This window comes from Sphaerotilus hippei, from assembly GCF_003201595.1.
Classification (GTDB): domain Bacteria; phylum Pseudomonadota; class Gammaproteobacteria; order Burkholderiales; family Burkholderiaceae_C; genus Sphaerotilus; species Sphaerotilus hippei.
This window is the reverse complement of sequence record NZ_QJJS01000002.1, coordinates 113262-212316: the sequence shown is the minus strand read 5'-3', so window position 1 is coordinate 212316 and position 99055 is coordinate 113262. Positions and strand designations below refer to the sequence as shown.

At 68.1% G+C, this 99055-nt stretch carries 93 protein-coding genes, 1 tRNA gene and 1 other RNA gene (1 of these 95 running past the window's edge); 29 read left to right on the top strand and 66 right to left on the bottom strand.

All coding sequences use genetic code 11. From position 1 onward, the window contains the following. Positions 1 to 162: 162 nt before the first annotated feature. From C7444_RS19955 to C7444_RS02950, 9 genes are all read left to right on the top strand, one after another. Positions 163 to 402 carry a hypothetical protein gene (locus tag C7444_RS19955; RefSeq protein WP_146219336.1) on the top strand — a complete coding sequence of 80 codons (240 nt, stop codon included), beginning with the start codon at positions 163 to 165 and terminating at the stop codon, positions 400 to 402. 137 nt (positions 403 to 539) lie between these two features. Next, complete coding sequence (locus C7444_RS19950; protein ID WP_170130608.1) at positions 540 to 1367, top strand: PDDEXK family nuclease; 828 nt, start codon at positions 540 to 542, stop codon at positions 1365 to 1367. A gap of 82 nt (positions 1368 to 1449) precedes the next feature. After that, positions 1450 to 1623, top strand: coding sequence for a hypothetical protein (locus C7444_RS20165; RefSeq protein ID WP_170130607.1), 174 nt, complete (start codon positions 1450 to 1452; stop codon positions 1621 to 1623). A 31-nt stretch (positions 1624 to 1654) separates the two neighbouring features. Further along, positions 1655 to 2383: a YpsA SLOG family protein gene (locus C7444_RS02970; RefSeq protein WP_170130606.1), complete on the top strand. Its 729-nt coding sequence runs from the start codon at positions 1655 to 1657 to the stop codon at positions 2381 to 2383. A 2-nt stretch (positions 2384 to 2385) separates the two neighbouring features. Continuing rightward, positions 2386 to 2973 (top strand): hypothetical protein, encoded by a 588-nt coding sequence (locus C7444_RS19945; protein WP_146219334.1) that lies wholly within the window; start codon positions 2386 to 2388, stop codon positions 2971 to 2973. A gap of 145 nt (positions 2974 to 3118) precedes the next feature. After that, positions 3119 to 3910 (top strand): hypothetical protein, encoded by a 792-nt coding sequence (locus C7444_RS02965; protein ID WP_110399343.1) that lies wholly within the window; start codon positions 3119 to 3121, stop codon positions 3908 to 3910. A gap of 14 nt (positions 3911 to 3924) precedes the next feature. After that, a complete protein-coding gene (locus C7444_RS02960; protein WP_110399342.1) occupies positions 3925 to 4614 on the top strand; it encodes a hypothetical protein in 690 nt (229 codons plus the stop codon). Positions 4615 to 4640: 26 nt separating this feature from the next. Further along, positions 4641 to 6740: an ATP-binding protein gene (locus C7444_RS02955; RefSeq protein ID WP_245909382.1), complete on the top strand. Its 2100-nt coding sequence runs from the start codon at positions 4641 to 4643 to the stop codon at positions 6738 to 6740. 31 nt (positions 6741 to 6771) lie between these two features. Continuing rightward, entirely contained in the window at positions 6772 to 7182 is a 411-nt protein-coding gene (locus tag C7444_RS02950; RefSeq protein ID WP_110399341.1) for a hypothetical protein, read from the top strand. Between the two features lie 12 nt (positions 7183 to 7194). Here the strand turns inward: C7444_RS02950 and C7444_RS02945 are convergent, their stop codons facing one another. The 3 genes from C7444_RS02945 to C7444_RS20160 all read right to left on the bottom strand — a co-directional run bounded on the left by C7444_RS02945 (position 7195) and on the right by C7444_RS20160 (position 8858). Next, positions 7195 to 8169, bottom strand: coding sequence for a helix-turn-helix transcriptional regulator (locus C7444_RS02945; RefSeq protein WP_110399340.1), 975 nt, complete (start codon positions 8167 to 8169; stop codon positions 7195 to 7197). A 109-nt stretch (positions 8170 to 8278) separates the two neighbouring features. After that, positions 8279 to 8536 carry a hypothetical protein gene (locus C7444_RS02940; protein WP_146219333.1) on the bottom strand — a complete coding sequence of 86 codons (258 nt, stop codon included), beginning with the start codon at positions 8534 to 8536 and terminating at the stop codon, positions 8279 to 8281. Continuing rightward, on the bottom strand, positions 8520 to 8858 hold the full coding sequence (locus C7444_RS20160; RefSeq protein ID WP_170130605.1) for an NERD domain-containing protein: 339 nt from the start codon (positions 8856 to 8858) through the stop codon (positions 8520 to 8522). The genes C7444_RS02940 and C7444_RS20160 overlap by 17 nt, the downstream gene beginning before the upstream one ends. Positions 8859 to 9078: 220 nt before the next feature. Here C7444_RS20160 and C7444_RS02930 point away from each other — a divergent pair, with 220 nt between their 5' ends. Continuing rightward, on the top strand, positions 9079 to 10179 hold the full coding sequence (locus C7444_RS02930; RefSeq protein WP_110399337.1) for an ornithine cyclodeaminase: 1101 nt from the start codon (positions 9079 to 9081) through the stop codon (positions 10177 to 10179). Positions 10180 to 10206: 27 nt separating this feature from the next. On the opposite strand, the gene C7444_RS02925 is transcribed toward C7444_RS02930, so the two are convergent. Both C7444_RS02925 and C7444_RS02920 read right to left on the bottom strand, forming a co-directional pair. Then, positions 10207 to 10626: an Lrp/AsnC family transcriptional regulator gene (locus C7444_RS02925; protein ID WP_110399474.1), complete on the bottom strand. Its 420-nt coding sequence runs from the start codon at positions 10624 to 10626 to the stop codon at positions 10207 to 10209. Positions 10627 to 10714: 88 nt separating this feature from the next. Continuing rightward, positions 10715 to 11524 carry an IclR family transcriptional regulator domain-containing protein gene (locus C7444_RS02920; protein WP_110399336.1) on the bottom strand — a complete coding sequence of 270 codons (810 nt, stop codon included), beginning with the start codon at positions 11522 to 11524 and terminating at the stop codon, positions 10715 to 10717. Between the two features lie 113 nt (positions 11525 to 11637). On the opposite strand from C7444_RS02920, the gene C7444_RS02915 reads away from it, so the two are divergent. The 6 genes from C7444_RS02915 (at position 11638) to C7444_RS02890 (ending at position 20300) form a co-directional block, all read left to right on the top strand. Further along, positions 11638 to 12489, top strand: a complete 852-nt coding sequence (locus C7444_RS02915; protein ID WP_245909381.1) for a shikimate dehydrogenase family protein — start codon at positions 11638 to 11640, stop codon at positions 12487 to 12489. Positions 12490 to 12583: 94 nt separating this feature from the next. After that, the gene (locus C7444_RS02910; protein ID WP_110399335.1) at positions 12584 to 13600 is read left to right on the top strand and encodes a TRAP transporter substrate-binding protein; all 1017 of its coding nucleotides are present in this window, start codon (positions 12584 to 12586) and stop codon (positions 13598 to 13600) included. A 236-nt stretch (positions 13601 to 13836) separates the two neighbouring features. Next, positions 13837 to 14085 (top strand): DUF3297 family protein, encoded by a 249-nt coding sequence (locus C7444_RS02905; RefSeq protein WP_110399334.1) that lies wholly within the window; start codon positions 13837 to 13839, stop codon positions 14083 to 14085. Positions 14086 to 14237: 152 nt separating this feature from the next. Beyond that, positions 14238 to 16472 carry an NADP-dependent isocitrate dehydrogenase gene (locus C7444_RS02900; protein WP_110399333.1) on the top strand — a complete coding sequence of 745 codons (2235 nt, stop codon included), beginning with the start codon at positions 14238 to 14240 and terminating at the stop codon, positions 16470 to 16472. A 235-nt stretch (positions 16473 to 16707) separates the two neighbouring features. Further along, on the top strand, positions 16708 to 18651 hold the full coding sequence (locus tag C7444_RS02895) for a DUF47 domain-containing protein (protein ID WP_110399332.1): 1944 nt from the start codon (positions 16708 to 16710) through the stop codon (positions 18649 to 18651). Further along, on the top strand, positions 18648 to 20300 hold the full coding sequence (locus C7444_RS02890; RefSeq protein ID WP_211317469.1) for a PEP/pyruvate-binding domain-containing protein: 1653 nt from the start codon (positions 18648 to 18650) through the stop codon (positions 20298 to 20300). Before C7444_RS02895 ends, C7444_RS02890 begins: the two co-directional genes overlap by 4 nt. 86 nt (positions 20301 to 20386) lie before the next feature. Here the strand turns inward: C7444_RS02890 and C7444_RS02885 are convergent, their stop codons facing one another. Further along, positions 20387 to 22075, bottom strand: coding sequence for a cation:proton antiporter domain-containing protein (locus tag C7444_RS02885; RefSeq protein WP_110399331.1), 1689 nt, complete (start codon positions 22073 to 22075; stop codon positions 20387 to 20389). A 127-nt stretch (positions 22076 to 22202) separates the two neighbouring features. On the opposite strand from C7444_RS02885, the gene C7444_RS02880 reads away from it, so the two are divergent. Continuing rightward, a complete protein-coding gene (locus C7444_RS02880; protein WP_110399330.1) occupies positions 22203 to 23024 on the top strand; it encodes a plasmid replication/partition related protein in 822 nt (273 codons plus the stop codon). A gap of 16 nt (positions 23025 to 23040) precedes the next feature. Here C7444_RS02880 and C7444_RS02875 read toward each other — a convergent pair whose 3' ends face one another. Beyond that, on the bottom strand, positions 23041 to 23382 hold the full coding sequence (locus C7444_RS02875) for an H-NS family nucleoid-associated regulatory protein (RefSeq protein WP_110399329.1): 342 nt from the start codon (positions 23380 to 23382) through the stop codon (positions 23041 to 23043). Between the two features lie 90 nt (positions 23383 to 23472). Between C7444_RS02875 and ffs the strand changes: the two genes are divergently transcribed. After that, positions 23473 to 23571, top strand: an RNA gene (ffs, locus tag C7444_RS02870) — signal recognition particle sRNA small type. Between the two features lie 152 nt (positions 23572 to 23723). On the opposite strand, the gene C7444_RS02865 is transcribed toward ffs, so the two are convergent. Further along, on the bottom strand, positions 23724 to 25517 hold the full coding sequence (locus tag C7444_RS02865; protein WP_146219331.1) for an HDOD domain-containing protein: 1794 nt from the start codon (positions 25515 to 25517) through the stop codon (positions 23724 to 23726). Positions 25518 to 25773: 256 nt separating this feature from the next. On the opposite strand from C7444_RS02865, the gene trxA reads away from it, so the two are divergent. The 4 genes from trxA (at position 25774) to C7444_RS02845 (ending at position 29783) form a co-directional block, all read left to right on the top strand. After that, the gene (gene trxA, locus C7444_RS02860; RefSeq protein WP_110399327.1) at positions 25774 to 26103 is read left to right on the top strand and encodes a thioredoxin TrxA; all 330 of its coding nucleotides are present in this window, start codon (positions 25774 to 25776) and stop codon (positions 26101 to 26103) included. 302 nt (positions 26104 to 26405) lie between these two features. Continuing rightward, a complete protein-coding gene (gene rho, locus C7444_RS02855; RefSeq protein WP_110399326.1) occupies positions 26406 to 27668 on the top strand; it encodes a transcription termination factor Rho in 1263 nt (420 codons plus the stop codon). Positions 27669 to 27752: 84 nt separating this feature from the next. Then, a complete protein-coding gene (locus C7444_RS02850) occupies positions 27753 to 28010 on the top strand; it encodes a type B 50S ribosomal protein L31 (RefSeq protein ID WP_110399325.1) in 258 nt (85 codons plus the stop codon). A gap of 135 nt (positions 28011 to 28145) precedes the next feature. After that, a complete protein-coding gene (locus C7444_RS02845) occupies positions 28146 to 29783 on the top strand; it encodes a hypothetical protein (RefSeq protein WP_245909380.1) in 1638 nt (545 codons plus the stop codon). A 45-nt stretch (positions 29784 to 29828) separates the two neighbouring features. Here the strand turns inward: C7444_RS02845 and phoR are convergent, their stop codons facing one another. The 11 genes from phoR to C7444_RS02790 form a co-directional block, all read right to left on the bottom strand. Then, complete coding sequence (gene phoR / locus C7444_RS02840) at positions 29829 to 31187, bottom strand: phosphate regulon sensor histidine kinase PhoR (RefSeq protein WP_245909379.1); 1359 nt, start codon at positions 31185 to 31187, stop codon at positions 29829 to 29831. A 55-nt stretch (positions 31188 to 31242) separates the two neighbouring features. Then, positions 31243 to 31941, bottom strand: a complete 699-nt coding sequence (gene phoB, locus C7444_RS02835; RefSeq protein WP_110399322.1) for a phosphate regulon transcriptional regulator PhoB — start codon at positions 31939 to 31941, stop codon at positions 31243 to 31245. A 32-nt stretch (positions 31942 to 31973) separates the two neighbouring features. After that, positions 31974 to 32678: a phosphate signaling complex protein PhoU gene (gene phoU / locus C7444_RS02830; RefSeq protein WP_110399321.1), complete on the bottom strand. Its 705-nt coding sequence runs from the start codon at positions 32676 to 32678 to the stop codon at positions 31974 to 31976. A 61-nt stretch (positions 32679 to 32739) separates the two neighbouring features. Continuing rightward, positions 32740 to 33525, bottom strand: a complete 786-nt coding sequence (gene pstB / locus C7444_RS02825; protein ID WP_110399320.1) for a phosphate ABC transporter ATP-binding protein PstB — start codon at positions 33523 to 33525, stop codon at positions 32740 to 32742. Between the two features lie 19 nt (positions 33526 to 33544). Beyond that, positions 33545 to 34408: a phosphate ABC transporter permease PstA gene (gene pstA, locus C7444_RS02820; protein ID WP_110399319.1), complete on the bottom strand. Its 864-nt coding sequence runs from the start codon at positions 34406 to 34408 to the stop codon at positions 33545 to 33547. After that, positions 34408 to 35385 (bottom strand): phosphate ABC transporter permease PstC, encoded by a 978-nt coding sequence (gene pstC / locus C7444_RS02815; protein WP_110399318.1) that lies wholly within the window; start codon positions 35383 to 35385, stop codon positions 34408 to 34410. Before pstC ends, pstA begins: the two co-directional genes overlap by 1 nt. Positions 35386 to 35495: 110 nt before the next feature. Then, the gene (gene pstS, locus C7444_RS02810; RefSeq protein WP_110399317.1) at positions 35496 to 36536 is read right to left on the bottom strand and encodes a phosphate ABC transporter substrate-binding protein PstS; all 1041 of its coding nucleotides are present in this window, start codon (positions 36534 to 36536) and stop codon (positions 35496 to 35498) included. A 236-nt stretch (positions 36537 to 36772) separates the two neighbouring features. After that, positions 36773 to 38107 carry a phosphoglucosamine mutase gene (gene glmM / locus C7444_RS02805; RefSeq protein WP_110399316.1) on the bottom strand — a complete coding sequence of 445 codons (1335 nt, stop codon included), beginning with the start codon at positions 38105 to 38107 and terminating at the stop codon, positions 36773 to 36775. 90 nt (positions 38108 to 38197) lie between these two features. Next, positions 38198 to 39028, bottom strand: coding sequence for a dihydropteroate synthase (gene folP, locus C7444_RS02800; RefSeq protein ID WP_110399315.1), 831 nt, complete (start codon positions 39026 to 39028; stop codon positions 38198 to 38200). Positions 39029 to 39107: 79 nt separating this feature from the next. After that, positions 39108 to 41015: an ATP-dependent zinc metalloprotease FtsH gene (ftsH, locus tag C7444_RS02795; protein ID WP_110399314.1), complete on the bottom strand. Its 1908-nt coding sequence runs from the start codon at positions 41013 to 41015 to the stop codon at positions 39108 to 39110. A 177-nt stretch (positions 41016 to 41192) separates the two neighbouring features. Then, the gene (locus C7444_RS02790; protein ID WP_110399313.1) at positions 41193 to 41873 is read right to left on the bottom strand and encodes an RlmE family RNA methyltransferase; all 681 of its coding nucleotides are present in this window, start codon (positions 41871 to 41873) and stop codon (positions 41193 to 41195) included. A 20-nt stretch (positions 41874 to 41893) separates the two neighbouring features. On the opposite strand from C7444_RS02790, the gene C7444_RS02785 reads away from it, so the two are divergent. Continuing rightward, positions 41894 to 42373: a YhbY family RNA-binding protein gene (locus C7444_RS02785; RefSeq protein WP_110399312.1), complete on the top strand. Its 480-nt coding sequence runs from the start codon at positions 41894 to 41896 to the stop codon at positions 42371 to 42373. Positions 42374 to 42432: 59 nt separating this feature from the next. Here the strand turns inward: C7444_RS02785 and C7444_RS02780 are convergent, their stop codons facing one another. The 4 genes from C7444_RS02780 to carA all read right to left on the bottom strand — a co-directional run bounded on the left by C7444_RS02780 (position 42433) and on the right by carA (position 47968). Then, positions 42433 to 42918: a DUF4149 domain-containing protein gene (locus C7444_RS02780; protein WP_110399311.1), complete on the bottom strand. Its 486-nt coding sequence runs from the start codon at positions 42916 to 42918 to the stop codon at positions 42433 to 42435. 14 nt (positions 42919 to 42932) lie between these two features. Continuing rightward, complete coding sequence (gene greA / locus C7444_RS02775; RefSeq protein ID WP_110399310.1) at positions 42933 to 43409, bottom strand: transcription elongation factor GreA; 477 nt, start codon at positions 43407 to 43409, stop codon at positions 42933 to 42935. A gap of 106 nt (positions 43410 to 43515) precedes the next feature. Continuing rightward, a complete protein-coding gene (gene carB, locus C7444_RS02770) occupies positions 43516 to 46791 on the bottom strand; it encodes a carbamoyl-phosphate synthase large subunit (RefSeq protein WP_110399309.1) in 3276 nt (1091 codons plus the stop codon). Then, positions 46784 to 47968: a glutamine-hydrolyzing carbamoyl-phosphate synthase small subunit gene (carA, locus tag C7444_RS02765; protein WP_110399308.1), complete on the bottom strand. Its 1185-nt coding sequence runs from the start codon at positions 47966 to 47968 to the stop codon at positions 46784 to 46786. The genes carB and carA overlap by 8 nt, the downstream gene beginning before the upstream one ends. A 351-nt stretch (positions 47969 to 48319) precedes the next feature. On the opposite strand from carA, the gene C7444_RS02760 reads away from it, so the two are divergent. Then, positions 48320 to 49015, top strand: a complete 696-nt coding sequence (locus C7444_RS02760; RefSeq protein WP_110399307.1) for a Bax inhibitor-1/YccA family protein — start codon at positions 48320 to 48322, stop codon at positions 49013 to 49015. A gap of 110 nt (positions 49016 to 49125) precedes the next feature. Here C7444_RS02760 and dnaB read toward each other — a convergent pair whose 3' ends face one another. The 7 genes from dnaB to ppsA all read right to left on the bottom strand — a co-directional run bounded on the left by dnaB (position 49126) and on the right by ppsA (position 56934). Further along, positions 49126 to 50544, bottom strand: coding sequence for a replicative DNA helicase (gene dnaB, locus C7444_RS02755; RefSeq protein ID WP_110399306.1), 1419 nt, complete (start codon positions 50542 to 50544; stop codon positions 49126 to 49128). Positions 50545 to 50642: 98 nt separating this feature from the next. Continuing rightward, positions 50643 to 51095: a 50S ribosomal protein L9 gene (gene rplI, locus C7444_RS02750; protein ID WP_110399305.1), complete on the bottom strand. Its 453-nt coding sequence runs from the start codon at positions 51093 to 51095 to the stop codon at positions 50643 to 50645. Between the two features lie 10 nt (positions 51096 to 51105). Then, a complete protein-coding gene (gene rpsR, locus C7444_RS02745; RefSeq protein ID WP_110399304.1) occupies positions 51106 to 51390 on the bottom strand; it encodes a 30S ribosomal protein S18 in 285 nt (94 codons plus the stop codon). Positions 51391 to 51399: 9 nt separating this feature from the next. Then, positions 51400 to 51708 (bottom strand): primosomal replication protein N, encoded by a 309-nt coding sequence (gene priB / locus C7444_RS02740; RefSeq protein ID WP_110399303.1) that lies wholly within the window; start codon positions 51706 to 51708, stop codon positions 51400 to 51402. A gap of 47 nt (positions 51709 to 51755) precedes the next feature. Next, entirely contained in the window at positions 51756 to 52118 is a 363-nt protein-coding gene (gene rpsF, locus C7444_RS02735) for a 30S ribosomal protein S6 (RefSeq protein ID WP_110399302.1), read from the bottom strand. Positions 52119 to 52230: 112 nt separating this feature from the next. Continuing rightward, entirely contained in the window at positions 52231 to 54345 is a 2115-nt protein-coding gene (locus C7444_RS02730; protein WP_110399301.1) for a VC_2705 family sodium/solute symporter, read from the bottom strand. A 192-nt stretch (positions 54346 to 54537) separates the two neighbouring features. Next, positions 54538 to 56934, bottom strand: a complete 2397-nt coding sequence (gene ppsA, locus C7444_RS02725) for a phosphoenolpyruvate synthase (protein ID WP_110399300.1) — start codon at positions 56932 to 56934, stop codon at positions 54538 to 54540. 224 nt (positions 56935 to 57158) lie between these two features. On the opposite strand from ppsA, the gene ppsR reads away from it, so the two are divergent. Next, on the top strand, positions 57159 to 57980 hold the full coding sequence (gene ppsR / locus C7444_RS02720) for a posphoenolpyruvate synthetase regulatory kinase/phosphorylase PpsR (protein WP_110399299.1): 822 nt from the start codon (positions 57159 to 57161) through the stop codon (positions 57978 to 57980). Positions 57981 to 58034: 54 nt separating this feature from the next. On the opposite strand, the gene C7444_RS02715 is transcribed toward ppsR, so the two are convergent. From C7444_RS02715 to rpsB, 16 genes are all read right to left on the bottom strand, one after another. After that, positions 58035 to 58814 carry a TrmH family RNA methyltransferase gene (locus C7444_RS02715; protein WP_110399298.1) on the bottom strand — a complete coding sequence of 260 codons (780 nt, stop codon included), beginning with the start codon at positions 58812 to 58814 and terminating at the stop codon, positions 58035 to 58037. Between the two features lie 17 nt (positions 58815 to 58831). After that, entirely contained in the window at positions 58832 to 59410 is a 579-nt protein-coding gene (gene rnhB, locus C7444_RS02710; RefSeq protein ID WP_245909399.1) for a ribonuclease HII, read from the bottom strand. Positions 59411 to 59471: 61 nt separating this feature from the next. Next, entirely contained in the window at positions 59472 to 60620 is a 1149-nt protein-coding gene (gene lpxB / locus C7444_RS02705; protein ID WP_110399296.1) for a lipid-A-disaccharide synthase, read from the bottom strand. An 8-nt stretch (positions 60621 to 60628) separates the two neighbouring features. Continuing rightward, the gene (gene lpxA / locus C7444_RS02700; RefSeq protein ID WP_110399470.1) at positions 60629 to 61417 is read right to left on the bottom strand and encodes an acyl-ACP--UDP-N-acetylglucosamine O-acyltransferase; all 789 of its coding nucleotides are present in this window, start codon (positions 61415 to 61417) and stop codon (positions 60629 to 60631) included. An 8-nt stretch (positions 61418 to 61425) separates the two neighbouring features. Next, positions 61426 to 61866: a 3-hydroxyacyl-ACP dehydratase FabZ gene (gene fabZ / locus C7444_RS02695; protein ID WP_110399471.1), complete on the bottom strand. Its 441-nt coding sequence runs from the start codon at positions 61864 to 61866 to the stop codon at positions 61426 to 61428. Between the two features lie 2 nt (positions 61867 to 61868). Then, complete coding sequence (lpxD, locus tag C7444_RS02690) at positions 61869 to 62900, bottom strand: UDP-3-O-(3-hydroxymyristoyl)glucosamine N-acyltransferase (protein ID WP_110399295.1); 1032 nt, start codon at positions 62898 to 62900, stop codon at positions 61869 to 61871. A 49-nt stretch (positions 62901 to 62949) separates the two neighbouring features. Continuing rightward, the gene (locus C7444_RS02685) at positions 62950 to 63474 is read right to left on the bottom strand and encodes an OmpH/Skp family outer membrane protein (RefSeq protein WP_110399294.1); all 525 of its coding nucleotides are present in this window, start codon (positions 63472 to 63474) and stop codon (positions 62950 to 62952) included. 2 nt (positions 63475 to 63476) lie between these two features. After that, complete coding sequence (bamA, locus tag C7444_RS02680; RefSeq protein ID WP_110399293.1) at positions 63477 to 65792, bottom strand: outer membrane protein assembly factor BamA; 2316 nt, start codon at positions 65790 to 65792, stop codon at positions 63477 to 63479. 7 nt (positions 65793 to 65799) lie between these two features. Next, positions 65800 to 67179 (bottom strand): RIP metalloprotease RseP, encoded by a 1380-nt coding sequence (gene rseP / locus C7444_RS02675; RefSeq protein WP_110399292.1) that lies wholly within the window; start codon positions 67177 to 67179, stop codon positions 65800 to 65802. A gap of 37 nt (positions 67180 to 67216) precedes the next feature. Then, complete coding sequence (gene ispC, locus C7444_RS02670; RefSeq protein WP_110399291.1) at positions 67217 to 68449, bottom strand: 1-deoxy-D-xylulose-5-phosphate reductoisomerase; 1233 nt, start codon at positions 68447 to 68449, stop codon at positions 67217 to 67219. Between the two features lie 7 nt (positions 68450 to 68456). Beyond that, positions 68457 to 69284, bottom strand: a complete 828-nt coding sequence (locus tag C7444_RS02665; protein WP_110399290.1) for a phosphatidate cytidylyltransferase — start codon at positions 69282 to 69284, stop codon at positions 68457 to 68459. A gap of 18 nt (positions 69285 to 69302) precedes the next feature. Continuing rightward, on the bottom strand, positions 69303 to 70055 hold the full coding sequence (gene uppS / locus C7444_RS02660) for a polyprenyl diphosphate synthase (RefSeq protein ID WP_259372550.1): 753 nt from the start codon (positions 70053 to 70055) through the stop codon (positions 69303 to 69305). Between the two features lie 15 nt (positions 70056 to 70070). Next, positions 70071 to 70631, bottom strand: coding sequence for a ribosome recycling factor (frr, locus tag C7444_RS02655; RefSeq protein WP_110399289.1), 561 nt, complete (start codon positions 70629 to 70631; stop codon positions 70071 to 70073). A 71-nt stretch (positions 70632 to 70702) separates the two neighbouring features. Continuing rightward, positions 70703 to 71413, bottom strand: a complete 711-nt coding sequence (gene pyrH, locus C7444_RS02650; protein WP_110399288.1) for a UMP kinase — start codon at positions 71411 to 71413, stop codon at positions 70703 to 70705. Between the two features lie 48 nt (positions 71414 to 71461). Further along, positions 71462 to 72382: a translation elongation factor Ts gene (gene tsf / locus C7444_RS02645; RefSeq protein ID WP_110399287.1), complete on the bottom strand. Its 921-nt coding sequence runs from the start codon at positions 72380 to 72382 to the stop codon at positions 71462 to 71464. Positions 72383 to 72453: 71 nt separating this feature from the next. Further along, positions 72454 to 73200 carry a 30S ribosomal protein S2 gene (rpsB, locus tag C7444_RS02640; RefSeq protein ID WP_110399286.1) on the bottom strand — a complete coding sequence of 249 codons (747 nt, stop codon included), beginning with the start codon at positions 73198 to 73200 and terminating at the stop codon, positions 72454 to 72456. A gap of 315 nt (positions 73201 to 73515) precedes the next feature. On the opposite strand from rpsB, the gene C7444_RS02635 reads away from it, so the two are divergent. From C7444_RS02635 to C7444_RS02625, 3 genes are read left to right on the top strand one after another with little or no spacing between them, the layout of a single operon-like run. Then, positions 73516 to 74856 carry an FAD-dependent oxidoreductase gene (locus tag C7444_RS02635; RefSeq protein ID WP_170130604.1) on the top strand — a complete coding sequence of 447 codons (1341 nt, stop codon included), beginning with the start codon at positions 73516 to 73518 and terminating at the stop codon, positions 74854 to 74856. Next, positions 74853 to 75353 (top strand): PIN domain-containing protein, encoded by a 501-nt coding sequence (locus tag C7444_RS02630; protein ID WP_110399284.1) that lies wholly within the window; start codon positions 74853 to 74855, stop codon positions 75351 to 75353. Before C7444_RS02635 ends, C7444_RS02630 begins: the two co-directional genes overlap by 4 nt. Then, complete coding sequence (locus C7444_RS02625) at positions 75350 to 76960, top strand: NAD(P)H-hydrate dehydratase (RefSeq protein ID WP_110399283.1); 1611 nt, start codon at positions 75350 to 75352, stop codon at positions 76958 to 76960. Before C7444_RS02630 ends, C7444_RS02625 begins: the two co-directional genes overlap by 4 nt. Before the next feature lie 55 nt (positions 76961 to 77015). Here the strand turns inward: C7444_RS02625 and rnr are convergent, their stop codons facing one another. Then, complete coding sequence (gene rnr, locus C7444_RS02620; protein ID WP_245909377.1) at positions 77016 to 79235, bottom strand: ribonuclease R; 2220 nt, start codon at positions 79233 to 79235, stop codon at positions 77016 to 77018. A gap of 245 nt (positions 79236 to 79480) precedes the next feature. Between rnr and C7444_RS02615 the strand changes: the two genes are divergently transcribed. After that, positions 79481 to 79565 (top strand) — tRNA-Leu (locus C7444_RS02615). A 132-nt stretch (positions 79566 to 79697) separates the two neighbouring features. Here the strand turns inward: C7444_RS02615 and C7444_RS02610 are convergent. The 19 genes from C7444_RS02610 to scpB all read right to left on the bottom strand — a co-directional run. Continuing rightward, complete coding sequence (locus C7444_RS02610; protein ID WP_110399468.1) at positions 79698 to 80222, bottom strand: phosphoribosyltransferase; 525 nt, start codon at positions 80220 to 80222, stop codon at positions 79698 to 79700. Between the two features lie 55 nt (positions 80223 to 80277). Beyond that, a complete protein-coding gene (locus tag C7444_RS02605; protein ID WP_110399281.1) occupies positions 80278 to 81603 on the bottom strand; it encodes an adenylosuccinate synthase in 1326 nt (441 codons plus the stop codon). 58 nt (positions 81604 to 81661) lie between these two features. Further along, complete coding sequence (locus tag C7444_RS02600; protein WP_110399280.1) at positions 81662 to 82825, bottom strand: ATP phosphoribosyltransferase regulatory subunit; 1164 nt, start codon at positions 82823 to 82825, stop codon at positions 81662 to 81664. Positions 82826 to 82926: 101 nt separating this feature from the next. Beyond that, positions 82927 to 83115, bottom strand: a complete 189-nt coding sequence (locus C7444_RS02595; protein WP_110399279.1) for a DUF2065 domain-containing protein — start codon at positions 83113 to 83115, stop codon at positions 82927 to 82929. Between the two features lie 14 nt (positions 83116 to 83129). After that, positions 83130 to 84026, bottom strand: coding sequence for a protease modulator HflC (hflC, locus tag C7444_RS02590; RefSeq protein WP_110399278.1), 897 nt, complete (start codon positions 84024 to 84026; stop codon positions 83130 to 83132). Between the two features lie 15 nt (positions 84027 to 84041). Then, complete coding sequence (hflK, locus tag C7444_RS02585) at positions 84042 to 85295, bottom strand: FtsH protease activity modulator HflK (RefSeq protein ID WP_245909398.1); 1254 nt, start codon at positions 85293 to 85295, stop codon at positions 84042 to 84044. 123 nt (positions 85296 to 85418) lie between these two features. Next, positions 85419 to 86726, bottom strand: a complete 1308-nt coding sequence (gene hflX, locus C7444_RS02580; protein ID WP_110399276.1) for a GTPase HflX — start codon at positions 86724 to 86726, stop codon at positions 85419 to 85421. A 37-nt stretch (positions 86727 to 86763) separates the two neighbouring features. After that, on the bottom strand, positions 86764 to 87006 hold the full coding sequence (gene hfq, locus C7444_RS02575; RefSeq protein WP_110399275.1) for an RNA chaperone Hfq: 243 nt from the start codon (positions 87004 to 87006) through the stop codon (positions 86764 to 86766). Positions 87007 to 87086: 80 nt separating this feature from the next. Continuing rightward, positions 87087 to 88436: a ribosome biogenesis GTPase Der gene (gene der / locus C7444_RS02570; RefSeq protein WP_110399274.1), complete on the bottom strand. Its 1350-nt coding sequence runs from the start codon at positions 88434 to 88436 to the stop codon at positions 87087 to 87089. 20 nt (positions 88437 to 88456) lie between these two features. After that, complete coding sequence (bamB, locus tag C7444_RS02565) at positions 88457 to 89605, bottom strand: outer membrane protein assembly factor BamB (protein WP_245909375.1); 1149 nt, start codon at positions 89603 to 89605, stop codon at positions 88457 to 88459. Then, positions 89602 to 90276, bottom strand: a complete 675-nt coding sequence (locus C7444_RS02560) for a YfgM family protein (protein WP_110399273.1) — start codon at positions 90274 to 90276, stop codon at positions 89602 to 89604. The genes bamB and C7444_RS02560 overlap by 4 nt, the downstream gene beginning before the upstream one ends. An 89-nt stretch (positions 90277 to 90365) precedes the next feature. Further along, positions 90366 to 91676 (bottom strand): histidine--tRNA ligase, encoded by a 1311-nt coding sequence (hisS, locus tag C7444_RS02555; RefSeq protein WP_110399272.1) that lies wholly within the window; start codon positions 91674 to 91676, stop codon positions 90366 to 90368. Between the two features lie 23 nt (positions 91677 to 91699). Next, positions 91700 to 92986, bottom strand: a complete 1287-nt coding sequence (gene ispG, locus C7444_RS02550; RefSeq protein ID WP_110399271.1) for a flavodoxin-dependent (E)-4-hydroxy-3-methylbut-2-enyl-diphosphate synthase — start codon at positions 92984 to 92986, stop codon at positions 91700 to 91702. Next, positions 92983 to 93927 carry a helix-turn-helix domain-containing protein gene (locus tag C7444_RS02545; RefSeq protein ID WP_110399270.1) on the bottom strand — a complete coding sequence of 315 codons (945 nt, stop codon included), beginning with the start codon at positions 93925 to 93927 and terminating at the stop codon, positions 92983 to 92985. Before C7444_RS02545 ends, ispG begins: the two co-directional genes overlap by 4 nt. After that, a complete protein-coding gene (gene pilW / locus C7444_RS02540) occupies positions 93920 to 94810 on the bottom strand; it encodes a type IV pilus biogenesis/stability protein PilW (protein ID WP_375136901.1) in 891 nt (296 codons plus the stop codon). Before pilW ends, C7444_RS02545 begins: the two co-directional genes overlap by 8 nt. A 38-nt stretch (positions 94811 to 94848) precedes the next feature. Beyond that, complete coding sequence (gene rlmN, locus C7444_RS02535) at positions 94849 to 96009, bottom strand: dual-specificity RNA methyltransferase RlmN (protein WP_110399268.1); 1161 nt, start codon at positions 96007 to 96009, stop codon at positions 94849 to 94851. Between the two features lie 24 nt (positions 96010 to 96033). Beyond that, on the bottom strand, positions 96034 to 96459 hold the full coding sequence (gene ndk, locus C7444_RS02530; RefSeq protein WP_110399267.1) for a nucleoside-diphosphate kinase: 426 nt from the start codon (positions 96457 to 96459) through the stop codon (positions 96034 to 96036). Between the two features lie 110 nt (positions 96460 to 96569). After that, positions 96570 to 98657: a 23S rRNA pseudouridine(2605) synthase RluB gene (gene rluB, locus C7444_RS02525; protein ID WP_245909373.1), complete on the bottom strand. Its 2088-nt coding sequence runs from the start codon at positions 98655 to 98657 to the stop codon at positions 96570 to 96572. Between the two features lie 18 nt (positions 98658 to 98675). Then, positions 98676 to 99055: the 3' portion of an SMC-Scp complex subunit ScpB gene (scpB, locus tag C7444_RS02520; protein WP_110399266.1), read on the bottom strand. The gene runs 316 nt beyond the window's last position; 380 of the gene's 696 nt are visible here — the last part of the coding sequence; its start codon lies off the right edge, out of view — the gene reads right to left on this strand; the stop codon is at positions 98676 to 98678.

Here is a 99055-nt window from a genome sequence, read left to right as displayed (position 1 = left end):
AACTCAGGAATGCCGTCCGTTTCTGGCAGGACGCCACCCTCGTCAAGAAACGGACGGTCTGGCCGCATGCCGAGGGCGAGATCTTCTTCACGGCCCCGCGGTGGGAACTGCATCCCCTGCCGCTCGCCTGAACCACCGAATCACCCCGGATCGACCCGCGCCATGCCCACCGATGAAGAACCCTGCCGCTCGATGACGCCGCGCGGCACATCCAGTGGAATGTGCGACCGAGGCCTTCACGCCTGGCGACAGACCAAGGAACTCCAGCACCCCTTCCCGCACGCTCAACCAGGCCGTCGTACCGGCGATATTTTCCGTCTCCTTGCCCAGCACCTGACCCTGCCACGAAAAACCACCGTGGAAACATTCAACCCAAGCGCCAAAAATCCATTATTTGACTAAAAATGCTGAACAGACCACGCGTCACCACACGCCCCAACTGATCACCCACACCACGCGACAAGACCATGCAAATCCATACCCACTTCACCGCAAACGGCATTCAACTCAAGCCCTTCCCGTTCCAATCAGAACGATTCATGCAAGCCTACCTCATAGAAAACGAAGGGATACTCAACCTCGACCATGAAATTTTCTGTGATGCAGAAATAATAGAAATAGAGTCACACATAGATGGCGGCGGAGCAAATGACAACAACGGCCGAATTGATATTGTTGCAATATACTCGCAAGAGTATATTGCAGTAATTGAACTAAAAAACTCCGAACTCAATAATGAACACCTGAAGCAACTCGAAGGATATCTCGCCAGGGGCACTGATATTTTAAACCGATACCCAACGGTCAACAGCAACGAAGGAACAGCCAATAAAAAACTCATCGGAGTCCTCGTTGGAACATCCATAACAGAAGATCTCAGATCAAAACTTCAAAAAGGCTACACCTACCAAAAAAACAATTCAACAATCCCTGTAGCCGCCCTCACCATACAAAGATTCAGAAGCGAAAACGGAAATGTTTACGCAACGACAAACACTCACTTCAAAAATCAACAAGCCAACGCCAACGACACAACGCAATACAGTCTCGATGGGACCCGATACGGCAAAGGAAAACTAGCACTAGCCATCATAAAGAAATATGTCGAGAACAATTCACCCATGACTTTAGAAGGCCTGCGGCAACAATTCCCGCGCACAACAGTTGGAAGCTACGACATAGCCGCACCTACTGCAGAAGCCACAGAAATATACAACAACACAAGAAGAAAAAAGCACTTTCTCAACCAAGATCAAATAATACAACTACAGGGCGGCCCAGTCGCCGTATGCAATCAATGGGGAATTGGGAACATCGGCAGAATAATAGAAATAGCAAGAAAACTGGGTTATGTAATCAACCCATAAAACCAAGCGGTCAAAAAATTCCAGAAACCAACTCACGCATCCGCAATCCAACTCTAGATTCTGCGCAGCCTAGAGTTGCGGCATGAACTTCGGCCTGCCCAGAGAATTCAGACCCTGGCGGGAAGCACTCAGGAATGCCGTCCGTTTCTGGCAGGACGCCACCCTCGTCAAGAAACGGACGGTCTGGCCGCATGCCGAGGGCGAGATCTTCTTCACGGCCCCGCGGTGGGAACTGCATCCCCTGCCGCTCGCCTGAACCACCCAATCACCCCGGATCGACCCGCACCATGCCCACGGATGAAGAACCTTGCCGTCCGCCCGACGATCTGCTCGCTCAGGCGATTGAACTGGTGTTGCGCCATGACACCGTCACGATCTCGCTGCTGCAGCGCCACCTGCGCCTGAGTTATTCCAGTTCGAGCCACCTGATGGCGTGGATGGAGGGGCGTTTTGTGCAGCCCCTCGATGAAAAAGGTCTGCGCCATGTCATCCGGCCAGCCGGGGCGCCGCCGGCTGAACCGCGCGTCGCCCTCAAGGCCTCGAAACTGGTGAGCAACTTCTATTTCCTCGCCCCGACTTTCCGGATCGTTTCCGGCGGCCAGACTGGCGCCGAACTCGCCGCGCTGGACTGGGCCATCGGAAACGAAGCGGCATACGGTGGATGGTGCCCCCGGGACCGGCGCTCGGCGGCCGGCCGGATTCCCGATCACTACCTGCTGACGGAGACCCCGTCCGATGACGACGCGCAGCACATCCGGTGGAATGTGCGCGACAGCGATGCGACCGTGATCTTCACGCCTGGCGACGTGCTGGATGGCACATCCGGCCGCGCCGTCCGGCTCGCCCAGGAACTCCAGCGCCCCTGCCTGCAATTCCACCCGGGCCTTCGCCCCGGCGACCTCTCCCGTTTCCTTGCACAGCATCAGGTCGAAGTGCTGAACATCACCGGATCAAGCTCCCATTCATCCACCACGAAAATCATCGAAATCTCTCTCATCACCACCAGCATCGATTGAAAATGAAAAACTACTTCTACAGCAAATTTCCAGAACACCTCAGCCTGCTGGACTTCAACAGACCCAATCGAGTCATCCAAGAGTACATGAACAACGATCCAATCGTATTTTTTGGAGGACCCAACTGGGAAAACGCAGCCAATGATCTCTCGAGGATTCCAGCGGGACATCGGCCACACTTTGTGCTCAGCCTGTTCATGATCACACTGACCGATCAATGCCTGTTCACGCACCACCGCCACCTGTATGAAGAGTGGCGCATGAAAACCAATTTTCCAAAATTCGGACACTCCGGATTCGGGATACGCAACGAGAACCCTCTGATCATCCTCCGGGCGCCTGAAGAAAAAGGCCTGATCGAGATCGATGCCACATCAAAAATGATGCCAGAGTTCGTCGGTTTTTTCCTGGAAGAAACCAGGAAACTACTCGACAAAACCTCATCAACAACAAACCTGGAAAACTACATCAGATCCATCAAAAATGATCGTGACTATCAACTCAACGAAGGAATCTTGATCCAAGCTTTCAAACGAGAGCTTGAGGCCAGGACGAATCAGGCACACACACCAGCATCCGCGTCAACCTGAGGGCACCCGATCGGGTGTCGCAACGGGTGGGCGGCAGGTCCGCAGCGCCGCCAGCCGCTCGGCGCGGCTGTGGACCTCTTAAAAAAACAAGGGAAGAAGAATGCACGCTCGAATGAAACGGCCATCAGGCCCATGGATCCTTGAATTGAAACCCTCACGCGCCCTGGCGGGGCTGGTCGTCGGCTGGCTGATGGCGACGACGGCTTGCGCGGCGGCACCAAGCAAGCCCGTGCCGTGCCAGGTCACGACCGAATCGAAGATCAGCAAGGACCGTTCGGTGCTGAAGATCATCACCCGCGACTGCGAACACACCGATCGGCGGGAGTTCGACATCCAGTATTCACCGCGGGTCGGGCAGCCCACCCGCACCGTGGGGCGGGGTGTCCAGACCATTTCGCAGTATTTCGGTGGCGAGGCGGTGCATTACGACTGGGACAAGGACGGGCAGTACGAGATCCTGGTCACGGGCAGCTGCTTCAACGTCAACTGCGACAAGCAGCTGCTGCGGGTGGACCGCCGCAGCGGCAGGCTGCAGCAGGTGGCCCGGGGTTTTGGCGTGGACATGCTGCCACGCCACGGCTATCTGGTGATCTCGGGGCGGGACAGTTGCTGCGCCTGGGCGGAAGAGGCCTACAGGATCATCGAGCCGCATGTGAGCGTCGCGGCGGCGCCCTCGTTCTCGATCATCATCCCCAACGAGACGGACGATGAACCGAGGAAACCCATCACCTGCCTGTATCCCTCGCCCTCCGGTGCGGGCCAGGTCGTCGAGCATGTGCTGCCCCTGCGCGTGCGCAACGGCCTGGTCGGCTGCGACGCCCATGGTCGCCGGCACGGTCTGCTGAAACCGCCTGCGGCCGACCAGGTGTCGCTGGAAGCCCGGTTGCCGGTCTACCGGCTGATCCAGGGGGAAGGCGTCTTTGCGGTCGAGCCATGAACCCAGCACCCGCCATGCTTGAACCCTGGACCATCAGCCCGTCCTGCGATCCCTCCGACATGGAGCCCCTGGTGAAGCGGATGAGAGCGGTCCTGCAGGCGCTGGAGGCCCTGCCCCCGAGGCTCGAAGCGGAACAACGCGAGTGGGTTCAGGCCTATTGCGAGTCGCTGGTGGCAGGGCAGCGGGGAAGGATCGGCCGGATCGCCGCCGGGTCGTGGTCGGTCGCGGTGGAGGACGAGCAGCTGCAGTTCATGGGCTCGGATGGCCGGGTCGACTTCGTGATGGTGCCGACCTACATCGCCACGGCGATCCTGTCACGGGTCCTGCTCGATCATCCCTGGATCGCCATCCGGATTCCGGCCTACCACCGCAGCCTGAGGCAAGGTCTGCGCTTCTGCCTGCACCGGCATCTGCACGGTGCCGGCAACGATGCCTGGCGGGGAATGACCGACGCGCTCACGATCCTCGCCACGGGCAAGGTGCCGCTGCTGCTCAGCAAGGATCCGGAGCTCTGCCCCGAGCTCGCGCGCATGATCCAGCGCACCGAACAGGACTTGCGCCAGGCCTTGCGGGAAGGCCCCGTGCTGGGGCCGTGGGGCAATGACCTGACGCCCTGTTACCAGGCCGCTCAAGCGGCACTGGATCGATGCGGCCACGGACTGGAACCCCTGCGACACGTCTCGTCGCCTTCGTCGCGAAACTGAGCTGCTCAGCAAGAAAGGATGTGTGCATGGACATGAACCTGCCCCGAGAAATCACGTTCGAGAATCAGCGCCAGCCGGTCCGGTCGGTCGTGCAGCTGTGGGCGCTGCGCATGCTGGTGGGCATGCAGGGGCAGCACAGTCATCTGTACAGTCGCCACCTGGACCTGGAGCGCCTGCAGGCCTGGCTGGACCTGTCGATCGTGACGGACGAGCTGGGGGGGGAGGCGGACAAGAAGCAGGTTCACGCGGCGCTGGAGCGGCTGCACCGCGAGCTGGAGCAGCAGGCCCCGGCCGTGCCGGTCGAGCTGGCACGCAATGTCGGGCGCCTGCGTGAACTCGTCGGGCTGTCGGAGGTGGACTCGAGGCTGCTGGAGTTCGCCACGCTGCTGCACACGGATGCCTTGCTGGAAAGCGTGGCCAACACGCTGGGCGATCTGTCGACCCGGGCCACGTCGACCTGCCTGGCGCAACTGCTGAAACTGCCCCTGGTCGAGGTGCGCGAGAGCCTGGGCGCACGCGGTGCGCTGGCGCGCTCGGGCCTGCTGACGCTGAGCCGGGGCGGGCAAGAGACGCTGAAGGACAAGCTGGACATCGTCTCGAACCAGTTCGCCGAGAAACTGGTGCACAGCGAGATCGACGTGATGCAGCTGATGCGCGACATGGTGAGCCCGAGCAGCCCGGGCCATCTGACGCTGGCGGATTTTGCCCACGTCCGGCCCACGGTGGACGTGCTCGGAACCTATCTGCAAGGTGCGCTGGCCACTGGCCGCACCGGCGTGAACGTGCTGATCTACGGCCAGCCGGGCGTGGGCAAGAATCAGCTGGTCAAGGCGATCGCGCAGTCGCTGGGCGTCGACCTGTTCGAGGTGGCCAGCGAAGACGAGGACGGCGATCCGATCAGCGGCAACCGGCGCCTGAGGGCCTACCGCGCCTCGCAGAATTTCTTCGGCTGCCAGCAGTCGCTGATCCTGTTCGACGAGGTGGAGGATGTCTTTCATGGAACGTCGGAGGACTCGCCCTTCGCGGGCCGCACCACGCATCACGTGCGCAAGGCGTGGATCAACCGCATGCTCGAAGGCAATGCGGTGCCGACGTTCTGGCTGACCAATCTGGTGGAGTGCCTGGACGCGGCCTTCATCCGGCGCTTCGACGTGGTGCTGGAGCTGACCGTGCCGCCGCGGCGCCAGCGTGAGCAGATCATCCGGGAGGCCTGCCAAGGCCTGCTGGACGAGCCGGCCGTGGCCCGGATGGCCGAGAGCCAGGTGCTGACCCCAGGGGTCGTGACACGCGCCGCCGCCGTGGTGCGCTCGCTGGGTGAGCCTCCGGCCGCAGGCGCGACGGCCGCGGTCCAGCGGCTGATCGACAACACGCTGCGGGCCCAGGGGCATGAGGCCATGGGGGTGTCCGGACCGGAAGCGCTGGCCTCCTTCTACGACCCGCAGGTCGCCAACACCGGGGCGGACCTGCAGCGCATCGCCGCCGGCCTGGCGCGCACCGGCGAGGGTCGCCTGTGCTTCTACGGCCCGCCGGGCACCGGCAAGACCGCCTGCGCACGCTGGCTGGCACGAGAGCTGGGTCGCCCGGCGATGGTGGTGCGGGCCTCCGACCTGATGTCGAAATGGGTGGGGGACAACGAGCGGAACATCGCCCGCGTGTTCCGCCAGGCGCAGGACGACGGCGCGGTGCTGGTCATCGACGAAGTCGACAGCTTCCTGCAGAACCGGCGCGAGGCCCGCCAGAACTGGGAGGTGACGCTGGTCAACGAGATGCTCACGCAGATGGAGAGCCACTCGGGCATCTTCATCGCGTCGACCAACCTGATGGACGGCTTCGATCCGGCCGCGCTCAGGCGCTTCGACCTGAAACTGCGCTTCGACGCCCTGCGGCCCGAACAGGCGCTCGCCCTGTGCCTGCAGCATTGTGCGGCGCTGGGCCTGCCGGAGCCGGACACGGCGAGCCGGCAACGCCTGGAGGCCCTGAAGCAGCTGACGCCCGGCGACTTCACCGCCGTGGTGCGCCAGCATCGCTTCAGCCCCTTTGGCTCGGTGATCGATCTGGTCGCCGCGCTGGAAGGTGAATGTGCGCTGAAGCAGCCGGGCCGCCACCCCATCGGCTTCGTGCACTGAACCCTGCAGACCCGGACAAGAGGACCGCACCATGCCCATGTTCATCGAACACATCGACGCCATCGCCCGCAGCAGGCAGCGGGACGTGCTGATGGTGACTTTCGGCCCCCGGATCGATCCGACCGATGAAGAAGCACCCCGGCTGGACTGGGAACACCTGCCCCAGCGCATCGGGTTGACGCAGTTCCTCGATCAGGAGGGAGTGATCTGGCAATGCTGCGGGCCGATGCGCAGCGACAACGGCTTCGGCCCCTACGAGGGGCAAATCCACATCGACATCGCCTACGACCCGGCCGAGCCACGCTGCCGCCGGATCCTGGACCGCCTCGAGCACCCGGATGGCCGGATGAAGGACCCGATGGTCTCGCTCTGGCTGATGACCCTGGACCTGGCGATGCGCAACGCCCACCACGACGAACCGGGTTTCTGCAACTCCTGGTAGGGGACGTTGCGATCAGGGCACCGGCGTTTCGCACGGTGTCCTGACGATCTGGCGCACCTCGTCGCCGAAGCCGCGCAACCACCACGTCAGCCGCTCGGTGTCGATGACCGTGGCGACCAGGTGCAGGTGGCCGTCGGGCAGCACCTCCACCTGCTGATCGGTCGACAGCGGGGTTTCCAGCAGGTGCTGGCCGGCCGGCCTGGAGATCTCGAAGCTCAGCGTGATGCGCCGGCCTTCGCCGAAGCCGAAGCGGCCGTCGCTGTCGTAGCGCTGCAGCTCGAAGTCCGCCGGCCGCTCGAAGGTCAGGGTGGAGGCGGTCGCGCTGCGGATGCGGTGCAGCGCCAGGCTGCGTTCGTTGTCGAAGCCCCGGAAACGACCGACGAGGTAGAGGCAGGGCCCCTGCTGGGCCAGGCCCAGCGGCATGAAGTCGGCCTGGCGGCGCGTGCCGGCAGCATTGACGTAGTCGAGCTGCAGCCAGCGGTTGCCGTAGAGCGCGTTGCTGACCTGCTCGAACACGCCGGGCTGCAGCCTGGGCGCCAGCAGCGGCTGGCTGCTGCTGACGACACGGACCTTCGAGAGCCAGTCGCGCTCGCGCCGGGCGCCCGCGGCAGGACCGAGGTTGACCCGTGCCTGGGTGAAGAACCCCTCCATCGAACTCAGCAGGCTGGCGGGCAGCAGGTTGCGCAGGTGCTGCTCGGCCAGCGCCAGCAGCAGCGATTCATGCTCGCCCAGCAGGGGCAGCGACAGGCCCTGGGCGAGCGCCTTCCAGCGGTAGCCATAGGGCTTGCTGCGCTCGTCGCGCTCGATCTCGAAATGCTGGCTCAGCTGGTCGAGCTGGCGCTGGATGGTGCGCAGCTCACGCTGCATGCCGATGTCGGCCAGCTGCCGGTGCAGCTCGACGGCCGTGACCTGGCGCTGACGCGGAATGCGCTTGAGCAGCTCGATGGAGAGCAGCAGGGTTTCAAGGTTGCCTGGGCGTCGGGACATGCGGTCGTTCGGAGGTTCTGCGCGGGCGGGTTCGGGCCGCAGCGCCTGTGGAAGATAGGCCACGACCCGGCCCGTGATCCTTCAAGGTGAGCCGCGATGGCCGGGCTGTTCATGTCACTCGCCTCACCCGGCGGCGACGCCGCTGTTCTCCAGCGCCAGCAGGAACAGCGCCGCACGAGCCAGCCCCGCCCTCCACCAGCAGCCGGGGCTGGCTGCGCAGCAGGCGCAGCACCTGGATCTGCTGCTCGGTCGCGCGCTGCAACGCCAGGCCGATGCCGTCCACCTGCACCCCCAGGGGCACGAGCAGGTGGCAGTCGGGGGCCAGCAGCGCCGGCACCGGATCGGCCAGATCACCACGATCGAGCACGAAGGCCCGCGAGGGGGCATCGCTGCCCGGCAGGGGACCGCGCCTGCGACAGCGGCGACTGCTTCATCGCCAGCCCCGAGGCGCAGTACCACGGGCCATCGCGCACCTCGACGGCGCCGGCCTTGATCTCGAAGACGATCAGGCCGTGCTGCGGGTGGAACACGATCACGTCCGCCTCGCCGAGGCGCTCGCCATCGTGCTGCAGCGTGCGCCATTCGACGGCGTGGAAATGCAGCCAGGGCGGCGGCAGCGCATCGAGCGCCGACAGGACGAGCGACTCGGCGCGCAGTCCGCTGGCAAGGGCGGCAGACGGGGTGGGCATGGCAGGGGCAGTCCGGGACAGGGACAGGCATGGTGAAAGGGCCGGGCCGCGGACAAGGCCCGTGAACCCGGGCTGGCACCGGGCACCACGAGGGATTGCGCATTTCGTCAGCGCCCCCTGCCGATTCGCCAGCCATGCTGGCGATGTGCAGCACCATGCGGGCTTCCGGCTGCCACGGGCCGCGCAGAGACTGCAGGCATCGAAGCCGGAGCCTCCCACCATGTCCACCGACCGCCATCCCGCCACCGTCTACCTCAGCGCCTCCGACATGATCCGCCTGGTGCGGCGCAAGGGCCTGTCGGCCTGCATCGCCGGCGTGGCCGGGCGCATCGAGCGCGAGTTCCTGCGCTGGCACGAGTTCGACAAGAGCGCGCGCCTGGCCTGCCATTCGCCGGTCGGCGTGATCGAGCTGATGCCGATCGCCGACGCGTCGCGGTTCGCCTTCAAGTACGTCAACGGCCACCCGGGCAACCACCGCCACGGCCTGCCCACGGTGATGGCCTTCGGCGTGCTCGCCGACGTGGCGACCGGCGCCCCGCGCCTGCTGTCGGAGCTGACGCTGACCACCGCGATCCGCACCGCGGCGATGTCGGCCGTGGCCGCACGCCGGCTGGCCCGACCGGACAGCCGGCGCATGGCGCTGATCGGCAACGGGGCGCAGAGCGAGTTCCAGGCGCTGGCCCTGCGTGACCTGGTCGGCATCCGCGAGTTGCGCCTGTTCGACATCGATCCGGCCGCCAGCGCCAAGCTCGCCGCCAACCTGGCCGGCCAGGGGCTGGAGCTGCGGCGCTGCGCCAGCGTGGCCGAGGCGGTGCGGGGCGCCGACATCGTCACCACGGTCACCGCCGACAAGCGCAACGCGACCATCCTGAGCGCGGCAATGATCGAGCCCGGCATGCACATCAACGCGGTCGGCGGCGACTGCCCCGGCAAGACCGAACTGCACCCCGGCGTGCTCGAGGCCGCCGCGGTGTTCGTCGAGTACGAGCCGCAGAGCCGCCTCGAGGGCGACATCCAGCAGATGCCGGCCGACTTCCCGGTCACCGAGCTCTGGCAGGTGCTCGAGGGCCGGCACCCCGGACGCCGCGACGCCCGGCAGGTGACGGTGTTCGATTCGGTGGGCTTCGCGCTCGAGGACCATGCGGCGCTGACCTTCATGGGCGAGACCGCGGCCGAGCTGGGCATCGGCGAGCTCATCGAACTGGTGCCGCGCACGGCCGATCCGAAGGACCTGTTCGGCCTGCTGCGGGACGAGCCGCAGGCCCCGGCGCGGCGGGCCGCGGCCACGGTGGCCGACGGGTGCATGAGCGCCGCGGCCTGAGCCGTCGCCGCGCCCGGCGCCCGGTCGTCAGCGGTAGGTCGCCAGCAGGATGCTGGTCTCGGTGTTGGCGATGCCCTTGATCAGGCGGATGCGCTCCAGCAGCGCCGACAGGTCGGCCATCGACTCGGCGCGCAGCTCGGCCAGCAGGTCCCAGCGGCCGTTGGTGTCGTGCAGCGCGGCCACGCCCGGCTCGCCGAGCAGGCTGGCGATGACGCTGCGGGTCTGGTTGCCTTCGATGCGCACGTTCATCCAGGCACGGATCGTCGCCGGCTCGGCCTGCGGGCGCAGGCAGACGGTGTAGCCGACGATGAGCCGCTCATCCTCGAGCTTGCGCAGCCGGTTGCTCACCGTGCCGCGCGAGACGCCCAGCTTGAGCGCCAGCGTGGCCACGTTCATGCGCGCGTCCTTGCGCAGCAGCGAGATCAGCTGTCGATCGGTGTCGTCCATGGCCATGTCTCGAATTCGCCTGTTCGCCTGTCGCCGCCCCGGTTGTACCGCATCCGCAGGCGGGCGCGACCGGCCGCACCGGGCCGGATCAGATCAATGACCTCAGCACCTGGGCCGTCTCCAGCAGCATCGGCACCAGCCGGCGCACGATCTGCTCCTCGGGCCAGGCGGTGCTCTGCAGCGTCATGCCCAGTGCGCCCTTGCACTCGCCGAAGCGGTCGCGCAGCGCGGTGGCCACTCCCGTCAGGCCCGCGTCGAGCTGGCCCACCGAGATCCAGTGGTTCTGCCGCCGGGCGCGCTGCACCTGCTCGGTGAAGTTCTGCGCGATGACGATGGTGCTGGCGGTGAAGCCGGCGAACTCGTGCTCGGCCACCCAGGACCGCAGCGGCTCGTCCTTGAGCGTCGAGAGGATGACCAGCCCCGGGCTGACCACGTGCGCCGGCACCCTCGCCCCGGCGTGGAAGCCGATGGACACCACGCGCGGGCTGTTGCTGCGGGCGACATAGACCACCTCGTGGCCGTCGAGCACGCTGACGTTGACCGTCTCGCCGCTGTTCATCGACAGGCTCTGGATGAAGGGCTGCACCAGGCGCGGCAGGCGGGCGCCGTCGAGGTAGCTCTGCCCCAGGCGCAGCACCCGCGGCGAGAGCCAGAACTGCTTGCCGTCGGTGGCGGCATAACCGAAGTGGCACAGGCTGAGCAGGTAGCGCCGGGCGGCGGTGCGCGGAATGCCGGTGCGCTGGGCCACCTGCGCCACCGTCATGCGACCGTGGGCGTCGTCGAAGGCCTCGATCACGGCCAGGCCACGCCCCAGGCCGGCGATCAGGTCGGCCGCATCGATGTCGAACGAGCGGCCGTCGGCCTGGCTGACGAGGCCGGAGGACTCCAGGGAAACCATGATAATGACCGGTGATCGGAAAGTTTCGTCCGATTATCGGACACAACAGGCAGAAGCCTCATTGCCGCAGCCGCTGCTGCTGCCTAGAGTGCGCCTCCATGCCGATCCCTCCCGTGTCTCCTTCGCCCCTCGCCATCTCCGGCCACACCCGTGTCTTCATGGTGGCGGGGGACCCGGTCAGCCAGGTCCAGGCGCCGGCGATCTTCAACCGCATCTTCCAGCGCCATGGCGTCGACGCGGTGCTGGTGCCGGCCCAGGTGGCGCCCGAGCGCTTCGTCGACTTCGCCCGCACGATCATGGCCGCCGGCAACATCGACGGCCTCTGGCTGACCATCCCGCACAAGACCACCCTGCTGCCGCTGCTGGGCCATGTCGACACGGCCGGGCACATGGCCCAGTCGGTGAACGCGGTGCGCCGCCACGCCGACGGCACGCTCGAGGGCGGCCTGTTCGACGGCTCCGGCCTGGTCTCGGCGCTGCGCCACTTCGGCCTCGAGCCGCGCGGCCGGCGGGTGCTGCTGCTGGGCACCGGCGGTGCCGGCGCGGCCATCGCCACGGCGCTGCTCGACCAGGGGGTCGCCGAGCTGGCGCTGCACGACCTGGGCCCGCGCGCGGCGCAGCTGGCACAGCGCCTGGGCGACGCGCGCGTGAGCGTGCCGGGCGCCGATCCGGCGGGCTTCGAGCTGATCATCAACGCCACGCCGCTGGGCCTGCAGGCCGACGATGCACTGCCGGTGGACGTGAGCCGCATCGACCCCGGCGCCCGGGTGTTCGACATCCTGATGAAGCACCGGCCCACGCCGCTGCTGCGGGCCTGCGCCGAACGGGGCATCCAGGCCCATCCCGGCTTCGAGATGCTGGTGCAGCAGGTGCCCGACTACCTGCGTTTTTTCCGCATGGAGGCGATCGCCGACACCGTGCAGGCCGACCTGTCCGAGGTGCGCCGGCACCTGCAGGCGAGCTGAGCCCGATTTCACCGGCCGCGCTCTTCACACGCTCTTCCCGCTCTCTTCCCGTTTTTCCCCCGCTCTTTTCCCCCACCACCAACGGAGACATCCCATGAACATCCTGCGTCGAACCCTGTCGCTGTCGCTGCTGACCGCCGCCCTCGCCGCGACCGGCCTGGCCCATGCCAACGACATCGAGACCCGCACCATCAAGTTCCCCTCGGCCAGCAACAAGGGCCACCCGCAGGTGATGGGCGTGGAGAAGTTCGCCGAGCTGGTGGCGGCCAAGACCGGGGGCAAGTTCACCGTCAAGCCCTTCCCGGGCGGCACCCTGGGCCCGGACCTGCAGACCGTCTCGGCCATGCAGGGCGGCACCATGGAGATGACGGTGATGAACGCCAGCCTGCTGGCGGGCAACGCCAAGGAAATGGCGATCTTCGACTTCCCCTTCCTGTTCAGCAACACCCGCGAAGCCGACGCCGTGGCCGACGGTCCGGTGGGCAAGAAGCTGCTCGACAAGCTGCAGGAGCGGGGCCTGGTCGGCCTGGCCTACTGGGACCTGGGCTTCCGCCAGATCCACACCACCAAGAAGCCGATCGCCCGCGCCGACGACTTCAACGGCATGAAGATGCGGGTCATCCCGACGCCGCTGTACGTCGACTTCATGAAGTCGCTCGGCGCCTCGCCCGTGCCCATGCCCTTCACCGAGACCTACACCGCGCTGGAACAGGGCGCCATCGATGGCATGACCAATCCGCTGCTCAACATCCTCGACGGCAAGTACAACGAGGTCAGCAAGCACCTGACGATCACCAACCACATGTACACGCCGCAGGCGGTCATCGTCAGCAAGAAGTTCTGGGACAAGCTCTCGCCGGTGGAGCAGAAGATCATGCGTGACGCCGCCCAGGAAACCGCCGTCTACCAGCGCAAGGTCGCCCGCGACGAAGCCGCCAAGGTGCTGGCCGAGCTGAAGAAGCGTGGCATGAACGTGATCGAGCTGCCGCCCGAGGAGATCGCCAAGCTGCGCGAGCGCTCCAAGCCGGTCCTGGAGAAGTACACCAAGGAGCTGGGCCCGATCGTGCAGGAGATGTACGCCGCCGTCGACAAGGCGCGTGCCGCCAAGTAAGCCTGACAGCGCATGCTCGTGGCCACGCAGGGCCGGACCGGGTCATCCGGGTCCGGCCCTGCGTCCGTCCGGAGGGCCGATGTGCGGTGATCGCACCCCGGGTGATGCTCCGGGGCGAGCGACAGCCGCCCGGATCGCTCGACATCGCGGGTGCGGTGTGACCGATCCGGCGGGTGTCCACTAAACTTGAAGCTTCCTGCTGTCATCCGCACGCCCTCGCGTGCCCGATCGAATCCATGAACACGTCCAGCCCCCAGCCGCCCCTGCCAGATCACCTGAGCGTCGACCCGCGCAGCCCGCACCATGTCGCGGCCGTGTTCGAGCACGACATCGGCATCCGCTTCAACGGCAAGGAGCGCTCCGACGTCGAGGAATACTGCATCAGCGAGGGCTGGATCAAGGTGCCCTCGAGCAAGACGAAGGACCGCAAGGGACAGCCGCTGAAGATCAAGCTGACCGGCCAGGTCGAGGTGTTCTACCTGTGAGCGCATGCCCGGTGCGGAACCGCGGCCCCGGTGCCGCCGCCCGTACCCTGCGGACCTGACCTCGAGGCCCACCGCCGGTGAAGGCCCCGATTAAGATCAGCGACGCATTTTCCATTCCCCGGCCCCGATCCATCACGAGAAAGAGCTCTTCCATGGCTGCTGACAAATCGAAAATCATCTACACGCTGACCGACGAGGCCCCGCTGCTGGCGACCTGCGCGTTCCTGCCGATCATCCGCACCTTCACGGAGCCGGCCGGTGTTCAGGTGGAAACGAGCGACATCTCGGTGGCCGCCCGCGTGCTGGGCGCCTTCCCGGAGTGCCTGACCGAAGCGCAGCGTGTGCCCGACTACCTGGCCGAGCTGGGCAAGCTCACGCTCAAGCCTGAAGCCAACATCATCAAGCTGCCCAACATCAGCGCCTCGGTGGGCCAGCTGGTGGCCGCCATCAAGGAACTGCAGGCCAAGGGCTACGCCATTCCCGACTATCCGGAAGCCCCCAAGACCGACGAAGAGAAGGCCATCCGCGCCCGTTACGCCAAGTGCACCGGCAGCGCGGTGAACCCGGTGCTGCGCGAGGGCAACTCCGACCGCCGCGCGCCGCGTGCCGTCAAGGAATACGCGCGCAAGAACCCGCACAGCATGGCCGAGTGGAGCCAGGCCTCGCGCTCGCACGTCTCGCACATGCACGCCGGCGACTTCTACCACGGCGAGAAGTCGATGACGCTCGACCGCGCGCGCGACGTCAAGATGGAGCTGATCACCAAGAGCGGCCAGACCATCGTGCTCAAGCCGAAGGTGTCGCTGCTCGATCGTGAAGTGATCGACAGCATGTTCATGAGCAAGAAGGCCCTGCTCGAGTTCTACGAGCGCGAGATCGAGGACGCGCGCAAGACCGGCGTGATGTTCTCGCTGCACGTCAAGGCCACGATGATGAAGGTCTCGCACCCGATCGTCTTCGGCCATTGCGTCAAGATCTTCTACAAGGAAGCCTTCGAGAAGCACGGCGCGCTGTTCAAGGACCTGGGCGTCAACGTCAACAACGGCATGGCCGATCTGTACAACAAGATCACCACGCTGCCGCAGTCCAAGCAGGACGAGATCAAGCGTGACCTGCATGCCTGCCACGAGCACCGCCCCGAGCTGGCGATGGTGGACTCGGCCAAGGGCATCACCAACTTCCACTCGCCCAACGACGTGATCGTCGACGCCTCGATGCCGGCGATGATCCGCAACGGCGGCAAGATGTGGGACGCCAACGGCCGCCTGAAGGACGTCAAGGCCGTGATGCCGGAGTCGACCTTCGCCCGCATCTACCAGGAGATCATCAACTTCTGCAAGTGGCACGGCGCCTTCGATCCGAAGACCATGGGCACGGTGCCCAACGTCGGCCTGATGGCCCAGCAGGCCGAAGAGTACGGTTCGCACGACAAGACCTTCGAGATCGCCGAAGACGGCGTGGCCAACATCACCGACCTGAACACCGGCGAGGTGCTGCTGAGCCAGAACGTGGAAGCCGGCGACATCTGGCGCATGTGCCAGGTCAAGGACGCCGCGATCCGCGACTGGGTCAAGCTGGCCGTCAACCGCGCCCGCAACTCCGGCATGCCGGTGGTGTTCTGGCTGGACAGCTACCGTCCGCACGAGGCGCAGCTGATCACCAAGGTCAAGATGTACCTGCACGAGCACGACACCACGGGCCTGGACATCCAGATCATGAGCCAGGTGCGCGCGATGCGCTACACGCTGGAGCGCGTCATCCGCGGCCAGGACACCATCAGCGCCACCGGCAACATCCTGCGTGACTACCTGACCGACCTGTTCCCGATCATGGAGCTGGGCACCTCGGCCAAGATGCTGTCGATCGTGCCGCTGATGGCCGGTGGCGGCATGTACGAGACGGGCGCCGGCGGCTCGGCCCCCAAGCACGTGCAGCAGCTGGTGGAGGAGAACCACCTGCGCTGGGACAGCCTGGGCGAGTTCCTGGCGCTGGCCGTGAGCCTGGAGGACCTCGGCATCAAGACCGGCAACGCCAAGGCCAAGATCCTGGCCCGCACGCTGGACGCGGCCACCGGCAAGCTGCTGGACAACAACAAGGGCCCGAGCCCCAAGACCGGCCAGCTGGACAACCGCGGCAGCCAGTTCTACCTGGCCATGTACTGGGCCCAGGAGCTGGCGGCCCAGACGGAGGACACGGACCTGCAGGCCCGTTTCGCCGGCCTGGCCCGGACGCTGACGGCCAGCGAGCAGACCATCATCGACGAGCTGAAGGCAGTTCAGGGCCAGCCGGCTGACATCGGCGGCTACTACCTGGCCGACCCGCAGAAGGTGAGCGCCGTCATGCGCCCGAGCGCCACGTTCAACGCGGCCCTGGCCGGCGCCGCCTGATGAGCCACTGACCGGGAGGCGGCCTGCCGCCTGCTGACGAAGCCGCCGGGGTCGACGTGACCCGGCGGCTTTTTTGCGTCTGGTCGGCGAGCGGTCAGGCGCGTCACCCGACCTTGACCAGGATCAGTCCCGGCGACATGAATCGGGGATGCGGCACCGGGTCATCGTGGCCGCCACAGCGCTGTCATGCAGGCGCTCGAGACTGGGTTTCCCTGTCGCCAACACACGCCACACCATGCAGAAGACCCAAGCCGTCGCCTCACTCGGTCAGCACAGACTGATGCTGCCGGCCTGGGTCAAGGCGGCCCTGTCCGCCAACGATCGCCTCAAGGTCTGCCTGACGGTGCTGCAGGCCGCAGCGGCCCATGCGGCGCATCCGAACCGGGACGTGCCCGACCTGGGCCACGAGATCAGCGCCGCGGGTCTGAACGCCGGATGGCTGCACGACATGACCACGGCGGCCCGCCGGGTCGAGGACGATCTGCTGATGCCCGATCTGCCCCGCTTCGTGAAGTGCCTGGAGGAGGATCTGGACACCATGGCCCGGCCGGTCCTCGAGACCACGCCGAGCGGTGCGGCACCGCATGCCCGGGTCCGGTCCTGGCTCGACTGGCTCGACGCGCTGCCCGCCGACCGGCTGAGCGCGGCCGACGTCAAGTCCATGACCCATGGTCAGCGCGGCGACGGTGACAGCCTGCACCTGCTGGTGATGGACCTGCACAAGCAGATCAACCGGCTGTCCGGCGAACTGGCCAGCGAGGTGATCGACGGCGCCAACGCATGGGAGCTGCAGCCGCAGGACCGGGTGCTGGTGGCCGCGTTCATGCGCGGCCTGAACCGCACGGCGGTGCTGAAGTTCGACCATCCCGGGCTGGACACGGCGGCCACGCGTGATGGCGATCGCCTGCTGCTGCAGAACGACATCGGCACCAACGACGCCCATGTGCTGGTGGTTCAGGTGAGCGGCCTCGTGGTCACGCTGACCTACTCGGACCTGCACCGCATCCGGCTCGACTTCTTCCAGTCGATGCTGCTGCCCTTCGGCGCGAAATGGTCGGGGCTGGAGTCGCGCACGAACGCCGATCTCAACCAGGGCGAGGCCTACTCGGTGAGCACGGCACGGTTCGACTGCGTGGACGAGGCCGCGCTGCAGGCCACGCTCGAGGGCATCGGCTCGCGCATCGTCTTCCTGATCGACTGGAACCGCGCCCGCAAACGCCTGCAGGCCTTCGTCAGCAAGTCCGATGCCGTTGCCGTGCTCGCCGAGGCCGCTCGCCTCGACATCGGCCACCGCGCCTGGCTGCAGGCGGGCGGCGAACGACTGATCCACGCCGCGATGCAGGCCGCGGGTGAAGGGGCCTTCCGCATCGGCGATCGGCTCGACGAGGTCATCGGTGCGGCCGATGCCCACGCTTTCCTGGTCTCGGTGCTGCGACTGGCCTGCGACGCGCTGGGGCGCGGCCAGCCCGCGGCCCTGGTCGCTGACGAGACCCGCATGCTGCTGGCTCACCACGTGCGCCAGCGCACCAGCGAGTTCGAGCTGCTGGCCGAACATGCCGCCTACTGCCAGGCGCTGGCCCAGGCGGTCAGCGATGGCCTGGCGCACGGAGCCGAGCGCTCGGGCAAGGCCGCCAGCAAGCTCGCCGCACGCGCGAAGCTCTGGGAACGCAAGGCCGATCACCTGGTGATGCAGGCGCGCGACAAGGCGGAACGCCAGCCGCGCTGGCGTCCGGTGGCCCGGCTGATCGAGAAGTCCGACGACGTCGCCGATGCGCTGGAGGAAGCCGCCTTCCTGATCAGCCTGGCAGCCGAACATCCGCTGCAGGGCTGGAACGACGACGTGCGCCAGTCGCTCGGGCAGCTGGCCGCGATGGTGCTGCAGGCCACGCAGGACCACGTCAAGGCGCTGGCGATCGCCCGCACGCTGGGCTCGGACAGCGAAGCCGCCGACAACGACGCCTTTCTCGTCGCGACCTGGCAGGTGCTGCAGGCCGAACGCCAGTGTGATGCGCTGCTGCGCACGGCCCGCCGCACCATGCTCGCCGTGGTGCGGGATGCACCGTCGCTGATGCTGGCCAATGACCTGGCGGGCACGCTGGAGCTGGCCTCGGACCGGCTGCTGGCGGCCGCCTACACGCTGCGGGACGTGGCCTTCGACCAAGCGGGGGTGCGGGGATGAACGGGCGAGAACACGCCGACGGCGCGCCGGTGCGCGGCGCCCCCTTGCTGCCGCCCGAGGTCTACCTGGTGGGCTGCGGCGACGAGGCCATGATCCAGGGCTCGGCCTCGGCGCAGACGATGGGCTTCAAGGCCTGGAACCTGCTGCGCATGGCCCGCCTGGGCCTGCCGGTGCCGGCCGCCTTCGTGATCGGGACCCGGCATGCGGTGGACCCGACCATGCAGGCCAGCGGCAGCCCCCGCCCGCTGTGGCAGGCCGGCCTGCGCGAGCTGGAGCGCTCGACCGCCCGATCCCTGGGGGACCGCCGAGGACCCCTGCTGCTGTCGGTGCGCTCGGGGGCCCCCGTCTCGATGCCGGGCATGATGGAGACCTTGCTCAACATCGGCCTGTGCGATGCCACCGTCGGCGGCCTGCTGAGACAGACCGGCAACCCGCGGCTGGTCTGGGACGCCTACCGGCGCCTGGTGGCCACTTACGGCGAGATCGTCGCCGGCCTGCCGGCATCAGCCTTCGAAGAAGCCGCCACCGCCCTGTTCGGCGAGCACGATGAGCGGGAGCTCGATTTCGCCGAACTGCGCCTGCTGACCCGTCGATTCCTCGAGGTCTACGCGGCGGGGGCGGGAGTGCCGTTTCCGCAGGATCCCGAGCGACAGCTCGACGCGGCGATCCAGGCAGTCCTGGCCTCGTGGCACGCCCCCAAGGCCTGCGAATACCGGCGCCTGAACGGCATCGACGCGGCCATCGGCACGGCGGTGACCGTGCAGGGCATGGTGTTCGGCAATGCCGGCGGTCAGTCCGGCGCCGGGGTCGGTTTCACGCGCGACCCCGCCACCGGGGAGCCCGCGCTGTGGGTCGACTTCCTGTTCAACGCACAAGGCGAGGACGTGGTGTCGGGACGCCGCAGCGCCAACGGGCATGACGAGCTGGCCACGGTGCTGCCTGACGTCTGGCAGTCGCTCCTCGATGCCGCACGGCAGCTCGAGCAGGCCTTCGGCGACATGCAGGATTTCGAGTTCACGGTGCAGGACGCCAGCCTGTTCATGCTCCAGACCCGCTCGGGCAAGCGCACGCCACAGGCCGCCGCCCGCATCGCGCTGGACCTGCTCGACGCGGGCCTGATCGACGCCGCGACGGCACGGGAGCGCACCGCCGGCCTGGATCGATCGGCCCTGGCGCGCTCGCGGGTGGTGGCCACCGACGGGACGGCACAGGCCGCGCTGGGTCGGGCTGCGACGGCCTGCAGCGGTGTCGCCGTGGGCGAGATCGCGCTGGACGAAGCCCGTGCGACCGCCCGCCATGCGGCCGGGGCGTCGGTGATCCTGGTGCGCCGGGATGCGGACACCAGCGACTTGGCCGCCCTCGACTCGGCCTGCGGCCTGCTGACGCAGCGCGGCGCGCGCACCTCCCACGCGGCCGTCGTCGCACGACAACTCGGCAAGGTCTGCCTCGTCGGCTGCGCCGACCTGCTGATCGACGAGGGCACCCGCACGATCCGGATCGCGCAGACCACGCTGCACGAAGGGGACCTGCTGACGCTGGACGGCAATGAGGGGCTGTTCTACGCCGGACCGATGACGCTCGAGCTGGAGTGTCCGCAGGACCTGCTGGAACGCCTGGAAACGCTGCGGCAGCACACGCCGGGCGCCTGATCCCCGCGACGCAGCCGGGTCTCAGGCGCCCGGCATCGGCGGGCATCGACATCCCGATGCTCATGCACCAGAAGATCAGACGACGCTCAGCGCCCGGGCTTGAGGGCCGCCAGCATCGCCTGCAGCATCACGTCGGCCACCGCCTGGTCGGCGTGGATGGCCTGGGCCGCACCGGCCTGCAGCAGCAGCCGGGCCTCCTCGGCGTTCGGCGCCCTCACGATGATGGGCATCGACGGATTGAGGGCCTGGGCGGTCTCGATCATCGGACGCACGTCGATGCTTTCGGCGGCGGCCACCACCATCAGCCCGGCCTGGGCGATGTGGGCCTGGATCAGCACCCCTGGCTCGCTCGCATCGCCGCAGACCGCGGCCACGCCCGCAAGGCGCAGCGCCTCGACACGGTCGCGGTGGTGCTCGACCACCACGCAGGGCACATCCCGGGCACGCAAGGCCTCGGCGAGCTGCCGGCCCACCGATCCATGTCCGACCAGCACCACGTGGCGGGCCAGGAAACGCGCCTCGGTGGACATCGGCAGCTCGGCCAGCGGATCGTCGCGGTCCTCCAGGCGACGGGCCAGCGCCGAGCGGGCGATGACCCAGCGGCGCAGCGGCCCGACCAGCGTGAACAGCATCGGATTGAGCGCGATCGAGAACAGCGCCCCCGCGACGATCAGGCTCTTGGCCTCGTGCGGCATCACGCCCAGGCTGTCGCCCAGCGCGATCAGGATGAAGGAGAACTCGCCGATCTGCGCCAGGCTGACCGACACGGTCAGCGCGGCGTTGAGCGGGTAGCGCAACGCCAGCACCAGGGCGGCGGCGGCGAGCGACTTGCCCAGCAGGATGATGGCCACCACGGCCAGCACCTGGACCGGCCGCTCCAGCAGCACCTTCGGGTCGAACAGCATGCCCACCGACACGAAGAACAGCACCGCGAAGGCATCGCGGAAAGGCAGCAACTCCTCGGCCGCACGGTGGCTGAACTCGGACTCCCGCAGCACCAGGCCGGCGAAGAACGCGCCCAGCGCGACCGACACCCCGAACAGCACCGACGCGCCGTAGGCGATGCCCACGGCCACCGCGATCACGCACAGCGTGAACAGCTCGCGCGAGCCGGTGCTGGCGATCTGCCACAGCACCCAGGGCAGCACGCGGCGCCCGCCCACCAGCATCAGCACCAGGAAGACGGCCACGGCCAGCAGGGTCTTCGACAGCGAGAGCCACAGGCCGGAGGACAGCACGGCACCCCCATCGGCCAGACCGACCAGCGCGGGCAGCAGCACCAGCACCAGCACCATGGCCAGGTCCTCGACCACCAGCCAGCCGATCGCGATGCGGCCGTTGTGGCTCTGCAGCGTGCCCTGGGCCTCGAGCGCACGCAGCAGCACGACGGTGCTGGCCACCGACAACGCCACGCCGAACACCAGCGCGGCGCTGACCGACCAGCCCCACCACAGCGCCAGCGCCCCGCCCAGGGCCGTCGCCACCGCCATCTGCACGATCGCCCCCGGAATGGCGATGCGGCGCACGGCCATCAGGTCGTCGAAGGAGAAGTGCAGGCCGACCCCGAACATCAGCAGCATCACGCCGATCTCCGCCAGCTGCCCGGCCAGGTCGACGTCGGCGACGAAACCCGGCGTGAACGGCCCGATCAGCACCCCGGCCAGCAGGTAGCCCACCAGTGCCGGCAGCCTCATGCGGACCGCGAGGAATCCGAGCACCAGGGACAGGCCCAGGGCCACGGCCAGGGTCACGATGAGCGGCATGGAAGGGTGCATGGCGGAATGGTCCCTGCAGTGGCGACCTTCGTGCAAGCGGTTTCGTCCGGCCGGTGCCCGCCCTCGGCGACCGGCCGGGCCCGGGCACCCCTAGAATCCGGGCCCCTCCTGCCTGCCGGTCCACGCCATGAACATCGTCGTCAACGAAGAACTGAAAGCCTACATCGACCCGTTGACGCCGGAGGAGCACGAGGCGCTGGAGCGCAGCCTGCTGACCGAAGGCTGCCGCGACGCGCTGGTGCTGTGGGGCGAGATGCTGGTGGACGGCCACAACCGCTACGGCATCTGCATGAAGCACGGTCTGCCGTTCCAGACCGTGCAGAACCCGAGGTTCCGCTCCATCGAGGACGTGCACCTGTGGATGATCGACCAGCACCTGGGCCGGCGCAGCGTGTCGGACTTCCAGCGTGGCCTGCTGGCCCTGCGCAAGCGCGAGATCGTCGCGGCCCGGCAGGCCCGCACGCTGGCCCCCCGCGAGCCGGCCCCCGACACCGGGGACACGCCCGACGCTGCGCCGCCCCGGCCTGAAGCGGCCACGGCCGCGGACCTGCCCACCCCCGTCTCGCTGAACAGCCGCGAGGCGCTGGCCCGGGCCGCGCGCCTGAGCAGCAATCAGGTGGTGATGATCGAGAAGATCCAGAAGCAGGCCGCGCCCGAGGTGGTGGCCGCGGTGCGCTCGGGCACGATCTCGATCAATGCCGCCGCCGCCGTGGCCAGCCTGCCGGCCGAGGAGCAGGTGGCGGCCGCCATCGCCGGCAAGGACGAGCTCAAGCAGGCGGCCAAGCGGGTGCGCGAAGCGAAACGCAAGCCGCGTGAAGACGCGCCGGCTTCGAGCGATGCCGCTGAAGCCGGCACGCTGGAGGCGCTGCAGCAGCGTGTGGCCGAACTGACGGCCGAGAACGAGGCCCTGCGCACCGAGCTGGCAGCGCTGAAGGCCGCCGCCCGATGACGGGCCGCGGGCCGGCTCAGGCCCGCCGGTCGTCCAGGCAGTCCGCTTCGGACGTCCCCTCGGGCGAGGATTCCAGCCCCTCGCTCGCCCGCGCACAGCGCCGCAGCTCTTCGACGGTGTAACCCTCCTTGATCAGGGCTTCGCGCAGCCACTGCGGCTGCCCGCCCTCGCCGTCCCAGGTCCGTCCGGTCAGCGGATGGCGGTAGCGCACCACCGGCAGCAGCTCGGGTCGGGCCACCGGCGTCGGCAGCCCCCGCAGTTCATGCGGGCTGATGCGCCAGAACTCCATCAACTTGCGGATGCGGCGGATGGCCACCACCTTCTCGGGATCGTAGCGACTGTCTTCTGATTTTTTCATGTGTTGCTGGAGCCCGTCCCGAGGGAGCGCGGGCCGTGTCGGGAGAATCGCTCCACGAGCCTCGTCTCAATGTGAGATACACTATCACGTGACGGGCCTCCCCGCATGGGAGCGCAGCCAAACGGGTCAGGTCGGGAACGGAGCAGCCCTAACTGTTAGTTCCCAGTGCCGGGGTCAAGGCTCGTCACCCTACATCTCTCCAGTGCTTGATTCCACTGACTTTCCGGTCAGATCAGGCCGTCGGTCGAGTCCCTGGTGTCACTTCGGTGTGTCACTGGCGCGCATGAGACCGGATCCAGGCACCTTGCCACCCCCGAATCGAGAAGCGACTCACGCCCGAGTCACGTCGGCCCATCCGGTGACGCATCGGCGCTGCCCAGCGGGGACTTGGCCGGCTCCAGCCCGTGCTGGGACAGCAGCACACGGGCCTGGATGAGGGACGCACGGATCTCGTCGGACGTGAGCCCCAGGCTCTTGGCGTAGCGCGAGACGACCAGTCCAAACGCCCGCGGCTGCAGTGGCGCGGCCAGTTCGTCGGCCTCGAGGATCTCGTTGGCACAGCTGGCCACCAGCCGGAACCAGCCCGCCTGCCCGACCGGCGTGTGCACCATCTGCCCGAGGGGCAAGGGCACCATCATCTCGAGCACCACCTCGCCCAGGCCCCAGTGGCGGGCCATCGACAGCGCCAGCGCGGGCAGGTCGACCCCCAGCACGGCCATCGCGGCAGCCGATTCGCTGAGGCCGGGAATGGCCGGTTCGGTGTCCGAGCGGGCCGGGGTGAACTGCATCAGCGCATGGATCTGCGCGGCCTCGGCAGGAAAGTGATAGAGCACCAGCATGCGCCCGAGGTGCTGCAGCTGCGCGGCCAGCAGCGCGCTTTCGGCGTCGAGGCCACCGGGGGCCAGCACCTCGGCCAGATGCCCGGCCAGCCACGCGCGCCGCATGCCGGCCTGCATCGCCTCGACGGCATCGCCCCGCAGCGGCCCGGGCCAGGACCGCAGCGACGAGGCGGCACGGCGCACCCCCGCCACGCCCATCAGCAGGATGGCACGTCGCACCGTGACGACCTGCCCTTCCTTGCCCGCCCCGAACCGGGCCAGGTTGACCATGCGCAGCAGCTCGAAGGACAGCGCGGGATCCTGGAGCACCAGGTCCGCGAGCACGTCGACCCGACGGTTCTCCATCCTCGCGACCTGGACCACACGCTGAGCCAGGCCGGGCTGGGCCGGCAGATGCCCGGCCGTGCGCAGGCGGTCGAGCAGCAGCGCGAGCGGGCCGTCCCTGTCGGCGGACTGGACCTGGCGCCAGCCGTCGAGCGCCCGCTCGAAACTGCGGGCACCGACATAGCGGCGCCGCGGATGGCGGTCGACGGCGCGGTTCACGATGGCCCGCAAGGCCTCGGGCACCGGATGGGGCAGATTGAAGGGCAGGCGCACGACGTCTTCGCCCAGCCGGGCGCTGGCCACCGACAGATCAGGTTCGTCGAAGGCCGACTGGCGCGACAGCCACTGGAACAGCAGCAGGCCGCTGGCCGCGACATCCCGCTCGGCATGGGCCCGCAGGCGCTCGAGTGCGCCCGTCGAGCCCGGCATCTCGTCGGGCGCCGCCTCGCAGGACACCGCCAGCCCCCACAGCGCCAGATGCCCCTGCCGATCGATCACCACGCTGTGCAGGCCGATGTCGCCGTGGCACAGATTGGCCTCGTGCGTCACGGCCAGGCCCGACAGCAGGTCGACGCACCAGTCGACCACCTCGGCCGGCGCTGGCGGCCGATGCCCGGACAGGTACTCGGCCATGGTGACGGCACCCGCAGAACGCTCGCAGACCAGGTAAGGCCAGCCCTCGTGGGCCGACACCTCGACGGGCGCCAGCAGGCGGGGATGGGACAGGCGCCCGGCCCGCTGGACCGACTCGGCCCACAGCCGCAGCGCACCGGCCGTGGCGGGAGGCTTGCGCGGCAGCATCAGCAGCACGTCCTGGCGCACGCGGGGGTCGTGGGCCAGCCAGGCCATCGTCAACGAGCTGCGCCCGAGCAGCTGCCGCAGGGCAAACCGGCCGAAGGTGCGCAATGCAGCCGCCGGCTTCCGGTCAGAAGGCGTCAGGACGCCCGGTGCGGTGTAGACGGCATCGGCCATGAGCAGCACTCGACAGTTCGAATTCGCCAGGAACGCAACGCGCACTCCCTCTCGATGCGCCCCAGTGTGCCGCACCGCGGACCGGATCAAAACGGTGAACAGGACCGCTCAGGCCCCGTTATTGGCCCGCGGCTATCACCACCATAGCCAGGCGCAGCGGGCCCGTTCCTGCCGGGCCGGATGGTTCATGCCAAAATACGTGAGCCCATCGAACCGTCGATTTGACGAGATGGTTGTGACCTCCCACGGATTTGCCATGAGCAGCGACCTCATCAAACACATTTCTGACGCGTCCTTCGACACCGACGTGATTCAATCCGACAAACCGGTTCTGGTGGATTACTGGGCCGAATGGTGCGGCCCCTGCAAGATGATCGCGCCGATCCTCGACGAGATCGCCGGCAGCTACGGCGGCCGCCTGCAGGTCGCCAAGATGAACGTCGACGAAAACCGCGCGGTCCCGGCCAAGTTCGGCATCCGCGGCATCCCGACGCTGATGATCTTCAAGGGCGGCGAACTCGCTGCGACCAAAGTTGGCGCCCTGTCGAAGGTTCAGTTGACCGCATTCATCGACGCCAACCTATAATCGGGCGCAACAGCAGCCTCGCGGCTGTTGCGTACCGTATGCCACTGCGCTTCCCCTGAGGGTTCCCGATCCAGGGTCTCAGTTCGAACGCAGCCTCGGCACCCTCCCTCCCCGACTGCCTATCCGCCTGACAGCCCCCGGTGCCTGACGCCCCGGGTCTCACCCACAAGGTGATCGGCTGCCAGGTCCGCACCGAGCCCCAGTGCATCCGGCGCGGACACCGCACGGGGTGAGGGAGTGTCCGACACCATCGGCGACCACGACTGGCATCGTGTTCGCCTGCTATCAGGGTCCCTACCCACATGCATCTCTCCGAACTCAAGGCGCAACACATCTCGGCACTGGTCAAGATGGCGGAGACGCTCGAGATCGAAAACACCGGCCGCATGCGCAAGCAGGAGCTGATGTTCGCGATCATGAAGAAGCGCGCCCGGCAAGGCGAGCAGATCTTCGGTGACGGCGTGCTCGAAGTCCTGCCCGACGGCTTCGGCTTCCTGCGCTCGCCCGACGCCAGTTTCCTGGCCAGCACCGACGACATCTACCTCTCGCCCAGCCAGATTCGCCGCTTCAATCTCCACACCGGCGACATGATCGAAGGTGAAGTCCGCGTGCCCAAGGATGGCGAGCGGTATTTCGCCCTGGTCAAGGTCGACCGCGTCAACGAACTGACGCCCGAGGAGAGCAAGAACAAGATCATGTTCGAGAACCTGACCCCGCTGTTCCCGACGGAACAGTTCAGGCTCGAGCGTGAGGTCAAGGGTGAAGAAAACATCACCAGCCGCATCATCGACCTGATCGCGCCGCTGGGCAAAGGCCAGCGGGCACTGCTCGTCGCGCCGCCCAAGAGCGGCAAGACGGTGATGATGCAGCACCTGGCGCATGCCATCGTGGCCAACCACCCGGATGCCCACCTGATCGTGCTGCTGGTCGACGAACGGCCGGAAGAAGTGACCGAGATGCAGCGCACCGTGCGCGGCGAGGTGATCAGCTCCACCTTCGACGAGCCCGCCGCCCGTCACGTGCAGGTCGCCGAGATGGTGATCGAGCGCGCCAAGCGGCTGGTCGAGCTGAAGAAGGACGTGGTCATCCTGCTGGACTCGATCACCCGTCTGGCGCGTGCCTACAACAACGTGCTGCCCTCGTCGGGCAAGGTGCTGACCGGTGGCGTGGACGCCAACGCGCTGCAGCGCCCCAAGCGCTTCTTCGGCGCGGCCCGCAACATCGAGGAAGGCGGCTCGCTGACCATCATCGGCACGGCGCTGGTCGACACCGGCAGCCGCATGGACGAGGTGATCTACGAGGAGTTCAAGGGCACGGGCAACTGCGAGATCCAGCTGGATCGCCGCATGTCGGAAAAGCGGGTCTACCCGTCGATCATGCTCAACAAGTCGGGCACCCGCCGCGAGGAGCTGCTGCTCAAGCCGGAGATCCTGCAGAAGACCTGGATCCTGCGCAAGCTGCTCTATCCGATGGACGAAATCGAGGCGATGGAGTTCATCCTGGGCAAGATGAAGTCCACGAAGAACAACGTCGAGTTCTTCGACCTGATGCGCCGAGGCGGTTGAAGGCTATAATCAACGTTTTTCCGCTGTCGGAAAGTGCTTGTGCATGGTGCGCAACGTGGCTCCCGGCATCACAGCGAGGCTCCAATGAAAGAAGGCATCCACCCGAACTACCGCGAAGTTTGCTTCGTGGATCTGTCCAACGGCTTCAAGTTCGTGACGCGCTCGTGCGCGCCGGCTCGTGAGAACATCACGATGGAAGATGGCCGCGAACTGCCGCTGTTCAAGCTGGAAACGACCAGCGAAACGCACCCGTTCTACACCGGCACGCAGAAGAGCATCGACAGTCTGGGTGGACGCGTCGAGAAGTTCCGCAACAAGTTCCGCGTGGGCATCAAGAAGTAAGATCCTGTCGCAGACGTCAGGAAGGGCAGCTCCGGCTGCCCTTTTTTTTGGTCCGCCCGTTTCGGCGCCAGAATCGGTGCGCCTCCTCCACTGCGGCTTCTGCCCCGTCCCGTGAACACTCCCAATCCGGCCCTCGTGACCCAGCGAGCCGTGCGGCGACTGCCCCGGCTGGCCTTGTGGCTGCTGTGCGCAGCCTATGTGCTGCCCGGCATCTTCTTCCGGGACCCCTGGAAAAATGCCGACATCACCGCTTTCGGCTACATGCTGAGCCTGGTGCGCGGCGACTCCGGCTGGCTGAATCCGAGCATCGCCGGACTGTCCAGCGAGGGCAGCGCCCTGCCCTACTGGCTCGGGGCCTGGTCCATCCAGGCGTTCGGGGGCTGGATGGACCAGGCCCTGGCCGCCCGGCTGCCGTTCGCGCTGCTGCTGGTGGCCACGCTCGCCCTGACCTGGTACGCCTGCTTCCACCTCGCCCGCACCGACGAGGCGCAGCCGCTGCCTTTTGCCTTCGGGGGCGAGGCCTCGCGCATCGACTACGCCTGCACGATGGCCGACGCCTCGGTGCTGGCGCTGATCGCCCCGCTGGGCCTGCTGCAGCTGGGTCACGAGACCACGCCGGAGCTGGTGCAGCTGGCGGCCAGCAGCCTGCTGCTCTACGGCCTGGCGGCCAGTCGGCACCGGCATGGCCGCAGCATCATCGCCCTGCTGGTGGCCCTGCCGGCGCTGGCCCTGAGCGGGGCGGCGACCACCGGTCTGCTCTATGGCGGCGTCGGCGTGGTGCTGGCCCGGCGCTCGTCACACGCCCCCACACGGGCGCTGGTGCCCTGGCTGCTGCTGGGCATGCTGATCTCGGCCGCCGCGGCCGCCGCGGTGGACGCCTGGGCCTCCCGGCTCGCGCCGCTGCCCGAGGTGCTGGGCATGCCCAAGCTGCTGGCCTGGTTCACCTGGCCGATCTGGCCGCTGGTGGGCTGGACGCTGTGGCGCTGGCGCCGCCAGCTGGGCCATCACCACGTGCTGATCCCGCTGTCGGTGGCGGCGGTGGCGATCGGCGCCAGCGCCGCGATGGGCGCGTCGGAGCGGGCGCTGATGATCGCCCTGCCCTCGCTGGCCGTGCTGGCCGCGTTTTCGCTGCCGACGCTCAAGCGCACCGTCAGTGCGGCGATCGACTGGTTCTCGGTCTTCTTCTTCAGCATCCTGGCGCTGCTGCTGTGGGTGCTCTACGCCTCGGTGCAGACGGGGGTGCCGGCCCAGCCGGCCATCAACATCGCCCGCCTGGCACCCGGGTTCGAGCACCGCTTCAATGCCCCCGTCTTCGTGCTGGCCCTGCTGGCGACGATCGCCTGGATCTGGCTGGTGCGCTGGCGCACGTCGCAGCACCGCCCGGTGCTGTGGAAGAGCCTGGTGCTGCCCGCCAGCGGCGTGGCGCTGAGCTGGCTGCTGCTGATGACGCTGTGGCTGCCGCTGCTCGACCATGCGCGCAGCTACCGTCCGCTGATGAACCGCATCGCGCGCATCATCCCCGCGGAGGCCTGCATCGCCGGCCCCGACCTGGGTCGCAGCCAGCTGGCGGCCCTCGAGGCCCAGGGGCGCTGGCGACTGAGCCGCGATCGTTCGCAGGCCGGTTGCGACTGGATGATCATCCGGCGCACCGAAGCGGTCAACCGCCCCGCCCCGAGCACCCACCAGGTCGTGCCGCAGGGCTGGCGGCTGGTCGACAAGCTGCGCCGCCCCACCGATCGCAACGAGGTGTTCTACCTCTACCGACGCGCCTGAGACACGCCGGGCCGCCGCGCGGCCCGGGCCTTTCCTCGATGCGGCTCAGCGGCCGCGCAGCGCCGTCGCGGGTTCGCTCTCGCGCCCGGCCGGGCCGATCGACGGCACCGCCTGGACATAACGGGTGCGCACGGCCGGCACGACGATGCGGAAGCACGAGCCCTTGCCCGGCTCGCTGTCGACCTCGAGCTCGGCACCGTGGCGCTGCAGCACGTGCTTGACGATGGACAGGCCCAGGCCCGTGCCCCCGGTCTCGCGAGAGCGGCTGCCATCGACGCGGTAGAAACGTTCGGTGATGCGGGGCAGGTGCTCGCGGGCGATGCCGATGCCGGTGTCCCTGACCTCGAAGCAGCCAGGCTGCGTGGTGCTGCCCGCAAGCCAGCGGACCTCGATGCGGCCCCCGTCGGGCGTGTAGCGCACCGCGTTGCTGACCAGATTGGCCAGGGCCGACAGCAGCTCGCTCTGGTGGCCCGCGATGGCCGCGGCGGGCTGGCCGGGCTCGTGGAATACCAGCTGGTGGCGGCCCTTGGACAGCGCCTGCGCCTCCAGCTCGACCTGCTGCAGCAAGGCGCTGACCGGCACCCAGTGGTCGGCCGGCGGGCGCGGGCTGCCCTCGAGCTGGGCCAGCGTCAGCAGGTCCGACACCAGCGACTGCATGCGGTTGGTCTGCTGGGTCATCAGGGCCAGCACCCGCTGGCGCTCCACCGGCGTCAGCGGCAGATTGGTCAGCGTCTCGACGAAACCGGCCAGCACCGTCAGCGGCGTGCGGATCTCGTGGGACACATTGGCCACAAAGTCGCGCCGCATCGCGTCGGCGCGCAGGCGCTCGGTCACGTCCTGGGTCAGGATCAGGCGCAGCCCGTCACCGTAGGGCCGGATCTGCACCGACAGCGTCAGGCCGTTCTGGTGGTTGAGCATGCTCACCGGCTCGACGGGATCGGCCTGCTGCAGATGCCCCACGAAGGCAGGATGGCGGACCAGGTTGGTGATGCGCTGGCCCAGGTCACGTTCGCGGTGCAGGCCGAGGTGGTCGGCCGCGACCGGATTGAGCCAGCTGATGTGCTCCTCGGCGTCGAGCAGCAGCAGGCCGATCGGCGAGGCCTCGATGGCCGAGAGGAACTGCGCCAGGCGCTGGCGCTCACCGACCAGCTCCCGCTGGCGCAGCTGCAGGTGGCGCTCGAAGCGGTAGGCGAGCTCGCCCCAGACCTCGCCGGCACGTGGTGCCGGCCCGTCGCCGCCCTCGCGCAGCCAGCGGATCAGGCGCAGCGCGCGGTAGGTCTCGCGCACCTGGGCCAGCGACACGCCCAGCACCGCGCCAATCCACACCCCCCAGAAGACATGACCGACCACCCGACCGACCAGGAAACCCGTCAGGGCCCCCAGGCTCATCAGGAAGATCGCCATCAACAGACGTCCTGCAATCAAGCCCATGGCCCGCAATCCCCTGAAATCGGCCCGCTCAGGCGGCCGCCAGCCCGCTCTGCGTCAGTCGATAGCCGGCGCCACGCACCGTCTCGATCATCTGCGAGCACTGCACCGGCGACAGCGCCTCGCGCAGGCGCTTGACGTGCACGTCCACCGTGCGCTCCTCGATGAACACATGGTCACCCCAGACCCGGTCGAGCAACTGCGCACGGGTGTGCACACGCTCGGGATGGGTCATGAAGAAGTGCAGCAGGCGGAATTCGGTCGGACCGACCCGGATCTCCTCGGCCCCGCGGGTGACGCGGCGGGTCGACGGGTCCAGGCGCAAGTGACCGACCTCCACCGCGCTGTCGAGCGCCTCGGGCGCACGGCGGCGCAGCACCGCACGGATGCGCGCCAGCAGCTCGCCGGTGGAGAACGGCTTGGTCAGGTAGTCGTCGGCGCCGGCATCGAGGCCCACGACCTTGTCGGACTCCTCGGCGCGGGCCGTCAGCATGATGATGGGCAGCTCGCGCGTGCGGGCCGCCGCACGCCACTGGCGGGCCAGCGCGATGCCGGAGCTGCCGGGCAGCATCCAGTCCAGCAGCACCAGATCGGGCAGCACCGCATCCACCGCCGCCTGGGCCTGTTCGGCCGTGGCCGCGAGCGTGACCTCGTAGCCGGCATGGCGCAGGTTGATGGAGATCAGCTCCGCGATCGCGGTCTCGTCCTCGACGACCAGCACTCGACTCATTTAGACACCCCGGACACAGAAAACTCCTTCAATCACTTGGCCAGCGTCTCGACCGTGTCGGGCGTGTTGTGACGCACGTCGGTGCCCTTGACGATGTAGATGATCTGCTCGGCTAGGTTCTTCGCGTGGTCGCCGACACGCTCGATCGCCTTGGCCACGAAGACCAGGTCGATGGAGGCCGAGATCGTGCGCGGGTCTTCCATCATGTAGGTGATGAGCTTGCGCATGAAACCGTCGAACTCGGCGTCGATCTCGTTGTCCTGCTTGATGACGGCGATGGCCTGGTTGACGTCCAGGCGCGCGAACGCGTCGAGCGCCTTGTGCAGCGAGGCGATGGCCAGCTGCGCCTCGAAGGACACGTCCGACACCGGCAGGCGCAGGCGGCTGGAGACGCCGGTGTTGACCAGGCGCTGCACGGTGCGGGCGATGCGGGCGGCTTCGTCGCCCACCCGCTCGAGGTTGCCGATGGTCTTGGAGATCGCGATCAGCAGGCGCAGGTCGCGCGCCGTGGGCTGGCGGCGGGCGATGATGCCCGACAGGTCACGATCGATCTCCACTTCCATCTGGTTGACACGCTCCTCGGTCTGGATGACCTGGGCGGCGGTTTCGCTGCTGAAATGGGTCAGCGCGTAGATGGCCTGGGCCACCTGGGATTCGACCATGCCGCCCATTTCGAGCACGCGGGTGGAAATGCCGTTGAGCTCGTTGTCGAACTGGCTGACGAGATGCTTGTCCATGGAAGGAGTCCTTCAAGAAGAGTGGCCCGCACGACCCGCGTCGCTGCGGGCCTGCCGGACGTCAGCCGAAACGGCCGGTGATGTAGTCTTCCGTCTCTTTTTTCTTCGGCTTCATGAAGAGCTCCGACGTCGGTCCGAACTCGATCAGGTCACCCAGGTACATGTAGGCGGTGTAGTCGGAACTGCGCGCGGCCTGCTGCATGTTGTGGGTCACGATCAGCACGGTGTAGTCGCTCTTGAGCTCGTCGATCAGCTCCTCGATCTTGCCCGTCGAGATCGGATCCAGCGCCGAGCAGGGCTCGTCGAGCAGCAGCACCTCGGGCTTGATGGCGATGCCGCGCGCGATGCACAGGCGCTGCTGCTGGCCACCCGACAGGCCCGAGCCGCTCTTGTCGAGCTTGTCCTTCACCTCGGTCCAGAGCGCGGCCTTCTTCAGGGCCCACTCGACCCGCTCGTCCATCTCGGCACGCGACAGGCTCTCGAACAGCCGCACGCCGAAGGCGATGTTGTCGTAGATCGACATCGGGAAGGGCGTGGGCTTCTGGAAGACCATGCCCACGCGGGCACGGATCAGCGAGATGTCTTCCTTGCTCTTGAGGATGTCCTGGCCGTCGAGCAGGATCTCGCCTTCGGCACGCTGCTCGGGGTAGAGCTCGAACATGCGGTTGAAGGTGCGCAGCAGCGTGGACTTGCCGCAGCCCGAGGGGCCGATGAAGGCGGTGACCTTCTTCTCGGGCAGCTCCATGTTGATGTTCTTCAACGCATGGAAGTGGCCGTAGTAGAAGTTCAGGTTGCGGACCGAGAGCTTGATCTTCTCGCTCACCGGCAGATTGACTTTGGTGTCCATGGAATGCCTCGGCAGGGATTCAGTGCTTGTTGCGGAAGAAGGTGCGCGCCACGATGTTCAGCGCCAGCACACCCACGGTGATCAGGAACACGCCTGCCCACGCCAGTTTCTGCCAGTTCTCGTAAGGGCTCATCGCGAACTTGAAGATGGTCACCGGCAGGCTGGCCATCGGCTCGCCGAGGCTGGAGGTCCAGAACTGGTTGGACAGCGCGGTGAACAGCAGCGGTGCGGTCTCACCGGCGATGCGGGCGATGGCCAGCAGGATGCCGGTCATCACGCCGGCGCGGGCGGTCTTCAGCGTGATGGCCAGGATGACCTTCCACTTCGGCGTGCCCAGCGCGTAGGCGGCCTCGCGCAGCGCGTTGGGGATCAGGCTGAGCATGTTCTCGGTGGTGCGGATGACCACCGGGATGACGATCAGCGCGAGCGCCAGCACGCCGGCGAAACCGGAGAAGGACTTCTGGCGCGACACCCAGATCGAGTAGATGAACAGGCCGATCACGATCGACGGCGCCGCCAGCAGGATGTCGTTGATGAAACGGGTCACCCGGCCCAGCCAGTTGGCCTGGCCGTACTCGGCCAGGTAGACCCCGGCCAGCACGCCGATCGGCGTGCCGATCAGGGTGGCTGCGCCGACCATCAGCAGCGAGCCGAAGATCGCGTTGGCCAGCCCGCCCTCTTCCATCGGGGGCGGCGTCATCTCGGTGAACAGCGCCAGCGAGATGCCGCCCAGGCCCAGTCGCACGGTCTCGAACAGGATCCAGATCAGCCAGACCAGGCCGAAGGCCATCGCGGCCAGCGACATCATCAGCGCGATGGCGTTGACCACCTTGCGTTTGCGGTGCATCGCCACGCGCGATGCCAGCAGAGTTGCGCTCGTCATCAACGACCCTCGCCCTTCTTGAGTTGCGCCAGCAGCACCTTGGACAGCGCCAGCACGACGAATGTGATGAAGAACAGCACGAGGCCCAGGTAGATCAGCGAAGCCTGGTGCAGGCCTTCACCCGCTTCGGCAAACTCGTTGGCCAGGGCCGACGTGATGCTGTTGGCCGCCTCGAACAGCGACAGCGACGACAGCTGGTTCATGTTGCCGATCACGAAGGTGACGGCCATGGTCTCGCCCAGCGCACGGCCCAGGCCGAGCATGATGCCGCCGACCACGCCGGCCTTGGTGTAGGGCAGCACGACCTTGTAGACCACCTCCCAGGTGGTCGAGCCCAGGCCGTAGGCGCTCTCCTTGAGCATCGGCGGCGTGACCTCGAAGACATCACGCATCACGGAGGCGATGAACGGGATGATCATGATCGCCAGGATGATGCCGGCCGACAGCAGGCCGATGCCCACCGGCGGGCCCGAGAACAGCTCGCCGAAGAAGGGCACGCCCCGGAAGGCCGTCATCAGCGGCGCCTGCACGTATTCGGCCAGCAGCGGCCCGAACACCAGCAGGCCCCACATGCCGTAGACGATGGACGGCACGGCCGCCAGCAGCTCGATGGCGGTGCCCAGCGGCTGCTTGAGCCACTTGGGGGAAAGCTCGGTCAGGAACAGCGCGATGCCGAAGCTCACCGGCACGGCGATCAGCAGCGCGATGAACGAGGTCATCAGCGTGCCGTAGATCATCACCAGGCCGCCGTACTTGTCCTCCGGCGGATTCCACTCGGCCCGCCACAGGAAGGACAGGCCGTACTCGCGGATCGCGGGCATCGCCCCGATCACCAGCGAGACGATGATGCCCGCCAGCAGGGCCAGCGTCAGCCAGGCCGCGGCCTGGGCCAGGAAGGCGAACAGCGGATCGGCCCAGGGTGCACGAACAGGCGCGCGCGGGCCGCCCGATCCCGAGGTGCGCTCGGATGGTTTCATAGTCTTGTCCTGCGTTGATGCAGGAAGGGTAGCAGCCACAGTGCCTCCGGGTCGTAAAAAAGGGCTGGTGCGACACCGCACCCAGCCCTTCGTGCATCACGAGGATGCGATCACTTCGACGCGTGGACGGCCTTGCCGCCGCCGTCCTTGATCTCGCTCCACGACTTGCGGATGATGGCCTTCACCGAGTCGGGCATCGGCACGTACTCGAGGTCGGACGCCATCTTGTCGCCACCGGTGTAGGCCCACTCGAAGAACTTCAGCGAGGCCTGCGACTGCGCCGGCTTCTCGGCGACCTTGTGCATCATGATGAAGGTCGCTGCCGTGATCGGCCACGAGTCCTTGCCCGGCTGGTTGGTCAGCACCTGGTAGAACGACTTGCTCCACTCGGCGTTGGCCGCAGCAGCCTTGAAGGTCAGGTCGTCCGGCGCGACGAAGTTGCCCGCGACGTTCTGCAGCAGTACGTGCGACATCTTGTTCTGCTTGGCGTAGGCGTACTCGACATAACCGATCGAGTCCGGCAGGCGGGTCACGAAGGCGGACACGCCTTCATTGCCCTTGCCACCCATGCCCACCGGCCAGTTCGGGGCGGTGCCCTCGCCGACCTTGCTCTTCCAGTCGGCGCTGACCTTGGACAGGTAGTTGGTGAAGTTGAAGGACGTGCCCGAACCATCGGCGCGGCGCACCACGGCGATCAGCGAGTCCGGCAGCGCCACGCCCGGGTTCAGGGCGGTGATGGCGGCGTCGTTCCACTTCGTGATCTTGCCCAGGTAGATGTCGGCCAGCACGGTGCCGGTCATCTTCAGCTGGCCGGGCTGCACGCCCTTGATGTTCACCACCGGCACGACACCACCGATGACGGTCGGGAACTGGACCAGGCCATCCTTGGCCAGCTCCTCGTCCTTCAGCGGCGCATCGGACGCCCCGAAGTCCACCGTCTTCGACTTGATCTGCTTCATGCCGGCGCCCGAACCCACCGACTGGTAGTTGATGCGCACGCCGGTGGCCTTGTTGTAGGCGTCGGCCCACTTGGCATACACCGGTGCGGGGAACGAAGCTCCTGCCCCGGTCACGTCCTGAGCGGCTGCCAGACTGGCTGCTGCAAGCATGGAAACAGCCAGGAAACCCTTGCTCAACACGGAAACGTTCATGGAATGCCCTTTCGATCGCTAGGCGGTAGAAATACCGACAGGACGGACTGTATGGGCGCTCTGTGACGATCTCGTGACGCACAAGGCATTTGTGACAGCGGCAGCGACACGCCGTGGCGTGCGGATCGATGCGATCGATGGCCGTCGCGGTACTGTCACGAAATCATGTGACAGCCCGATCGTGACCTGGATCACGATCGGGCCGCCACGTTCAGGCCCCGGGCCGGGGCCTGCGCTCAGGCCGAGACCGCATCGACCAGGCGCTGGGCGCAGGATCGTGCCAGCTCGGCGTCCTGGGCCTCCACCATCACGCGCAGCAGCGGCTCGGTGCCCGACGGCCGGATCAGCAGCCGGCCACGCTTGCCGAGCTCGGCCTGCACCGCCTGCTGCACCTCGGCCAGGCGACGGTTCTCGCGCCAGTCGGTGCCGGGCTGCAGGCGGACGTTGATCAGGGTCTGCGGGAACAGCGTCACGCCCTCGAGCATCTGCTCGAGCGTGCGGCCGCTGCGCTGCTGGGCCTGCAGCACCTGCAGCGCGCTGACGATGCCGTCACCGGTGGTGTGGCGGTCCAGCGCCAGCAGGTGACCGGAGCCTTCGCCGCCGAGCTGCCAGCCACGCCGGGCCAGCTCCTCGAGCACGTAGCGGTCGCCGACCTTGGCCCGCACGAACTCGACACCACGCTCCTGCAGCGCCAGCTCGACCGCCATGTTGGTCATCAGCGTGCCGACGGCCCCCGGGACCGCTTCACCCTGGTCCAGCCGGTCGGCGACCATCACGTACAGCAGCTCGTCGCCGTTGTAGAGCCGGCCGTTGCGATCCACCAGCTGGAGGCGGTCGGCGTCGCCGTCGAGCGCGATGCCGTAGTCCGCGCCCTGCTCCCGCACGGTGCGCACCAGCGCCTCGGGCGAGGTCGCGCCGACCTGCCGGTTGATGTTGAAGCCGTCGGGCTCGCAGCCGATGCGCACCACGTCGGCCCCCAGCTCATGGAAGACCGCCGGCGCGACCTGGTAGGCCGCCCCGTGCGCGCCGTCGATGACGATCTTCAGGCCCTTGAGCGACAGCTCGTTGGAGAAGGTCGACTTGCAGAACTCGATGTAGCGGCCGGCCGCATCGGCCACCCGGCGCGCACGGCCCAGGCCGTTGGAGCTTTCCCACTGGGGCGGCGCCTCGATGGCCGCCTCGACCTCCAGCTCCCAGGCGTCGGGCAGCTTCTCGCCGCGGGCCGAGAAGAACTTGATGCCGTTGTCCTCGTAGGGGTTGTGCGAGGCGCTGATGACGATGCCCAGCGACAGCCGCAGCGCCCGGGTCAGGTAGGCGACACCCGGCGTGGGCAGCGGCCCGGTCAGCAGCACGTCCACACCCGCCGAGCTCAGGCCGGCCTCGAGTGCCGACTCGAGCATGTAGCCCGAGATGCGGGTGTCCTTGCCGATGAGCACCGAAGGCCGGTCCTGGGTGGCGCGCAGCACGCGGCCGATCGCGTGGCCCAGACGCAGCGCGAAGTCGGGCGTGATCGGCGCTTCGCCGACGGTGCCGCGGATGCCGTCGGTGCCGAAGTATTTTCTGTTGCTCATGACCTCTCTCTTTTTTTCAGGAAGCGCCTCAGCGGGAATGCGGGGGCCTCGTGGAGCGATTGTGTCGCACCAGGAAACATCTGGATACATTCATGGCAACAAGCCGGCCGCCGTCCACACGGCCAAGGCATCGACGGTCTCGGCCACGTCGTGAACCCGCACGACCCGGGCGCCACAGTGCACCGCCGCCAGCGCCGCCGCCAGGCTGCCGGCCAGACGCCGGTCGACCTCGCGTCCCGTGGCGGCACCGACCGACGACTTGCGCGACCAGCCGGCCAGCACCGGAAGACCCAGCGCCAGCAAGGCCGCCTGGCCACGGATCAAGGCGAAGTTGTCGACCACGCGCTTGCCGAAGCCGATGCCCGGATCGAGCACGATGCGCGGCGGCTGCACGCCGCGGGACTGCAGCACGGCCACCCGGGCGGCCAGGAAGTCGGTGACCTCGGCCACGACATCGGGGTAGTCGAGCGGGCCGGCCTGCATCGAGGCGGGCTGGCCACGCATGTGCATCAGGCAGACCCCGCAGGACGGGTGGGCCGCCACGGCCTCGACCGCACCATCGACCGTCAGGGCGTGGATGTCGTTGATGATGTCGGCGCCCTCGTCGAGCACGGCACGCATCACCTGCGGCTTGAAGGTGTCGACCGACACCGGCACGCCCAGCCTGACCGCCTCGCGCACCACCGGCACGACGCGCGCCAGCTCTTCGGTCAGCGGCACCGGCGTCGCGCCGGGCCGGGTCGACTCGCCACCGATGTCGAGGATGTGCGCACCGTCACGCAGCAGCTGCTCGCAGTGCGCCAGGGCCTGCCGCACGTCGCGCCCGCCGTCCGAGAACGAGTCCGGGGTGACGTTGACGATGCCCATCACGAGCGGGTGCTCCAGATCGAGCAGGAAACGGGAGGTCTGCCAGCAGGCCATGAACCAAAGCTCCTCTTGCACCATGGAAAACGGGGCCGAAGCCCCGTCAAGATCGGATCAGGCCGGTGGCCCGATGGACTCAGGCCGTGGCCGTCGCACCACCCGAAGTCATGGTGCCGGTCGACGAACCACCCGGGGGTTTGCTGGCCGGGGGCACCCAGTCCTTGGGCGGACGCGGAGCACGGCCGGACATGATGTCATCGATCTGGTCGGCGTCGATGGTCTCCCATTCGAGCAGGGCCGTGGCCATCGCGTGCATCTTGTCCTGGTTCTCCTCGATCAGGCGGCGAGCCTGGGCGTACTGCTCGTCGATGATGCGGCGGATCTCGCGATCGACCGTCAGCATCGTCTGCTCGGACATGTTGGTCGTCTTGGTGACCGAACGGCCCAGGAACACCTCACCCTCGTTGTCCGCGTAGACCATCGTGCCCAGCGCGTCGGTCATGCCGTAGCGGGTCACCATGTCGCGGGCGATCTGGGTCGCGCGCTCGAAGTCGTTGCTGGCACCGGTGGTCATCTGGTCCATGAACACCTCCTCGGCGATGCGGCCACCGAACAGCACCGAGATCGTCGACAGCATGCGGCCCTTGTCCATGCTGTAGCGGTCCCCTTCAGGCAGCTGCATGGTCACGCCCAGCGCGCGGCCGCGCGGGATGATGGTGACCTTGTGCACCGGATCGGTCTTGGGCAGCAGGCGCGCCACCAGCGCATGGCCGGCCTCGTGGTAGGCGGTGTTCTTGCGCTCTTCCTCGGGCATGACCATGGACTTGCGCTCGGGGCCCATCATGATCTTGTCCTTGGCCTTCTCGAAGTCGGCCATCTCCACGACCCGGCCACTGCGGCGGGCGGCGAACAGCGCGGCCTCGTTGACCAGGTTGGCCAGGTCGGCACCCGAAAAACCGGGCGTGCCACGGGCCAGGATGTCGGCACGGATGTCCTGGCCGATCGGCACCTTGCGCATGTGCACGTTCAGGATCTGCTCGCGACCGCGCACGTCGGGCAGCGTCACGTAGACCTGACGGTCGAAGCGGCCCGGACGCAGCAGCGCCGGATCCAGGATGTCGGGACGGTTGGTGGCCGCGATCACGATCACGCCCAGGTTCGTCTCGAAACCATCCATCTCGACGAGCATCTGGTTGAGCGTCTGCTCACGTTCGTCGTTCCCCCCCCCCAGGCCGGCACCACGGTGGCGACCGACCGCATCGATCTCGTCGATGAAGATGATGCAGGGCGAGCTCTTCTTGGCCTGCTCGAACATGTCGCGCACACGGGCCGCACCGACACCGACGAACATCTCGACGAAGTCGGAGCCGGAGATCGAGAAGAACGGCACCTTGGCCTCGCCGGCGATCGACTTGGCCAGCAGCGTCTTGCCGGTGCCCGGAGGGCCGACCATCAGCACGCCGCGGGGAATGCGCCCGCCCAGCTTCTGGAACTTCTGCGGATCCTTGAGGAAATCCACCAGTTCCTTGACCTCTTCCTTGGCCTCGTCGCAGCCAGCCACGTCGGCGAAGGTCACCGAGTTGTTGCTCTCGTCGAGCATGCGGGCCTTGCTCTTGCCGAAGCTGAACGCACCGCCCTTGCCGCCGCCCTGCATCTGGCGCATGAAGTAGACCCACACGCCGATCAGCAGCAGCATCGGGCCCCAGGAGATCAGCAGGCTGGTGATCAGCGAGGGCTCCTCGCGGGCCTTGACGCGGAAACGCACGCCGTTGGCGATCAGGTCACCGACCAGACCACGGTCCAGGTAGGTGGCCGTGGTGCGGACCTTCTTGTCATCGGTCGTGATGGCCTCGATGTCGGCTCCACCCGGGTTCTCCTGCAGCACCACGTCGCGGATGCGCTTGGCGCGCACCTCCTCGAGGAACTCGGAGTAACCGATCTGGCCACTGGACGTTCCGGTCCGTTCGAACTGCTTGAAAACCGTGAACAGCACCAGTGCAATCACCAGCCAGACAGCGACTTTGGAGAACCATTGATTGTTCACCGCGGCTCCTTTATAGAATCAATTGGCCCTGTGCCCGGGCCCAGCGATGCGCCAAACGCGCATACCTTCGCGGTAGATGGGGCTGATTTTAGTCCACACAAGGGGGACCCGACCGAGGCAATGCCCGTCGGGCGCTTGCGTCTTTCACGAACTTCGTGCATGGCGCACCGTTTCACGTCATGCCTTCGAGGGTTTCAGCCCGATCCCGACCAGGAAGGTCTCCGACGAGCGATCCCGGGAGGCCTTGGGCTTGACCGGCTTGACCACGCGGAAGGCTTGCCGGAAGGTGTCGACCAGCTGACTGTAGCCGCTGCCGTGAAACACCTTGCAGACCAGGGCTCCATCGGTGCGCAGGTGCGACTGGCAGAACTCGATCGCCAGCTCGACCAGATGCGCGATGCGCGCCGCATCGGAGACGTCGATGCCCGACAGGTTGGGCGCCATGTCCGACACGACGACATCGACCTTGCGCCCCTCCAGCAGCGACACCAGCTGCTCGAGCACGCTGTCCTCGCGGAAGTCGCCCTGGATGAACTGCACCCCTTCGATGGGCTCGAAATCGAGCAGGTCCAGCGCGATGATGCTGCCGTTGAGCTCGCCGACGGCCGCACCGCCGCCCGAGACCCCCTTGGGCGCCAGCCGGCGCCGCACGTACTGGCTCCAGGCGCCGGGCGTGGCCCCCAGGTCCACGACGACCTGGCCGGGCCGGATCAGGTGGAAGGTCTCGTCGATCTCCTTGAGCTTGTAGGCCGCGCGGGAGCGATAGCCGTCCTTCTGGGCCTGTCGGACGTAAGGATCGTGGATGTGCTCGTTGAGCCACGCCTTGTTGAGTTTCTTGCTTTTGGTGTCGACCTTCATGAGCGCACGATAATAGAGGAATGTCTGCAATCCAATTGACCCCGGCCCAGCGCAAAGAACATCGCGCGGCCGCCCACCACCTCGACCCGGTCGTCATGATCGGGGGCGAGGGACTCACTCCTGCCGTGACGAAGGAAATCGACGCCGCGCTCAAGGCCCACGGCCTGATCAAGATCCGCGTGTTCAGCGACGACCGCATCCAGCGGGAGGCCTTCCTGACCGAGCTGGCCGACCAGCTGGGCGCCGCGCCGATCCAGCACATCGGCAAGCTGCTGGTGCTGTGGCGGCCGATCCCTGCCAAGGCCGTGGCCGACGAGTCGACCAGCCGCCACCCCGGCCCGCGGGTCGTCAAGATCCTGAAGTTCTCCAAGAGCGGCAGCCAGCGTGCCCAGGTCAAGAAACTGACCGTGCTGGGCAACCAGCGCCTGACCGCCGGCGGCATCGTCAAGCGCACCAAGAAACGCCTGCTCAGCGTGAAGAAGCGCTCCCAGACGGACTGACCCGCCAGGCCCTTTCATCCATCGGCCGGTGAGCCCTTCGAGGGGGCTCACCGGCTTTTTCATGCCCGCGAGGCCGTCGCCGCGACCGGCCTGGCGCACGGACCCGATGCCGTGGCCGACACGCAGCGCCACATCAGCACCAGCAGCAGCAGGCCCTTGAGCGCGAAGAAGCTGCTGGATAGGCCATGCAGCATGCCGAAGCTCCAGCGCCCCGGGGTGCCCGCCTTGATGGCCTCCATCATCGGCTGCAGCGCGAAGTAGCCGAAGACGGTGCAGAACAGCGCCCCCAGCACCAGCAGCAGGCCGGTCATCGGCAAGGGGCTGCCCTGCAGCGCCGCCGAGCGCGCCAGGCGCCGCTCGATCAGGAACAGCGCCGCGGCCAGCCCCAGGGCCGCATGGGCCTCGATGCGGAACATCGCGCCAGCCACCTGGCCGGCCAGCACCCGGTCGAGCTGACCGAACAGCGTGGGCGCGACCACCAGCGCCAGCGTCACCACCAGACCCAGCCAGAGCGCGACCAGCACCCCACGCACGCGCAGCAGCATGTCGTGCTCCGATCTCAGGCGTAACGCACGTCGATGATCTCGTAGCGCTTGATGCCGCCCGGCGCCTGCACCTCGGCCACGTCGCCGGCGGACTTGCCGATCAGCGCACGCGAGATCGGCGAGCCCACGGAGATCAGTCCCTGCTTCAGGTCGGCCTCGTCCTCGCCGACGATCTGGTAGGTCACCTCCGCACCGCTCTCCTCTTCCTCGAGGTCGACGGTGGAGCCGAACACGACCCGCCCGCCCGCGTCGAGCGTGGACGGATCGATCACCTGGGCCACCGACAGCTTGCCCTCGACCTCCTGGATGCGGCCTTCGATGAAGCCCTGCTTGTCCTTGGCGGCGTCGTATTCGGCGTTCTCCGACAGGTCGCCCTGGGCGCGGGCTTCGGCGATCGCGGTGATGACGGCCGGGCGCTCCACCGTCTTGAGGCGATGCAGCTCTTCCTTCAGCAGCGCGGCGCCGCGTTTGGTCAACGGAATCGTGGCCATGTCTGTTCGTGTCTGTTCGTGGAAAGGAAATCGGAGAGCACCCAGGAAGGACCGCCGCCGCGCCCCCTGACGGGAGAGCGGCGGCGGGCTTCAGGCCGGATGCAGTTTAGTGCAGTTCGGCGTGCAGTTCCTGCAGGGAGACCACCGACAGGCCGTCCTGGTGCTTCAGGGCTTCGGTCGCGGCTTCGCAGCCGGCCATCGTCGTGTAGTAGGTCACCCGGTTGGCCAGCGCCGCGGTGCGGATGTAGCGCGAATCGGCGATCGCCGTGCGCGTCTCGTCCACCGTGGTGAAGACCAGCTGGATGTCGCCCGCCTTCACCATGTCGGCGATGTGCGGACGGCCATCCTTGACCTTGTTGACCACCTTCACCGGCACGCCGGCCGCCGCGATGGCTGCCGCCGTGCCCTTGGTGGCGACGATGTTGAAGCCCAGGCCGTTCAGGTCACGCGCCACGGCCACCGCACGGGCGTGTTCGCTGGACTTGACCGAGATGACGACCGTGCCGCTGCGCGGCAGGCGCGAACCGGCCCCGAGCTGGCTCTTGAGCATCGCTTCGCCGAAGGTCTTGCCCACGCCCATGACCTCGCCGGTCGAACGCATTTCCGGGCCGAGGATCGGATCCACGCCAGGGAACTTGTTGAACGGGAAGACGGCTTCCTTGACGCTGAAGTACGGCGGCACGACCTCGTGCGGCATCTGGCCGTCCGGACCACGCTGGTCGACCAGCTTCTGGCCGGCCATGCAGCGCGCGGCGATCTTGGCCAGGGGCTGGCCGGTCGCCTTCGACACGAAGGGCACGGTGCGCGAGGCCCGCGGGTTCACTTCCAGCACGTAGACGGTGCAGGCGTCGAGCCCCTGGGTCACGTCGCCCTGGATGGCGAACTGCACGTTCATCAGGCCGACCACCTTCAGGGCCTTGGCCATCAGGGCGGTCTGGCGGCGCAGCTCGTCCTGCAGCACGGCGCTGAGCGTGTAGGGCGGCAGCGAGCAGGCCGAGTCGCCCGAGTGCACGCCAGCCTGCTCGATGTGCTCCATGATGCCGCCGATCATCACGTCGGTGCCATCGCTGATGCAGTCCATGTCGACCTCGACCGCGTCGTCGAGGAAACGGTCCAGCAGCACCGGCGACTTCTCGCTGACGCGCACCGCCTCGCGCATGTAGCGCTCCAGGTCCTTGTCGCCGTGCACGATCTCCATCGCGCGGCCGCCCAGCACGTAGCTCGGGCGCACCACCAGCGGGTAGCCGATCTCGTTGGCCAGCGCGATCGCGGTGTCCTCGGTGCGCGCGGTGCGGTTGGGCGGCTGCTTCAGGCCCAGCGTGTGCAGCAGCTGCTGGAAACGCTCGCGGTCCTCGGCGATGTCGATCGAGTCGGGGCTGGTGCCGATGATCGGCACGCCGTTGGCCTCCAGGTCCAGCGCCAGCTTCAGCGGCGTCTGGCCGCCGTACTGCACGATCACGCCGACCGGCTTCTCGCGGTCGACGATCTCCAGCACGTCCTCGAGCGTCACCGGCTCGAAGTACAGGCGGTCCGAGGTGTCGTAGTCGGTCGAGACGGTCTCGGGGTTGCAGTTGACCATGATGGTCTCGTAGCCATCCTCGCGCATGGCGAGCGCGGCGTGCACGCAGCAGTAGTCGAACTCGATGCCCTGGCCGATGCGGTTCGGCCCCCCGCCCAGCACCATGATCTTCTTGTTCGTGGTCGGTGCGGCCTCGCACTCGCCGTCGGTGTTCTCGTAGCACGAGTACAGGTAGGCGGTCTGCGTGGCGAACTCGGCCGCGCAGGTGTCCACCCGCTTGTAGACCGGGCGCACGCCCAGCGCATGGCGGGCACGGCGCACGTCGTGCTGGTTGCTGCCCAGCAGCTTGGCCAGGCGGCGGTCCGAGAAGCCCTTCTTCTTCAGGTAGCGCAGCTCGGCGGCCGAGAGGCTGTCGACCGTGCGGCCCTGGAGCTGGCCTTCGGTCTGGATGATCTGCTCGATCTGCGCCAGGAACCACGGGTCGATCGCGGTCTCCTCGAAGATCTCGTCGAGCGTCAGCCCGATGCGGAAGGCGTCGCCGACGTAGAGGATGCGCTCGGGGCCGGCCTCGCCGATCTCCTCGATGATCTCGTCACGGTCGGTCGAGCGCTCGCTCAGGCCGTCGATGCCGGTCTCCAGGCCGCGCAGCGCCTTCTGGAACGACTCCTGGAAGGTGCGGCCCATGGCCATCACCTCGCCCACCGACTTCATCTGCGTGGTCAGGTGCGAATCGGCCGCCGGGAACTTCTCGAAGGCGAAGCGCGGGATCTTGGTGACGACGTAGTCGATCGACGGCTCGAACGAGGCCGGCGTCGCGCCGCCGGTGATGTCGTTCTTCAGCTCGTCGAGCGTGTAGCCCACGGCCAGCTTGGCGGCGATCTTGGCGATCGGGAAGCCGGTGGCCTTCGACGCCAGCGCCGACGAGCGCGACACGCGCGGGTTCATCTCGATGACGACCATGCGGCCGTCCTTCGGGTTGATCGAGAACTGCACGTTCGAGCCGCCGGTGTCCACGCCGATCTCGCGCAGGATCGCGATCGAGGCGTTGCGCAGCAGCTGATACTCGCGGTCGGTCAGCGTCTGGGCCGGGGCCACGGTGATCGAGTCGCCGGTGTGGATGCCCATCGGGTCCAGGTTCTCGATCGAGCAGACGATGATGCAGTTGTCCGCCTTGTCGCGGACCACTTCCATCTCGTATTCCTTCCAGCCGATCAGCGATTCCTCGATCAGCAGCTCCTTGGTCGGCGACAGGTCGAGGCCACGCTTGCAGATCTCCTCGAACTCCTCGGGGTTGTAGGCGATGCCGCCCCCCGTGCCGCCCAGCGTGAAGCTGGGGCGGATCACCATCGGGAAGCCCGCGCCGCCGATGTCGGCCTGGATGCTCTTCTGCACCGCCCAGGCCTCTTCCATCGAGTGCGCGATGCCGGACTTGGCCGAGCCCAGACCGATCTTGGTCATCGCGTCCTTGAACTTCAGGCGGTCCTCGGCCTTCTCGATCGCGTGCTCGTTGGCACCGATCATCTCGACGCCGTACTTGGCCAGCACGCCGTGCTTGTGCAGGTCGAGCGCGCAGTTCAGCGCGGTCTGGCCACCCATGGTCGGCAGCACCGCGTCAGGACGCTCCTTGGCGATGATCTTCTCGACCACCTGCCAGGTGATGGGCTCGATGTAGGTAACGTCGGCCGTGGCCGGGTCGGTCATGATCGTGGCCGGATTCGAGTTGACCAGGATGACCTTGTAGCCCTCTTCGCGCAGCGCCTTGCAGGCCTGCGCGCCGGAGTAGTCGAACTCGCAGGCCTGGCCGATGATGATCGGGCCGGCGCCGATGATGAGGATGGATTTCAGGTCTGCGCGCTTAGGCATTCTTCTTCTCCGCTTGTGCCGACATCAATGCAGTGAAGCGGTCGAACAGGTAGGCAATGTCGTGGGGGCCGGGCGAGGCTTCCGGGTGACCCTGGAAGCAGAACGCGGGACGGTCAGTGCGGGCCAGGCCCTGCAGCGTGCCATCGAACAGGCTGACGTGCGTCGGGCGCAGGTTGGCCGGCAGCGTGTCGGCGTCGACCGCGAAACCGTGGTTCTGGCTGGTGATCGACACGCGGCCGTTGTCCAGGTCCTTGACCGGGTGGTTGGCGCCGTGGTGGCCGAACTTCATCTTGAAGGTCTTCGCACCCGAGGCCAGCGCCATGATCTGGTGACCCAGGCAGATGCCGAAGGTCGGGATGCCGGTCTCGATCAGCTCGCGGGCGGCCTCGATGGCGTAGTCGCAGGGCTCCGGGTCGCCGGGGCCGTTGGACAGGAAGATGCCGTCAGGCTTGAACTGCTGCACTTCGGCAGCGGACGTCGTGGCGGGCACCACGGTGACCTTGCAGCCGCGCTCGGCCAGCATGCGCAGGATGTTGCGCTTGACGCCGAAGTCGTAGGCGACGACATGGAAACGCGGTGCGTCCTGGACACCGAAGCCCGGCTGGCCGTTCGAGCCGAACAGCTGCCATTCGGTCTCGGTCCAGACCTGCGGCTCGCTGCGGCTGACGACCCGGGCCAGGTCCTGGCCGGCCATGCTCGGCGCCGAACGCGCCAGGGCGACGGCCTCGTCGATCATCGCCTGGGTCACCACCGTGTCAGCGGCGAAGCCCATGATGCAGCCGTTCTGTGCACCCTGGGTGCGCAGCACGCGCGTCAGGCGGCGGGTGTCGATGTCGGAGATGGCCACCGTGCCTTCGCGGGCCAGGTAGTCGGAGAGCGTGAGCGTCTGCCGGAAGTTGGATGAACGGACGGGCAGATCCTTGATGATCAGACCGGCGGCATGGACTTTCGAGGCTTCGACATCCTGTTCATTGACACCGTAGTTGCCGATGTGCGGATACGTGAGGGTCACGATCTGCCGGCAGTAGCTCGGGTCAGTGAGGATTTCCTGATAGCCGGTGAGCGAGGTGTTGAACACCACTTCACCGACCGTGTGACCGGCAGCGCCGATCGAAGTGCCAAGAAAGACCGTGCCGTCTGCGAGTGCGAGGATAGCGGGGGGCAGGACGGGCAGCACGGGAACTCCGGATAGTGCGCACCCAGCGGAACGGCCTTCTTCCGCGGCGATCGCTCGAAGTCGCGCTCCTCCCACCCATGCAACAGGGTGACAAGGAAGCAGCGGCCTTCGGGAGGCGGACAGAGGGTAGGCGCTAGGCGGCGTAGTTGGCGGACAAACCGCGGGATTATAACCTTGACGGCATGCACCACTTTGCATCGCTGCCCCGTACACCCTGTTGCCGACTCGCTGGCGAGCCCCGCCACGGGGCGCGCCGGCCCGGCTTGCACCCCCGCCACCCCAGGGAGCGGGAACTAGAATGAGCTTCGCCGGGTCCACGCCCTGTCACTCACCGTCCTTTCTGGAGATCACATGGACCACAGCCTTCACGGCCTCCCCGGAACCACGGGCTCGGGGACTCAGGCCGCCCAGCGTCACCGCGTGCTGCGCAACACCTACTGGCTGCTGGCGCTGTCGATGGCGCCCACCGTGCTGGGCGCCTGGATCGGCGTGAGCACCGGCGTCATGGCCAGCCTGGGCATGGGCATGAGCCTGGTGATCTTCATGGCCGGCGCCTTCGGCTTCATGTACGCCATCGAGCGCACCAAGGAATCGGCCGTCGGCGTGGCCGTGCTGCTGGCCTTCACCTTCTTCATGGGGCTGATGCTCTCGCGCATGCTGGCGGCCGTGCTGGGCTTGCGCAACGGCGGCCAGCTGATCATGATGGCCTTCGGCGGCACGGCCGGCGTGTTCTTCGCGATGGCCACGCTGGCCTCGGTGATCAAGCGCGACCTGTCAGGCATGGGCAAGTTCCTGTTCATCGGCGCGATCGTGCTGCTGGCCGCCGGCCTGATCAACCTGTTCGTGCAGTCCAGCGCGCTGATGATGACGCTGTCGGTGATCGCGATCGGCCTGTTCTCGGCCTTCATGCTGCACGACATCAAGCGCGTGATCGACGGCGGCGAGACCAACTACATCAGCGCCACGCTGGCGATCTATCTGGACCTCTACAACATCTTCCAGAACCTGCTGGCCCTGCTGGGCATCTTCGGCGGCGAACGCGACTGAGCCCCGCCTGCGGGCGCGGCACACCGCACCCGCATCCAGGCCACCAACGACATCGGGCGCATCCCCTCGCGGGGATGCGCCCGATGTTCGTGGAGGCCCGGCCGGCGGACTCAGTACTCGCTGCCGCCGTAGGAGCCCGGCGCCAGGTTCTCGAACTTCGTCAGCGGCTTCAGGAAGGCCAGCTTGACGGTGCCGACCGGCCCGTTGCGCTGCTTGCCGATGATGATCTCGGCGACCCCCGGCTCCTTGGTGTCCTTGTTGTAGTACTCGTCGCGGTAGATGAACATGATGACGTCGGCATCCTGCTCGATGGCACCCGATTCACGCAGGTCGCTCATCATCGGGCGCTTGTCGGTGCGCTGCTCGACCGAGCGGTTGAGCTGCGACAGCGCGATCACCGGACACTGCAGCTCCTTGGCCAGCGCCTTGAGCCCGCGCGAGATCTCGCTGATCTCGGTGGCGCGGTTCTCGCCGCTGCTGGAGCTCGAGCCGCTCATCAGCTGCAGGTAGTCGATGATGATCAGGCCCAGCTTGCCACACTGGCGGGCCTGGCGCCGGGAGCGCGCGCGCAGCTCGGTCGAGCTCAGCGCCGGCGTCTCGTCGATGAACAGGCTGACGTTGCGCAGCTGGTCGACCGCCTCGGACAGCCGGCCCCACTCGTCGTCGCGCAGCGCACCGGTGCGCAGGTGCTGCTGGTCGACCCGCCCCAGCGAGCCGACCATGCGCAGCGCCAGCTGGGAGGCGCCCATTTCCATCGAGAACACGACGACCGGCAGCTGCTCCTTGACGGCCACGTGCTCGCCGATGTTGAGCGCGAACGCGGTCTTGCCCATCGACGGGCGGGCCGCCAGGATGACCAGGTCGCCCGGCTGCAGGCCGGCGGTCATGCGGTCGAGGTCCACGAAGCCGCTGGGCACGCCGGTGACGTCCCCGGCACCGTTTTCGGCCAGCTCCTGGACCCGGTCGATCAGCTGCACCACCAGGTTGTCCATCGACTGGAAACCCTGCTTGTTGCGCGAGCCCTCCTCGCCGATCTTGAAGATCTTGCCCTCGGCCTCGTCGAGGATCTCGGCCACCGCCTTGCCCTGGGGATTGAGCGCATTGGTGGCGATCTCGTCGCTGGCGGCCACCAGCTTGCGCAGGATGGCCCGCTCGCGCACGATCTCGGCATAGCGCCTCAGGTTGGCCGCACTGGGCACACTCTGCGCGAGCGAGTTCAGGTAGACCAGCCCGCCGACCTCCTCCGAGCGCCCCATGTTCTGCAGGTGCTCGTAGACCGTGATCACGTCGGCCGGCTTGTTGCCGCCGATCAGCGCCATGATGGCGGCATAGATCAGCTTGTGCTCGTGCCGATAGAAGTCGTCTTCCTTGAGCAGGTCACCGGCACGGTCGGACGCGCTGTTGTCGAGCAGCAAGCCACCCAGCACGCTCTGCTCCGCCTCGACTGAATGGGGCGGAATGCGCAGGCGGGCAACTTCATCATCACCACCGGACGAAGCGGCAGCGGCACCAGGAAACAGGACAGCCATGACTCGATGATAGGCGGGACGTCACCCGCGGCAGCAGAGGCGGAAACGAAAAAGGCCGGCATCAGCCGGCCTTTCAGGCAGTGAGAGCCGCAGAGCGATCAGGCGCTCTCGCCCACCACGGCGACGGTGACTTCAACCACGACGTCGGTGTGCAGCGCGACGGTCACGGCGTGCTGGCCGACGACCTTCAGCGGGCCGTTGGGCAGACGCACCTGAGCCTTGAGCAGGTCGAAGCCCATGGCCTTCAGGCTGGCAGCGACGTCAGCGTTGGTGACCGAACCGAACAGACGGCCATCGACGCCAGCCTTCTGGGAGACCGGGACGGTCTGGCCAGCCAGCTTCTCGCCTTGAGCCTGAGCGGCCGCCAGCTTCTCGGCGTGAGCCTTCTCGAGCTCGGCACGACGGGCTTCGAATTCGGCCACGGCCTTGGTCGTGGCACGGCGGGCAGCGCCCGTCGGGATCAGGAAGTTGCGGGCGTAGCCGTCCTTCACCTTGACCACGTCACCCAGGTTGCCCAGGTTCGACACTTTTTCGAGCAGGATGATTTGCATCAGTGGCTCCTCAGACCTTGTGCTGGTCGCTGTACGGCAGCAGGGCCAGGAAGCGAGCACGCTTGATGGCCACGGTCAGCTGGCGCTGGAAAATGGCACGGGTGCCCGTCAGGCGAGCCGGCGTGATCTTGCCGTTCTCGCCGACGAAGTCGCGCAGGACATCCATGTCCTTGTAGTCGATGTGCTCGACACCGGCGACCGTGAAGCGGCAGAAGCGCTTGCGCTTGAACAGCAGCGATTGCTGGTTGCGCTTGGTCTTGCGGTCTTTGGAAAACTTACCACGTGGCGGGGGCATGTGAACCTCCTAAAACGAATCTGGAACGTTGGAACGAGAGTCGAGCTCGATGATGTGCAGCATCACGCCACGCCCGTTGCGCTGCCTGGCCAGGAAACCGGTGACCTGGACGGTGGAACCCACCGCCAGACGCTCCAGTTGCAAGGCCGTTTCCCCGATGCCGGTGGCGTGGATCTCGAGATCCACCTGCCGCATCTGGCCCAGATGTTCCTGCCTGGAGGCATGGGACAGCCGGACATCCAGAGCCGGCAGGCCGGCGGGGGTGTAGCGCATGGGCAGACGCTCCATGATCTGGGCGCTGAGTTCAATCCGATTCATGACCGGTCTCGCTCGCGCGGATCAGGAGCTGGGCGTGCAGCGCACACTCAGGAGGTCGTCTCCTGCTGAGACTTGCGGGCTTCTTCCTTCTCGACGCGCTTCATCATCGCGGAAGGACCGGTGTCAGCCTTGTCCTTCTTGACGGTCAGATGACGCAGCACCGCATCGTTGAAGCGGAAGCCGGTTTCGAGCTCGACCAACACTTCCTTGGTGCACTCGATGTTGATGCACAGGTAGTGCGCCTTGGCCAGCTTGTTGATCATGTAGGCCAGCTGGAAGCGGCCCCAATCCTCAACACGGTGCACGGCACCGCCGCTGGCGGTCACCAGGCTCTTGTAACGCTCCAGCATGGCTGGAACTTGTTCGCTCTGGTCCGGATGGACCAGCAGCACGATTTCGTAGTGACGCATGGATACTCCTTGTGGGTTCCGTGAATCGGAAGCCGCACCGTTGCGTCTGTAACAGGTGCAGCAAGGGAAAGCCGACCAGTATAGCACCTGCCACCACCCCAGGTCCAGCAGACTATTCGCCAGGCCCCGGGAAGCGGATCGCATCGACGACCCGCTGGTGCGCCTCATGCTCGTCGGGGGAGGCCGGCCAGAGCCAGCTGCCCACCACCAGGGCCGCCATGCCCGCGGGCACGCCGAAGATGCCCGCGGCGATCGGCTCGATGTCCCACCACCGGCATTGCGCCAGCGGCAGGGTCACGCCGAACAGGGCCCGCAGCTGGGGCTGGTTGGTCACCATGTAGTAGAGGCACACGGCCAGCCCGACCAGCATGCCCAGGCTCGCCCCGGTCCGGCTGGCCCGGCGCCAGAAGATGCCCAGCACCAGCGCCGGGAAGAAGGCGGCCGCGGCCAGCGAGAACGCCGCCGAGACGAACTGCAGGATGTCGGCGAACTTCAGCGACGCGATGAACGCCGCCAGCAGCGCCACCACCAGCACCAGGAACTTGGACACCATGACACGCCGGATCGGCGCGGCCGCCGGATTGACCACGCGGTAGTAGAGGTCGTGCGACAGCGCATTGGAGATGGTCAGCAGCAGCCCGTCGGCCGTCGACAGCGCCGCCGCCAGGCCGCCCGCGGCCACCAGATAGGTCACCACCAGCGGCAGGCCGCCGATCTCCGGTGCCGCCAGCACGATGACGTCGCCCCCCAGGCGCATCTCGGCCAGCTGCAGCAGGCCGTCGCCGTTGACGTCCTCGACCGCCACCAGGCTGGGATCGAGCTTGCTCCAGCGCTGGATCCAGGCCGGCAGCTGATCGAAGGGCGTGCCGATCAGCGTGGTCAGCACCTCGTACTTGACCATCACCGCCAGCGCCGGCGCGGCCAGGTAGAGCAGCACGATGAAGAACAGCGACCAGGCCACCGAGCGCCGGGCCTCACGCACCGATGGCGTGGTGAAGTAGCGGGTCAGCACATGGGGCATGGCGGCCGTGCCCAGCATCAGGCACATCACCAGCGCGGCGAAGTTGCGGCGCGCCACCTCGTAGGCCGACCTCGACGCCGCATCCCCCGCCGGATCCCCTGCGGCATGGGGCAGCGCCTGGGGTGGCATGCCCGCCAGCGGCGCCGCGTGCAGCCGGGTCTCGTCGTACTGGTGCTGGTAGGCCAGGCGAGCGGCCTCCTCGGTCTGCGGGCGGTTGAGGTAGCGCCGCTCGGCACGCTGCTGCGCCGGCAGCGACGCGTCGGCCGCCTGCAGCGCACGGGCCTGCGCCGCCAGGGTCTCGGCATCGTCGACCATGGCCTGAGGCACGTCGTCGAGCTTGCGCTGCAGGTCGGCCGCCCGCAGCGCCAGCATGTCCCTCACCGAGCGTTCGCCGGGATCGTGCTGCAGGGCCGCCTCGCGGGCGCTCACCTGGGCCAGCTGCTGGCCGTAGCTCATCAGCGGCAAGGGGCTGCCGGTCTGGTTCAGCGACAGCCACACCACCGGCGTCAGGTAGGCGACGATCAGCACGATGTACTGCGCCACCTGGGTCCAGGTGACCGCCCGCATGCCGCCCAGGAAGGAGCAGACCAGCACCCCGCCCACCCCGACGAAGACGCCGACCTCGAAATTGAAGCCCGTCAGGTGGGAGGTGATCAGCCCGACGCCGTAGATCTGCACGACGACATAGACGAAGGACACCAGCACCACCGCGGCCACGCCGACCAGCCGCGGCAGCACGCCGCCGTAGCGGGCCCCCAGGAACTCGGGCAGGGTGACGCAGCCCTGGCGACGCAGGTAGGGCGCCAGCAGCAGGGCCACGAGGCAGTAGCCGCCGGTCCAGCCCAGGATGTAGGCCAGGCCGGCGAAGCCCTGCAGGTAGAGCACGCCCGCCGTGCCGATGAAGGAGGCGGCGGACATCCAGTCCGCCGCCGTCGCCATGCCGTTGTAGATCGCCGGCACCCGGCGTCCGGCCACGTAGTACTCGGCCTCGTCGGTGGTGCGCGACATCAGGCCGATGACCGCATAGACGATGACGGTGGCGAACAGGAAGGTGCCGCCGATCCAGCTGCGGGACCAGCCCACGCGCTCCAGCAACCCCAGCAGGATCACGAACAGCAGCACGCCGACGGTGTAGAGCGCATAACGCCGGTGCAGCACATGGGTGAACACCCTGGTCTGCTCCGAGGGCGCGGCAGGTCGGGACAAGAAGGTCTCTCCTCAGCAGGCGGCGGGACGACACGGGGCCGCACGGCAGCGCCGGCGCACGGCGCGCCGTCACAGTGTCGCCGCGCGCCGGCCCGCACCGCTCAAGAAAAACCCCGGGAATCGCTCGCGCGGGCCCGGGGTGCAGGGGTGGCGCAGGCCCGGACCGGTGAGGTCAGGGCCTGGCAGGACGCATCAGCGCTTGGCCAGACGCTTCCAGGTCTCGACGACCGTGTCCGGGTTCAGCGACATCGACACGATGCCTTCCTGAGCCAGCCAGTCGGCGAAGTCGGGGTGGTCGCTGGGGCCCTGGCCGCAGATGCCGACGTACTTGCCATGGGCCCGGCAGGCCGCGATGGCCCGGGAGATCATCGCCTTGACGGCAGGATCACGCTCGTCGAAGTCAGCCGCCAGCAGCTCCATGCCGGAGTCACGGTCCAGGCCCAGCGTCAGCTGCGTCAGGTCGTTGGAGCCGATGGACATGCCATCGAAGAACTCCAGGAACTGCTCGGCCAGGATGGCGTTGCTCGGCACCTCGCACATCATGATGACCCGCAGGGCGTCCTGGCCCCGCTTGAGGCCGTTGTCGGCCAGCATGCCGACCACGCGCTCGGCCTGCTTCAGGGTGCGCACGAAAGGCACCATGATCTCGACGTTGTTCAGGCCCATGTCCTGACGCACGCGCTTGAGGGCCTGGCACTCCATCTCGAAGGCCTCGCGGAAGTCGTCGCTGACGTAGCGCGCCGCACCGCGGAAGCCCAGCATCGGATTCTCTTCCTCGGGCTCGTAGCGCGAGCCACCGATCAGCTTGCGGTATTCATTGGACTTGAAGTCCGACAGGCGCACGATCACCGGCTTGGGCCAGAAGGCCGCGGCGATGGTGGCGATGCCTTCGGTCAGCTTGTCGACGTAGAACGCGCGCGGGCTGGCATGGCCACGCGCCACCGACTCGACCGCCTTCTTCAGGTCGGCATCGATGTTCGGATAGTCGAGGATGGCCTTCGGGTGCACGCCGATGTTGTTGTTGATGATGAACTCGAGGCGGGCCAGGCCCACGCCGGAGTTGGGCATCTGGCAGAAGTCGAAGGCCAGCTGCGGATTGCCGACGTTCATCATGATCTTGACGGGCGAATAAGGCATCTCGCCGCGTTCGACCTCGGAGATCTCCATCTCGAGCAGGCCGTCGTAGATCAGGCCGGTGTCACCCTCGGAGCAGGCCACCGTCACCAGTTGGCCGTTCTTCAGCTTCTCGGTCGCGTCACCGCAGCCGACCACCGCCGGGATGCCCAGTTCACGCGCGATGATCGCCGCGTGGCAGGTGCGTCCGCCCCGGTTGGTCACGATGGCGCTGGCGCGCTTCATCACCGGCTCCCAGTTGGGATCGGTCATGTCGGTGACCAGCACGTCACCGGGCTGGACACGGTCCATCTCGGCGATGCTGTGCACCAGACGCACCGGGCCGGTGCCGATCTTCTGGCCGATGGCACGGCCTTCGGCCAGCACGGCGCTCTGGCCCTTGAGCTTGTAGCGGTGCTCGGCCTTGCCGGCCGCCTGGCTCTTCACCGTCTCGGGACGGGCCTGCAGGATGTAGAGCTTGCCGTCGCCGCCGTCCTTGCCCCACTCGATGTCCATCGGGCGGCCGTAGTGCTGCTCGATGATGATCGCGTACTTGGCCAGTTCGGTGACGTCCTCGTCGCTCAGCGAGTAGCGGTTGCGCAGTTCGTGGGGCGTGTCGGTGGTCTTGACCAGCTTGCCCGAAGCGGCCTTCTCCTCCGGCGTGGCGAACTCCATGCGGATCAGCTTGGAGCCCAGGTTGCGGCGGATCACGGCCAGCTTGCCGTTCTTCAGCGCCGGCTTGTGCACGTAGAACTCGTCGGGGTTCACCGCGCCCTGCACCACCGTCTCGCCCAGGCCGTAGCTGGAGGTGATGAAGACCACGTCCTTGAAGCCCGACTCGGTGTCGATGGTGAACATCACGCCCGCGGCGCCCAGGTCGGAGCGCACCATGCGCTGCACGCCGGCCGACAGCGCCACGTCGGAGTGGGCGAAGCCCTGGTGCACGCGGTAGGAGATCGCGCGGTCGTTGTAGAGCGAGGCGAAGACCTCGCGCATCTTGTGCAGCACGTCATCGATGCCGACGACGTTCAGGAAGGTCTCCTGCTGGCCGGCGAACGAGGCGTCGGGCAGGTCCTCGGCGGTGGCCGACGAACGCACGGCGAACGAGGCGCCGGGGTGATCGGCGGTCAGCTGCTCGAACTGGGCCCGGATGGCCGCCTCGAAGTCGGCCGGGAACGGCGCGGACTCGACCCAGCCGCGGATCTCGGCACCGGCCTCGGCCAGTGCACGCACGTCGTCCGTGTCCAGCGCGGACAGGCGGGCGTTGATCTTCTCGGTCAGGCCGCCATGGGTCAGGAACTGGCGGAAGGCGTGGGCCGTGGTGGCGAAGCCCCCCGGCACACGAACGCCCGAGGCGGTGAGCTGGCTGATCATCTCGCCGAGAGAGGCGTTCTTGCCGCCGACCGTCTCGACATCGGTCATTCTCAGTTGTTCGAAAGGCGCGACCAGGGCGGTGGCCAGGTTGGTTGAAGACATGCAGAAGCTCCGTGATGTAAAAAAACCGGGGCGTCGCCAGCCAGAGTGCCCGTGCGGGCGTGCGTCGATCCACCACACCTTTGTGGGTGTTGTTCGTGGCGGGGTGGGATCGGAAAGCTCATGGGGCGTCGCGTATTGGCAGACATTCTAAGGTCGTGCGGACCTATCATGTAACGTCCCTGTACCTCGCACGAGGCCACTTTTTGCACTTGCCCGCGACCAGCATGCCCAACCGCACAGTCTTTTTCGTCTCCGACGGCACCGGCATCACCGCCGAGACCTTCGGCAACTCCATCCTGGCCCAGTTCTCCACCAAGCACCGCCACGTGCGTCGACCCTTCATCGACACCCCGGAGAAGGCCCGCCAGATCCTCGAGGAGATCAACACGACGGTGGCCACCGAAGGCCAGCGGCCGATCGTGTTCATCACGCTGATCGACGAGGAGGCCCGGCGCCTGGTGCACGACAACGCCAATGCGCTGGTGCTCGACATGTTCCAGAGCTTCGTCGAGCCGCTGGAGAGCGAGCTGGGCATCAAGAGCAACCACCGGGTCGGCCGCTTCTCGGACGTAGCCAAGAGTCAGGAGTACCACGACCGCATCGAGGCGATCAACTTCTCGCTGGCCCACGACGACGGCCAGTCGGCCCGCAACCTCGACTCGGCCGACGTGATCCTCGTGGGCGTCAGCCGCAGCGGCAAGACGCCGACCTCGCTCTATCTGGCGATGCAGCACGGCGTCAAGGCGGCCAACTACCCGCTGATCCCCGAGGATTTCGAGCGCGACTGCCTGCCCTCGATGCTCGAGCCCTACAAGCGCAAGTGCTTCGGCCTGACCATCGATGCCGACCGGCTGAGCCAGATCCGCAACGAGCGTCGACCCGGCAGCAAGTACGCGGCGCTGTCGAACTGCCGCTACGAGATCAACGAGGCCGAACGGCTGATGAAGCGGGCCGGCATCTCCTGGCTGTCGTCGACCCACAAGTCGATCGAGGAGATCGCCACCACCATCCTGCGCGACATCCGCCCGGACCGGCTCATCTACTGAGCCACCCGACGCACCGCCCTGCCCGCGCGGCGTTCGCGCAGGCGGATGCGGGGATCAGACCAGCCGCTGGCGGGCCGATTCGTACAGGCAGATCGCGGTGGCTGCCGCCACGTTGAGCGATTCTTCGCCGCCCGGCTGGGGAATGCGCAGCGTCAGCTGGCAGCGCTCCATCAGGGCCGGGGCCACCCCCTGACCCTCGTGGCCGAACACCCAGGCGCAGGGGGTCGGCAGGCGCCGCTCGTGCAGCGCATCGGCCGCGTGCGAGCTGGTGGCGATCAGCGGCACCTCGATCGCGTCGAGTTCGCTGACGATCAGCCCCTCGACCAGGTGCAGGCCGAAGTGGGCCCCCATGCCCGCGCGCAGCACCTTGGGGGACCAGAAGGCCGCGCCCCCCTTGAGCGCCAGCACCTGGCGCACGCCCAGCGCACCGGCGCTGCGCAGGATGGTGCCGACGTTGCCGGGGTCCTGCAGGCGGTCAAGCACCACGGTGGGCACACCCTGCAGCGGCGCACGCCCGCGCTCCGGCGCGGCGATCAGGAAGCCGATGTTCGCCGGCGACTCGAGCGAACTCACCTCGCCCAGCAGCGCATCGTCGATCACCGTCACCTCGGCCGCCGCCAGGGCCAGCTCGCGCGGCCCCGGCTGCAACCACGCGCTCGCGCCGACGACCGACTGCAGCGGCACGCCGCCGCGGGCCAGCAGCGCGCGGCAGAGGTGATCGCCCTCGAGCCAGACCAGGCCCAGCTTGCGATAGGCACCGGGCTCCTGCGCCAGCCGCCGCAGGTCCTTGACCAGCGGATGGTTGCGCGACGTGATGTGTCTGGGTTCTTTCATGGCGGGAGCCCTCGGGTTCAGGCGCCACCGGGCAGCCGCTGGCGAGCAGCCGCCTCGCGCACCGGGGCATAAGAATGGCGATGCTGTTCACAAGGACCGTGCTGGCGCAGCGCCGCCAGGTGAGCGGCGGTCGGATAGCCCTTGTGCACGTCAAAACCGTACAGCGGATGGCGCTCGTGCAGCGCCAGGCACAGGCGGTCACGATGGACCTTGGCCAGGATGGATGCCGCCGAGATCGCCTGCACCTTCGAATCGCCCTTGACGATGGCCTCGGCCGGGATGCGCAGGGTCGGGATGCGGTTGCCGTCGACCAGCACCTTGGCCGGCCGCAGGCGCAGCCCTTCGACCGCCCGGCGCATGGCCAGCATCGTGGCCTGCAGGATGTTGAGGCGGTCGATCTCCTCGACGCTGGCCTCGGCGATGCAGCAGGCCAGCGCACGGGCGCGGATCTCGTCGAACAGCCGTTCGCGGCGACGCGGCGACAGCACCTTGGAGTCGGCCAGGCCGTCGACCGGGTTCAGGTCGTCGAGGATGACGGCGGCGGCCACCACCGGGCCGGCCAGCGGCCCGCGGCCGGCCTCGTCGACGCCGGCCATCAGCCCCGGACGATCGAAACTCAGCACGAACTGCGACCCGGCAGACGTGACGGTGGCGCGCTCATCGACCGAGCACTTGCGCGATCGCATCGGTCGCACGCTGCGCCGTTCCCTGGCGCAGCTGGTGGTGGAGTTCGGTGAAGCGCTGCTCGACGCCGGCACGGCGCGACGGGCTGTCCAGCCAGGACAGCGCCTCGCCGGCCAGCGCCTCGGCGGTGCAGGACTGCTGCAGCAGCTCGGGCACGACGAAGCTGCGCAGCAGGATGTTGGGCAGGCCCACCCAGGGCTGGTAGGCCATGCGCTGCATGCGCTGCCACGAGGCCCAGTGCATGTTGTAGGTGATGACCATCGGCCGCTTGAACAGCGCGGCCTCCAGCGTGGCCGTGCCGCTGGCGATCAGCGTCAGGTCGCAGGCCGCCAGCGCGGCATGCGACTGGCCGTCGAGCACCTGGATGGGCACGCCCGGCGCATGGCGGGCCAGCATCGGCTCGAGCAGCGGCCGCAGGCCGGGCACGACCGGCAGCACGAAGCGCAGCTCCGGGCGGCGCTGCCGCAGCAGCGCCGCGGCCGCCAGCAGGCGCGGGGCGATGTAGTTCATCTCGCCACGCCGGCTGCCCGGCAGCAGCGCGATCACGGTGGCGTCCTCGGGCAGGCCCAGCGCCGCACGGGCGCTCGACCGCGGCACCTCCATCGGGATGACGTCGGCCAGCGGATGGCCCACGTAGGTCGCGGCGATGCCGGCCCGGTGGTAGATCTCGGGCTCGAACGGGAACAGGCACAGCACGTGGTCGCAGGCGGCGCGGATCTTGTGGATGCGCGAACCGCGCCAGGCCCAGATCGACGGACTGACGAAGTGCACGGTGGGGATGCCGGCCCGCTTGAGGCGGGTCTCGAGCCCGAGGTTGAAGTCGGGTGCATCCACGCCGATGAAGACCTCGGGCCGTTCGGCCAGCAGCCGGTCGCCGAGTTCACGGCGCAGGCGCAGCAGGCCCCACAGCTTGCGCACCAGCTCCATGCTGTAGCCATGGATGGCCAGCAGGTCGTGCGGCCACCAGGCATCGAAGCCCTGCGCGGCCATCTGCGGCCCGCCGATGCCTGCGGACTGCAGCCCGGGCCAGCGTTCGCGCAAGGCCCGCAGCAGCATGCCGGCGAGCAGGTCACCGGACGCTTCGCCGGCCACCAGGGCCACTCGGGGATCGGAAGACGACATCGGTCGATTCAGCGCACGAGGCCGCGGCGAGCGCCGGCCACGAAGTCCAGCATGACCTGCACGTCGGCATCGGAGTCCGGCGAGCTGCCGCGCAGCGCGGCGACCTGCTCCATCGCCTGCTCCAGCGGCAGCGAGGATCGGTACATCAGCTTGTGGATCTGGCGGATCAGCGTGATGCGCTCGGCGCTGAAGTCGCGCCGGCGCAGCCCGGTCAGGTTGACCGCGCGCACCGCCAGCGGGTTGCCGTCGACCGTCATGAACGGCGGCACGTCCTGCGCCACATGACCCTGGAAGCCGATCATCGCGTGCGCGCCGATGTGCACGAACTGGTGCACGCCGCTCAGCCCGCCGATCGTCGCCCAGTCGCCGACATGGACGTGGCCGGCCAGCGTGGCGTTGTTGGCCAGCACGCAGTGGTCGCCCAGGCGCACGTCGTGGGCGATGTGCACATAGGCCATGACCCAGTTGTCGGAGCCGACGCGGGTGACGCCCTCTTCCTTCAGCGTGCCGGTGTTGAAGGTGCAGAACTCGCGGATGGTGTTGCGGTCCCCGATCACCAGCTCGGTGGGCTCGCCCCCGTAGCTCATGTCCTGAGGCACCGCGCCGATGGAGTTGAACTGGAAGATGCGGTTGTCGACGCCGATGGTCGTGCGGCCTTCGATCACGCAGTGCGCACCCACCCGGGTGCCTGCGCCGATGCACACGTCAGGGCCGATGACCGTGCAGGGGCCGACGACGACCCCGTCGCCCAGCCGGGCCGCCGGGTCGACCAGCGCGGTCGGATGGATCTGCGCCATGGCCGGCTTCACTCCACGCGGCGCTGGGTGCACATCAGCTGGGCCTCGCAGACGACGTTGCCGTCGACCAGGGCCTTGGCGCTGTACTTGTAGATGCCGGCCTTGACCCGGTCGATCGAGACGTCGATGATCAGCTGGTCACCCGGCTCGACCGGACGCTTGAAGCGTGCGCCGTCGATGCCCGCGAAGTAGTAGACCGTCTTGTCGTCGAGCTCGATGCCTTCGGTCGTGAACGACAGGATGGCCGCCGCCTGGGCCATGGCCTCGAGGATCAGCACGCCCGGCATGACCGGGCGCTGCGGGAAGTGGCCGGTGAAGTGCGGCTCATTCATCGTCACGTTCTTCTGAGCGACGATGCGCACACCCTTCTCCAGCTCGACCACGCGGTCGATCAGCAGCAGGGGATAACGGTGCGGCAGTTTCTTCAGAATCTGGTGAATGTCCATCACGCTCATGGCTGTGTCTTCTTTTCCAAGGCTCGGATGCGGTCCCTGAGGACATGGAGCTGACGCAGCGATGCCGCGTTCTTCTCCCACGAGCCGTTTTCATCGATGGGGAAGATCCCCGTGTACTGGCCGGGCCTGGTGATCGACCTCATCACCACGCTGGCCGCCGAAATGTGCACACCGTCGGCGATCTCGAGATGCCCGAGGATCATGCCGGCCCCACCGACGGTGCAGCCGCTGCCGATGCGCGTGCTGCCCGCCACGCCGACGCAGCCGGCCATCGCGCTGTGGGCACCGATGTGCACGTTGTGTCCAATCTGGATCTGGTTGTCGAGCTTGACGCCCTCGCCGATCACGGTGTGCTCGAGGGCACCACGGTCGATGCAGGTGTTCGCGCCGATCTCGACGTCGTCGCCCACGCGCACGCCGCCGAGCTGCTCGATCTTGATCCAGCGCCCGTCCTGCGGGGCGAAGCCGAAGCCGTCGGCCCCGAGCACCGCGCCGCTGTGGATCAGGCAGCGCTGGCCGATGTGCACGTCGTCCATCAGCGTGACCCGGGGCGCGAGCCGCGTGGCCGCGCCGATGCGCGTGCCACGGCCGAGGCAGCACTGGGCGCCGATGACCGCGCCATCACCGATGACCGAGCCCGGCTCGATCACCACCATCGGCCCGATGCTGACCTGCTCGCCGAGCACCACGTCGTCGGCAACCACCGCCGTGGCGTGCACGCCGAGGGTGGCACCGGGACGCACCTGGCGCGCCCACCACTGGGTCAGCCGGGCGAAGTGCAGGTAGGGATCGGGCACGACCCAGGCGACCACCCCGGCGGGCACCATGGCCACCATGGCCGGCGACACGATCACGCAGGCGGCCGTCGAGGCCTCGAGCTGGGCGCGGTAGCGCGGGTGGGTGACGAAGCTGATGGACTGCGGGCCGGCGCTGGCCAGCGGGCTGATTCGATCGACCGTGCGGTCGACGTCACCCGCCAGCTCTCCACCCAGCGCTGCCTGCAGCGCCTGCAAGGAAACCGGCGTCATGACATGTACTCCGAAACTGGGGCACGGCCGCCGGAGCGGCCGCACACCCTCACTTGCCGTTGCTGCCGGCGTTGAGGGCCTTGATCACCTTGTCGGTGATGTCCACGCGCGGGGAGGCGAACACCGCGTCCTGCACGATCAGGTCGTATTTTTCCTGCTCGAAGATCTGCTTGATGACCCGGTTGGCGCGCTCGACGATGCCCTGGGTCTCCTCGTTCTTGCGCTGAGCGAAGTCTTCCTGGAACTCGCGGCGCTTGCGCTGCAGGTCGCGGTCCTGCTCGACCAGCTCACGCTGGCGGCGCGAACGTTCGGTCTCGGTCAGCGTCAGCGCTTCCTTCTCGAGCTTGTCGGCCGAGACCTTCAGGCGGCTGACCTGATCGTTCAGGTCCTTGTCGCGCTTGCCGAATTCCGCCTCCAGCTTGGCCAGGGCAGCCTTGGCGGGCGCGGCGTCACGCAGCACACGGTCGCCATTCACGTAGCCGATGCGCAGCTCCTGCGCCTGGGAGGCCGGGGCGGCGAGTGCGCCCAGCGCGATGACGAACGAGGCGGTGAGGGGGCGTAGGATTGACTTCATCATCAGAATGCAGTGCCGATCTGGAACTGGAAGCGTTGGATTCTATCCGTTCGCGCATAACGCAAGGGCGTGCCCCAGCTGAGCTTGAGCGGGCCGACCGGCGAGATCCAGGACAGGCCGATGCCGGCGGACACCCGGATCGGGTTGTCCTTGGTGTCGGCCATCGACTGGCCTTCACCCCACACGTTGCCGGCATCGGTGTAGCCGAACAGGCGCAGGGTGCGGTCATTGCCGGCGCCCGGGAAGGGCACGTAGAGCTCGGCGTTGACGTTGATGCGCCGGTTGCCGCCGATGTAGGCATTGGTCACGTCGATCGGGCCGAGCGAGTTCTGGTCGAAGGCACGCACCGTGCCCAGACCGCCGCCGTAGAAGTTCTTGAAGATCGGGTAGGTGCGCCCGTTCAGGCCCACGCCCCAGCCCACCTCGGCGTTCAGGCCGAGCGTGAAGCGCTTGGACAGCGGGAAGTACTGCTGCAGCTGGTAGTTGTTGCGCAGGTAGCGGGTGTCCCCGGCCACGCCCCATTCGACGTTCAGGCGCTGGTAGCGGCCATCGGTGGGCACCAGCGCACTGTCGCGACCGTCACGCTGCCAGCCCAGCGTCAGCGGCACCGAGGTGCTCTTGTCGCCATAGACGTAGCGGTAGCGCTCGTAGTTCTCCGGCAGGTTGGCCGAGGAACGGATCTCGGTGCGCTCCACGCCCACGCCCAGGAAGACCGTGTCGTAGTCGGAGAACGGCACGCCGAAGCGCACCGAGGCGCCCGGCGTGACCAGCTCGTAGGACTCGCCCTGGCTGTTGAGCGGCTTGTTGGTGCGGTAGTACAGGTCCAGCGAGCGCGAGATGCCGTCGTTGGTGAAGTACGGGTCCACCGTCGACAGCACGTAGGTGCGGCTGTAGCGGCTGGTGTTGAACTCGATGCCCAGGTAGTTGCCCGAACCGAAGACGTTCTCCTGCTTGATCGACGCGGAGAAGGACAGCTTCTCGGCGCTGGAGAAGTTCGCGCCGACCAGCAGGCTGCCGGTGGGCTTTTCCTTGACGTTGACCGTCAGGTCGACCTGGTCGAGCGTGCCGGTGACCTCGTTGGTCTCGACATCCACGTCGGCGAAGTAGCCCAGGCGGTCGACCCGGTCACGCGAGAGCTTGATGCGGCGGCTGTCGTACCAGGCCGACTCGAACTGGCGGAACTCGCGGCGGATGACCTCGTCGCGGGTCTTGGTGTTGCCCGAGACGTTGATGCGGCGCACATAGACCCGGCGACCCGGATCGCCGTTGATCATCACCATCACCCGACCGGTGTCCCGGTCGATCTGCGGCACCGTCTCGGCGCGCGCGAAGGCGAAGCCGAACTCGCCATAACGCTCGATGAAGGCACGCTGGGTGTTGGCCACGTCCTCGGCGCGGTAGGCCTCGCCGGGCCGGATGCTGACCAGCGACTTGAACTCCTCGTCCTTGCCGAGGAAGTCACCCGACAGCTTCACGCCGGTGACCAGGTAACGCTGGCCTTCCTTGACGTTGACGGTGATCGAGATGTTCTGCTTGTCCGGCGAGATCGCCACCTGGGTCGACTCGACGTTGAACTCGAGGTAGCCGCGGTTCAGGTAGTAGGCACGCAGCGTCTCGAGGTCGGCATTGAGCTTGGCGCGCGAATAGCGGTCGCTCTTGGTGTACCAGGTCAGCCAGCCGCCGGTGGTCAGGTCGAGCTCGGAGCGCAGCGTGCTCTCCGAGAAGGCCTCGTTGCCGGTGATGCGGATGTCGGCGATGCGCGCCACGCCGCCTTCGTTGACCGCGAAGGTCACGTTGACGCGGTTGCGCTCCACCGGCGTGACGGTGGTGACGACCTCGGCGCCGTACAGGCTGCGCGTCAGGTACTGGCGCTTGAGCTCCTGCTCGGCGCGGTCGGCCTGGGCCTTGTCGAAAGGCTGGCCTTCGCCCACGCCGATGCTCTTGAGCGCCTTCAGCAGCGTGTCGCGGTCGAACTCGCGGGCGCCGGAGAAATCGACGCTGGCGATGATCGGACGCTCCTCGACGACGACGATGACACTCTGGTCCTCGACCTCGAGGCGCACGTCCTTGAACAGGCCGGTGGCGAACAGCGCCCGCAGCGCGGTCGCGCCCTTGTCCTCGGTGTAGGTGTCACCGATGCGGAAGGGCAGCACCGCGAACACGGTCCCGGCCTCGGTGCGCTGCAGGCCCTCGACGCGGATGTCCTTGAGCACGAAGGGCTGGGCGGCCCAGGCCGGCAGCGACAGCGCCGACAGGGCGGCCACCACGGCACAGACGACGGGACGGGGAGAGAGGAGAGATTCGGTCGGAAAACGCATGCAATCTTCACAGGCCCATCAGACGAGCCACATCGTTGTACAGGGCGAGCGACATCATCATGAGGATGAGCACCACACCACCTCGCTGCAACCGCTCGATCCACCCATCGGGGATCGGTCGGCCAGTCACTCCCTCGATCAGATAATACAGGAGGTGTCCGCCGTCGAGCATCGGCAGCGGCAACAGGTTCAGCACCCCCAGGCTGATGCTGACCACCGCCAGGAAACCCAGGTAGTAGGACAGCCCGAGGGCCACCGACTGGCCGGCGTAGTCGGCGATGGTCAGCGGCCCGGTCAGGTTCTTCAGCGACGCCTCGCCGATGATCATGCGGCCGAACATCTTCAGCGTCAGCACGATCATGCTGCCGGTCTCGGAGAAGGCCCGCCCGAAGCTCTCGCGCACGCCGTAGTGCACCCGCGTCATCTCGGGGGGCGAACCGACCACGGCCTCGATGCGGCCGATGCGCTGGCCACGGTCCTCGCGCAGCTCGGGCAGCACCGTCAGCTCGACGGGCACGCCGGCACGGCGCACCAGCCAGCGCTGCGCCCGGATCTCGCCGGTCTCGCCGCTGGCACGGATCAGCGCCCGCAGCCCGGCGCCATCGACGACGGGCCGACCATCGACCGACAGCACCCGGTCGCCCGTCTTCAGGCGCGCCCGGTCGGCCGCCCCGCCCTCGACCACCTCGCCCATCACCGGCTCGGTGAACGGTGCGCCCAGGCCGATGGCGCGCATCATCGCGGCATCGGCCTCGCGGGAGTCCAGGCGCGACAGCGGCAGCGTCACCTCACGCTTGCCCGACGCGCTGCCCGCACGCACCTCCAGCACCACGTCGTGGCCATCGATGGCCGCACGGGTCAGCTGCCAGCGCAGGTCGGTCATCGACGCGACCGGCTTCCAGCGCTCGCTGCTGGCGACCTCGTCGCGGTCGAGCACGGCCAGCGCGGTGACCTGGTCCCCGGCACGCACACCCGCCGCATCGGCCAGGCTGGCCGCCACGGGTGAACCCAGCACGGCCACCGGCTCGGTCGTGCCCAGCCAGTGCGAGGCGGCGTACAGCAGCACCGCCAGCACCAGGTTGGCGAGCGGTCCGGCCAGCACGATGAAGCTGCGCCGGCTCAGCGACTGGCGATTGAAGGCCCGCGGCAGCAGCGCCGGCGGCACCGGCGCCTCGCGCTCGTCGAGCATCTTGACGTAGCCCCCCAGCGGCAGCAGGCTGAGCACCCATTCGGTCTCGCCGATCCGGCGGCGCCACAGCGGCTGGCCGAAGCCGATCGAGAAGCGCAGCACCTGGACCCCGCAGGCGCGTGCGGCGCCGTAGTGGCCCAGCTCGTGCACGACGATCAGCACCCCGATGGTGAGCAGGAAGGCCAGCAAGGTGTTCATCGTCTCTCCAGGAAGACCACGCGGCGCGGGTCGGGCATCAGGATGCCGGGACGGCGACCCGACCCTGCCAGCGGCCCACGATCTCGCGGGCGTGGGCCCGGGCCCGCTCGTCGAGCGCCAGCAGGCCATCCACCGAAGTGACCTCGCCGGCATCGATCGACAGGCAGGCCAGCGTCTCGGCGTTCAGGGCGTGGATCTGATCAAAGCGCAATCGTTCCGCCAGGAAGCTGGCGACAGCCACCTCGTTGGCCGCGTTCAGCACGGTCGTGCTGCCCTCGGCGGCGGCCAGCGCCTGCCAGGACAGGTGCAGGCCGGGGAAACGCGTCGCGTCCGCCGGCTCGAAGGTCAGCGAGGACAGGCTGCAGAAATCCAGCGTCTGCGCGCCCGACTCGATGCGCTCGGGCCAGGACAGGCCGTAGGCGATGGGAACGCGCATGTCGGGCGTGCCCAGCTGCGCCAGCACCGAGCGGTCCCGGCAGACCACCATCGAGTGGATGATGCTCTGCGGATGGATCACCACCCGGACCTGCTGCGGCGTCAGGTCGAACAGCCAGCGGGCCTCGATGACCTCGAGCGCCTTGTTCATCATCGTGGCCGAATCGACCGAGATCTTGCGGCCCATGGTCCAGTTCGGATGGGCACAGGCCTGGGCCGGCGTCACGTCGGCCAGCGTGCCCGGATCCCGGCTGCGGAACGGCCCGCCCGAGGCGGTCAGCACGATGTGGTCGATGCGGCGGGCCCAGGCGCTGCGCTCCTCGGGCAGGCACTGGAAGATCGCCGAGTGCTCGCTGTCGATGGGCAGCAGCGTCGCCCCGCCCTGCTGCACCGCCTGCATGAACAGCGCGCCACCGACCACCAGGGCCTCCTTGTTGGCCAGCAGCAGCCGCTTGCCGGCGCGCGCGGCCGCCAGGCAGGGCCGCAGCCCGGCGGCGCCGACGATCGCGGCCATCACGCTGTCGACCTCCGGATGCGAGGCCACGTGCTCGAGCGCCGACGGCCCCTCGAGCACCTCGGTGTGCAGGCCGGCCGCGCGCAGCCGCTCGCGCAGTTGCTGCGCCAGCTCGGCCGTGGGCATCACCGCAAGGCGAGGCCGCCAGGTCAGGCACTGGGCCGCCAGCTCATCGACGCGGCTGTGCGCCGTCAGCGCGAAGACCTCGAAACGCTCCGGATGGCGCGACAGCACGTCGAGCGTGCTGGTGCCGATGGAGCCGGTCGAGCCGAGGATGCTGATGCGCTGGCGACGCGCGGCGGAAGACACGGAAGGGGTCATGGGGCGATCACTGAATCAGGGCCAGGGCCAGGGGACACACCGGCAGCAGTGCATCGATGCGGTCCAGCACCCCGCCATGGCCAGGCAGCAGGCCGCTGCTGTCCTTGACGCCGGCGGCCCGCTTGACGAGGGATTCGAACAGGTCACCCACCACGCTCATGCTGGCCAGGAACAGGCAGCACAGCACCGCGAGCGCACCACCCCAGCGCTGCCACAGCACGGTGTAGAGGCTGGGGCCGTCGACCGGCAGGCGGGTGTCGAGGTACATCCACAGCCCGGCCACGACCAGCACGCCGAGCATGCCGCTGAACGCGCCCTCCCAGCTCTTGCCGGGGCTGATGGACAGCGCCAGCTTGCGGCGCCCGAAGGCCTTGCCACCGAAGTAGGCGGCGATGTCGGCCGCCCAGACCAGGCAGAACAGCGACAGCAGGAAATTGAGGCCGCGCCCGTGGGCGGTCCAGATGGCCAGCCAGGCCAGCCACAGCATCAGCAGCCCGCCCAGCTGGCGCCAGCCGGGCGGCAGCTGCGGCCAGGCCGGCACCCCCAGACGCAGCACGGCGGTGCCGCCCAGCACCCACAGCAGCACGGCCGCCCACCACATCCAGGGCGGCACGACCATGCCGGTCAGGCCGGCGGCCATCGACACGAAGGCCAGCATCAGGCCCGAGCTCACGGAGCCCGCTCCGGAGCGGCCGTTGAGGCGGGCCCATTCCCAGCCGGCCGCGCCGATCATCACCAGGGTCAGCAACCCGAAAGGCCAGGCGGCCTGCGCAGCCAGCGCCGGCAGCAGCACCAGCAGCAGCAGCACTGCGGTGATGACTCGTTGTTTGAGCATGGAACCGGCCTGAGGGGATCAGGCAGCAGGAGGAACGGTCACGGCCTGGCCCGCGGGCCCGACATCGGTCTTGACCCGGCCGAAGCGCCGGTCGCGCCGCCCGTAGTCGGCAAAGGCGGCATCCAGCGCCTTGTCATCGAAGTCGGGCCACAGGCAGTCGGTGAAGACCAGCTCGGAGTAGGCCGACTGCCACAGCAGGAAGTTGGAGATGCGCACCTCGCCACCGGTGCGGATGAACAGGTCCGGATCGGGCGCGTAGGCCATCGACATGTACGAGGCCAGGCGCTGCTCGTCGAGCTGCTCGGGGGGCAAGCCATCACGCATCGCCTGCTGGCAGGCCTGCACGATGTCCCAGCGGCCGCCGTAGTTGAAGGCCACCGAGACGGTGATGCGGCGGTTGTCACGGGTCAGGGTCTCGGCCTCGTCCCAGGCCGCGCGGACCTTGTCCGACACCATGGCCCGGTCACCGACGATGCGGATGCGCACGCCATCCTGGGCCATGCGGGCCAGGTACCTGGAGACGGCCATCAGCACCAGGTTCATCAGGCCCGAGACCTCTTCCTGCGGCCGCTTCCAGTTCTCGGACGAGAACGCGAACACCGTCAGGTACTCGACGCCCCGATCGGCACAGGCATTGATCGTGTGGACCAGCGAATCGACGCCGAACTTGTGCCCGACGACACGGGGCATCAGACGGCGATTGGCCCAGCGGCCGTTGCCATCCATGACGATGGCCACGTGCCGGGGGACGGAGGAAGGGACCGCAGCCACGGATCGACGCGCCGATCAGACCGCGAGGATCTCGGCTTCCTTGCCGTGGACCAGCTTGTCGATCTCGACGATCGTGCGGTCGGTCAGCTTCTGGACCTCGTCGAGCGAGCGGCGCTCGTCGTCCTCGCTGATCAGCTTGTCCTTGAGCAGCTTCTTGGCCTGCTCGTTGGCGTCGCGGCGCAGGTTGCGCACGGCGACCTTGGCGTCCTCGCCGGCGTTGCGGGCGACCTTGGTCAGCTCCTTGCGACGCTCTTCGGTCAGCGCGGGCATCGGCACGCGGATGATGTCGCCCATGCTCGAGGGGTTCAGGCCCAGGTCCGATTCACGGATGGCCTTCTCGATCTTCTGGCCCATGGGCTTTTCCCAGGGCTGGACGCTGATGGTGCGCGCATCGACCAGGGTCACGTTGGCGACCTGGCTGATCGGCAGCATCGAGCCGTAGTACTCCACCTGCACCTGATCGAGCAGGCCGGGGTGTGCACGGCCGGTGCGGATCTTGGACAGCTCATGCTTGAACGCCTCGACGGACTTGGCCATCTTGGCTTCGGCGTTTTTCTTGATGTCAGCGATGCTCATCGAATTCTCCTCGGTGCCGGAACAACGGAACGACGGCCGGGGCGATCGCGTGATCGCCCCGGCCGGGTTCATCAGACGTGCACCAGCGTCCCTTCGTCCCCGCCTTCGACCACACGCTTGAGCGCGCCCGGCTTGAAGATCGAGAACACCTTGATCGGCAGGTTCTGGTCGCGACACAGCGCGAACGCGGTCGAATCCAGCACCTGCAGGTTGCGGCTGATCGCCTCATCGAACGTCAGGCTGGTGTAGCGGGTGGCACTCGGGTCCTTCTTCGGATCGGCGGTGTAGACACCGTCGACCTTGGTGGCCTTGAGGACCACCTGCGCACCGATCTCGGCGCCACGCAGCGCGGCGGCGGTATCGGTGGTGAAGAAGGGGTTGCCGGTTCCGCCCGCGAACACCACGACCTTGCCCTCCTCGAGGTACTGCAGCGCCTTGGGCCGCACGTACGGCTCGACCACCTGGTCGATGCTGAGCGCGGACATCACGCGGGCGGTCATGCCCTCCTGGCGCATGGTGTCGGCCAGCGCCAGCGAGTTCATCACCGTGGCCAGCATGCCCATGTAGTCGGCGGTGGCGCGGTCCATGCCGACCGCGCCGCCGGCCACACCACGGAAGATGTTGCCGCCGCCGATGACGACGGCCACCTGGCATCCGAGCTGGGTGACCTCCTGGACCTCGCGCACCATGCGCACGATGGTGGCGCGGTTGATGCCATAGGCATCATCGCCCATCAGGGCCTCGCCAGAAAGTTTCAGCAGGATGCGTTGGTAAGCCGGCATGCAGGTTTCCTCGAAGCTGGAAGACGTTGAAAGTTTAGGCGAAGGAGATCACTGGCCCTTGGCAGCGGCCACCTGGGCAGCCACTTCGGCAGCGAAGTCGTCCTGCTTCTTCTCGATGCCCTCGCCCACGACGAACATCGCGAAGCCGCTGACCACCGTGCCGACCGACTTGAGCATCTGCTCGACGGTCTGCTTGTCGTTCTTCACGAACGACTGGTTGAACAGCGAGACTTCCTTCAGGTACTTCTGGACCGAACCGTCGATGCGCTTGGCAACGATCTCGGCGGACTGCGCCGGCTTGCCGGCGGCTTCGGCCGTCTTGGCATCCTCGGCAGCCTTGCCCGCAGCGACCGCACGCTCCTTCTCGATCAGCTCGGCCGGCACGTCAGCCGACGTCAGCGCGACCGGCTTCATCGCGGCGATGTGCATCGCGACGTCCTTGGCGGCCGTGGCGTCACCCGTGTACTCGACGACCACGCCGATGCGGGTGCCGTGCAGGTAGCTGGCCAGGTTCACCGCGCCGTCGTAGCAGCGGAAGCGGCGGATGGACATGTTCTCGCCGATCTTGCCGATCAGGCCCTTGCGCACGTCTTCCACGGTCGGACCGAAGTCGCCCTGGGTCAGCGGCAGTGCCGACAGCGCGGCCAGGTCGGCCGGGGTGTTCTCGGCGGCCAGGCGGGCGACGGCCTGACCGAAGGCCAGGAAGTCGTCGTTCTTGGTGACGAAGTCGGTTTCGCAGTTGACCTCGACCAGCGCGCCCTTGCCACCGTCGATGGCGGCGGCGACGATGCCTTCGGCGGTCACGCGCGAGGCGGCCTTGCTGGCCTTGTTGCCCAGCTTGACGCGCAGCAGCTCTTCGGCCTTGTCCATGTTGCCGTCGGCCTCGGTGAGCGCCTTCTTGCACTCCATCATCGGGGCATCGGTCTTGGCGCGCAGTTCAGCGACCATGCTGGCAGTGATTGCAGGCATTGTGTCTTTCCTCATCATTCTGAAAAAAAGGGGCTGAATCACAGCCCCTTGCATGCCGAGCCTGAAAAAGATCAGGCGGCTTCGTTGACCTCGACGAACTCGTCGCTGCCCGAAGCCACTTGCTCGACCACCTCGTTCAGGGAGCTGGCACGGCCCTCGAGAACCGCATCGGCCATCACGCGGGCGTACAGCGCCACTGCCTTGGCAGAGTCGTCGTTGCCCGGGATCACGTAGTCGATGCCCACCGGCGAGTGGTTGGTGTCCACCACGCCGATGACGGGGATGCCCAGCTTCTGCGCTTCGGCGATGGCGATCTTGTGATAGCCGACGTCGATGACGAACAGGGCATCAGGCAGTGCGCCCATGTCCTGGATGCCGCCGATGTCCTTCTCGAGCTTGGTGAGCTCGCGCTGGAACATCAGGCCTTCCTTCTTGCTCAGCTGCTCCAGACCGGCTTCGGTCTGGGCCTGCATGTCCTTGAGCTTCTTCAGCGAGCCCTTGACGGTCTTGAAGTTGGTCAGCATGCCGCCGAGCCAGCGCTGGTCGACGAAGGGCATGCCGGCACGGCGTGCTTCTTCGGCCACCACTTCGCGCGCCTGGCGCTTGGTGCCCACGAACAGGATGGTGCCGCGGCGAGCCGCCAGCTGACGAGCGAACTTCGTCGCCTCGGTGAAGAGCGGAACCGTCTTCTCGAGGTTGATGATGTGGATCTTGTTGCGATGACCGAAGATGTACGGAGCCATCTTGGGGTTCCAGAAGCGGGTTTGGTGACCGAAGTGGACACCGGCTTCCAGCATTTCGCGCATCGTGAAGGACATCTTGTAACTCCAAAGGTTGGATCTAGAATCCGGCTCGAATTGCACGCAGTACAAAAGTGACGCGGCTCTCGCTGAGTCACTCCTGCGGCGCAACACCTTCAGGCAGCCGGATTCGGGCTTGGTTTTCCGCTGGCATCCGGGTCGTGTTCACGACCGGCGCCCGGCCTCGGAATGAGACCGTGTTCGGATAAACCCGACGATTATATCAGCCTTGACCCCCGGCCCTCCAGCCCCCGAACCTCAGGACCCGTGCAGCGGGCTCGCCATGCCTCTTCTCGCCCCTTCGGCCCCCTTCTTCGTGCCCGGCATCTCCCCATGCGCATCGCGGTGATCGGCGCCGGCGTGGTGGGCGTGTGCACCACCTGGGAGCTGGCGGACGACGGCCACGACGTGCACTGCTTCGACCGCCACGACAGCGTCGCCGCGCAGTCCAGCTTCGCGCACACCGGCCTGCTGGGCACGCTGGCGCCGTCCTTCATGCCCCCGCCCCGGCACGGCGCCACGACGGCCCTGAAGGAATGGCGCTGGCTGCGCGCCCACCGGCGCTCCGGCCGCACCACCACGCCGGCCGACCTGCAGGCGCTGCACCAGCTGGGCGCGGCCAGCCGCCAGCACCTGGACCACCTGTGCCGCCGCCTGGACATCCAGATCGAGCGCAGCCAGGGCACGCTGGTGCTGCTGCACGACGCGGCGCAGCTCGACGAGGCCGCCGCGCGGCTGCCGACGTGGCAGCAGGCCGGGCTGACGGCGCGGCTGGTCGACGCCGAGGCCTGCCAGGCCCTCGAGCCCGGTCTGGGCGGCGACCCGCAGACCCGCGACCGGCCGCTCGAGCTGGCCGGCGGCCTGCACCTGCCCGACGAGGGCGCGGGCAACTGCCGGCAGTTCGCGCAGCAGCTGCGCGACCGCGCCGAGCGTCAGCACGGTGCGCAGTTCCACTTCGGCATCAGCGTGCAGCAGCTCGCCAGCAGCGGCGGCAGGCCCTTGCTCACCCTGCACCGCCCGGCCGATCGTCCCGCCACCGAGGCCCTCGCCGGTGACGCCCCCGACCGCCACGCGCCCGGCCCCGCCCCGTTCGCCGACACGGCCACCCTGCCCCGCACCTGGCAGGAGGACTTCGATGCGGTGGTGCTCTGCACGGGCGCCTCGGGCGGACTGACGGCCCGGATGCCCCAGACCCTGCCGCTGCGCGCGGTGTGGGGTCACACGATCACCTTCCGCCTGCACCCGCAGGGCCTGCCGATCCGCTCGGCCGTGGTCGATGCACAGACCGGCGTGACGATCACCCGCCTGGGCGACCGGCTGCGCGTGGCCGGCACCCACCGGCTCACCCCGGCGGACGCCACGCCCCCGGCGGCCGGCGACGCCGCGCTGCAGGCGCTCTACCAGGCAGTCGAGCGCTGGTTTCCCAGCGCGATCCAGCGTGCGGATTCCCAGGTCTGGACCGGCGCCAGGGCCTGCCTGCCCGGCCCGCTGCCCACCATCGGCGCCAGTGCGCAGGCCGGCATCTGGCTGAACATGGGTCACGGCGGCGCGGGCTGGGCCCTGGCCTGCGGCAGCGCACGCCGGCTCGCCGATCTGGTCGCGGCCTCGGCCACGTCCGCCACCCCCGTCACCGCCACGGCACCCCTCGTCGCCACCGACCGGATGAACGCATGAGCACCACCCCCGCCACCCTGGAAGCCGACGACATCATCCTCGACACCAACGTCGTGCTCGACTGGCTGGTGTTCGAGCAGGCCCAGGGCCGCATGATCGGGCAGCAGGTGCGCGACGGCCGACTGCGCTGGATCGTCAGCGACACGATGCACGACGAGCTGATCGACGTGCTGGGGCGGCTGCTGACCCTGCCCTCGCTGATGCGCTGGCAGCACCGCCATGCCGACGCGCTCGCCGCCGTCGAGGCCTGGTCGGTGCGGGTGGCCGAACCCCGCGCCCTGCCGCTGCCTCGGCGCCTGCACTGCACCGACCCGGACGACCAGGTCTTCATCAACCTGGCCCTGGACCGCGGCACCCGCTGGCTGCTCAGCCGCGACCACGCGCTGCTGCGGCTCGCGCGGCGGGCCCGGCTGCAGGGGGTCGAGGTCCTGACCCCGGAGCGCTGGGCCGCCACGGCAGCGGACCACATGCGCCTCGCACCGGAGCCGCTCGCATGAGCCCGAACGCCCTTCCGGCCCGGGTGCTCCCGGAGCCCGTCCGCGAGGCGATCGGCAGGCGAGACGAGCACGGCGCCATCGGCCTGCACCGGGCCGCCAGCGCCCGGCAGCGGGAACGGCAGGCACTGGCCACCCGCGCCCCCCATGCCTTGATGGCACGCGCCGGCCTGGCCGTGGCGCGCCTGGCACTGGCGCTGCAGCCGCATGCCCGCACGGTCTGGATCGCCTGCGGACACGGCAACAACGGCGGCGACGGCCTCGAGGCGGCAATCCATCTGCAGCAGGCCGGCCGACAGGTGCTACTGCAGCTGCTCGAGCCCCCGGCAGGCAGCACCGCACCCGACGACGCCCGGCTGGCGCAGCAGCGGGCCCGGGACGCCGGCCTCGTCATCCACACCGGCACGCAGAGCCCGCCGGGCGCCGGGCAGGCCGACCTCGTCATCGACGCCCTGCTGGGCCGGGGACTCGGCCGGCCGGCCGAAGGCCCGCTGGCCGCCGCCATCGAGGCCATCAACGACGCCGGTCTCCCGACCCTGGCGGTCGACCTGCCCTCGGGCCTGCCCGGCGACGGCGGGCACCCGGTCGGCCCGTGCGTGCGGGCGGACTGGACCCTGGCACTGCTGACGCTGGCCCCGGGCCTGTTCACCGGCGCCGGCCGGGACCTGGCCGGCGAGATCTGGCAGGACCCGCTGGGCACGCTGGACGACCCGCAACCCATGCCCGCCGACGCCCGACTCAACGACGGACGCAGCATCGAAAGACTGATGCCGCTGCGCCCCCATGCGCTGCACAAGGGCAGCAGCGGCGACGTGCTGGTGATCGGCGGGGCCCGCGGCATGGGGGGCGCGGCGATGCTGGCCGCCCGTGCCGCCCTCGTCGCCGGCGCCGGACGCGTGCACCTGCACCCGCTGGATCCGCAGGGACTGGCCACGGACCCGCTGCACCCCGAACTGATGCACTGCAGCCGCCCCGACAGCGACCTGCTGGCCCGCTGCACCGTCGTGGCCGGATGCGGCGGCGCCACGGACATCATCGGCTGGCTGCCCGAGCTGTCACGCCACGCCGCGCGGCTGGTGCTGGATGCCGACGCGCTGAACGCGCTCGCGGCCGACTCCGCCCTGCTGGCGCTGCTGCACCAGCGCGAGGCGGGTCGCACGGTCATCACGCCGCATCCGCTGGAAGCGGCCCGCCTGCTGCGCTACCCCCTCGAGACGATCCAGCAGGACCGCCTGGCCGCAGCCCAGGAACTGGCAAGGCGCTGCCATGCGGTGGTCGTGCTCAAGGGCTCGGGCAGCGTGATCGCCGCACCGGGACGGCTGCCCTGGATCAACACCAGCGGCAGTGCGGCCCTGGCCACGGCCGGCAGCGGCGACGTGCTGGCGGGCTGGCTCGGGGCAAGCTGGTCACGGCGCGCCACGCTCCCCGCCTCGCCTGCCGACCCCTGGCAAGCGAGCGAACAGGCCGCACGGCTGGCCGTGCACCTGCACGGCCAGCAGGCTCAGCGACTGAGCCCGGACCGGGCCGCCCTGCCGGCCAGCCGGCTGGCCGAGGCGGCCTGCCTGCTGAGGCCACGCCACCCCGACACCGGTCCCGGGCCGATCGCCTGACGGACCACGGGCATCGGCAGGCCGACGGCGGCCACCGACGCCAGCGGCGCGCCCGTCAACGGCGGGTGCGCTTGGTCCGGCCGCCCTCGGCCCCCGACTTGGCGGCCGTGCTGCGCTTGCCAGCCGCCTTGGCCGCACGCTGCCCGACCTTGGCCGCGGCCTTGCGGGCCGAGCGCCGCACCTCGCGGTCGCTGTCCTGCAGCGTGGCCAGCTCCTGCTGGGCGCTGGCGGGCCGCTCACGGGGCGCCGCACCCCGCGGGGCTGCCGTCGGCACCGGCATGCCGGGCTCGCGCACCGGGCGGAAATCGATCTTGCGGCCATCCAGGTCGACCCGGCTGACCTGCACCCGGATGCGGGTGCCCACGCCGTAGCGCATGCCGGTGCGCTCGCCGCGCAGCTCCTGGCGGGCCTCGTCGAAGCGGAAATACTCGCCGCCCAGCTCGGTGATGTGCACCAGGCCCTCGACATAAAGCTCGTCGAGCTGCACGAACAGGCCGAAGCTGGTCGCCGCGCTGACCGTGCCCATGTACTCCTCGCCCAGGCGCTCGCGCATGAACTTGCACTTCAGCCAGGCCTCGACATCACGCGAGGCCTCGTCGGCACGGCGCTCGTTGGCACTGCAGTGCGCACCGGCCGCCTCCCAGCCCGACAGCTCCTTCTTGGCCGGCCCGCCCGGGCGGGGCCCGCGGCGCGACGAGGTGGCCACCGGCACATGCGTCGGCACGTCGAGGTGGTAGACCTTGCCGGTCAGCAGCGCCTTGATGACCCGGTGCACCAGCAGGTCGGGATAACGCCGGATGGGGCTGGTGAAGTGCGTGTAGGCGCCATAGGCCAGACCGAAGTGGCCGCTGTTGATCGGCGTGTAGATGGCCTGCTGCATCGAGCGCAGCAGCATCTGGTGGATCTGCGCCGCATCGGGCCGCTCACGGGTCTGCTGGGCGATGGCCTGGAACTCGCCCGGTGATGGCTCCTCGCTGACGACAAAACCCAGGCCCAGGCTGCGCAGGTAGTTCTGCAGCAGCGTGCGCTTCTCGGGCGTGGGCCCCTCGTGGACCCGGAACAGCGACGCATGGCCGCCGTTCTGGATGAAATCGGCCGAGCAGACGTTGGCCGCCAGCATCGCCTCCTCGATCAGCCGGTGCGCCTCGGTGCGGGTGCGCGGCACGATCTTCTCGATGCGGCCGTTGTCGTCGCAGACGATCTGCGTCTCGGTGGTCTCGAAGTCGACCGCACCACGGGTGGCACGCTGCTTGAGCAGCGCGCGGTAGACCTCGTGCAGGTGCAGCAGGTGCGGCACCAGGTCGGCCCGGCGCTGGGCCTCCACGCCACGGGTGTTGGCCAGGATGGCCGCCACCTCGGTGTAGGTGAAGCGGGCATGCGAGCAGATCACCGCCGGATAGAACTGGTAGGCATGCACCTCGCCGCCCGGGGTGACCAGCATGTCGCAGACCATCGACAGCCGCTCCTGCTCCGGGTTGAGCGAGCACAGGCCGTTGGAGAGCTTCTCCGGCAGCATCGGGATCACCCGCCGCGGGAAGTACACGGAGGTGGCCCGCTCGTAGGCATCGGCATCGAGCGGATCGCCCGGCTTGACGTAGTGGCTCACGTCGGCGATGGCCACGATCAGGCGCCAGCCCTTGACCCGGCCGACCTTGGCCGGCTCGCAGTAGACCGCATCGTCGAAATCGCGGGCATCCTCGCCATCGATCGTGACCAGCGCGACGTCACGCAGGTCGACGCGGTGGCGCCGGTCGGCCGGCCGCAGCCGCTCGGGCAGCGCGCCGGTCTGCGCCAGCGTCTCGGGCGAGAACTGGTGCGGCACCTCGTACTTGCGCACCGCGATCTCGATCTCCATGCCGGGATCGTCGATGTCGCCCAGCACCTCGGTGATGCGGCCCACCGGCTGCGAATACAGCGAAGGCGGCTCGGTCAGCTCGACGGCCACCACCTGCCCGGCCTGCGCCTTGGCCGTGCCGTTCTTCGGGATCAGGATGTCCTGGCCATAACGCTTGTCCTCGGGCGCGACGATCCACATGCCGTTCTCGTGCAGCAGGCGACCGATGATCGGGGTGGGTCGCCGTGCCAGGATGTCGAGCACCCGACCTTCGGGCCGGCCCTTGCGATCGTGCCGGATGACCCGCACGCGCACCCGATCCCGGTGCAGCACCGCGCGCATCTCCTGCGGCGCGAGGTAGACATCCGCCTCGCCATCGTCCCTCATGACGAAGCCATGGCCATCACGGTGGCCCTGGACGGTGCCCTCCGCTTCACTCATCAACGTGGCGTTCAAGTCTTTTCCTCTTCCTCTTGCGTTTGCAAGGAATGTCATGCCATAATCTTTTTCTTCGCTTGATTCAAGCCGGTTTGCAAGAGACGACAGATTCATCGGTCGGAATCCTGGAAATCGAATCGCTTCAAGTTCATCGAAACCCTGCAAGCCTAACAGGCTTGTGACGGTTCAAGGCTCAGGAGTTGCATCCTGAGGTCGACTTCGGTGGATTGGTTGCAAGAATCCTGCAAGCCCAGATGGCGGAATTGGTAGACGCACTAGTTTCAGGTACTAGCGAGTAACATCGTGGAGGTTCGAGTCCTCTTCTGGGCACCAAACGCAAGCAAAAAAGCCGACGTCAGTCGGCTTTTTTCATGGGCGCTCCACACTGCCGCGCTGATCACCCCAGGCGGCCGCAGCGATGCGATGTCGATGAAAAAAAACGGCGCCAGAGGCGCCGTTTCCATTTCAACCCACCGAGCTCTTGCGCTCGAGGGCGTCGGGCCGCAGTTCGTCGTACTGCTCGAACGGCTGGTGGATCCAGGGACTGGTCGGCAGCATGTCGACGAAATAGTCGGGCGTGTAGACCGACACGCCCTTGACCCACAGCACCGCCGAACGCAGCTCGCGGATGGCCGGCATGCCACGCAGGCGCTCCACCACGGCCTGCAGCGTCACGCCCGAATCCGACAGGTCGTCGACCAGCAGCACCCGGCCCGCCAGCTCGCCCTTGGGCATCGTGATGTACTTGGCCATGTCGAGCCGGCCCTGGATCGTGCCGGCCTCGGCACGGTAGGAGCTGGTCGACATGATCGCCAGGGGCTTGTCGAACACCCGCGACAGCACGTCGCCGGGGCGCATGCCGCCACGCGCCAGACACAGGATCTGGTCGAACTGCCAGCCTGACTGGTGCACCTTGATCGCCAGGCGCTCGATCAGCTGGTGATACTGATCCCAGGACACATACAGGTGCTTGCCATCATCGGTGAGCATGTTCATTCCTTCGAATGCTTCGGACATCGCGGGTGCGGTCGGGTGGACTGGGAATTCAGCCCAGGTAAGGATGGCGCAGCAGGATGGTGTGGTCGCGATCCGGCCCGGTGGAGACCATGTCGATCGGCGCACCGATGAAGGACTGCACCCGCTCGAGGTAGCGGCGGGCGTTTTCCGGCAGGTCGTCCCAGCGGGTGACCCCGGCGGTCGTGCCTTCCCAGCCCGGGAACGATTCATAGATCGGCTCGCAGGCGACGATGTCGTCGGCATCGAGCGGCAGGATGTCGATGCGCTCGCCGCGCAGCATGTAGCCCACGCCCATGCGGATCTCGTCGAGCCCGTCGAGCACGTCGAGCTTGGTGATGCACAGCCCGGAGATGCCGTTGATCAGGATCGAGCGCTTGAGCGCACCCGCGTCGAGCCAGCCGCAGCGGCGCGCCCGGCCGGTCACCGTGCCACGCTCCTGGCCGACGGTCGACAGGTGGTGACCCACCGTGCCTTCGGCGTTGATGTCGAGCTCGGTCGGGAACGGACCGCTGCCCACGCGCGTGGTGTAGGCCTTGGTGATGCCGAGAATGTAGTGCAGCTTGTCCGGACCGACGCCCGAACCCGCGGCCGCGTTGCCGGCCACGCAGTTGCTCGAGGTGACGTAGGGATAGGTGCCGTGGTCGATGTCGAGCAGGGTGCCCTGCGCGCCTTCGAACAGCACGCTGCCACCGGCCTGGTTCACGGCATGGACACGCACGCCGACGTCGGCCATCATCGGGCGGATCTGCTCGGCCATCTTCATGGCCTGCTCGAAGATCGGCTCGAAGCTCAGGGTCTGGCCGCTCAGGTAACCCGCCAGCGCGAAGTTGTGCAGGGCCAGCAGGTCCTTCAGCTTGGCGGCGAAACGCTCCGGATGCTTCAGGTCCTGCACGCGCAGCGCACGGCGGGCGACCTTGTCCTCGTAGGCCGGGCCGATGCCCTTGCCCGTGGTGCCGATCTTGCCGACGCCCGACGACTCGCGCAGGGCCTCGCGGGCACGGTCGACCTCGACGTGGAAAGGCAGGATCAGCGGGCAGGACTCGCTGATGAACAGGCGGTCACGCACCTTCAGGCCGGCGGCCTCGAGGCGCTCGATCTCGAGCAGCAGGTGGGTCGGATCGACCACCACGCCGTTGCCGATGAAACAGGCCACGCCCTCGCGCATGATGCCCGAGGGGATCAGCTGCAGGGCCGTCTTCTTGCCGTTGATCACCAGCGTGTGACCCGCGTTGTGGCCACCCTGGAAACGCACCACGCCGGCGGCGTGATCGGTCAGCCAGTCGACGACCTTGCCCTTGCCCTCGTCACCCCATTGAGTTCCGACGACGACCACGTTGCGGCCGGCAACACCCATGCTTTTGTTCATTTCGAAAAGTCCGTTCGAACGGTTGGTACAGGTCGGAGCCAGCGCCTCAGCGCGACTGCACAACCCACTGACCCTGCACTGCGACCAACTCACGATCGCAGTCGAATTCCTGGAATTCGTGTTCATGCCCGGGCAGCACGCACACGACCGACTCACCCTGCTCCCGCAGCCGGCGCACCGCCGACCGCAGACCGGGATCTTCGCCCCACGGGGCGCTGATGGCCGAACGGCGACCGTCGAAGGTCACATGCTCGACCACCGCCTTCAGGTCCAGGCTGAAGCCGACCGCCTCGCGGCGGCGGCCGAAGGCGGCGCCGACATCGTCGTAGCGCCCGCCGCGGGCCAGGGCATCGATGCTGCCCGGGCCGTAGACCGCAAAGCGCACGCCGCTGTAGTAGGCATAACCGGGCAGGTCCGCGAGGTCGAAGCCGACGCGCACTTCCGGATAGGCCTGGGCGATGTGCAGCGACAGCCACTGCAGGTCGTCCAGGGCCGCCGTCACCAGCGGATGGGCCGGCAGCGCGGCGCGCGCGCGCTCGAGCACCTCGGCGCCACCGTAGAGGTCGCACAGCAGCAGCAGCGCCCGGGCCGTGGCCGCAGGCAAGGCGGCCGACAGCGTCTCGACCGCCGCGCGGTCCTTGTCGGCCAGGGCCTGCTGCAGCGCCTCGTGCGCATCGGGCGTGAGCGAGGTCCCGGCCAGCACCCCGCGCAGCAGCCGGGCGTCGGCCAGGTCGATGACCAGACCCTTCAGGCCGGCGCGGCTGAGGCAGTCGACCAGCAGCTCCTGGACCTCGAGGTCGGCTTCCAGCCCGGCGTGTCCGTAGAGCTCGGCGCCGAGCTGCAGCGGCTCGCGGGTGCCGTGCAGACCCGACGGCAGCGTGTGCAGCACCGGGCCGCAGTAGCACAGCCGCGTCAGGCCCTGGCGGTTGAGCAGGTGCGCATCGATGCGGGCCACCTGGGCGGTGGTGTCCGCCCGCACGCCCAGCGTGCGGCCGCTGAGCTGATCGACCAGCTTGAAGGTCTTCAGGTCCAGCTCCCGGCCGGTGCCCGACAGCAGGGACTCGAGGTGCTCGAGCAGCGGCGGCACCACCAGCTCGTAGCCGTATCCACGAGCCGCGTCGAGCATGATGCGGCGCAGTTCTTCGATGCGCCGAGCCTCGTGGGGCAGCACATCTGCAATGTGCTCGGGCAGCAGCCAGGCAGAAGACATAGGGAATGGAGAAGACAAAAGCGTGATTCTACCGGGGCAGGCGGGCTTGCCCGGCATCACGTCGATCGCCCCGGCAGGAAACTGCGGGGCGAAGGAGCCGTTCAGGGAGCGAACAGCAGGAGCAGCAGCAGTCCGATGACGATGCTCGACAGGCCGAAGAAACGGATCTGGCCGTCCGAAAGCTGCAGGGCCTTCTCGAACACGCGGCGCCAGGACGGCGGGTTCAGGAAGGGCAGCAGCCCCTCGAGAACCAGCACCAGCGCCAGGGCGAGCCACAGCGTCTCAGCCATGTCGTCGCCTCAGCTCACTTGCGGGCAGCGGCCGCGGCGGCACCCGGGCCACCGCTGCGCATGGCCTTGAAGAACTCGCTCGACGGGTCCAGCACCATCACGTCGGACTTGCTGTGGAAGGTCGAGCGGTAGGCCTCCAGGCTGCGGTAGAACTGCGCGAACTGCGGATCGCGACCGAAGGCCTCGGAGTACAGGGCCGAGGCCTTGGCATCACCATCACCCTTGACCTTCTGGGCATCACGATAGGCCTCGGCGAGGATGACCTCACGCTGGCGATCGGCATCGGCGCGGATCTTCTCGCCATCGGCCGAACCTTCGGAGCGCAGCTCGTTGGCCACCCGCTTGCGCTCGGACTCCATGCGGCGGTAGATCGAGTCGGTGATCGTGGCGGCGAAGTCCACCCGCTTGATGCGCACGTCGACGATCTCGATGCCGAAGCCCTTGGCGTCGTCGGACAGCCGGCGCATCACGCCCTGCATGACCTTGTCGCGCTCGCTCGACAGCATCTCGCGCACGGTGCGCTTGGTCACTTCCTCGTTGAGCGCCGCCTGCACGATCGGCGAGAGACGGGCCTCGGCGTTGCGCAGGTCGATGCCGGTGTTGCGGATGAACTGGCGCGGCTCGGTGATGCGCCACTTGACCAGCCAGTCGATCACCAGGCTCTGCTTCTCGGCCGTGAAGACCGGCCGCGATTCGGGGCTGTCGAGGGTCTGCGTGCGGCGGTCGATCAGGACCACGTTCTGCAGCGGCGGCGGCAGCTTGAACTTCAGGCCGGGCTCGGAAATGACTTCCTTGATCTCGCCAAAAGCGTAGATCACCGCGACATTGCGCTGATCCACCACGAACAGCGTCGACATGGCGGTCATCAGGACCAGCAGCCCGCCAACGATCATCAAACCAATGCGATTCATCGTCACTTCCTTGCTTCAGCGTGCGTCACGGTCGCGGCTGCGCTGACCATCGCGGGAGCGTATGTCCAGGTTGGCCCCGGACGACGGCAGCGGATCGGTGCCCGCCGCACCCGGCGCCACGGCGGCAGGCGTCGAGGCCCCGCCGGTCGACGGCGCGGCCGTCTGCGCCATCAGCTTGTCCAGCGGCAGGTACAGCAGGTTGCTGCCGCTGCGCGAGTCGACCATGACCTTGCTGACGTTGGAGAACACCTGGGCCATCGTGTCGGTGTAGAGGCGATCGCGCGTGACCGCCGGGGCCTTCTGGTACTCGGTCAGCACGGCGCTGAAGCGCTGCGCATCCCCCTCGGCCTGCGCCACCACGCGGGAACGGTAACCTTCGGCTTCCTCCGTCAGGCGGGCCGCGGCACCGCGCGCACGCGGGATGACGTCGTTGGCATAGGCCTGGCCCTCGTTCTTCAGGCGCTCACGATCGGCGCCGGCCTTGAAGGCGTCGTCGAAGGCGGCCTGCACCTGCTCGGGCGCCTGCACGCTCTGCACGTTGACGTTGACGATCAGGATGCCCGCCTTCAGGCGGTCCATCTGGACCTGGATCAGCTTGACCAGATCGACCGCGATCGCGTCGCGCTGCTCGTAGAGCACCGAGTCCATCGAGCTGCGACCGACGATCTCGCGCACGGCCGACTCGGCGGCCTGCAGCACGGCCTCCTCGACGTTGCGGTTCTCGAACAGGAAGTCCTTGGCCTGCTTCAGGCGCCACTGCACCGTGAAGCGGATGTCGACGATGTTCTCGTCCTGCGTGAGCATGGACGAGTCGCGCAGCCCGGTGGTCTGCACCACCACGTTGCGCCCGACCTCGGTCGAGCGGGTCTGCGTCACGTTGACGGTCTCATGGGACTGGAAGGGATAGGGCCAGCGGTACTGGATGCCGGCGTCGACCGTGTTGCTGAAGCGGCCGAAGGTCATCACCACGGCCTGCTGGCCTTCCTGGACGATGAAGAAGCCGCTGGCCAGCCAGATCAGCGCGACCACGCCGGCGATCAGGCCGCCGCCGATGCCGGCGATGCGACCGTCGCCAGGGCCGCCGACGGGGCCGTTGCCACCGTCACCGCCATCGCCGCCACGACCGGGCTTGCTGCCGAACAGGCCGCCGAGCTTCTGGTTGAAGTCGCGCCAGAGCTCGTCGAGGTCGGGCGGACCGTCGTTGCGACCCGAGTTGAGAATCAGCGAGCCGGCCGCCGGCCCCGCATGGCCACGGGCAGGCCGTGCCAGCAAGGCACGGACAGCACCCGAAACCAGGCGCAGCGCAGAGCCCGCGGTCGCGAGGCCACGGTCAAGGAAAGGCGTCCGGACGTCCATGGGATTCGTCATCGTGTTGAAGTGGAAACAGGGTTCTCACGCCGCGGGCGGCGAATGTGGGGACAAGGCTACCACGGCGTCCGGATCATCCGCGGCGCCGTCCTCCCCCTCGTCCGACCAGGACTCGAGGTCCTCGTCGGATCGTGCGGTGGTTGGCACCGACGGCGCCAGGTCGATGTCACGGGGATCGGGCTGGCCGTCGTCCTCGGCGGCACGACGGGCTTCGGGACTGGCGCGCTGCGACAGCAGCGCACGCAGCCCGTCCAGCCCCTCGCCGGTCAGCGCGCTGACATGCAGGCGCGGCACGACCTGGCCGGGCGAGCGCTCGAACTGGTCGTGCAGCGCACGCGGGCGCGCGCTCTCCTCGACCGCATCGAGCTTGTTGAAGATCAGCACCTGGGGCACCTGATCCGCACCGATCTCCGCCAGCACACGCTCGACCTCGTGGACCTGATCCAGCCAGGTCGGGCTCGAGGCGTCGACCACGTGCAGCAGCAGGTCCGCGTCGGCGGCCTCCTGCAGCGTCGCCTGGAAGGCCTCGACCAGGCTGTGCGGCAGGTCGCGGATGAAACCGACGGTGTCCGACAGCGAGACGCTGCAACGCGCCTCGTCGAGGTAGAGCTGGCGGGTGGTGGTGTCCAGCGTGGCGAACAGCTGGTCGGCGGCGTAGGCCTGGGCCTTCACCAGCGCATTGAACAGCGTGCTCTTGCCGGCGTTGGTGTAGCCCACCAGCGAGATGCGGAAGGTGCCCTGCCGCTCGCGGGCGCGCCGCTGCGTGCCGCGCTGGCGCTTGACACGGTCCAGGCGATCACGAACGGCCTTGATGCGCACGGCGATCATGCGCTTGTCGAGCTCGATCTGGGTTTCACCCGGACCACCGCGCAGGCCCACGCCGCCCCGCTGACGCTCGAGGTGGGTCCAGCGCCGCACCAGCCGGGTCGACAGGTAGCGCAGGCGGGCCAGCTCGACCTGGAGCTTGCCCTCGTGGCTGCGCGCGCGGGCGGCGAAGATCTCGAGGATCAGGCTGGTGCGGTCGAGCACCTCGACGCCGAGGTGGCGCTCGAGGTTGCGCTGCTGGGCCGGGCCCAGCGCCTGATCGAAGATGACGCAATGGGCCTGGTACAGGTCGACGAGCGACTTGATCTCGTCGGCCTTGCCGCTGCCGACGAACAGGGCGGGATCGGGAGATCGCCGCTTGGCCGTCAACCGGGCCACCGGGAGGTCACCCGCCGACTCGGTCAGCAGGGCAAGTTCGTCCAGGCTGGACTCGAATGAAGAACCGGGCCCGAAATCGACCCCGACGAGCACGGCCCGCGGGGATTCGAGTCTTTCCGTTGAAGTCAAGATGAGAGGCGCTGCTTCCTTCCGGCGAGGCCGGAGATCAGAGGGTTTCCGACGCCTCGCCGGCGTGGAAGTTGACCGGTCGACCCGGCACGACCGTCGAGATGGCGTGCTTGTAGACCATCTGCGTCACCGTGTTGCGAAGCAGCACGACGTACTGGTCGAAAGACTCGATGTGACCCTGCAGCTTGATGCCGTTGACCAGATAGATCGAAACTGGAACATGCTCCTTGCGCAGCAGGTTCAGAAACGGGTCTTGTAGGAGTTGCCCTTTATTGCTCACGATATTCTCCGTGTTGGAAGATTAAATGACGTAGATGAAGTCCATACGTTAGCACACGACTCCAGAACTGGCTGGACGCATCAGGAATCCCTTTCCGTGAACGGATTGTGGGAACTCTTCAGTTCGATGCGCATGGGCGTGCCCACGAGCTTGAAATGCTCGCGGATGCGCCCTTCCAGATAACGCTTGTAGACCTCGGTGACGTGCTCGACCGCATTGCCGTGGATGACCACGACCGGCGGGTTCTGGCCGCCCTGGTGGGCATAACGCAGCTTGGGCCGGTAGGCGCCGACCCGCTTGGGCTGCTGGTACTGCACCGCCTCGCCCAGGATGCGCGTCAGCACCGGCGTGGGCATCTTGCGCGTGGCCGACGCCCAGGAGTCGTCGATCGCCTTCCACAGCGGGCCCAGGCCCTGCCGGCGCTTGGCCGAGATGTGCAGCACCGGCGCGAACCGCAGGAAGGCCAGGCGCTGCTCGACCGAGCGCTGCAGCAGCTCGCGCTGGTAGCTGTCGATCGCATCCCACTTGTTGATGGCGATGACCACCGCACGGCCGGCATCGAGCGCATAACCCGCGATGTGCGCATCCTGGTCGGACACGCCTTCGGTCGCGTCGATCAGCAGCAGCACGACGTTGGCATCGGCGATGGCCTGCAGCGTCTTGACCACCGAGAACTTCTCGATCGCCTCGAAGACCTTGCCCTTGCGGCGCAGGCCGGCGGTGTCGATCAGCTCGTAGGCCTTGCCATCCCGCTCGAAAGGCACGTGGATGGCGTCGCGGGTCGTGCCCGGCAGGTCGAAGGCGACCAGCCGCTCCTCGCCAAGCCAGGTGTTGATCAGCGTGGACTTGCCCACGTTCGGGCGCCCGGCGATCGCCAGGCGGGTCGGGCCGCGGCCGTTCTCGTCGCGCGGCGGCTCGTCGTCCTCGTCGAGCTCGGGGAACAGGTCGTCGAGCGCCGCCTCGATGAGGCTGCGGATGCCCTGGCCGTGGGCCGAGGAGATCGGGTGCGGCTCGCCGATGCCCAGCTCGTAGAACTCCGCCAGCTGCGGTCCGTCCTTCATGCCTTCGGCCTTGTTGGCCGCCAGCAGCACGCGCTTGTTGGCGGTGCGCAGGAAACGGGCGATGTCGTGGTCCTGGGCCGACAGACCGGCACGCACGTCGACGACGAAGATCACCGCATCGGCCTCGGCCACGGCCTGTCGCGTCTGCCGGGCCATCTCCTGGAAGATGCCGGAGGTGCAGTCGGGCTCGAAGCCGCCGGTGTCGATGGCGATGAACTCATGGCGCCCCTGGCGGGCGTCGCCGTAGTGGCGGTCACGCGTCAGGCCGGCGTAGTCCGCCACGATCGCGTCGCGGGTGCCGGTGAGCCGGTTGAACAGGGTGGACTTGCCGACGTTGGGCCGACCGACGAGGGCAATCACGGGTTTCATGCAAAGGATCCGATCACGGCTCAGCGCGCACGGAAGGCGAAGACGCCCCCCTTGCGCGTGACGACCAGCACCATCGGGCCGGCCTGGACGGGCGCGGTCACGATGGCGCCGCCATCAGTGGGAAATCGCTGCAGGGTCTCGCCCTTGTCACGCGACAGGAAATGCAGCCAGCCTTCGGCATCGCCGAAGACCACCGCCTGGGAAATGACGAGCGGTGCGCTCAGGCCGCGGTGGCGCAGCCGTTCGGTGCTCCAGGCCACGTCGCCGGCGTTGCGCTTCCAGGCGCTGATGCGGTCGCTGGCATCGGCCGCCACCACATAGTCGCTGTCGGCGCCCACGCCCTGGAAACCGCCGAGCGGACGGGTCCACAGCAGGCTGCCGCGATCGGGCAGCAGGCAGGTCACCGCCACCTGGAAGGAGCGTGCGCAGACGGAGTCGCCCACGCGTGCGGCCGGGCCGGCCAGATCGGCCAGGCGCTCGACCTCGTTGGTGCCGCGGGGCTGGCCGACGACCATCTCGTTACGCACCGTGCCAGTCAGCGGGTCAAGCGCCATCAGGCGGGCGCTGCTGCCCACCAGCAGCGTGTCCTTGAAGGCCATCAGCACGCCGGGATGGGCCAGCGCCAGCGGATCGCCCGCACGGCTGTAGACCCAGAGCTTGCGGCCGTCCAGCACGTCGTAGGCCTCGACGCTGCGATCGACCGCCTGCACGAAGACACGCTCACCCGCCACCAGCGGCGCGGTCACGACCCGGGCGGGCAGACGCACGCGCCAGCGCACCTGGGTCCGGTCGGCCACCACCAGTTCGTTGTCCTGGCTGACCACGGCCACGTGCGTGCCATCGGCCCCCACCGCGGCGCCCAGGCGCACGCCGGTGTCCACGCGCGACATCACGTCACCGGTCAGCGCATCCAGCGTGGACACGGTGCCGCTGCGGCTGGCCAGCACGAAGCGGTCGCGGAAGGCGACCACCGACAGTTCGGCCGCGGGCGTGCCGATGTCCTTCTTCCAGGCGGGCTGCGCCGACAGGCGCGGCTCGAAGGCGGTCAGCGGCGACGGCGCGGGCCGGTCCGACGAGCAGGCGCCCAGCAGCATCGCGGCGAGCACGCCGGCACACGACCAGGCCGAGGCCGCGCGCGACCCCGCCAGCGACAGGCGGCGCGCCGTCATGAGGCACTCCCGCTGGCCGCCGTGGCGGGTGCCGGCGCGGCGCCCAGACCGATCAACTTGGCCTCGATCAGGCGTCGGTAGTCGAGTCCGGCATCCATCTGCTCGTAGGCCGACTGGTAGGCGCGCACGGCCTCGGCGTTCTTGCCCTGGGCCTGCAGCACGTCGCCGCGGCGGTCGGCCACGAGCGCGGCAAACGCCTTGGGCGGGTCGGCCGGCAGCTGGGCCAGGGCCTCGTCGTGCTTGCCGTCGTCCATCAGCACACCCGCCAGGCGCAGGCGGGCGAGCAGCCGGTACTCGTCTTCCTTCGCGTGTTCGACCGCCCAGGCGAGCGACTTGCGGGCCGCGTCCTTCTGGTCCTTGTCGTACTGCAGGCGTGCGGCCAGCAGCGTGCCCTGCTCCGCGAACGCGGTGCTGCCGTAGCGGGACTGCAGCTCCTCGGACACCTTGGTGGCACGCGCCACGTCGCTGGCCTGGACCGCACGCTCGAGCTCGTCGAACATGCCGGCGGCCTTGCTCGCCTGGTCACGCTGCCACCACTGCCAGCCCTGCCAGCCCACCAGCGCCAGCGAGGCCACCAGCAGGACGGAGGTGATGAGGTTGCCGTAGCGGCGCCAGAAGTGCTTGAGCTGGTCAAGCTGCTCCTGTTCTTCAAGATCGAGATGGGTCGCCATGAACGAGGTAGATGAAGCAGGGAATCAGGAGCACCCGACGGCGATGCGGCAGCATCGCCAGGACCGGTGCCCGTCGAGGCAAGGCAAGATTATGCGGTCGCGCCCGCGGGGTGCAGCTCGGCGGCCCAGCGCGCGGCTTCGGCCAGCGCCAGCAGGCGCTGCGGTGCCGGGGCGGCGCCCGCCTCGGCCCGCAGCGGCTTGACCGCCACCATGCCCTGGGCCAGCTCGTCGGCACCGAACACCAGCGCGTAGCGGGCTCCGCTGGCATCGGCCTTCTTGAACTGCGACTTCATGCTGCCCGGGCCGTCCTTGCCGCCCGCGTGCAGCACCACCTTCAGGCCCTGGGCCCGCAGCAGCTCGGCCGTGACGGTGGCGGCCGCCAGCGCCGCGGCATCGGGCACGATGGCGTAGGCATCGGGCACCAGCGCCGGCACCTGCACGCCACTTTCCTCCAGCAGCGCCAGCACCCGCTCGACCCCCAGGCCCCAGCCCACCGCCGGAGCCGCCTTGCCACCGATCTGCTCGATCAGGCCGTCGTAGCGTCCACCGCCGCAGACCGTGCCCTGCGCGCCGAGGCGGTCGGTGACCCACTCGAACACGGTCAGGTTGTAGTAGTCCATGCCACGCACCAGGCGCGGGTTGATGCGGTAGGGCTGGCCGACCGCGTCCAGCACGGCACGCACCGAGTCGAAGTGCTTCAGCGAGACCTCGCCGAGGAAGTCCATCAGCTTCGGCGCGGCTTCGACGACGGCCTGCATCGCCGGATTCTTGGTGTCGAGGATGCGCAGCGGGTTGCTGTGCAGGCGGCGTTTCGCTTCTTCGTCCAGCACGTCGGCGTGGGCCTCGAAGTGGGCGATCAGCGCAGCGCGGTGCGCGCGGCGCTCGTCGGGCTGGCCCAGGCTGTTGAGCTCCAGGCGCACATCCGTCAGGCCCAGGTCGCGCCACAGGCTGCGCGCCATCAGGATGACCTCGGCATCGACGTCCGGGCCGGCGAAGCCCATGGCCTCGACACCGACCTGGTGGAACTGGCGATAGCGACCTTTCTGCGGCCGCTCGTGGCGGAACATCGGACCGACGTAGAACAGGCGCTTGCCACCTTCGTACAGCAGGTTGTGCTGGACGACGGCCCGCACGACGCCGGCCGTGCCCTCGGGGCGCAGCGTCAGCTCGTCGCCGTTGAGCTTGTCGGCGAAGGAATACATCTCCTTCTCGACGATGTCGGTGACCTCGCCCAGACCGCGCACGAACAGCGGGGTCGGCTCCACGATCGGGGTGCGGATGTTGGCGTAGCCGTAGCGGCGCATCAGCGCGCGCACGGTCTCTTCGAACCATTCCCAGCGCGCCGAATCCGGCGGCAGCAGGTCATTCATGCCTTTGACGGCTTGGAGTTTTTCGCTCATCGGAACACTTCTGTTGCTATCGGTCAGGCGGTCGCGCCCGCGCCGAAACGGCGCTCGATGTACTGCTCGACCAGGGCCTGGAATTCGGTGGCGATGCCCTCGCCCCGCAGCGTCACGGCCTTCTCGCCGTCGATGAAGACCGGCGCGGCCGGGCTCTCGCCGGTGCCGGGCAGGCTGATGCCGATGTCGGCATGCTTGCTCTCGCCGGGGCCGTTGACGATGCAGCCCATCACCGCGACCTTCATCGTCTCGACGCCCGGGTACTTCGCCCGCCAGACCGGCATCTGCGCCCGCAGGAAATCGTCGATCTGCTTGGTCAGCTCCTGGAAGGTGGTGCTGGTGGTACGCCCGCAGCCCGGACAGGCGGTGACGCTGGGCACGAAGGTGCGCAGGCCCAGCGACTGCAGGATCTCCATGGCCACCGTGACCTCCTGGGTGCGGGCCTCGCCGGGCTGGGGCGTCAGGCTGACCCGGATGGTGTCGCCGATGCCCTGCTGCAGCAGGATGCCCAGCGCGGTGGCCGAGGCGACCGTGCCCTTGGTGCCCATGCCGGCCTCGGTCAGGCCCAGGTGCAGCGGGTAGTCGCAGCGCCGCGCCAGCTCCTGATAGACCGCCACCAGATCCTGCACGCCGCTGACCTTGCAGCTGATCAGCACCTGGGCGGGATCCATGCCCAGCTCGACCGCGTAGGCGGCCGAGTCCAGCGCCGACTGGATCAGCGCCTCGTACATCACCTGGCGGGCCTCCCAGGGCCGGGCCCGCGCGGCGTTCGCATCCATCAGCTGGGCAAGCAGGTCCTGGTCCAGGCTGCCCCAGTTGACGCCGATGCGCACCGGCTTGTCGTGGCGCAGCGCGGCCTCGATCATCATGCCGAACTGGCGGTCGCGCTTGTCACCCTTGCCGACGTTGCCGGGGTTGATGCGGTACTTGGACAGCGCGGCCGCGCAGTCGGGGTGCTGGCTCAGCAGCGTGTGGCCGTTGTAGTGGAAGTCGCCGATCAGCGGCACGTCGATGCCCATGCGGTCGAGCTGCTCGCGGATGTAGGGCACCGCCATCGCCGCCTCGGGCGTGTTGACGGTCAGGCGCACCAGCTCGGAGCCGGCCAGCGCCAGTTCCTTGACCTGGATGGCCGTGCCGATCGCGTCGACCGTGTCGGTGTTGGTCATCGACTGGACCCGCACCGGGGCGTCGCCCCCGACGGTGACGACACGGCTGCCCCAGACCACGCGGGCCTGGCGGCTGCGGCGCGCGGCCGGCTCGCCCAGCGGGACCGGCACGGGCTCTGCTGCAAGCGGAATCGATGCGCTCATTTCAGCTCCATTCTGGCGATGTTGTCTCGTGTGTAGGGGGCCAGGTCGAGCGGCTGGCCACGCACGATCACCTGGGTGCCGCTGGCATTGCCCACCTTGAGGCGGATCGGCAGCGTGCCGTCCAGGCCGATCTCCTCGCCCTGCAGCACCATGCGCGACAGCAGGCTCTTGCCGGTGGCGTCACGCGCCTCGATCCAGGACTCGGCCGAAGTGCGCAGCACCACCTGCCCGGCCGCGGCGTACATCTCGCGCGGCGCGGAGAACACGGTGTCGACCACCGCGCCCGAGGCGGCCGGCGCCGGGGCGGAAGCCGCCACCGGGGCCCCGGAGGCCGCCGAAGCGGCCGCACCGACCGGCCCCACCAGCACCACCGGCAGGGCCTGGACGGGCTCGGAGGCAGCGTCCTCGGCCGCCTCGGCGACCTCGCTGGCGGCCGGCTCGCCCGAGGCGGCGCCCTCGTCGAGCATCGCGAACAGGCCCTGCACGGGGGGCACGAACCACAGCAGCAGGGCCAGCAGCAGCAGGGCCGCCGGCACCAGCATCACCGGCTTGAGCCACTGCAGCCAGGCACCGGCGCCGGAGGACGGGCCGGCATGCTCGCGGTAAGGGGTCGCCAGGCCGCGGCTGACCGACTCGAGGCGCTGGGGCGCCGTGTGCAGCGTGGGCAAGGCCTCGAGCACGGGCTTCGGATCGATCCCCAGCTGGCGGGCCACGGTCTGGGCCAGCCCGCGCACGAAGGCCATGCCCGGCAGCTCATCGTAGCGGCCCTCCTCGAGGGCCTGCAGCTTGCGTTCGGGCACCTTGAGCAGCTGCGCGAGCTGCTCGAGGCCCAGGTGGCGATCTTCACGCGCCTGGCGCAGCAGCGCGCCGGCCACGTTGTCGCCGGCCGGGCCGGGCACTGCCGGCGCCGCTCCGGGCTGGGCGGTACGGTCTTCACTCATCAAACTGCCCTCGTTCCATGGCTGCGGCCTCTCGGGAGGCCGGAAAACGTTCGCGCAAGGCTGCGCCGAGATCCTGAACACGTGTGGTCGCCCCGCGGCGACGCTCGATGCGCGCCTCCAGCCAGAGCGTCTCGGCGCTGGCCAGTTCAGGGCGCTGGTTGACCCGGCGGACGTAGAACAGCGCGCGATCGAGCTCGCCGCGCCGCATCAGCAGGTCCGACAGGTTCACCGCGGTGGACGGATTGCCCGGGTCGAGCTCGTAGCTGCGCATCAGCTGGCGCTCGGCCGCGGCCGGCTCGCCGGCCCGGGACTCGCACAGGCCCAGGGCCAGCAGGGTCTTGGCCGCGCCACCGTACTGCGGCACCCGCAGCGCCGCCTGCAACTGGGTGCGCGCATCGGAGAAACGGCGCTGCTGGCACAGGTACCAGCCGTAGTTGTGCAGGGTGTCGGCATCGTCGGGCCGCAGCTGCAGCGCCCGGCGGAAGCTGTCCTGCGCCAGGCCATGGTCGCCCAGGCTGGCATAGATCAGGCCACGCAGGTTGAAGGCCGCCACGCTCTCCGGATCGGCCACCAGCGCCCGCTTGACCTCGTCGAGCGCCGTGGTGGTCTGGCCCTGGGAAAAATAGGCGCTCGCCAGCTCCAGCCGGATGCGGGCCCGCCGGGCGGCAGGCGACTCGTCCGAGGCGGTGACCAGATCCGGCCGGCCCGAAGGCGCAGCCACCGGGGCCGGCGCATCGTCGCCCGGGCGGTCCATCGACGGCAGCGAGGTGCTGGTGACGGTCTCACCCGGCGAGCTCACGCAGGCCGACAGCAGCAGCACCAGGGCGGCGGCCACGAAGGGACCACCCCGACGCGACACAGGTTCCAGCAGGCGACTCAACACGGCCTCCATCCACGCTCCGGGGGAACACACCCGTGTGCTCAATCCTGCCCCAAGCTGGCTGGAGTATCGCTGCTGATGCGAACGACCCGGACGGGCGCCCGGGTCAGGCGCTCGTGGACACGGGTGCGGTCCTGCACCTCGCCGGCCAGCTGGCCGCAGGCCGCGTCGATGTCATCGCCCCGGGTCTTGCGCACGGTGGTGACGAGGCCTCCCTCGATCAGCACGGCGGCAAAGGCCTGCACCCGCTCGTCGGACGAGCGCAGCAGCCCCGAGGCCGGGAAAGGATTGAACGGGATCAGGTTGAACTTGCACGGCACCCGGCCGACCGGTCCGGCCGCACCGACCAGCTTCAGCAGCGCGCGCGCATGGGCCTCGGTGTCGTTGACCCCGTCGAGCATGCAGTACTCGAAAGTGATGAAGTCACGCGGCGCCGCCTCGAGGTAACGCTGGCAGGCCCCGAGCAGCTCGTGCAGCGGGTACTTGCGGTTGAGCGGCACCAGCTCATCACGCAGCGCGTCGAGCGGCGCATGCAGCGACACCGCCAGCGCCACCGGCACGTCCTCGCGCAGGCGGTCCATCATCGGCACCACGCCGGAGGTCGACACCGTCACCCGGCGACGCGACAGGCCGTAGCCATGGTCGTCGAGCATCACGCGCAGCGCCGGCACCAGGGCCGAGTAGTTCTGCAGCGGCTCGCCCATGCCCATCATCACCACGTTGGTGATGACCCGGTCGGCGCCCGCATGGGCCGGCTCGCCGCGCAGCGTGTGCTCGGCAAACCAGAGCTGGGCCAGGATCTCGCCCGTCGACAGGTTGCGGGAGAAACCCTGGTGACCCGTCGAGCAGAAGCGGCAGCCCACGGCGCAGCCAGCCTGGGACGACACGCACAGCGTGCCGCGATCCCCTTCGGGGATGAAGACGCTTTCGACGGCATTGCCGGCGCCCACGTCAAACAGCCACTTGACCGTGCCATCACTGGAGCGATGTTCGGAAAGCACGGGCAAGGGCCTGACCTCGGCCTGGCTCGCCAGCTTGGCGCGCAAGGACTTGGCCAGGTCCGTCATCTGCTCGAAGTCGCGCGCACCCCGCTGGTGGATCCAGCGAAACAGCTGGACCGCACGGAAACGCTTCTCGCCGAGCCCTTCGCAGTACGCGGCGAGCCCGTCGAGGTCGAAATCAAGCAGATTGACCACAGTCATGGTGGTTCGTCAGTCCGGCAGCGCTCAGCGGCTGTAGACGTTCAGCGCGGGAAAGAAGAACGCGATCTCGACCGCGGCGGTCTCGGCAGCGTCGGAGCCGTGCACGGCGTTGGCGTCGATGCTGTCGGCGAAATCGGCGCGGATGGTGCCGGCTTCGGCCTTCTTCGGGTCGGTGGCGCCCATCAGGTCACGGTTCTTCAGGATTGCGCCTTCGCCTTCGAGCACTTGCACGAACACGGGGCCCGACACCATGAACTTCACCAGGTCCTTGAAGAAGGGACGGGCGGCGTGCACGGCGTAGAACTGCTCGGCTTCGGCTTGCGACAGCTGGACCAGCTTGGCAGCGGCGATCTTCAGGCCGGCGCCTTCGAAGCGGCTGATGATCTGGCCGATGACGTTCTTGGCAACGGCGTCGGGCTTGATGATGGACAGGGTGCGTTCAATGGCCATGAAATTCTCCAGATTCTGGGTTGAGGTGGGGCAAACCGCGCATTCTAGCGATTCGGTTCGTCAAAACCGGGAAAACCCGGCCGCCCCACCCGGGGACGAGGTGGTGCCGCTCAGCGGCGACCGCCGCCCCGGCCCTTGTTGGCGCCGGGACGGGTGAAGTAGGCATCCGCGCCGATGTAGCCCACGGAGGTCTGCATCGGATCGGGCTGGCGCGGGCCGCCCTTGCGCTGATCACCGGCCGGACGATCCCCCTCTTCGGTGGGACGCCCGAAACCGGCGGTGATGCGCTTGGAGCCGGTCGCGAAACGGCGATCGAAGGTCTGCTCCAGCGGATTGGGGATGTGCAGCGGATCATCACCGTCCGGACGCGGCGCACGCGCCTCGCGCGGCGGGCGGTCCTCGCGGGGCGGGCGGTCCTCACGCGGACTCCGGTCCTCGCGCGGCGGGCGGCCGTCGCGGCGCTCGGCACGGGGGACCGGGGCGCCTTGCGGGCCGGCACCATGCTGAGGCCCGCGCGCGGCGCCCTTGGCACCGCGGCGATCGCCCCGGGCCGCCGGCTGGGCGGACACCGGTGCCGCATCGCGACCCGGACCCTGCGGAGCCGACTGCCGAGGTGCGCGATCACCACGCTCCTGGCGCTCGCCCCGCTCGGGGCGCGCACCCCGCTCGGGCCGGTCACCGCGGCCGTCACGGCGCGGCGACTCGCCTCGCCCGGCCGACACGCCACCGGCCAGCTGCCGGATCGTGCCCACATCCTTCTCGTCGAGCTCGACCCACACCCCACGCTTCAGGCCACGCGGCAGCACCACGGTGCCGTAGCGGATGCGGATCAGCCGGCTCACGCCCAGGCCGACCGAGTCGAACAGCTTGCGCACCTCGCGGTTGCGGCCTTCGGTGATCACCACGCGATACCAGCGGTTGACCCCTTCGCCACCGCCGTCCTCGATGGAGCGGAACGAGGCCTTCTGGCCTTCGATCTCCACGCCGTCGAGCAGGCGCTGGCGGGCCTCCTGCTCCAGCGAGCCCAGCACGCGCACCGCGTATTCACGCTCGACGCCGAAACGCGGGTGCATCAGCTGGTTGGCCAGGTCACCGGAGTTGGTGAACAGCAGCAGGCCTTCGGTGTTGATGTCCAGACGACCCACCGACAGCCACTTGCCGTTCTGCAGTCGCGGCAGGCGACGGAAGACGGTCGGGCGGCCTTCCGGGTCGTGGTGGGTCACCACCTCGCCCACCGGCTTGTGATAGGCCAGCACACGGGCCGGCGCAGGCGCGATGCGCACCTTGATCTGCTTGCCGCCGATGCGGATCTGGTCGCCGTGGGCGATGCGCATGCCGATGTGGGCAGGCTGGCCGTTGACGGACACCTTGCCGTCCATGATCAGCTGCTCCATGTCGCGGCGCGACCCCACGCCGGCCTGGGCCAGCACCTTGTGCAGCTTGGGCGCCTCGGGCTCGGGACGCAGCACGCGCTTGCCGACTTCGGCCTCCGCCTCTTCGGCCGCGAGTTCACCTTCGGCGTCATAGACACCGGAGAGCACCTCGGCGAACAGGTCGCCCGCATCGGGGACCGGCTCGAGATCGGCCACGGGGCCCTCTTCGATCGTCTCGATCACGAAGGCGGCTTCGACGCCGCCTTCCTCATCGGTCTCATCGGCCACGGCGGCCGACACCGGCAGCGCCTCCGGCTGGCGGTCCTTGCGGCGGCGTGCACCGCGACCACGACGAGCCCCGTCATCCACCTCGGACGACGGTTGATCGAGCACCGGCTCCGGTGCAGCGACGATCACCGGCTCGGCCACCACCGGCTCATCGGACACGGCCGGCTGCTCGGCCGTCGGCTCGGCTGCCACAGCCACCGCCACCGGCGCGCCGCGCTTGCGGCTGCGGGCCGGCCTGGCCGCCTCCTGGAGCCCCTCGCCGGAGGACGACGGCACCGGCTCGACCACCGGCGTCGTGCCGGCATCGGCCACCAGCGGGGCTTCGGCCACGGCCTTGCGGGTCGCACGCTTGCGGGCGACGGGCGCGGCGGCCTCCATCACCGGCTCCGGGCTCACCTCGGGAGGACTGGCCTCCAGCGGTGCCACGGCCGCGGCGACGGCTTTCTTGCGGGCAGGCGCCTTGCGCCGGGCAGGCGCTTCGGTCGGGCCTGATTCGACGGCCCCATCGGGCGTCGTGGGGTCTTGGTTTTCGTTCATGCGTTCGGGCCTCGGGCCTCAATCAGGATTCAGATCAGGGTTGGGCATTGCAACGAGCGGCTCTGATCCAGCGGCCTCGTCACCCGATTCTTGTCGGCCGGGTGCCATCGGCACACCGGGGTCCAGCATTTCATCCAGCAGCGATGCCTGCTGAGGCAGCGGCGGCCGGGCTTGTCTTTCCATCTCTTCAGGGGCTCGCCCCTGCAGGGCCTCGAGCGCCGGCAACTGCTCCAGCGACTTCAGGCCCAGGTCATCCAGGAACTGCCGGGTCGTCGCGTACAGCGCCGGACGACCGGGCGCCTCGCGATGACCGATCACGTCGATCCAGCCCCGTTCCTCGAGCTGGCGGACCATCTGCGTGCTGACGGTCACCCCTCGGATGTCCTCGATGTCACCCC

Coding starts and splice junctions, on each gene's coding strand:
- C7444_RS02610 (WP_110399468.1), bottom strand. CDS start 80,222: ATGCTCACCGATGATGGCAAGCACCTGTATGTGTCCTGGGATCAGTAT.
- C7444_RS02665 (WP_110399290.1), bottom strand. CDS start 69,284: ATGCTCAAACAACGAGTCATCACCGCAGTGCTGCTGCTGCTGGTGCTG.
- pstC (WP_110399318.1), bottom strand. CDS start 35,385: ATGAAACCATCCGAGCGCACCTCGGGATCGGGCGGCCCGCGCGCGCCT.
- rho (WP_110399326.1), top strand. CDS start 26,406: ATGCATCTCTCCGAACTCAAGGCGCAACACATCTCGGCACTGGTCAAG.
- rnhB (WP_245909399.1), bottom strand. CDS start 59,410: ATGGCCGGCGTCGACGAGGCCGGCCGCGGGCCGCTGGCCGGCCCGGTG.
- rnr (WP_245909377.1), bottom strand. CDS start 79,235: ATGAGTGAAGCGGAGGGCACCGTCCAGGGCCACCGTGATGGCCATGGC.
- C7444_RS20160 (WP_170130605.1), bottom strand. CDS start 8,858: ATGCCCACCCCGTCTGCCGCCCTTGCCAGCGGACTGCGCGCCGAGTCG.
- rluB (WP_245909373.1), bottom strand. CDS start 98,657: ATGAACGAAAACCAAGACCCCACGACGCCCGATGGGGCCGTCGAATCA.
- bamA (WP_110399293.1), bottom strand. CDS start 65,792: ATGCGTTTTCCGACCGAATCTCTCCTCTCTCCCCGTCCCGTCGTCTGT.
- ppsA (WP_110399300.1), bottom strand. CDS start 56,934: ATGTCTTCAACCAACCTGGCCACCGCCCTGGTCGCGCCTTTCGAACAA.
- frr (WP_110399289.1), bottom strand. CDS start 70,631: ATGAGCATCGCTGACATCAAGAAAAACGCCGAAGCCAAGATGGCCAAG.
- der (WP_110399274.1), bottom strand. CDS start 88,436: ATGAAACCCGTGATTGCCCTCGTCGGTCGGCCCAACGTCGGCAAGTCC.
- lpxD (WP_110399295.1), bottom strand. CDS start 62,900: ATGACGCCGGTTTCCTTGCAGGCGCTGCAGGCAGCGCTGGGTGGAGAG.
- C7444_RS02900 (WP_110399333.1), top strand. CDS start 14,238: ATGGCTGCTGACAAATCGAAAATCATCTACACGCTGACCGACGAGGCC.
- C7444_RS02545 (WP_110399270.1), bottom strand. CDS start 93,927: ATGAGTGAAGACCGTACCGCCCAGCCCGGAGCGGCGCCGGCAGTGCCC.
- C7444_RS02635 (WP_170130604.1), top strand. CDS start 73,516: ATGCGCATCGCGGTGATCGGCGCCGGCGTGGTGGGCGTGTGCACCACC.
- C7444_RS02595 (WP_110399279.1), bottom strand. CDS start 83,115: ATGGCTGAGACGCTGTGGCTCGCCCTGGCGCTGGTGCTGGTTCTCGAG.
- rpsR (WP_110399304.1), bottom strand. CDS start 51,390: ATGCCCCCGCCACGTGGTAAGTTTTCCAAAGACCGCAAGACCAAGCGC.
- C7444_RS02760 (WP_110399307.1), top strand. CDS start 48,320: ATGGACCACAGCCTTCACGGCCTCCCCGGAACCACGGGCTCGGGGACT.
- C7444_RS02890 (WP_211317469.1), top strand. CDS start 18,648: ATGAACGGGCGAGAACACGCCGACGGCGCGCCGGTGCGCGGCGCCCCC.
- rseP (WP_110399292.1), bottom strand. CDS start 67,179: ATGAACACCTTGCTGGCCTTCCTGCTCACCATCGGGGTGCTGATCGTC.
- C7444_RS02950 (WP_110399341.1), top strand. CDS start 6,772: ATGCCCATGTTCATCGAACACATCGACGCCATCGCCCGCAGCAGGCAG.
- C7444_RS20165 (WP_170130607.1), top strand. CDS start 1,450: ATGAACTTCGGCCTGCCCAGAGAATTCAGACCCTGGCGGGAAGCACTC.
- C7444_RS02970 (WP_170130606.1), top strand. CDS start 1,655: ATGCCCACGGATGAAGAACCTTGCCGTCCGCCCGACGATCTGCTCGCT.
- dnaB (WP_110399306.1), bottom strand. CDS start 50,544: ATGGCTGTCCTGTTTCCTGGTGCCGCTGCCGCTTCGTCCGGTGGTGAT.
- C7444_RS02905 (WP_110399334.1), top strand. CDS start 13,837: ATGAACACGTCCAGCCCCCAGCCGCCCCTGCCAGATCACCTGAGCGTC.
- ispG (WP_110399271.1), bottom strand. CDS start 92,986: ATGAGCGCATCGATTCCGCTTGCAGCAGAGCCCGTGCCGGTCCCGCTG.
- C7444_RS02600 (WP_110399280.1), bottom strand. CDS start 82,825: ATGTCTTCTGCCTGGCTGCTGCCCGAGCACATTGCAGATGTGCTGCCC.
- pstB (WP_110399320.1), bottom strand. CDS start 33,525: ATGGACACCAAAGTCAATCTGCCGGTGAGCGAGAAGATCAAGCTCTCG.
- phoB (WP_110399322.1), bottom strand. CDS start 31,941: ATGAGTCGAGTGCTGGTCGTCGAGGACGAGACCGCGATCGCGGAGCTG.
- tsf (WP_110399287.1), bottom strand. CDS start 72,382: ATGCCTGCAATCACTGCCAGCATGGTCGCTGAACTGCGCGCCAAGACC.
- ppsR (WP_110399299.1), top strand. CDS start 57,159: ATGCCCAACCGCACAGTCTTTTTCGTCTCCGACGGCACCGGCATCACC.
- lpxA (WP_110399470.1), bottom strand. CDS start 61,417: ATGGCGCAGATCCATCCGACCGCGCTGGTCGACCCGGCGGCCCGGCTG.
- C7444_RS02685 (WP_110399294.1), bottom strand. CDS start 63,474: ATGAAGTCAATCCTACGCCCCCTCACCGCCTCGTTCGTCATCGCGCTG.
- greA (WP_110399310.1), bottom strand. CDS start 43,409: ATGGCCACGATTCCGTTGACCAAACGCGGCGCCGCGCTGCTGAAGGAA.
- C7444_RS02625 (WP_110399283.1), top strand. CDS start 75,350: ATGAGCCCGAACGCCCTTCCGGCCCGGGTGCTCCCGGAGCCCGTCCGC.
- C7444_RS02945 (WP_110399340.1), bottom strand. CDS start 8,169: ATGTCCCGACGCCCAGGCAACCTTGAAACCCTGCTGCTCTCCATCGAG.
- C7444_RS02920 (WP_110399336.1), bottom strand. CDS start 11,524: ATGGTTTCCCTGGAGTCCTCCGGCCTCGTCAGCCAGGCCGACGGCCGC.
- C7444_RS02925 (WP_110399474.1), bottom strand. CDS start 10,626: ATGGACGACACCGATCGACAGCTGATCTCGCTGCTGCGCAAGGACGCG.
- C7444_RS02865 (WP_146219331.1), bottom strand. CDS start 25,517: ATGGCCGATGCCGTCTACACCGCACCGGGCGTCCTGACGCCTTCTGAC.
- ispC (WP_110399291.1), bottom strand. CDS start 68,449: ATGACCCCTTCCGTGTCTTCCGCCGCGCGTCGCCAGCGCATCAGCATC.
- C7444_RS02630 (WP_110399284.1), top strand. CDS start 74,853: ATGAGCACCACCCCCGCCACCCTGGAAGCCGACGACATCATCCTCGAC.
- pstA (WP_110399319.1), bottom strand. CDS start 34,408: ATGACGAGCGCAACTCTGCTGGCATCGCGCGTGGCGATGCACCGCAAA.
- C7444_RS02955 (WP_245909382.1), top strand. CDS start 4,641: ATGGACATGAACCTGCCCCGAGAAATCACGTTCGAGAATCAGCGCCAG.
- C7444_RS02560 (WP_110399273.1), bottom strand. CDS start 90,276: ATGGCGACCCATCTCGATCTTGAAGAACAGGAGCAGCTTGACCAGCTC.
- lpxB (WP_110399296.1), bottom strand. CDS start 60,620: ATGTCGTCTTCCGATCCCCGAGTGGCCCTGGTGGCCGGCGAAGCGTCC.
- C7444_RS02850 (WP_110399325.1), top strand. CDS start 27,753: ATGAAAGAAGGCATCCACCCGAACTACCGCGAAGTTTGCTTCGTGGAT.
- priB (WP_110399303.1), bottom strand. CDS start 51,708: ATGAATCGGATTGAACTCAGCGCCCAGATCATGGAGCGTCTGCCCATG.
- hisS (WP_110399272.1), bottom strand. CDS start 91,676: ATGAGCGAAAAACTCCAAGCCGTCAAAGGCATGAATGACCTGCTGCCG.
- folP (WP_110399315.1), bottom strand. CDS start 39,028: ATGGCCTGCTGGCAGACCTCCCGTTTCCTGCTCGATCTGGAGCACCCG.
- C7444_RS02790 (WP_110399313.1), bottom strand. CDS start 41,873: ATGAAGGTCGACACCAAAAGCAAGAAACTCAACAAGGCGTGGCTCAAC.
- bamB (WP_245909375.1), bottom strand. CDS start 89,605: ATGACGGCGCGCCGCCTGTCGCTGGCGGGGTCGCGCGCGGCCTCGGCC.
- rplI (WP_110399305.1), bottom strand. CDS start 51,095: ATGCAAATCATCCTGCTCGAAAAAGTGTCGAACCTGGGCAACCTGGGT.
- C7444_RS02895 (WP_110399332.1), top strand. CDS start 16,708: ATGCAGAAGACCCAAGCCGTCGCCTCACTCGGTCAGCACAGACTGATG.
- rpsF (WP_110399302.1), bottom strand. CDS start 52,118: ATGCGTCACTACGAAATCGTGCTGCTGGTCCATCCGGACCAGAGCGAA.
- C7444_RS02880 (WP_110399330.1), top strand. CDS start 22,203: ATGAACATCGTCGTCAACGAAGAACTGAAAGCCTACATCGACCCGTTG.
- C7444_RS02780 (WP_110399311.1), bottom strand. CDS start 42,918: ATGCTGCTGCGCGTGCGTGGGGTGCTGGTCGCGCTCTGGCTGGGTCTG.
- rpsB (WP_110399286.1), bottom strand. CDS start 73,200: ATGTCCTTCACGATGCGCGAAATGCTGGAAGCCGGTGTCCACTTCGGT.
- rlmN (WP_110399268.1), bottom strand. CDS start 96,009: ATGACTGTGGTCAATCTGCTTGATTTCGACCTCGACGGGCTCGCCGCG.
- C7444_RS02910 (WP_110399335.1), top strand. CDS start 12,584: ATGAACATCCTGCGTCGAACCCTGTCGCTGTCGCTGCTGACCGCCGCC.
- hflC (WP_110399278.1), bottom strand. CDS start 84,026: ATGAATCGCATTGGTTTGATGATCGTTGGCGGGCTGCTGGTCCTGATG.
- pstS (WP_110399317.1), bottom strand. CDS start 36,536: ATGAACGTTTCCGTGTTGAGCAAGGGTTTCCTGGCTGTTTCCATGCTT.
- C7444_RS02785 (WP_110399312.1), top strand. CDS start 41,894: ATGTCTGCAATCCAATTGACCCCGGCCCAGCGCAAAGAACATCGCGCG.
- C7444_RS02605 (WP_110399281.1), bottom strand. CDS start 81,603: ATGGGTGTTGCCGGCCGCAACGTGGTCGTCGTCGGAACTCAATGGGGT.
- pyrH (WP_110399288.1), bottom strand. CDS start 71,413: ATGCCGGCTTACCAACGCATCCTGCTGAAACTTTCTGGCGAGGCCCTG.
- C7444_RS02715 (WP_110399298.1), bottom strand. CDS start 58,814: ATGAAAGAACCCAGACACATCACGTCGCGCAACCATCCGCTGGTCAAG.
- C7444_RS02875 (WP_110399329.1), bottom strand. CDS start 23,382: ATGAAAAAATCAGAAGACAGTCGCTACGATCCCGAGAAGGTGGTGGCC.
- trxA (WP_110399327.1), top strand. CDS start 25,774: ATGAGCAGCGACCTCATCAAACACATTTCTGACGCGTCCTTCGACACC.
- ndk (WP_110399267.1), bottom strand. CDS start 96,459: ATGGCCATTGAACGCACCCTGTCCATCATCAAGCCCGACGCCGTTGCC.
- phoR (WP_245909379.1), bottom strand. CDS start 31,187: ATGGCGATCTTCCTGATGAGCCTGGGGGCCCTGACGGGTTTCCTGGTC.
- carB (WP_110399309.1), bottom strand. CDS start 46,791: ATGCCTAAGCGCGCAGACCTGAAATCCATCCTCATCATCGGCGCCGGC.
- C7444_RS02930 (WP_110399337.1), top strand. CDS start 9,079: ATGTCCACCGACCGCCATCCCGCCACCGTCTACCTCAGCGCCTCCGAC.
- C7444_RS02885 (WP_110399331.1), bottom strand. CDS start 22,075: ATGCACCCTTCCATGCCGCTCATCGTGACCCTGGCCGTGGCCCTGGGC.
- glmM (WP_110399316.1), bottom strand. CDS start 38,107: ATGAGCAACAGAAAATACTTCGGCACCGACGGCATCCGCGGCACCGTC.
- phoU (WP_110399321.1), bottom strand. CDS start 32,678: ATGGACAAGCATCTCGTCAGCCAGTTCGACAACGAGCTCAACGGCATT.
- C7444_RS02960 (WP_110399342.1), top strand. CDS start 3,925: ATGCTTGAACCCTGGACCATCAGCCCGTCCTGCGATCCCTCCGACATG.
- C7444_RS19950 (WP_170130608.1), top strand. CDS start 540: ATGCAAGCCTACCTCATAGAAAACGAAGGGATACTCAACCTCGACCAT.
- C7444_RS19955 (WP_146219336.1), top strand. CDS start 163: ATGCCCACCGATGAAGAACCCTGCCGCTCGATGACGCCGCGCGGCACA.
- C7444_RS19945 (WP_146219334.1), top strand. CDS start 2,386: ATGAAAAACTACTTCTACAGCAAATTTCCAGAACACCTCAGCCTGCTG.